This window comes from Chryseobacterium sp. HNCC26DJ239 (assembly GCF_057180445.1).
The window spans coordinates 57672-173014 of record NZ_JBXUGJ010000008.1 but is presented as its reverse complement, the minus strand read 5'-3'; the positions used below and the strand labels follow the sequence as shown (position 1 = coordinate 173014).

107 protein-coding genes and 2 pseudogenes (2 of these 109 cut by a window edge) are annotated in these 115343 nt (G+C 33.7%); 57 read left to right on the top strand and 52 right to left on the bottom strand.

What is annotated here, in order from left to right:
* The 9 genes from AC2A1D_RS17045 to AC2A1D_RS17005 all read left to right on the top strand — a co-directional run.
* Positions 1–998, top strand: the 3' portion of a protein-coding gene (locus AC2A1D_RS17045; protein WP_484044782.1) for an aldose epimerase family protein. 61 nt of this gene lie to the left of the window's left edge; the window shows 998 of its 1059 coding nt (coding positions 62–1059); its start codon lies off the left edge, out of view; the stop codon is at positions 996–998.
* Positions 999–1013: 15 nt separating this feature from the next.
* Positions 1014–2939 (top strand): sialate O-acetylesterase, encoded by a 1926-nt coding sequence (locus tag AC2A1D_RS17040; protein ID WP_484044781.1) that lies wholly within the window; start codon positions 1014–1016, stop codon positions 2937–2939.
* 33 nt (positions 2940–2972) lie between these two features.
* Positions 2973–4415: an MFS transporter gene (locus tag AC2A1D_RS17035; RefSeq protein ID WP_484044780.1), complete on the top strand. Its 1443-nt coding sequence runs from the start codon at positions 2973–2975 to the stop codon at positions 4413–4415.
* Positions 4416–4426: 11 nt separating this feature from the next.
* Complete coding sequence (locus AC2A1D_RS17030) at positions 4427–5539, top strand: endo-1,4-beta-xylanase (RefSeq protein WP_484044779.1); 1113 nt, start codon at positions 4427–4429, stop codon at positions 5537–5539.
* 21 nt (positions 5540–5560) lie between these two features.
* Positions 5561–6529, top strand: a complete 969-nt coding sequence (locus tag AC2A1D_RS17025) for a glycoside hydrolase family 43 protein (RefSeq protein WP_484044778.1) — start codon at positions 5561–5563, stop codon at positions 6527–6529.
* Between the two features lie 82 nt (positions 6530–6611).
* Positions 6612–8594: an alpha-glucuronidase gene (locus AC2A1D_RS17020; protein ID WP_484044777.1), complete on the top strand. Its 1983-nt coding sequence runs from the start codon at positions 6612–6614 to the stop codon at positions 8592–8594.
* Positions 8595–8636: 42 nt separating this feature from the next.
* Positions 8637–9290 (top strand): fructose-6-phosphate aldolase, encoded by a 654-nt coding sequence (gene fsa / locus AC2A1D_RS17015; protein ID WP_484044776.1) that lies wholly within the window; start codon positions 8637–8639, stop codon positions 9288–9290.
* Between the two features lie 378 nt (positions 9291–9668).
* Positions 9669–10517, top strand: coding sequence for a hypothetical protein (locus AC2A1D_RS17010; RefSeq protein WP_484044775.1), 849 nt, complete (start codon positions 9669–9671; stop codon positions 10515–10517).
* 300 nt (positions 10518–10817) lie between these two features.
* Positions 10818–11663, top strand: coding sequence for a hypothetical protein (locus tag AC2A1D_RS17005; RefSeq protein ID WP_484044774.1), 846 nt, complete (start codon positions 10818–10820; stop codon positions 11661–11663).
* Positions 11664–11910: 247 nt separating this feature from the next.
* Here AC2A1D_RS17005 and AC2A1D_RS17000 read toward each other — a convergent pair whose 3' ends face one another.
* The gene (locus AC2A1D_RS17000) at positions 11911–13389 is read right to left on the bottom strand and encodes an aminotransferase-like domain-containing protein (protein WP_484044773.1); all 1479 of its coding nucleotides are present in this window, start codon (positions 13387–13389) and stop codon (positions 11911–11913) included.
* A 65-nt stretch (positions 13390–13454) separates the two neighbouring features.
* On the opposite strand from AC2A1D_RS17000, the gene AC2A1D_RS16995 reads away from it, so the two are divergent.
* The 10 genes from AC2A1D_RS16995 (at position 13455) to AC2A1D_RS16950 (ending at position 22555) form a co-directional block, all read left to right on the top strand.
* A complete protein-coding gene (locus AC2A1D_RS16995) occupies positions 13455–14078 on the top strand; it encodes a hypothetical protein (RefSeq protein ID WP_484044772.1) in 624 nt (207 codons plus the stop codon).
* Positions 14071–15180: an aminotransferase class I/II-fold pyridoxal phosphate-dependent enzyme gene (locus AC2A1D_RS16990; RefSeq protein ID WP_484044771.1), complete on the top strand. Its 1110-nt coding sequence runs from the start codon at positions 14071–14073 to the stop codon at positions 15178–15180. Before AC2A1D_RS16995 ends, AC2A1D_RS16990 begins: the two co-directional genes overlap by 8 nt.
* A 30-nt stretch (positions 15181–15210) precedes the next feature.
* Positions 15211–15834 carry a dethiobiotin synthase gene (gene bioD / locus AC2A1D_RS16985; protein ID WP_484044770.1) on the top strand — a complete coding sequence of 208 codons (624 nt, stop codon included), beginning with the start codon at positions 15211–15213 and terminating at the stop codon, positions 15832–15834.
* Positions 15831–16811 carry a biotin synthase BioB gene (gene bioB, locus AC2A1D_RS16980; RefSeq protein WP_484044769.1) on the top strand — a complete coding sequence of 327 codons (981 nt, stop codon included), beginning with the start codon at positions 15831–15833 and terminating at the stop codon, positions 16809–16811. Before bioD ends, bioB begins: the two co-directional genes overlap by 4 nt.
* Positions 16812–16875: 64 nt before the next feature.
* Positions 16876–18144, top strand: a complete 1269-nt coding sequence (bioA, locus tag AC2A1D_RS16975; RefSeq protein ID WP_484044768.1) for an adenosylmethionine--8-amino-7-oxononanoate transaminase — start codon at positions 16876–16878, stop codon at positions 18142–18144.
* A 544-nt stretch (positions 18145–18688) separates the two neighbouring features.
* Positions 18689–19750, top strand: coding sequence for a 3-oxoacyl-ACP synthase III family protein (locus tag AC2A1D_RS16970; protein ID WP_484044767.1), 1062 nt, complete (start codon positions 18689–18691; stop codon positions 19748–19750).
* A 431-nt stretch (positions 19751–20181) separates the two neighbouring features.
* Entirely contained in the window at positions 20182–21291 is a 1110-nt protein-coding gene (locus tag AC2A1D_RS16965; protein WP_484044766.1) for a DEAD/DEAH box helicase, read from the top strand.
* 54 nt (positions 21292–21345) lie between these two features.
* Positions 21346–21540 (top strand): cold-shock protein, encoded by a 195-nt coding sequence (locus AC2A1D_RS16960; protein WP_484044765.1) that lies wholly within the window; start codon positions 21346–21348, stop codon positions 21538–21540.
* 369 nt (positions 21541–21909) lie between these two features.
* Complete coding sequence (locus AC2A1D_RS16955; protein WP_484044764.1) at positions 21910–22077, top strand: lmo0937 family membrane protein; 168 nt, start codon at positions 21910–21912, stop codon at positions 22075–22077.
* Between the two features lie 49 nt (positions 22078–22126).
* On the top strand, positions 22127–22555 hold the full coding sequence (locus AC2A1D_RS16950) for a hypothetical protein (RefSeq protein WP_484044763.1): 429 nt from the start codon (positions 22127–22129) through the stop codon (positions 22553–22555).
* Positions 22556–22799: 244 nt separating this feature from the next.
* Here the strand turns inward: AC2A1D_RS16950 and AC2A1D_RS16945 are convergent, their stop codons facing one another.
* Positions 22800–23168, bottom strand: coding sequence for a response regulator transcription factor (locus AC2A1D_RS16945; protein ID WP_484044762.1), 369 nt, complete (start codon positions 23166–23168; stop codon positions 22800–22802).
* A gap of 363 nt (positions 23169–23531) precedes the next feature.
* On the opposite strand from AC2A1D_RS16945, the gene gndA reads away from it, so the two are divergent.
* From gndA to hisIE, 15 genes are all read left to right on the top strand, one after another.
* Complete coding sequence (gene gndA / locus AC2A1D_RS16940) at positions 23532–24950, top strand: NADP-dependent phosphogluconate dehydrogenase (protein WP_484044761.1); 1419 nt, start codon at positions 23532–23534, stop codon at positions 24948–24950.
* 12 nt (positions 24951–24962) lie between these two features.
* Positions 24963–26444, top strand: coding sequence for a glucose-6-phosphate dehydrogenase (zwf, locus tag AC2A1D_RS16935; RefSeq protein ID WP_484044760.1), 1482 nt, complete (start codon positions 24963–24965; stop codon positions 26442–26444).
* A 22-nt stretch (positions 26445–26466) separates the two neighbouring features.
* Positions 26467–27177 (top strand): 6-phosphogluconolactonase, encoded by a 711-nt coding sequence (gene pgl, locus AC2A1D_RS16930; protein ID WP_484044759.1) that lies wholly within the window; start codon positions 26467–26469, stop codon positions 27175–27177.
* 98 nt (positions 27178–27275) lie between these two features.
* Complete coding sequence (locus AC2A1D_RS16925; protein WP_484044758.1) at positions 27276–27839, top strand: C40 family peptidase; 564 nt, start codon at positions 27276–27278, stop codon at positions 27837–27839.
* A 102-nt stretch (positions 27840–27941) separates the two neighbouring features.
* Positions 27942–28754 (top strand): 2,3,4,5-tetrahydropyridine-2,6-dicarboxylate N-succinyltransferase, encoded by an 813-nt coding sequence (locus AC2A1D_RS16920; RefSeq protein ID WP_484044757.1) that lies wholly within the window; start codon positions 27942–27944, stop codon positions 28752–28754.
* A gap of 10 nt (positions 28755–28764) precedes the next feature.
* A complete protein-coding gene (locus AC2A1D_RS16915; RefSeq protein ID WP_484044756.1) occupies positions 28765–29439 on the top strand; it encodes a glycosyltransferase family 32 protein in 675 nt (224 codons plus the stop codon).
* Complete coding sequence (locus AC2A1D_RS16910; protein ID WP_484044755.1) at positions 29423–30517, top strand: glycosyltransferase family 4 protein; 1095 nt, start codon at positions 29423–29425, stop codon at positions 30515–30517. The genes AC2A1D_RS16915 and AC2A1D_RS16910 overlap by 17 nt, the downstream gene beginning before the upstream one ends.
* A 250-nt stretch (positions 30518–30767) precedes the next feature.
* Positions 30768–31625 (top strand): ATP phosphoribosyltransferase, encoded by an 858-nt coding sequence (gene hisG, locus AC2A1D_RS16905; RefSeq protein ID WP_484044754.1) that lies wholly within the window; start codon positions 30768–30770, stop codon positions 31623–31625.
* 1 nt (position 31626) lies between these two features.
* Positions 31627–32904: a histidinol dehydrogenase gene (hisD, locus tag AC2A1D_RS16900; protein ID WP_484044753.1), complete on the top strand. Its 1278-nt coding sequence runs from the start codon at positions 31627–31629 to the stop codon at positions 32902–32904.
* 1 nt (position 32905) lies between these two features.
* Positions 32906–33931: a histidinol-phosphate transaminase gene (gene hisC / locus AC2A1D_RS16895; protein WP_484044752.1), complete on the top strand. Its 1026-nt coding sequence runs from the start codon at positions 32906–32908 to the stop codon at positions 33929–33931.
* Position 33932: 1 nt separating this feature from the next.
* Positions 33933–35027: a bifunctional histidinol-phosphatase/imidazoleglycerol-phosphate dehydratase HisB gene (gene hisB, locus AC2A1D_RS16890; RefSeq protein WP_484044751.1), complete on the top strand. Its 1095-nt coding sequence runs from the start codon at positions 33933–33935 to the stop codon at positions 35025–35027.
* 1 nt (position 35028) lies between these two features.
* On the top strand, positions 35029–35607 hold the full coding sequence (gene hisH, locus AC2A1D_RS16885) for an imidazole glycerol phosphate synthase subunit HisH (protein WP_484044750.1): 579 nt from the start codon (positions 35029–35031) through the stop codon (positions 35605–35607).
* Between the two features lie 2 nt (positions 35608–35609).
* A complete protein-coding gene (gene hisA / locus AC2A1D_RS16880) occupies positions 35610–36332 on the top strand; it encodes a 1-(5-phosphoribosyl)-5-[(5-phosphoribosylamino)methylideneamino]imidazole-4-carboxamide isomerase (protein ID WP_484044749.1) in 723 nt (240 codons plus the stop codon).
* On the top strand, positions 36325–37077 hold the full coding sequence (gene hisF / locus AC2A1D_RS16875; RefSeq protein WP_484044748.1) for an imidazole glycerol phosphate synthase subunit HisF: 753 nt from the start codon (positions 36325–36327) through the stop codon (positions 37075–37077). The genes hisA and hisF overlap by 8 nt, the downstream gene beginning before the upstream one ends.
* Positions 37074–37661 (top strand): bifunctional phosphoribosyl-AMP cyclohydrolase/phosphoribosyl-ATP diphosphatase HisIE, encoded by a 588-nt coding sequence (gene hisIE / locus AC2A1D_RS16870; RefSeq protein ID WP_484044747.1) that lies wholly within the window; start codon positions 37074–37076, stop codon positions 37659–37661. The genes hisF and hisIE overlap by 4 nt, the downstream gene beginning before the upstream one ends.
* Positions 37662–37687: 26 nt before the next feature.
* Here hisIE and AC2A1D_RS16865 read toward each other — a convergent pair whose 3' ends face one another.
* From AC2A1D_RS16865 to AC2A1D_RS16835, 7 genes are all read right to left on the bottom strand, one after another.
* The gene (locus AC2A1D_RS16865; protein ID WP_484044746.1) at positions 37688–38596 is read right to left on the bottom strand and encodes a M28 family metallopeptidase; all 909 of its coding nucleotides are present in this window, start codon (positions 38594–38596) and stop codon (positions 37688–37690) included.
* 34 nt (positions 38597–38630) lie between these two features.
* On the bottom strand, positions 38631–39806 hold the full coding sequence (locus AC2A1D_RS16860; protein WP_484044745.1) for a M28 family peptidase: 1176 nt from the start codon (positions 39804–39806) through the stop codon (positions 38631–38633).
* Positions 39807–39898: 92 nt separating this feature from the next.
* A complete protein-coding gene (rplT, locus tag AC2A1D_RS16855; RefSeq protein WP_484044744.1) occupies positions 39899–40243 on the bottom strand; it encodes a 50S ribosomal protein L20 in 345 nt (114 codons plus the stop codon).
* A gap of 120 nt (positions 40244–40363) precedes the next feature.
* The gene (rpmI, locus tag AC2A1D_RS16850) at positions 40364–40561 is read right to left on the bottom strand and encodes a 50S ribosomal protein L35 (RefSeq protein ID WP_034676300.1); all 198 of its coding nucleotides are present in this window, start codon (positions 40559–40561) and stop codon (positions 40364–40366) included.
* Positions 40562–40886: 325 nt separating this feature from the next.
* Positions 40887–41387 carry a translation initiation factor IF-3 gene (infC, locus tag AC2A1D_RS16845; RefSeq protein WP_484044743.1) on the bottom strand — a complete coding sequence of 167 codons (501 nt, stop codon included), beginning with the start codon at positions 41385–41387 and terminating at the stop codon, positions 40887–40889.
* 163 nt (positions 41388–41550) lie between these two features.
* A complete protein-coding gene (gene thrS, locus AC2A1D_RS16840; RefSeq protein WP_484044742.1) occupies positions 41551–43488 on the bottom strand; it encodes a threonine--tRNA ligase in 1938 nt (645 codons plus the stop codon).
* A gap of 164 nt (positions 43489–43652) precedes the next feature.
* On the bottom strand, positions 43653–45197 hold the full coding sequence (locus AC2A1D_RS16835) for a hypothetical protein (RefSeq protein WP_484044741.1): 1545 nt from the start codon (positions 45195–45197) through the stop codon (positions 43653–43655).
* Positions 45198–45343: 146 nt separating this feature from the next.
* On the opposite strand from AC2A1D_RS16835, the gene AC2A1D_RS16830 reads away from it, so the two are divergent.
* From AC2A1D_RS16830 to leuB, 4 genes are read left to right on the top strand one after another with little or no spacing between them, the layout of a single operon-like run.
* Complete coding sequence (locus tag AC2A1D_RS16830) at positions 45344–46507, top strand: 2-isopropylmalate synthase (protein ID WP_484044740.1); 1164 nt, start codon at positions 45344–45346, stop codon at positions 46505–46507.
* Between the two features lie 28 nt (positions 46508–46535).
* Positions 46536–47924 carry a 3-isopropylmalate dehydratase large subunit gene (leuC, locus tag AC2A1D_RS16825; RefSeq protein WP_484044739.1) on the top strand — a complete coding sequence of 463 codons (1389 nt, stop codon included), beginning with the start codon at positions 46536–46538 and terminating at the stop codon, positions 47922–47924.
* 17 nt (positions 47925–47941) lie between these two features.
* On the top strand, positions 47942–48535 hold the full coding sequence (gene leuD, locus AC2A1D_RS16820; protein WP_484044738.1) for a 3-isopropylmalate dehydratase small subunit: 594 nt from the start codon (positions 47942–47944) through the stop codon (positions 48533–48535).
* The gene (leuB, locus tag AC2A1D_RS16815; RefSeq protein WP_484044737.1) at positions 48528–49649 is read left to right on the top strand and encodes a 3-isopropylmalate dehydrogenase; all 1122 of its coding nucleotides are present in this window, start codon (positions 48528–48530) and stop codon (positions 49647–49649) included. The genes leuD and leuB overlap by 8 nt, the downstream gene beginning before the upstream one ends.
* Before the next feature lie 69 nt (positions 49650–49718).
* On the opposite strand, the gene AC2A1D_RS16810 is transcribed toward leuB, so the two are convergent.
* The 6 genes from AC2A1D_RS16810 to AC2A1D_RS16785 form a co-directional block, all read right to left on the bottom strand.
* On the bottom strand, positions 49719–49901 hold the full coding sequence (locus AC2A1D_RS16810) for a hypothetical protein (RefSeq protein WP_484044736.1): 183 nt from the start codon (positions 49899–49901) through the stop codon (positions 49719–49721).
* A 41-nt stretch (positions 49902–49942) separates the two neighbouring features.
* On the bottom strand, positions 49943–50548 hold the full coding sequence (locus AC2A1D_RS16805) for a DUF4230 domain-containing protein (RefSeq protein ID WP_484044735.1): 606 nt from the start codon (positions 50546–50548) through the stop codon (positions 49943–49945).
* Between the two features lie 5 nt (positions 50549–50553).
* A complete protein-coding gene (locus AC2A1D_RS16800) occupies positions 50554–51117 on the bottom strand; it encodes a TlpA family protein disulfide reductase (RefSeq protein WP_484044734.1) in 564 nt (187 codons plus the stop codon).
* 1 nt (position 51118) lies between these two features.
* Complete coding sequence (locus AC2A1D_RS16795) at positions 51119–51586, bottom strand: pyrophosphohydrolase domain-containing protein (protein WP_484044733.1); 468 nt, start codon at positions 51584–51586, stop codon at positions 51119–51121.
* 173 nt (positions 51587–51759) lie between these two features.
* Complete coding sequence (locus tag AC2A1D_RS16790) at positions 51760–54693, bottom strand: reprolysin-like metallopeptidase (protein ID WP_484044732.1); 2934 nt, start codon at positions 54691–54693, stop codon at positions 51760–51762.
* Positions 54694–54914: 221 nt separating this feature from the next.
* Positions 54915–56054, bottom strand: a complete 1140-nt coding sequence (locus AC2A1D_RS16785; protein WP_484044731.1) for an acyl-CoA dehydrogenase family protein — start codon at positions 56052–56054, stop codon at positions 54915–54917.
* A gap of 188 nt (positions 56055–56242) precedes the next feature.
* On the opposite strand from AC2A1D_RS16785, the gene AC2A1D_RS16780 reads away from it, so the two are divergent.
* Entirely contained in the window at positions 56243–58108 is a 1866-nt protein-coding gene (locus AC2A1D_RS16780; protein WP_484044730.1) for an endonuclease, read from the top strand.
* Positions 58109–58233: 125 nt separating this feature from the next.
* On the opposite strand, the gene AC2A1D_RS16775 is transcribed toward AC2A1D_RS16780, so the two are convergent.
* A complete protein-coding gene (locus tag AC2A1D_RS16775; protein ID WP_484044729.1) occupies positions 58234–59688 on the bottom strand; it encodes an LptF/LptG family permease in 1455 nt (484 codons plus the stop codon).
* Positions 59689–59893: 205 nt separating this feature from the next.
* Here AC2A1D_RS16775 and AC2A1D_RS16770 point away from each other — a divergent pair, with 205 nt between their 5' ends.
* Positions 59894–62440: a M4 family metallopeptidase gene (locus tag AC2A1D_RS16770; protein WP_484044728.1), complete on the top strand. Its 2547-nt coding sequence runs from the start codon at positions 59894–59896 to the stop codon at positions 62438–62440.
* 64 nt (positions 62441–62504) lie between these two features.
* Here AC2A1D_RS16770 and lolA1 read toward each other — a convergent pair whose 3' ends face one another.
* The 3 genes from lolA1 to AC2A1D_RS16755 all read right to left on the bottom strand — a co-directional run bounded on the left by lolA1 (position 62505) and on the right by AC2A1D_RS16755 (position 66310).
* Positions 62505–63152 (bottom strand): outer membrane lipoprotein periplasmic chaperone LolA1, encoded by a 648-nt coding sequence (lolA1, locus tag AC2A1D_RS16765; protein WP_484044727.1) that lies wholly within the window; start codon positions 63150–63152, stop codon positions 62505–62507.
* Between the two features lie 150 nt (positions 63153–63302).
* A complete protein-coding gene (locus AC2A1D_RS16760; protein ID WP_484044726.1) occupies positions 63303–63764 on the bottom strand; it encodes a hypothetical protein in 462 nt (153 codons plus the stop codon).
* Positions 63765–63790: 26 nt separating this feature from the next.
* Entirely contained in the window at positions 63791–66310 is a 2520-nt protein-coding gene (locus AC2A1D_RS16755; protein ID WP_484044796.1) for an FtsK/SpoIIIE family DNA translocase, read from the bottom strand.
* Positions 66311–66559: 249 nt separating this feature from the next.
* Between AC2A1D_RS16755 and AC2A1D_RS16750 the strand changes: the two genes are divergently transcribed.
* The 4 genes from AC2A1D_RS16750 (at position 66560) to AC2A1D_RS16735 (ending at position 73209) form a co-directional block, all read left to right on the top strand.
* Positions 66560–69862, top strand: coding sequence for a cytochrome c biogenesis protein (locus tag AC2A1D_RS16750; protein ID WP_484044725.1), 3303 nt, complete (start codon positions 66560–66562; stop codon positions 69860–69862).
* A 78-nt stretch (positions 69863–69940) separates the two neighbouring features.
* A complete protein-coding gene (locus AC2A1D_RS16745; protein WP_484044724.1) occupies positions 69941–70414 on the top strand; it encodes a hypothetical protein in 474 nt (157 codons plus the stop codon).
* A 409-nt stretch (positions 70415–70823) separates the two neighbouring features.
* The gene (locus AC2A1D_RS16740) at positions 70824–72464 is read left to right on the top strand and encodes a sensor histidine kinase (RefSeq protein ID WP_484044723.1); all 1641 of its coding nucleotides are present in this window, start codon (positions 70824–70826) and stop codon (positions 72462–72464) included.
* Complete coding sequence (locus AC2A1D_RS16735) at positions 72457–73209, top strand: LytR/AlgR family response regulator transcription factor (RefSeq protein ID WP_484044722.1); 753 nt, start codon at positions 72457–72459, stop codon at positions 73207–73209. Before AC2A1D_RS16740 ends, AC2A1D_RS16735 begins: the two co-directional genes overlap by 8 nt.
* Before the next feature lie 84 nt (positions 73210–73293).
* Here the strand turns inward: AC2A1D_RS16735 and uvrA are convergent, their stop codons facing one another.
* A complete protein-coding gene (gene uvrA, locus AC2A1D_RS16730) occupies positions 73294–76080 on the bottom strand; it encodes an excinuclease ABC subunit UvrA (protein WP_484044721.1) in 2787 nt (928 codons plus the stop codon).
* Positions 76081–76170: 90 nt separating this feature from the next.
* Here uvrA and AC2A1D_RS16725 point away from each other — a divergent pair, with 90 nt between their 5' ends.
* The 8 genes from AC2A1D_RS16725 (at position 76171) to AC2A1D_RS16690 (ending at position 84522) form a co-directional block, all read left to right on the top strand.
* A complete protein-coding gene (locus AC2A1D_RS16725; protein WP_484044720.1) occupies positions 76171–76992 on the top strand; it encodes a hypothetical protein in 822 nt (273 codons plus the stop codon).
* Between the two features lie 289 nt (positions 76993–77281).
* Complete coding sequence (locus tag AC2A1D_RS16720; protein ID WP_484044719.1) at positions 77282–79093, top strand: TonB-dependent receptor plug domain-containing protein; 1812 nt, start codon at positions 77282–77284, stop codon at positions 79091–79093.
* Positions 79094–79168: 75 nt separating this feature from the next.
* Entirely contained in the window at positions 79169–79885 is a 717-nt protein-coding gene (locus tag AC2A1D_RS16715) for a DUF2490 domain-containing protein (RefSeq protein WP_484044718.1), read from the top strand.
* Positions 79886–80473: 588 nt separating this feature from the next.
* Positions 80474–80827, top strand: coding sequence for a helix-turn-helix domain-containing protein (locus AC2A1D_RS16710; protein ID WP_484044717.1), 354 nt, complete (start codon positions 80474–80476; stop codon positions 80825–80827).
* Positions 80790–82826 (top strand): toprim domain-containing protein, encoded by a 2037-nt coding sequence (locus AC2A1D_RS16705; RefSeq protein WP_484044716.1) that lies wholly within the window; start codon positions 80790–80792, stop codon positions 82824–82826. The genes AC2A1D_RS16710 and AC2A1D_RS16705 overlap by 38 nt, the downstream gene beginning before the upstream one ends.
* Before the next feature lie 71 nt (positions 82827–82897).
* Entirely contained in the window at positions 82898–83152 is a 255-nt protein-coding gene (locus AC2A1D_RS16700; RefSeq protein WP_484044715.1) for a DUF3853 family protein, read from the top strand.
* The gene (locus AC2A1D_RS16695; protein WP_484044714.1) at positions 83149–83886 is read left to right on the top strand and encodes a hypothetical protein; all 738 of its coding nucleotides are present in this window, start codon (positions 83149–83151) and stop codon (positions 83884–83886) included. The genes AC2A1D_RS16700 and AC2A1D_RS16695 overlap by 4 nt, the downstream gene beginning before the upstream one ends.
* A 96-nt stretch (positions 83887–83982) precedes the next feature.
* Entirely contained in the window at positions 83983–84522 is a 540-nt protein-coding gene (locus tag AC2A1D_RS16690; RefSeq protein ID WP_484044713.1) for a transposase, read from the top strand.
* Between the two features lie 199 nt (positions 84523–84721).
* On the opposite strand, the gene AC2A1D_RS16685 is transcribed toward AC2A1D_RS16690, so the two are convergent.
* The 32 genes and pseudogenes from AC2A1D_RS16685 to AC2A1D_RS16530 all read right to left on the bottom strand — a co-directional run bounded on the left by AC2A1D_RS16685 (position 84722) and on the right by AC2A1D_RS16530 (position 110451).
* Positions 84722–85552 (bottom strand): PRTRC system ThiF family protein, encoded by an 831-nt coding sequence (locus AC2A1D_RS16685; RefSeq protein ID WP_484044712.1) that lies wholly within the window; start codon positions 85550–85552, stop codon positions 84722–84724.
* Positions 85549–86271, bottom strand: coding sequence for a PRTRC system protein B (locus tag AC2A1D_RS16680; RefSeq protein WP_484044711.1), 723 nt, complete (start codon positions 86269–86271; stop codon positions 85549–85551). Before AC2A1D_RS16680 ends, AC2A1D_RS16685 begins: the two co-directional genes overlap by 4 nt.
* Positions 86272–86372: 101 nt before the next feature.
* Positions 86373–87560, bottom strand: a complete 1188-nt coding sequence (locus AC2A1D_RS16675; protein ID WP_484044710.1) for a hypothetical protein — start codon at positions 87558–87560, stop codon at positions 86373–86375.
* A gap of 96 nt (positions 87561–87656) precedes the next feature.
* Complete coding sequence (locus AC2A1D_RS16670) at positions 87657–87875, bottom strand: PRTRC system protein C (protein ID WP_484044709.1); 219 nt, start codon at positions 87873–87875, stop codon at positions 87657–87659.
* A 29-nt stretch (positions 87876–87904) separates the two neighbouring features.
* Positions 87905–88459, bottom strand: coding sequence for a PRTRC system protein E (locus AC2A1D_RS16665; RefSeq protein WP_484044708.1), 555 nt, complete (start codon positions 88457–88459; stop codon positions 87905–87907).
* Between the two features lie 4 nt (positions 88460–88463).
* Positions 88464–88676, bottom strand: coding sequence for a hypothetical protein (locus AC2A1D_RS16660; protein ID WP_484044707.1), 213 nt, complete (start codon positions 88674–88676; stop codon positions 88464–88466).
* Positions 88657–88860 (bottom strand): hypothetical protein, encoded by a 204-nt coding sequence (locus tag AC2A1D_RS16655; RefSeq protein WP_484044706.1) that lies wholly within the window; start codon positions 88858–88860, stop codon positions 88657–88659. Before AC2A1D_RS16655 ends, AC2A1D_RS16660 begins: the two co-directional genes overlap by 20 nt.
* Before the next feature lie 10 nt (positions 88861–88870).
* On the bottom strand, positions 88871–89299 hold the full coding sequence (locus AC2A1D_RS16650) for a hypothetical protein (protein ID WP_484044705.1): 429 nt from the start codon (positions 89297–89299) through the stop codon (positions 88871–88873).
* Positions 89296–89796, bottom strand: a complete 501-nt coding sequence (locus AC2A1D_RS16645; protein ID WP_484044704.1) for a DUF1281 family ferredoxin-like fold protein — start codon at positions 89794–89796, stop codon at positions 89296–89298. Before AC2A1D_RS16645 ends, AC2A1D_RS16650 begins: the two co-directional genes overlap by 4 nt.
* Positions 89777–90025, bottom strand: a complete 249-nt coding sequence (locus AC2A1D_RS16640; RefSeq protein ID WP_484044703.1) for an addiction module toxin RelE — start codon at positions 90023–90025, stop codon at positions 89777–89779. Before AC2A1D_RS16640 ends, AC2A1D_RS16645 begins: the two co-directional genes overlap by 20 nt.
* A gap of 11 nt (positions 90026–90036) precedes the next feature.
* Complete coding sequence (locus tag AC2A1D_RS16635) at positions 90037–90435, bottom strand: single-stranded DNA-binding protein (RefSeq protein WP_484044702.1); 399 nt, start codon at positions 90433–90435, stop codon at positions 90037–90039.
* Positions 90436–91292: 857 nt separating this feature from the next.
* On the bottom strand, positions 91293–92369 hold the full coding sequence (locus tag AC2A1D_RS16630) for a DUF2931 family protein (protein ID WP_484044701.1): 1077 nt from the start codon (positions 92367–92369) through the stop codon (positions 91293–91295).
* A 10-nt stretch (positions 92370–92379) separates the two neighbouring features.
* A complete protein-coding gene (locus AC2A1D_RS16625) occupies positions 92380–94392 on the bottom strand; it encodes a phospholipase effector Tle1 domain-containing protein (RefSeq protein WP_484044700.1) in 2013 nt (670 codons plus the stop codon).
* An 11-nt stretch (positions 94393–94403) separates the two neighbouring features.
* Positions 94404–94877, bottom strand: coding sequence for a DUF4280 domain-containing protein (locus AC2A1D_RS16620; protein ID WP_484044699.1), 474 nt, complete (start codon positions 94875–94877; stop codon positions 94404–94406).
* A 19-nt stretch (positions 94878–94896) separates the two neighbouring features.
* Positions 94897–95928, bottom strand: coding sequence for a hypothetical protein (locus AC2A1D_RS16615; protein WP_484044698.1), 1032 nt, complete (start codon positions 95926–95928; stop codon positions 94897–94899).
* 318 nt (positions 95929–96246) lie between these two features.
* The gene (locus tag AC2A1D_RS16610) at positions 96247–97260 is read right to left on the bottom strand and encodes a hypothetical protein (protein WP_484044697.1); all 1014 of its coding nucleotides are present in this window, start codon (positions 97258–97260) and stop codon (positions 96247–96249) included.
* Between the two features lie 306 nt (positions 97261–97566).
* The gene (locus AC2A1D_RS16605) at positions 97567–98340 is read right to left on the bottom strand and encodes a leucine-rich repeat domain-containing protein (RefSeq protein ID WP_484044696.1); all 774 of its coding nucleotides are present in this window, start codon (positions 98338–98340) and stop codon (positions 97567–97569) included.
* Positions 98337–99917, bottom strand: coding sequence for a hypothetical protein (locus tag AC2A1D_RS16600; RefSeq protein WP_484044695.1), 1581 nt, complete (start codon positions 99915–99917; stop codon positions 98337–98339). Before AC2A1D_RS16600 ends, AC2A1D_RS16605 begins: the two co-directional genes overlap by 4 nt.
* 2 nt (positions 99918–99919) lie before the next feature.
* A complete protein-coding gene (locus AC2A1D_RS16595; RefSeq protein WP_484044694.1) occupies positions 99920–101806 on the bottom strand; it encodes a type VI secretion system Vgr family protein in 1887 nt (628 codons plus the stop codon).
* 48 nt (positions 101807–101854) lie between these two features.
* Positions 101855–102253, bottom strand: a complete 399-nt coding sequence (locus AC2A1D_RS16590; RefSeq protein WP_484044693.1) for a hypothetical protein — start codon at positions 102251–102253, stop codon at positions 101855–101857.
* Between the two features lie 9 nt (positions 102254–102262).
* Positions 102263–102655, bottom strand: coding sequence for a type VI secretion system tube protein TssD (gene tssD / locus AC2A1D_RS16585; protein ID WP_484044692.1), 393 nt, complete (start codon positions 102653–102655; stop codon positions 102263–102265).
* A gap of 115 nt (positions 102656–102770) precedes the next feature.
* Positions 102771–103157, bottom strand: a complete 387-nt coding sequence (gene tssD / locus AC2A1D_RS16580; protein ID WP_484042447.1) for a type VI secretion system tube protein TssD — start codon at positions 103155–103157, stop codon at positions 102771–102773.
* Between the two features lie 174 nt (positions 103158–103331).
* Positions 103332–103718, bottom strand: coding sequence for a type VI secretion system tube protein TssD (gene tssD / locus AC2A1D_RS16575; RefSeq protein WP_059137275.1), 387 nt, complete (start codon positions 103716–103718; stop codon positions 103332–103334).
* A 729-nt stretch (positions 103719–104447) separates the two neighbouring features.
* A pseudogene (locus AC2A1D_RS16570) lies at positions 104448–104954 on the bottom strand (type VI secretion system contractile sheath protein TssC); the annotation flags it as partial.
* Between the two features lies 1 nt (position 104955).
* Positions 104956–105882: pseudogene (locus AC2A1D_RS16565) on the bottom strand (conjugal transfer protein TraG); the annotation flags it as partial.
* Complete coding sequence (locus AC2A1D_RS16560; RefSeq protein ID WP_484044691.1) at positions 105854–106168, bottom strand: DUF4133 domain-containing protein; 315 nt, start codon at positions 106166–106168, stop codon at positions 105854–105856. The pseudogene AC2A1D_RS16565 and the gene AC2A1D_RS16560, both read right to left, overlap by 29 nt.
* Position 106169: 1 nt before the next feature.
* Complete coding sequence (locus tag AC2A1D_RS16555; RefSeq protein ID WP_484044690.1) at positions 106170–106493, bottom strand: DUF4134 domain-containing protein; 324 nt, start codon at positions 106491–106493, stop codon at positions 106170–106172.
* A gap of 119 nt (positions 106494–106612) precedes the next feature.
* Positions 106613–107065, bottom strand: a complete 453-nt coding sequence (locus AC2A1D_RS16550; RefSeq protein ID WP_484044689.1) for a hypothetical protein — start codon at positions 107063–107065, stop codon at positions 106613–106615.
* 69 nt (positions 107066–107134) lie between these two features.
* Entirely contained in the window at positions 107135–107782 is a 648-nt protein-coding gene (locus AC2A1D_RS16545) for a ParA family protein (protein ID WP_484044688.1), read from the bottom strand.
* A gap of 62 nt (positions 107783–107844) precedes the next feature.
* The gene (locus AC2A1D_RS16540; RefSeq protein WP_484044687.1) at positions 107845–109272 is read right to left on the bottom strand and encodes a relaxase/mobilization nuclease domain-containing protein; all 1428 of its coding nucleotides are present in this window, start codon (positions 109270–109272) and stop codon (positions 107845–107847) included.
* An 11-nt stretch (positions 109273–109283) separates the two neighbouring features.
* A complete protein-coding gene (locus AC2A1D_RS16535; protein WP_484044686.1) occupies positions 109284–109634 on the bottom strand; it encodes a hypothetical protein in 351 nt (116 codons plus the stop codon).
* 28 nt (positions 109635–109662) lie between these two features.
* Positions 109663–110451 (bottom strand): hypothetical protein, encoded by a 789-nt coding sequence (locus AC2A1D_RS16530; protein ID WP_484044685.1) that lies wholly within the window; start codon positions 110449–110451, stop codon positions 109663–109665.
* Positions 110452–111580: 1129 nt separating this feature from the next.
* On the opposite strand from AC2A1D_RS16530, the gene AC2A1D_RS16525 reads away from it, so the two are divergent.
* The 5 genes in view from AC2A1D_RS16525 to AC2A1D_RS16505 are tightly spaced (each overlapping or abutting the next) and all read left to right on the top strand, a layout consistent with a single transcriptional unit that may run on beyond the window.
* Complete coding sequence (locus AC2A1D_RS16525; protein WP_484044684.1) at positions 111581–112585, top strand: CBASS cGAMP synthase; 1005 nt, start codon at positions 111581–111583, stop codon at positions 112583–112585.
* The gene (locus AC2A1D_RS16520; protein ID WP_484044683.1) at positions 112585–114261 is read left to right on the top strand and encodes a ThiF family adenylyltransferase; all 1677 of its coding nucleotides are present in this window, start codon (positions 112585–112587) and stop codon (positions 114259–114261) included. Before AC2A1D_RS16525 ends, AC2A1D_RS16520 begins: the two co-directional genes overlap by 1 nt.
* Positions 114261–114884, top strand: coding sequence for a Cap15 family cyclic dinucleotide receptor domain-containing protein (locus AC2A1D_RS16515; protein WP_484044682.1), 624 nt, complete (start codon positions 114261–114263; stop codon positions 114882–114884). The genes AC2A1D_RS16520 and AC2A1D_RS16515 overlap by 1 nt, the downstream gene beginning before the upstream one ends.
* On the top strand, positions 114881–115324 hold the full coding sequence (locus tag AC2A1D_RS16510; RefSeq protein ID WP_484044681.1) for a hypothetical protein: 444 nt from the start codon (positions 114881–114883) through the stop codon (positions 115322–115324). The genes AC2A1D_RS16515 and AC2A1D_RS16510 overlap by 4 nt, the downstream gene beginning before the upstream one ends.
* Positions 115321–115343 carry the start of a Mov34/MPN/PAD-1 family protein gene (locus tag AC2A1D_RS16505; RefSeq protein ID WP_484044680.1) on the top strand. The gene runs 463 nt beyond the window's last position, so the window shows 23 of its 486 coding nt (coding positions 1–23); it begins with the start codon at positions 115321–115323; its stop codon lies off the right edge, out of view. The genes AC2A1D_RS16510 and AC2A1D_RS16505 overlap by 4 nt, the downstream gene beginning before the upstream one ends.

Below are 115343 nucleotides of genomic sequence, written 5' to 3'. Positions count from 1 at the left end.
ATACACTATCAAATAAAAATGGGATGACTGCTGAAATAATAAATTTTGGCGCTATACTCACTTCTCTTACAGCTCCGGATAGAAATTATAACTACAAAGATGTTGTTCTCGGTTTTGTACATCCTGAAAGCTATCTTACAAAAAACGAATATTTCTATGGCGCGGCAATTGGGCGTTTTGCCAACAGAATCTCGGGCGCCAAATTTCGTATTGGTAATGAAACTTATCTTTTGCATAAAAACGAAGGTGAAAACCAAATTCATGGCGGGAAAAATGGTTTTTCTAATAAAATCTGGAAGGCGGAAATAATCGGTGAAGATACGGAAGAAAGTCTTGAATTAACATATTTCAGTCCCGATGGAGAAGAAGGTTTTCCTGGCAATCTTAAGGTATCGCTATCGTATAATCTTACCGAGCAAGACGAATTGGAAATTTCTTTCGAAGCGGTAACAGATAAAGCGACGGTGGTAAATTTTACAACGCATTCTTACTTTAATCTCTCTGCAGATTTTAGAAATGAAATTACAGATCACGCGCTTACTCTAAATGCCGAAAAAGCAATTCCTATAGATGCTTCTTCGATTCCTTTGGAAAATTATTTTGAAGTAGAAAACACTCCTTTTGATTTTAGAAAACCTAAAGTTTTGGGAGAGGAAATTGAAGCGAAACACCCACAACTGCAAATAGGAAAAGGATACGACCATTGTTTTGTTTTGGAGGGAGAAGGTCTTAGAAAAGTGGGAGCTTTATATCACGAAAAATCTGGAAGACTTATGGAAGTTTTTACAGATCAACCGGGAATTCAGCTGTATACAGGTAATCATTTGAATGGGAAGTTCGAAACCAAATCTGGTGGAAGAAATAATTTCAGAACAGGGGTTTGTCTGGAGACTCAGCATTTCCCAGACTCGCCGAATAGAGAAGATTTTCCTTCTACTTTACTCAAAGTAGGAGAAAAATATAAAACCACAACTATTTACAAGTTTTCAGCAATCTAAATACAGGAAAAGAATATGAAAAACATTCAATTCAATCGTTTTTTTGCCCTACTATTTTTATTAGCAACACAATTTTGTTTGGCTAAGATTACACTTCCTGCGCTTATTTCAGACGGAATGGTGCTGCAGCGAAATCAAAATCTGAATATTTGGGGAATGGCAGATCCTGGTGAAGAAATTGAAATTTCTTTTTTAAAGAAACACTATAAAACAATTGCCGATCAACAAGGGAAATGGAAGGTTGTTTTGCCTAAAATGAAAGCAGGAGGACCATATAGTATGAATGTCAACGAAATTACCATCAACAATATTTTAATTGGAGATGTTTGGCTTTTTTCAGGTCAATCGAACATGGAGTTTCCTGTGAGAAGAGTGATGGATAAGTATAGCGATGAGGTGAATAAAGATTCGAATGCTTTCATTCATCATCTGCGAGTACCGATTAATAGTAATTATCATGCTCCTCAATCGCAAATATTACCCGCACAATGGAAAAGCTTAACCCCTGAAAATGCAGAAGATTTTTCGGCCGTTGGATATTTTTTTGCAAAAGACCAGTATGCGAAAAACAAAATTCCAGTGGGTATTATTACTTCGGCTGTGGGTGGTTCACCTATTGAGTCGTGGATTAGCGAAGAGGGGTTGAAGGAATTTCCTCACTACCTACATGAGAGAGATTTGTATCTGGATGATGCTTTGGTAAAGAAAATAAATCAACTCGATTCTGAAAGAAGAAATTTTTGGCTGCAAACTTTACATAAAAACGATCTAGGTATAAGCTCTTCCAAAAAATGGTTTTCAGAAGATTACAACGATCAACAATGGCAAACGGTAGATCTTAATCATAAAGAATGGAGTAAAGACAGTAAAAAAATGGTGATGAATGGCTCTTTTTGGTTCAGAAAAAAGATTTCCCTTACCGAAAATCAAGTGAAAAATGATGCTGTTTTGCGTTTGGGATGTATTGTAGATGCAGATTCTGTTTTTGTGAATGGTGCTTTTGTGGGTACTACTTCATATCAATATCCACCAAGAATTTATAAAGTACCAAAATCTTTATTGAAAGAAGGAATTAATACAGTAACAGTAAGGTTAATCAGTTATTCTGGGATGCCTCAGTTTGTAAACGACAAGCCTTATAAATTAATTACTTCTGCCGCTGAAATAGATCTTTCAACAAATTGGAAATATGCATTGGGTGTAAGAATGCCTGCTTACCAAGCAGTTCCTTCTGCGTCTCAAAAGCCAACTGGTTTTTACAATGCGATGATTGCGCCCCTACAAAACTATTCGTTTTGCGGGTATGCATGGTATCAAGGTGAAACCAATACAGGAAGAGCGGGAGAGTATAGTCATCTTTTAACTTCGTTAATTAATGACTGGAGAAAGCTTTGGAATACCGAAAACGCTCCTTTTGAAATTGTGCAGCTTACAAGTTTTATGCAAACGCAAAAGTACCCGTCAGAAAGTGGTTGGGCAGAACTAAGAAATCAACAATTTTTAGTTTCAAAAACAGTTCCAAATACCGGTCTTGCTGTAACAATCGATATTGGTGAGTGGAATGACATACATCCGCTTAACAAAAAGGATGTCGGAATAAGGCTTTCTCTACAGGCTCAAAAAGCGTTGTACGATAAAAATCTTGTGGCAGATGGACCTATTTATGAATCGATGAAAGTTGAAGGCAATACCATTGTTTTATCATTTAAGGAAGGCAGTAACGACTTTAGCGAAGAGTCTATACTAAAAGGTTTTGCCATCAAGGAAAAAGAAGGAAACTTTAAATGGGCAAAAGCTAAAATCGATGGACGAAAAATAATTGTTTGGAATGACGAAATCCAAAAACCAACTGCAGTACGCTATGCATGGGCCGATAATCCTGATGAAGCCAATCTCAAAAATAAGCAAGGTTTGCCCGCTTCGCCTTTTACGACAGAATAATTAAAAACATATCAATAATAACATCAACTATAAATGGAAAACTCACAGAAAATATCAGTCATCGAGAAGATAGGGTACAGCTTCGGAGATTTGGCTGCCAATCTTGTCTTTCAGACTTTGGTAACGTATCTCGCCTATTTTTATACCGATATTTACGGTCTTAAACCTGAAGATGCCTCACTTATTACTTTGGTTGTTGGTTTGGTGGCAGGTTTTGGCTTTAATCCTCTTGTCGGGGCATTGGCAGATCGCACCAATAGTAAATGGGGTAAATTTCGACCGTGGATTTTGTTTACTGCGATTCCTTTAGGTGTCGCAGCAATTTTAGCGTTTAGCACACCAGATTTTTCATACAAAGGAAAAATACTTTATGCGGCAATTACCTATTCATTTCTTTTACTGCTCTACGCATCAAATAATCTTCCATATGCGGCTTTAAGTGGCGTTATTACAGGCGACATGAGTGAGAGAAACAGTCTTTCTTCTTATCGTTTTGTTGCTGTAATGTTTTCACAGTTTTTTGTACAGGTGTTTATGTTGCCAATTATTTTATCTGTTGGAGACGGCAATAAAACAGTAGGAATTGAAATTGTAATGACTTGGTTGGCAATTATAGGATCTGTTCTTTTGCTTATTACATTTCTTACAACAAAAGAGCGTATTGTTCCTAAACCTGAACAAAAATCTAGTTTGTCTGAGGATCTTAAAGACCTTTTTAAAAACAGACCTTGGGTAATTATGTTGGTGGTTACGACGCTTATTTTTATTACTTTGGCGATGAAAGGAGGTTCTTATGTATATTATTTTAATAATTATGTAGATGTATCTTCACTAAAAGCATTTATTTCACCAATTACATCATTTTTCAGTTCTATTGGTCTGAACTTTTTCGGTGAAGATGTAAGATCTGCCGGTTTCGGATTGTTTAATGCTGGTGGAATTATCATGATGATTGTAGGCATTACTTTCTCAAAACGTTTTGCAGATAAATACGGAAAAAGAGATGCTTTTATGGCTTCCCTTTTTATCTCTACTTTATTTTTTCTGATTTTTATTTTCTTTCCGCCTAAATCAGTTGCATTAATGTTTTCATCACAGATGATTCATGGTTTTTTTTATGGGATTAGTACCCCAATTTTGTGGACGATGATTGCGGATGTAGCCGATTATTCTGAATGGAAAACCAACCGTAGAGCTACAGCTATTATTTTTTCTGCCATGATGGTAGGTTTGAAAGTGGGGTTAAGTATAGGAAGTGCCTTGGTGTCATCTATTATTGGATATTATGGTTACGTTTCTTCGGAAGGACTTGCTCAAGTTATTCAGCCAGAAACGGTAGCAACAGGATCTAAAATGCTTGTGAGTGTATTTCCTTCAATACCATTTTTATTAGCATGCGCATTGTTGTTTCTCTACAAAATCAATAAAAAAATGGAAGTTCAAATTGAAAAAGATTTAGCTGAAAGAAGAAAATAAAAAATTAGATTATGAAAAAATTTATTGTTTTAAGTTGTATTGCTTTGGCTGTATCTAATTGTAGTACACAAAAGCATCAAAGCTCATTAAAAGAAGCATATAAAAATAAGTTTTACATAGGTACAGCCATGAATGTTGACCAAATACATGGTTCTGATAAAAAATCTGTGAATATTATCAAAAAGCAATTCAGTTCTATTGTAGCGGAAAACTGCATGAAATCTATGTATTTGCAGCCTAAAGAAGGTGTATTTTTCTTTGATGATGCAGATAAGTTTGTTGAGTTTGGTGAAAAAAATAAGATGTTCATTATTGGTCATACTTTAATTTGGCACTCTCAAGCTCCTGATTGGTTTTTTGTGGATGAAAACGGTAAAAATGTTACTCCAGAAATTTTAAAAAAAAGAATGAAAAATCATATTACAACAGTGGTTTCAAGATATAAAGGAAGAGTAAAAGGATGGGATGTTGTGAACGAAGCCATTATGGAAGATGGGTCTTATAGAAAATCTAAGTTCTACGAAATTTTAGGTGAAGAGTTTATTCCTCTTGCTTTCCAGTATGCGCAGGAGGCAGATCCAAAAGCTCAGCTATACTATAACGATTATAATGAATGGTTTCCCGATAAAGTAAAAAAAGTAAGTCAACTGGTGAAAGATTTTCAGGCTAAAGGCATTAGAATAGACGGAATAGGGATGCAGGCTCACGTTGGGATGGATACCCCTAAAATCGGTGAATACGAAAATGCTATTGTAGCTTATGCAGCCACTGGTGTTAAAGTTAATATTACAGAGTTAGATATTAGTCCGCTTCCTTCGCCGTGGGGAACATCAGCAAATATCTCAGACAAAGTAGCGTATGACGAAAAAATGAATCCCTACAAAAATGGTTTACCTGCAACTGTACAAACAGAATGGGAAAGTAGGTATGAGGAATTTTTTAAGTTGTTTTTAAAGTATCAGAAAAACATAAGAAGAGTTACATTTTGGGGAGTTACAGATCAGCAATCCTGGAAAAACGATTTTCCAATTAAAGGAAGAACAGATTATCCTTTACTTTTTGATAGGCAATATCAAACCAAGCCAATTGTAGAGAAACTTATACAATTAACAGAGAATAAATAATTTTTTTTAAACTAAACAGTAATGAATAATTCAAAATATCTCTTTCCAAAAGATTTTATGGCAGATCCTTCAGTGCATGTATTCGAAGGGAAACTATACATTTATCCTTCTCACGATCGTGAAAGCGGGATTGAAGAAAATGATAACGGAGATCATTTCGATATGAATGATTATCATGTTTTTTCTTTGGACGATGTAGAAAACGGAGAGATTACAGATCATGGCGTTGTACTTTCTGTAAAAGACATACCATGGTCTGGAAGGCAGCTTTGGGATTGCGATGTAGCTTTCAAAAACGGGAAATATTATATGTATTTTCCTTTAAAGGATAAAAATGATATCTTCAGAATTGGGGTAGCAGTAAGTGATAAACCTTATGGTCCGTTCGTTCCGGAAAAACATCCTATGATGGGAAGTTATAGTATAGATCCTTGTATTTTTGAAGAAAACGGTAAGCATTATATGTATTTTGGCGGGATTTGGGGAGGTCAGCTACAACGTTACAGAAATAATAAAGCTTTAGAATCGGCTATTCTTCCAGAGGATAATCAACCCGCTATCCCTTCAAAAGTTGCTTTGTTGAGCGAAGATATGCTAGAGTTTGCTGAGGAACCAAAAGATATAATAATTCTTGATACGGAAGGAAATCCGCTTCTTCATGGTGATGAACATCGCTTTTTTGAAGCGTCGTGGATGCATAAGTATAATGGCAAATATTATTTCTCTTATTCTACAGGAGATACCCATCTTTTGTGTTATGCGACTGGAGATAATCCGTATGGTCCTTTTACTTATCAAGGAGTAATTCTAACTCCTGTTGTTGGGTGGACTACCCACCACAGTATTGTAGAGTTTAAACAAAAGTGGTACTTATTCTACCATGATTCTGTTCCTAGTGGTGGAAGAACGTGGCTTAGAAGTATGAAAGTTGTAGAGCTTGAGTATAATGAAGATGGTACTTTTAAAACGATTGAAGGACTTGATAAATAAAATATTACAACTCTATTTGCTTACAGAAATGAGGAATCTTCCAACCTTTTTAATATTACTGTTTTTCTTTCCCATATCAATAATGGCAGAAGATGGAAGCCAGCTATGGTTGCGTTTTCCAAATGTGAAAAAAGGGATTTCTACAGAAAAAATTTTCACAAAACTGAAATCTCCTACTATAGAAATTGCCAAAAATGAATTAATGAATTATTGGCAAGGACAGTTGGTAGAATTACGCAAAGATAATTCATTACAAAAGCTGAAAGAAGGATATATCATTACATCGAACTCTAGTAAGATTGTTATTTCTTCGGCAAGAGAAATAGGTTTACTGTATGGAGTTTATCATATTTTAAGGCTTCAGGAAACAAAAGCGGATATAAATAATTTAAATATTACCGAAAAACCATCGTACGATGTAAGAGTTTTAAACCATTGGGATAATCTTGATGGCACAATTGAACGCGGTTATGCAGGCCATTCACTTTGGAAATGGGAAGATCTTCCTAATAAACTTTCGCCGCGTTATAAAGAATACGCCAGAGCAAATGCTTCCATAGGAATTAATTCTGTTGTCTTGAATAATGTGAATGCATCTCCGGAAATGCTGAGAACAGATTATTTACAGAAAGTGAAAGTTTTGGCTGCAGTTTTCAGACCTTATGGAATAAAAGTCTATTTGTCGGTAAATTTTTCTTCACCTAAAGTTTTGGGGAAATTAGAAAATTCAGATCCGCTCAAAAAAAATGTTCAAAAATGGTGGAAAGACAAAGCTTCGGAAATTTACAGCATGATTCCGGATTTTGGAGGTTTTTTGGTGAAAGCTAATTCTGAAGGCCAACCTGGTCCACAAGATTATGGAAGAACGCATGCAGATGGAGCCAATATGATGGCAGATGTTCTTAAACCTTATGGTGGAATCGTTATGTGGAGGGCATTTGTATATAGCCCAAGCAAAGACGATAGAGCGAAACAGGCGTACCTGGAATTTGTGCCTTTAGATGGAAAATTTAGAGACAATGTTATTATTCAGGTGAAAAACGGACCGGTAGATTTTCAACCAAGAGAAGCTTTTAATCCTTTATTCGGAGCATTGAAAAAAACTTCAGAGATGGTAGAATTTCAGATTACCCAAGAGTATTTAGGTTTTTCTAATCATTTGGTGTATTTGGCTCCATTATTTAAAGAGGCGTTGGATAGCGATACGTATTCTTACGGTAAAGGTTCTACCATTGCAAAAATCACCGATGGTAGTTTAAGAAATGCTACAATCACTGCAATTTCTGCTGTTGCGAACATAGGTGAAGATAAAAATTGGACAGGGCATCATTTTGCTCAGGCCAATTGGTATGCATTCGGAAGATTGGCGTGGAATAATCATCTTTCTTCTGAACAAATTGCTGAGGAATGGATTAAGATGACATTCACAGACCAAAAACAATTTTTGGATCCTGTAAAAGACATCATGCTTTTTTCTAGAGAAACTGCGGTAGATTATATGATGCCGTTGGGTTTACATCACATTTTTGCATCGGGACATCATTATGGTCCAGAACCTTGGGGAGATTATAAAGGTGGAAGACCAGATTGGTCACCCGTTTATTATCATCAAGCTAATGTAAACGGAATCGGATTCAACAGAACAAATACTGGCAGCAATGCTGTTTCTCAATATTTTCCTCCTTTAAATGAAATGTACGGAAGCATCGAATCCTGTCCGGAAAATCTACTGTTGTGGTTTCATCATGTACCGTGGAATCATAAAATGAAAAACGGAAACAGTCTTTGGAAAGAATTATGCCTAAAATATGATACTGGTGTACAAGAGGTAAGAAATTATCAAAAAGTTTGGGATCGTGTAGGTTCTTACATAGATGAAGAGAGGTTTGCTGAAGTTCAGGCGAGATTGCAAATTCAGGCTAAAGATGCTGTTTGGTGGAAGGATGCTTGTCTTTTATATTTTCAGACTTTTTCAAAAATGCCAATTCCTTACGAAATAGAAAGACCTGTACATCAATTGGAAGATTTGAAAAAAATAAAGCTTAATATGGGACATCATAATTGATTCTGATTCAAAAAAAATAAAACCTTAAACTTAAAAAACTGTATGAAATTTTTTATAGATACTGCAAATTTAGAACACATTAGAGAAGCAAATGAACTTGGTATTTTGGATGGTGTCACTACAAATCCGTCCCTTATGGCTAAAGAAGGGATTAGTGGAAAAGAAGCAATTCTTGCTCATTATAGAGCAATCTGCGAAATTGTAGACGGCGACATCTCTGCAGAAGTTCTTTCTACTACATACGAAGAGATGATTAAAGAAGGAGAAGAACTTGCGGCAATACACTCTAATATTGTGGTAAAAATCCCGATGATAAAAGACGGAATCCGAGCATTAAAATACTTCTCAGATAAAGGGATAAAAACAAATTGCACATTAATATTTTCTTCAGGTCAAGCATTATTGGCTGCAAAAGCAGGTGCAACGTATGTCTCGCCTTTTTTGGGAAGATTGGATGACATTGCTACAGACGGACTTACATTAATTGAAGAATTGAGACTTATTTTTGATAATTACGGCTTCGAAACAGAGATTCTTGCAGCTTCAGTCCGTCATTCGATGCATATTATCAATTGTGCAAAATTAGGCGCAGATGTGGTTACATGTCCTCTTCAGCCTATTTTATCATTATTGAAACACCCTCTCACAGATAGTGGATTAGAACAATTTATAAAAGACTCACAGAAAATGATATAGGGACGTTATTTTTTTTAATAAATCAACCCAATTTTTATTGATGTGTTGGTAAAAAGACCTCTTAACTTTAGTTTTTTGGGGCTTTTTTTTTTACTACTTTATCTAAAGTGATCAATTTTTATAAAAAAAAATAAAAAAAACAACTGAAAAACCTTAGTGTTTATTGTATGAAAACTTAAACTCTGAACTGTGAGTTTTTCCTTTTATTTAAAGGGTGGTGATTAATATTTTTTTTAAAACTTTTTGCATTTAGTTAAATAATTGCGTTAAAGAATGTTTTTGATATTAAAAAAATACTGTATTTATTCAAGTTTAATTGAAAATTTTCACTCTCTGTATTGAGAATTTTGTATCTTTATAGAGCAAAACTCAAAAGTGATGAAAAAAATTATTTACTTATTCGTGTTTACGAATTTCATGTCCTTTTGTTATGCCCAAGTAGGCATCAATACAAATACACCAAATGGGGCAACAGTGTTAGACATTACATCAAGTGATAAAGGAATTTTAATTCCTCGCTTGACAGATACTCAAAGAGATACAAATTTGGCAGATAACGATGCAGCTACAGTACCGCCTCTCGGTGTTGTAAATACTGCGCTAGCTGCAGGAACAATGATCTATAATACGACTCAGAAAGCATTTCAGTATTGGGACGGAACGTTGTGGAGACAGTTGTTTGTGGCTACCTCTTCCCAAGCAGGGAATGATGGAGTTGTAAAAGTAAACGGTGGGAATGGTGGTGTTAAACCAGTGTATACATTGAATTCTACAGGTAACAGTTATGGGAGCCCAACCGTTGTTACGTATACAACTCCGCTAACATTTGCAGCTTCACCTACAACCAGTTGGCCAGAAAATACGGTTCCTTTTCCTGGCGAAACTGCAAATATATATACAGTTGGAACATCAAAGTGGAGAGAGAATTCTATCAATGGGCAGGTGCATCTATGGAGACTGGTAACAACAATATCACCAGGTTCGAATTCTGCTGGCGCTGTAAGGGCTTATCTTACCAATCCTGATACAAGTTTTATTGTAGATTCAGTTCAATTGGTACCAAGTGGTTCTGCGGGAGTAGGAGCTGTTGCTACTTTTTACTTTTATACCATCGCAGATCCGGATAGTTTAGGTACGGGAAGAGGGTATATTCTTAATTTACAATCTAATGTACAATGTACAATCACAGTAGAATCTTTTACAAGAGTATCTTTGTTTAAAGATTAAGAAATAAATCATCATATGTGAAATTTTTTTCCATTTAGAATTGCACTTTTTTTTTTTTTTTTAAGCGGTTGATCACGTTATCAGTCGCTTTTTTTATTGATATAATTTCTAAACATATTGGTGAATAATTCTTTAGTTTAAAAAATGAATTAAATTAAATGATTTTTCATTTTTACATGATATATGATTATAATAAATGTTTTATGATTAAAAAAAATAATTAAAAAGCAAAATTTAACTATTTTTTTTAATTACTAATTGTGGAAATTCGCTAAATTTACATCACTAAAGTCATAAATCATGAAAAAAAATCTTTATCTATTCGTTTTTGCGAATTTATTTTCACTTTTTTATGCTCAAGTGGGTATAAACACAGAAACTCCAAATGGAGCTACCGTACTAGACATTACTTCAACAAGTAAAGGGATTTTAATCCCACGTTTGACAGATTTACAGAGAGATGCAACTTTAGCAGATAACAACACGGCAACTGTTCCCCCCGCCGGAGTTGTGAATTCTTCTTTGGCTCCAGGAACTCTAATTTTTAATACAACGCAAAGTGCTTTTCAGTTTTGGGATGGTACAGTTTGGAGACAGTTGTTTGTTGCCACTTCTTCTCAGGCGGGTAATGATGGAGTTGTAAAAGTAAATGGTGGAAATGGTGGTGTTAAACCAAATATTACATTAAGTGCTAGTGGAAATTCTTATGGAGCAGCGGTTCCTGTAACCTATACTACGCCGCTTACTTTTGCTTCAGCACCTACAACAAGTTGGCCAGAAACTACGGTTCCTTTCCCGGGGCAAACAGCTAATATTTACATTGCAGCAACTAATAAATGGAGGGAAAATGAAATTAACGGACAGGTTCATCTTTGGAGATTGATTACAAGAGTAACTCCAGGGGCGAGTTCTTCGGGAGCAGTTAGGGCGTATCTTACCAATCCAGATTCTGGCTTTTTAGTAGATGCCATTTCGTTGATTCCTTCGGGGTCTGCTGCAGGAACTGTTGCTTCATTTTATTTCTACACAATTGCCGATCCTGCAAGTTTAGATCCGGGTAGAGGTTATGTGTTGTATCTTCAGTCTAATATGGATTGTACGGTGGAGGTAGATTCTTTTACAAGGGTGTCGCTATTCAAAGATTAAGTTTAATATAAAAATATCAAATAGAAATATTTTATGCAAAATGAAATAAATTTTACTTTTGTAAAGTTCAAAAACCATTAAACGTCATTCACTTTATAAAGTTTGAATGACGTTTTTTTTTATTCTTAATTTTCAGAAAAAGAGATAAAACCAAAATCCTCGAACGATTCTTTGAAGTATAATTTTTTTATTTCTGTTTCTATAATTTCAATTTCGTCTTCTTATTATTCATAAAATTTCTTCGGTATTAAATTTCTCTACACTTCTTGGAGATTATTTCCACTGCTTTTTCCATTTCATTGAAGTTTAAATTTCCAAATCCTAAGCGAGTTGCGGTAAGGTTTTTGTTCTGATAAAGTAATGTTTTAGGGATAAAAACGTTGTTTTTTGCACATTCACGGCTCAGTTTCATAAGGTTAATGGAGGATTTCCATTTCGTCCAAACAGCAAGACCGCCTGAAGGTTTGTGAAAATCAAGGTCTTCATTTAAATAATATTGAAGCAAATCACAAAAATAATCTCTTCGTTCTTGATAAATTTTTAGTGATTTTTTTAAATATCTGTTAATTTCTCCTTCTGCAATCATTTCGCCTAAAACATGTTCCATTAAAACATCGCCTTGTCTATCGATTATTCCTAGATATTTTCGCATTTCTATCATTAAATTTTCTGGAGCTACAATAAAACCCGTCCTAAAACCAGGAGCGAGAGATTTTCCGAAAGAACCAATGTAAACAACCATTCCGCTTGTATCTGCACTTGCTAAAGGAAGAATTGGACTTTTATCATAATGAAAATCATAATCATAATCGTCTTCTAAAATGATAAAACCATATTCTTGCGCTAGTTTTAACAATTCAAGACGTCTTTGTGCGCTTAAAGTTACAGTTGTTGGATAATGATGATGTGGAGTAAGGTAAAGCATTCTGATTTTTTGTTTTGTACAGATATTTCTTACTTCTTCCACTTTAATCCCGTCTTGGTCGATAGGAATAGAATGGATATTCACACTGGTTTTTTGAAAAATCATATTGACTGAAAAGTAACTCAATTCTGCAACTAAAACCGTATCGCCTTTTGAAAGTAGAATTTCTGAGGCAATATAAATGCTCATTTCTGTACTTCTTGTAATCAGTAGATTGTTTTTTGAAATTGGTAAACCGCGTGAAAGATTCAAATATTGAGAAAGATTTTTCTTGAAAAATTCGCTTCCGTCTTGGTTGTACTGACCAATTTTGTGCGCTTTTCTTTTTAAAATAGAGCTGTAAATCTTCGAATGTTGATCGATTTGGGTTAAACGAATATCAGGAATCCCGTCGTTAAAAATATATTCGCAATCAGAATGTTCAAAAGGATTGTCTAAAATATTGGAAGTTTTAAATGAAAAACCTGTTGATTTTGGATAGTTTTCAAGTTGTTTTTTCTCAAAATGTTTAAGTTCGATGGGTTTGTTCTGGTTTTTTCCGATAATGAAAGTTCCTTTATTGGGAATGCTTTCAACCCAACCTTGTGCAAAAAGTTCTTCGTAAACAGAAACTATTGTATTTCTATGAACTTCTAAAATCTGACTTAAAATGCGTGTTCCGGGCAGTTTTGTTCCAAAAGGTAAAAAACCACGCTGTATTGCGTTGATTAATTGATTTGAAATTTGCATGTAGATAGAAACCTCAGAATTTCTTTCTATGCTAATGAAACTTTGGTAAGGAATCTTAACCGGACTATCCATAATCTTAAAACTGGTACACTTTAGCCATCCGGCAATATACTACTTTTGAAGCAAATCAAAAATGAATGGATTTGTACAATCTTTTAGACAAAATTGTTCAGAACAACGAAACGCACGCAAAATGGCTGAACACACTTTCTTTTATGGAAAATGCAGGTGCAAGAAAAATTTCTGCTTGTGAACATGCAACCGAAGTAAGTTTAATTCAATTGAAACATGCGGCAGAAGAGCATCGACACGCATATTATTTAAAAAAACAAATTTTAAAAATCAGTTCTGGTTTATGTAAAATGTATCGTAAACATGAGTTATTGGCGCCAACTGCAACAAGGCAATATCTTCATGCTTTAGACATTAAAGCGTGTAAATATTTACAGCAAAATTTTAAACTGAATAAAGAAGAATTAAAATATACAGCATACCTTTTTGTAACGTACTCAATTGAAGTTCGAGCCGATGAATTATATCCTGTTTATCAAGATATTTTAACGAAATATTCTTCTAAAGTTATGGTAAAGTCTATTATTTTGGAGGAAGAGGGGCATTTAGAGGAAATGATCAATCAACTAGATCAGTTTTCAGAAGATTGGAAAATTCATGCGGAAGTAATTTTGAAAATTGAAAAAGAACTTCACGAACAATGGGTTGATGCAATTTCCAAAGAAGTTTTGCAGCTAAATCATGCATAATCCTATACAGAATTTTCAAATTGCTCTAGAAAAGCGAAAAGCGAGCGAAACTTTACGAGCATTACATCCCAAAAGAGATGGAATTGATTTTTACTCTAATGATTATTTGGGTTTGGCAAGAAATGAAGAGTTTCAGAAATTGCTATTCCAAAAAGTTGAAGAAAACCCAAAACTTTTGAAAGGAAGTACAGGTTCTCGCCTCATTAGCGGAAATAGTACTCTGGTTTCTGAGGTTGAAGGTTTTATCGCAAAAGAGCATCAAGTAGATTTTGCTTTGCTTTTTCCGTCGGGGTTTAATGCGAATTTGGCGTTGTTTTCTGCGCTTCCGAGCCGTCATGATACAATAATTGTAGATGAGCAAATTCATCGTTCTGTACACGATGGTTGCAAATTGTCGAATGCAAAAAAGTTAAAATTTAAACACAACGATGTTGAAGATTTAGAACGAATTCTGAAAAAGCAAAACGGAATTTCGTATGTCGCTATCGAAAGTTTATATTCTATGGACGGCGATATTGCTCCGCTACGAGAAATTTTGGAAATCTGCGAAAAGTACAATGCTTTTTTAATTGTTGATGAAGCTCATGCTTTTGGAGTTTTTGGATTGGGTTTGGTGCATAAATTTCAGCTTCAAAATAGAGTTTTTGCTACGGTAGTTACTTATGGGAAAGCTTTGGGAAGTCATGGTGCGGCAATTTTAACGAATCAAGTGGTTGCTTCTTACTTAATCAATTTTGCGTCGCCTTTTATTTATACGACTTCGTCGCACGATTTTTTGTGGATGAGCATTCAAAGCGGGTATCAGTTTTTAGAGAATAATCCTCAGTTAAAAGTGAAACTTCAACAAAATATTAAAACTTTCACTCATCAAAATATCGAAACCTTATCATCGATGGAAAGCTCTATTCAAGCAATAATAATTCCTGATAATCATCAATTAAAAGCTTTGAAAAATGCTTTGTTGGAATGTGATTTACTTACCTACGCTGTTTTTTCTCCAACCGTAAAAGAGGGTAGTGAAAGATTGAGAATTTGCTTGCATAGTTTTAATACAGAACATGAAATTTTAGGTTTAACCCAAATTATTAAAGACTTTCTGTAATAAAACTCCTTTAAAAAAGATTAAAAAAAATTGAAAACAAAACGAAAAAAGTTGTTTGTAACCGGAATAGGCACAGAAGTGGGAAAAACGGTTTGCTCTGCGGTTTTAACGAAATATTTCAACGCCGAATATTGGAAACCAGTACAATCTGGAGATTTAGATTTTTCAGATTCTATGAAAATAAAGAAATGGGTAGGCGAAAACATGGTTTGCTATCCTGAAACTTATCGATTTCAATTGGCAGCTTCTCCGCATCAATCGGCGAAAGAAGAAAGTGTTGTGATTGATTTAAAAAAGTTCAAAATTCCAGAAACCGAAGCTGATTTAATTGTGGAAGGAGCGGGAGGTTTAATGGTTCCGTTGAATGACAGTGAATCTATTATTGATTTAATTGAATATCTCAAACTTCCAGTTGCGTTGGTGGTGAAAAATTATTTGGGCTGTATTAATCATACTTTGTTATCGATCATGGCTTTAAAACAAAGGGAAATTATGCTGGAATATCTAATTCTTAACGGCGAATTTCCAGAAGATACAGAGCGAATTATTTGTTCAAATATTCAAATGAAAACTCAAATTATCAGGATTCCGGAAATGGAAAATATTACCCAAGAAAATATAGAAATTATTACAAAAAAAATAGAAAATATATGACAACTAAAACACTAAGAAACGATTGGACAAAAGAAGAAATTGAAGAAATCTACAATCTTCCTTTGCTTGAACTCATTTATAAAGCAGCAACCGTGCATCGTGAATGGCACAATCCTGAGGAAATTCAAATGTCGACTTTGTTATCCATAAAAACAGGAGGTTGCCCAGAAGATTGTTCGTATTGCGGACAAGCGGCGCGTTATCATACGAATATTAAAGTTCAGGCGCTACTTCCAACAGAGCAGGTTATTGAACATGCTAAAAAAGCAAAAGAAGGAGGTTCTTCTCGTTTTTGTATGGCTGCAGCTTGGCGTGAAGTACGTGATAATCGTGATTTTGATAGAGTTATAGACATGGTTAAAGGTGTCAATGATTTAGGAATGGAAGTCTGCTGCACACTGGGAATGCTCACAGAAGATCAGGCAAAACGTCTTCAAGAAGCAGGTTTGTACGCGTATAATCACAATTTGGATACTTCTGAACAGTATTATGAAGAAATTATCTCTACCAGAACTTTTGATAACAGAATTAATACAATCAATAATGTAAGAAAAGCAGGGATTACAGTTTGTTCAGGTGGAATTATTGGTCTTGGAGAAACGCATAGAGATCGAATTTCAATGCTTTTAACTTTAGCGACAATGCCAAAACATCCGGAATCAGTTCCTATCAATGCATTGGCTAGAGTAGAAGGAACGCCGCTTCAGGACAATGAGAAAACCAATACTTGGGAAATGGTGAGAATGATTGCAACGGCAAGAATTATTATGCCTTCATCTATGGTTCGTTTAAGTGCTGGAAGAATTGAAATGACAGAATTCGAGCAAGGTTGGTGTTTTATGGCAGGAGCCAATTCTATTTTTACCGGCGAAAGAGAAACGCTTTTGGTAACACCAAATCCCGGAGTTTCTGAAGATATGCAACTTCTTCAAACCTTAGGTTTAAAACCGATGAAAAAAGAAAAAACAACGTGTTAAAAAGTGAATTTTCAATAGACATTAGTCAATTTTATAATTATTCATCATTTTTTACTCATTACTTATGAATCTAGCTTCCCGCGACAGAGCCGTCAATTGGCATCCCTACACACAAATGAAAACGACTGAAGATGCAATTCCGATTGTGAAAGGAAAAGGAATTTATCTTTTTGATGAAGACGGAAAACGGTATCTCGATGCAGTTTCTTCGTGGTGGGTTACGCTTCATGGGCACGCTCATCCGTATATTGCGCAAAAGGTTTCTGAGCAATTAAATACTTTAGAACAGGTTATTTTTGCAGGTTTCACACATGAATCGTCAATTCAGTTATCAGAAAATTTATTACAGTTGTTACCCGAAAATCAGGCGAAAGTTTTTTATTCGGATAATGGCTCAACTGCGGTTGAAGTTGCCTTGAAAATGTGCATTCAGTTTTGGAATAATCGCGGACAAGAAAAAACGAAAATTTTAGCATTTAAAAATGCGTATCACGGTGATACTTTTGGAGCGATGTCGGTAAGCGGAAGAAGTATTTGGACGAAACCTTTTGGTGAAATGCTTTTTGAAGTCATTTTTATTGATACTCCGAATTTTGAAAATTTGGATGAATTAAAAACAATTATTTCAGCAAATGCTCAGGAAATTGCATGTTTTATTTATGAACCTTTGGTTCAAGGAGCAGCCGGAATGTTGATGCATCAACCTGAAGATTTATCTGAATTGATGAAGTTTTGCAGAGAAAACGATGTTTTAATGATTCAAGATGAAGTTTTTACAGGATTTGGAAGAACAGGGAGATTATTTGCCGCAAATTATCTTCCAGAAAAACCTGATATTATGTGTTTTTCAAAAGGCTTAACAGGTGGAACAATGCCAATGGGAATTACGACTGCTTCGCAAGAAATTTTTGATGCTTTTTTGTCGGAAGATGTTTATAAAACCTTATTTCATGGGCATTCTTTCACGGCAAATCCTTTAGCGTGTACAGCAGCTTTGGCAAGCATGAAGCTTTTGTTGCAAGAAGAAACACTTCAAAATATTCAGCAGATTTGTGATAAACATTCTGAATTTTTAAAAATACTTAATCAGCATTCAAAAGTAGAAAATGCGCGACAAACCGGAACTATTTTAGCTTGGGAAATCAAAAATGATGCGCAAACTTCTTATTTTAACCAAATTGGAAAGTTTTTTTATGCTAAATTTTTAGAAAGAGGTATCATTATGCGGCCTTTAGGAAATGTGATGTATCTCGTTCCACCATATTGTATAACTTCAGATGAACTCGATTTTTTATACCAAAATATTATTGAAGTTTTGGATGAAGATATTTAGATCGAAAAAAAAGTGAGATGTTTTCCATCTCACTTTTTTTTATTTTATGCTGTATTTCAAAGCTTTATTTATTTCAATTGGGTTGTTGTTTTTTCGGGTATATTCTTGTTCTATTTTAATTTTTACTAATTACCCAATACTATTTGACTAGAAAAACTAATGCAAAGCATAGTTAAAATTTAAAATAAATTACCCAAGTTAGAGATCTGAAAGATGCATGTTTAAAGGGCTAAAAAGCCGTGCGAAAGAAATATTCACAACAGACGATTAATATTTTTGAATAAAATCAAAAGATATTGAATAAAATATTGGTGATATTTGAAGTTAATCTACTACCTTTAAACAAGAATTAGACTTTTAGTGGGTTTTTCTGATGAATTTATCAGGTGGGAAATCCTAAGATTTTAGGTTTATTTCTTAGAACATTAGTTTGTAGAACGACATCCATTTAAGGGCTTTTCGAATAATTTAAAGCTCTTTGTTTATCACTTTTATTGATCTTTTGTTTGGTATAAAAAGCAATTTATAAAAAAAGTATTTTCAGATGACAAGTAAGATCATTGGTGTCGGAAATTGTATTCCGGAGCAAACCATAACCCATTTATTTTTTGACAAACACGTTTTCCTTGACGAAAAAGGAATTTTATTACCAGATGACAATTTTTCTCTTACCGAAAAATTAAAGAAAATTACAGGTATCGAAGAAAGAAGGTATGCAGACCGCAATCAGGTAACTTCGGATCTTGCATTAATCGCGGCAAAGGCTGCGATAGAAGATTCTGGGATAGATCCCGAAACTTTAGACTACATTATTTTTGCTCATAATTTTGGTGATGTAACCTTTGGAACTGTACAATCAGACACTGTTCCCAGTCTTGCATCGAGACTAAAATATTCACTTAAAATAAAGAACAATTTTTGCGTTGCTTATGATGTGTTGTTTGGTTGCCCAGGTTGGATTGAAGGGGTTATCCAAGGTAATGCCTTTATAAAATCTGATATTGCTAAAAGATGTCTTGTGGTAGGTGCAGAAACTTTGTCTCGCGTAGTAGATATACACGATAGAGACAGTATGATCTATGCAGACGGAGCCGGAGCTGTAATTTTGGAAGTAAATAATAATGATGATTCTGGAATACAATCGCACTTATCTGCCTCTTTTACTTTTGCAGAAAAAGATTATCTGTTTTTTGGAAAATCATATAATAATGAAAGTTCTGAAGACATTAAATATATTAAAATGGATGGGCGAAAAATCTACGAGTTTGCCTTACTGCATGTGCCCGATGCGATGAAAAAATGTCTTGATAACAGTGGATATTCGATAGATGAGTTAAGTAAAATTATTATTCATCAGGCGAATGAAAAAATGGACGAAGCGATTGTAAAAAGGTTTTATCAGCTTTATGACCAACAAATGCCGCAGAACATTATGCCTATGGTTATACAAAAATTAGGAAACAGTAGTGTGGCCACAATCCCATCTCTTCTTACAATGATTTTGAAAGGTGAGTTGGAAGAGCATGAAATTAAAAAAGGAGATGTAGTGCTTTTCGCATCTGTAGGAGCAGGGATGAATATTAATGCTTTTGTTTACAAATTTTAGAACGCAGAGGTTTTAAAGTTTTATGCAAAAGATTCTTTTATTTATTAGGTTTAAGATTAATTAATTTTCGGAATATCTTCAAAAAAGGCATCCGCAAGTTTTATAGAAAAATATTCTTGTGCGTAATGTATGAATATAATTTTGATAATCAGTTAATTATATATGTTTTTTATTGAATTGTTTTATCTTACATTTGCAGAACTTTAATAATAACAGGTTTCTGCCTACGCTATTCTGCAATATTTAAAATCACATTTTATCATTCAGTTTTGCTTTTCAGCTTCCCATTTGTTACCTAGTTTCTTTGTCGTTATATGAAGAGTAATCTTTTTTAATAAAGAAATTAAGAAAACAAAGATTAAGGAGAAAGGATTGAAATAATTCTTTTGGAATGCGATCGCCTAAAAATACAGGTGATTTCAAAAAAATTTATGATAAGTTTCAAAAATTTACAATTAATAAATCCCATCGTTCGAGCGGTTACAGAAGCAGGATATTCGAAACCCACAGAGATTCAGAATGAGGTAATTCCTATAATTCTAGAAGGGAAAGATGTTTTGGCATCTGCCCCGAAAGGAAGCGGGAAAAAAGCGGCTTTTGCAGTTCCTATGTTGCAGTTATTGAAACGAAATACTACGGAACATACCAAAATTAGAGCTTTAATTTTAACTTCTACAGACGAATTGGCCGTAGAAATCGAACGTAAACTGGAGTTATACAGCAAGTATTTACCGCTTATACAGCTTAGGATTAACGAAAGTGCTTTAGATGAAAGTCAGCTGGCTTCTTTCAAAAAAAGGGTTGATGTTTTGGTGGCTACTCCTGAAAGATTAATGGAAACTTCGCAAAGACGAGCTATTAATTTATCTAAACTAGAAATTTTTGTCTTGTACAATGCAGATAAAATGTTTGAGAAAGAATCTCTTACTGCTGTAAAAAACATACAGATGCTTATTCCAAAAGATATTCAAACTTTAGTTTTTTGCGAATCTGTTTCAGATGGAATAAGAAAATCTGTTTCTACCATTGCTAAAAATCCATCTGAAGTTATCATTAACGGAAGCGCAGTCTCATTAAATGAAATTTCACAAAAATTATTTTTTGTTGAAAAAAGAGACAAAACAGATAGTTTGATAGATCTGCTTACCCAACAGAAAAAGAGTAACCCTTCTTTGGTTTTTACAAACGATAAATATACCGCAGATGAAGTTGTAGAAAATCTTGAAAAAGCAGGTTTTCGTACAGGTTCTATCTATGGAAATAAAACACAGAATGCGAAAAGTGAAACATTAGCAAAGTTTCGTACCAATCAAATTGATGTATTGGTTACCACCGATATTGCGACAAAAGGGATGGATATTGATGAGATTTCAAATATCATAAGCTACGATCTTCCAAATACCGCAGAAACGTATATTCAGAGAATTAAAAGATTAAGTAGTAAAGGTTCTTTTGCTTCTTTTTGCACTACTGAAGAGCATGAAGAACTCAAGAATATTCAAAAACTGATAGGATTTGCGATTCCTGTCGGAAATTTTTAAAAATAAAGCTGTAAAGTTTACAGATTATCATATACAATTTTAATAATAATTACAATGCAAGAAGGCACAGTAAAATTTTTCAATGAAGCAAAAGGCTTCGGGTTTATTTCTCCGGCAGACGGAAGTAAAGATGTATTTGTACATTCTTCAGGATTGGTTTCAAGATCAATTCGTGAAAATGACAAAGTAACTTTTGATGTTCAAAAGAGCGAAAGAGGGCTTAACGCTATCAATGTAAAACTTGCTTAGTCGTAAGACTTTAGGTTTTATCTCTTTTTAGAACGATACAGACTATTTAAAATCTATATTGCAGCCCATTTCAGATGGGGCAATCTATGTTTTTATTTCGATTCAGCCTCTTGCTTTTTGGTAGGAGGCTTTTTTTTGCTTAAATCTAAAATAGATACAAAAAGAAAGGTGGTATTTTTAATTTTTATATACTTTTTTGAATGTATAAAAAGCAATTTAGCGAAATAAAAAATGAGGTAATTAAGCCATTTTTTTGTTGTTAAAATTCACATGAATGTTCTGATGAAAATTAATTAGGAATAAAATTCAAATTTTATCTAAAAAGGCAAACAAATTGTATAAACTAAGTCAAATCAAAAAATTAATGTTATGAGAAGTTTACTTTGGCTTGTTGCCGTTATCTGTATTATTGTTTGGCTTTTAGGAATGCTCGGAATTGTTCCTGGAATGGAGACTTCAAAATTGGTTCATGTCTTATTGGTTATTGCCATTATTGTAATTGTAATTAATCTTTTTACCGGAAGAAAACCGTTGTAACAGATGTTTTTCGCCAATAATGATTAAAGAAAAAAAAATAAGAAAAATTATGCTACATAATAAAATCGAAAAAATAGATTTCTTGCGATTTTGTATAGGAAATCCACAGGGAAAAGGTGCTGAAATCATCATAGATAAGGGGTTGCTGTATATAAGTGAATGTTTTGGGTACTTTAAAGAAATTCTTCAAAGTCCTGATAAAAAAATTGCTGGTTCTAAAGAAAAAGAACTGATTTCTACTTTAGAGGAAATTGGCTTTGAAAACTGGAAAGAAAATTACTGCAACGAAGAAGTCTTAGAAGGAACAGAGTGGGAACTTGAAATGAAAATAAATAATGAACAAAAACACTACTATTTTTCGGGACATGAAGAATATCCTTCAAAAAAAGGAGATTCTAAAGTTTTCCGCTATTCTAAAGAATTTAAAAAACTGTTGAATACGCTCAACTTGGTATCCAATACTAAATATTTTGCGTAGTAACTTTAAGAAATATCGCTAGTAAAATTAAAGCATTCCAAAAATATTTGGGATGCTTTAATAAATAATAACTTTAGTTTTTAGTATTCTAAAATTACTTAATATGATGATTTCCAAAGTATGACCGCAGTCAATTTTATATATTTTTTTTGATATATTAAGAAATTAAACTTTTTTTTATTGCATAAAAAAAGCTGCAAATATCATAGCAGCTTATATTTTTTTAAGAAAAGTAGACTTTTTTTTACGCTTTTACTTTTTTGGTAAGATCTTCAATAATTTCTATCACCTCGTCAATATCAAAAGGTTTACTGATGAAAACATCTGCATTACATGCTTTTACAACATCTGCATTCTTTGCATGTGCACTCATAATCATTACAGGAATGTGAGCTGTACTTTCATCACTTTTAAGTTGATTGCAAACCGTAGTTCCTAAACCATCGGGCATCATCACATCCAAAATAAAAAGATCTGGAACTTCATTTTTATTTCGCTCATGAAAAGCCTCGATTGTTGAAAATGATCTTACTTCATAATTTTCAAATGAGAGAAGCAATTGTAATGCATCTCTAATGCCTGTCTCGTCTTCGAGTATGTAAATATTTTTCATAATCGAAACCATTCAAAAACAAAGCCAAAATTTTAAACATATTAAATTATGATTTATTTTTTTGAAAAACTAAAATTTACCGTTTTTAAAATCCTAATCAGTTTGCAAAAGTAATTTTATGATAAGGCAAAATATTTTTTTGCAGTAAAATATTTTTTTTATTTTAAAAATAAATATAATTTTTTTTCATTTTATTTATTTGATTTTTAGTTGCTTAAGGTATTTTCTTTAGCGTGGTATTATCTTTGCGAAATCTATTTTTATTATAATTTAAAAAGATGTTTTTTCTCATAATTCTTATTTTAAATGATACAATTCGTAATTTTATAGCTTTTTAAGAGAAAGATCTAATATAAAGTAAAAATGGAAGTATACAATTACGGGGTGATTGGTCTCGGCGTTATGGGAAGAAATCTCCTTTATAACATAGCCGATAACGGTTTCTCTGTTGCAGGGTTTGACCTTGACAGTGAAAAAGTGAAAGACCTTCATGAAGGAGCAACACCTGAAATGAAAGTAAAAGGAACCAACGCTCTCGAAGATTTTGTTTCAAATCTTGAAAGTCCAAGAAAAATTATTCTAATGGTTCCTGCTGGAAAACCTGTAGACGCAGTTCTAGAAAATATCACTCCGCTTTTAAGTGAAGGAGATATTGTAGTAGATGCAGGGAATTCTTATTTTAAAGATACCAACAGAAGAATTGCAGATTTAGCCAAAAAGAACATTCATTTCATGGGAATTGGTGTTTCTGGTGGCGAACAAGGAGCAAGAAGAGGTCCGAGTATTATGCCTGGAGGAAATCTTGAAGCTTTTAAAACCTTCCAACCGATGTTGGAATCGATTGCAGCGAAAGTAGATGGCGAAGCTTGTACCGCTTACATGGGGAAAGGTTCTGCCGGAAACTATGTAAAAATGGTTCACAACGGAATCGAGTACGCAATTATGCAACTTATTACAGAAGCGTACGATTTACTAAGAAAAGGTGCGGGTTTAAACAACAACCAACTTCACGAAGTTTTCACACAGTGGAATAAGGGCGAGATGAACTCTTTTTTACTTGAAATTACAAGAGATATTTTTGCACAAAAAGACGATCTTACAGACGGATATCTTGTGGATCAAATTTTAGATAAAGCTGGTGCAAAAGGAACAGGGAAATGGACTTCGGAGCAGGCTATGGAAATTGGTGTTTCAATCCCAACTATCGATGTGGCGGTTACTTCTAGAATTATTTCTGCTTATAAAGAAGAAAGGGTAAAAGCTTCTCAATTATATCCTAAAAACGATATTATTCACCCAGAAAACATAGAACTTTTCATTAAAGAAGTAGGTGAGGCGTTGTATTTAGCTACATTAATAAGTTATGCGCAAGGTTTAGCTTTATTGGTGAAAGCTTCTGAAGAGTATAAATTTGAGATTCCTTTAAAAGATGTAGTGAAAATCTGGAGAGGCGGTTGTATCATTCGCTCAGGTTTGTTAGAGAAATTCTATCAAGCATATTTAAAAGACGAAAACTTGTCTAATATTTTATTAGATGCTGAGATTGCAACACTTGTAAAAGCCAACCTTTCGTCATTAAGAAAATCGAGTGCTTTTGCCGTATCAAACGGAATTCCGAGCATTGGTCTTCAAGCAGCTTTAGGATATTTTGATGCATACACTACAGAATCTCTACCGATAAATCTTTTGCAGGCACAACGTGATTTTTTTGGAGCGCATACCTATCAAAGAAAAGATAGAGAAGGTGTTTTTCATACCAACTGGCAAACTACCAATAATTAAAAAATCGGAGAAATGAGTGAAAATAAAATCCTGCGTCCAACTTCGATCATTATTTTTGGTGCGACAGGTGATTTAGCAAAAAGAAAACTTTTTCCGGCTTTTTATAATTTGTACATCGACGGTAGAATGCCAAAAGGATTCACCATTGTAGCGCTTGGAAGAGCAGAGCACAACGACGATTATTTTAAAAATTATATTAAAGAAAATCTTAACGAGTTTTCCAGAAAAAAAGTTACTGATGAAGATTGGGCAGGTTTTCAGGCACATATAAAATATATTCAGCATCAACTTGATGATGAAGCTTCTTATAAAAACTTAAACGAAAAATTAGAAAAACTTGATACCATTTACGGAACAAGAGGGAACAGATTATTTTATCTTTCTATTGGTCCAAATTTCGTTCCTGTTATTTCTAATCACTTAAAAAATAACCTTCTTGCTTCTGATTCTAAAAAAGACAGAATCATTATCGAGAAACCTTTTGGACACAATAAACAATCGGCAATTGAGCTGAATGCTTTATTGGCAGAAAACTTCGAAGAAGAGCAAATCTACCGAATCGACCATTATTTAGGGAAAGAAACCGTGCAGAATATTTTGGCATTCAGATTTGGGAACTCTATTTTTGAACCAATTTGGGATTGTCAACACATTGAATCTGTTCAAATTACAGTAGCTGAAGAAGTTGGTGTAGAAACGAGAGGAAGCTTTTACGAGCAAACTGGGGCTTTACGAGATATGATTCAAAACCATTTGCTTCAAATTTTATGTATGGTTGCAATGGAACCGCCTGCTTCTCTGGAATCTGGCGAAATTAGAGACCGTAAAGTAGATGTTTTAAAATCTATCCGAAGAATTTCTCCTGAAAAAGTAGACCATTACGCAGTAAGAGGTCAATATGGAAAAGGAACGATTAACGGAAGTTCGGTAAAAGGATACAGACAAGAAGACGGAATTGCACCAGATTCTAACACAGAAACTTTTGCTGCCGTAAAGTTTTATTTAGACAACGAAAGATGGCAAGACACGCCTTTCTACGTAAGAACAGGTAAAAAAATGCACGAAAAGCATTCTTACATTACCATTCAGTTTAAGCCTTTACCAAGTTCTACTTTCTCTGCAAGTTCACAAAATTTATCTGCAAATCGTTTGATTATTAATATTCAACCGATGATGGATATTAGACTTCAGTTTATGGCGAAAAAACCAGGTCTTGAACTAGATTTGCAACCTGTAGAAATGATTTTCGACAATTTTGCTTGCCAAGAAAACACGCCGGAAGCTTACGAAACATTGTTGTTGGATGCTTTAATTGGAGATTTAACGCTTTTCATGCGTTCAGACCAGGTGGAAGAAGCTTGGGATGTTGTAAAAACCATTCAGGAAACTTGGGAAAGCAGAAAAGCCCCATCATTGCCAAATTATGAAGCGGGAAGTTGGGGACCAAAAGACAGTTTTGCTTTGCCAGAAAGACAAGGGCATCATTGGGTTTAAAACAATTTAAAAAACAAAAAAAATGAGTGTTACTGTATTTAACGATTTAGATACTTTATATAAAAAATCTGCAGATACTTTTGTAGAACTTTCAGAAAAAGCGATTCAGAAGCATGGTAAATTTGTTGTGGCATTAAGTGGAGGTTCTTCACCAAAAGCTATTTTTAATTTGTTGGCTACGGAAGGATATTCATCAAAAATCGACTGGACGAAAATTTATTTTTTCTGGGTTGATGAAAGATGGGTTCCGCTAAATGACGAAAAAAGCAATGCGAAAATGACTTTCGAAGCGCTTTTCAACAAAGTTCCTGTGGTGAAAGATCAAATTTTTCCAATGTATAATGACGGTGTTGAGGCTGTAGATTTTGCGAAAGAATACGAACAACAGATTAAAAACGTTTTAGGCGAAAGCGGTATTTTCGATTTTATTCTTTTGGGAATGGGAGATGATGGACATACTGCATCACTTTTTCCGGGAGAAAAAATTCTTCATGAAAAGGAAAAATGGGTAGATACTTTCTATTTGAAATCTCAGGAAATGTTCAGAATTACGTTAACGGAACCTATCATCAACAAAGCTGAAAACATTTTGGTGGTTACTTTTGGTGAATCTAAAAAGCACGCTTTAAACGAAGTTTTAAACGGAGAATACAACCCAGAATTGTACCCAATGCAACTTATTGAAAGAAAAGAAGGTTTTCAATTGTTTACCGACGAAAAAGCGAAAGGATAACAAAATCATAAAGTTAAAATCTGCCTTATCAACGATAAAGGCAGATTTTTTTGTTTTAACAATGCACTATTTTTATATATTTGAGTAGTTTTTAAATTATGAAGATGAAACGCACTTTCTCTCGAAAGATTCTTATCGCTATTTTCACGGCATCGCTTACCATAATTTCTTGCGGAAGTTCAAAATCGGCGGCTTCAAAATCTAAAACCACAGCAAAATCTACTGCAAAAACAGCAAATTTACGTTCGCTGGATTCTGATTTTAACGGAAAAATTTCATCTTCAATAAAAGGTCTTTTAAAAGATGCTGAAAAATATTTAGGAACGCCTTATAAATACGCAGGAAATACTCCCGAAGGTTTCGATTGTTCCGGCTTTACCGTAAAAGTTTTCGACGAAAATCATTTAAAACTTCCGAGACGTTCTGCAGACCAAGCCGATTTTGGAAAAACCATCGATATTAAAGATACAAAACCCGGAGATTTATTGTTTTTTGCTACTTCTGGAGGTACTAAAGTTTCTCATGTCGGGATTGTACATTCCATAGAAAATGATGGTGAAGTGAAATTTATTCACGCATCTACTTCAAAAGGTGTTATTATTTCTTCTCTCAACGAAAAATATTGGAATAAAGCTTTTCTTCACGCACAAAGGGTTTTATAGATATAGATAAAATCATTCGGTGTTTCACGACATCTATGGCTGAAAATAGCTTAAAACTTTTGTATCTTTGGCCTTTAAATTTTAACATTAATTAAAGTAAAAATGTCATTACAGCAAACTATTGAAAACATCTGGGACAACAGAGATTTATTACAGAACGAAGACAGCCAAAAAGCAATCAGAGAAGTAATTGCTTTGGTAGATAAAGGAGAGCTTCGTACTGCAGAACCTACAGAAAACGGATGGCAAGTAAACGAATGGGTGAAGAAAGCTGTCGTAATGTATTTCCCAATTCAAAAAATGGAAACTATTGAAGTAGGTCCTTTTGAATTTCATGATAAAATGCCTTTGAAGAGAAATTACGCTGAGAAAGGGGTAAGAGTAGTTCCTCACGCAGTTGCGAGAGAGGGAGCATACATTGCACCAGGTGTTATTATGATGCCTTCTTACGTAAATATTGGTGCATACGTAGATTCTGGAACAATGGTAGATACTTGGGCTACAGTAGGAAGCTGTGCGCAAATCGGTAAAAACGTTCACTTGAGTGGTGGTGTTGGTATTGGTGGGGTTTTAGAACCACTTCAAGCTGCTCCGGTTATTATTGAAGACGATTGTTTCGTAGGTTCTAGATGTATCGTTGTTGAAGGTGTTCATGTAGAAAAAGAAGCTGTTTTAGGAGCAAACGTTGTATTAACAGCATCTACAAAAATTATCGATATTACAGGTGAAACGCCAGTTGAATTGAAAGGAAGAGTTCCTGCACGTTCAGTGGTAATCCCTGGAAGTTATACAAAGCAATTCCCTGCAGGTGAATATCAAGTTCCTTGCGCTTTAATTATCGGAAAAAGAAAAGAATCTACCGACAAAAAAACATCTCTGAATGATGCATTGAGAGAGAATAATGTAGCGGTTTAAATCTTTAGTAATGGCAATTCCTAAGCAGATATTTCAGACTTTTAAAACGTCTCAATTACCGTGGATTACTAAATTTCACATCAAAAAGATGCTGAAAAAAAATCCTGAGTACGAATATCATTTTTATGATGATGAGCGCGTTCAGAAATTCTTTAAAGAAGAGTTTCCACCTGAATATTCTAAAGCTTACAACAGGCTTACTATTGGAGCTGCCAAAGCAGATTTTTTTAGATATGCCATTCTTTACAAAAAAGGAGGCGTTTATTTAGATGTAGACAGCGGAATCAATATCCCTTTAAACCAGCTTATTCGTGAGGATGATGTAGCTTTGGTGACAGACGAAATTCCGCCAACATATTATGTACAATGGGGTCTGGTTTATGCAGCCGGACACCCATTTTTACAAAGAACATTAGAAAATATTCTTGAGAACATCAAGACCAATCCTTATCCTCATAATGTTCATAAAACAACTGGTCCAACAGTTTATACAGACTCTATTAAACAATGTTTGGCTGAAAATCCTGAAATTCCGCATCGTTTTTTAGCGCCACATTACGATAATAAAATGGTGTTTAAATACAAGCTTGGAAAATTCTTCTTGTACAGCAAAAAATCTGAACATTGGAAGCGGAAACAACTTACCCAAAATATTATAAAACCTGAGAATGAAGATAGCATTTGATGCCAAAAGATTTTTTCACAATACTTCAGGTTTAGGGAACTATTCCCGCGATTTGGTGCGTATTTTAGTGAAATATTTCCCTGAAAACGAATACCTTCTCCTCAATAAAAATAAATCTGAAAGAGGTTCCGAAATTTTACAAAATTCTCACGTTCATTTTGTTGAAACTTCAAAAGGAAGCCTTTCTCGACAATTGAAAATGGGGAAAGATGCACAACATGAAAATGTAGATATTTTTCATGGTTTGTCGGGCGAATTGCCTCTAAAATGGGACAAAAAACCAATAAAGAAAGTGGTTACAATTCACGATTTAATTTTTGAAAGGTATCCTCAATATTACTCTTTTTTCGACAGGAAAATTCATTTTTGGAAATTTAAAAAAGCAGCACATTCAGCGGATAAAATTATCGCTATTTCTGAGCAAACGAAAAGAGATATCATCGATTTTCTGAAAGTTCCGGAATCTAAAATTGAAGTAATTTATCAAGGTTGTCATCATGCATTCAAGGAGGAACAATCTGCGGATTTTATTCAGCAAACAAAGGAAAAATTTAAACTTCCAGAAAGATTTATTCTGAATGTAGGAACCATTGAAGACCGCAAAAATCTACTCAATGTTGTCAAAGCATTGAAAGATACCAAAATTCCTTTGGTTGTTGTGGGTAAAAAGACTAAATATTTCAAAAAAGTTGAAGCTTTTGTTCAGCAAAATAAAATTGAAACTTACTTTCTAGAAGGAGTTTCGATGGATGAATTAGCGGTGCTTTACAAATTGGCAGATATTTTCGTTTACCCAAGTTTTTTTGAAGGTTTCGGGATTCCTGTTATTGAAGCTTTGTTTTCAAAAACGGTGGTTATTACAAGTAATACAAGCTGTCTTCCCGAAGCTGGTGGTCCAGATTCTGTGTACGTAGACCCAAAAAATCATTTGGATATTCAAGCTAAAATTAAATTTTTGTGGGAAAACGAATCCGAACGTAATCGTCGTGCTGAAAAGGGTTTTCACTTTGTTCAAAAGTTTAATGATGAGCCTATTGCCAATGAATTGATGAATCTTTATAGAAAAATTATTTCGTAAAATTATTGCGGGTTTAAAAATAAGTTCTACATTTGTACCACAATTTTCAACAATGAAACCGAATTTTTTAACAGTACATCATTATCATCATCATCTCTGCTAAGACGGAATTGATTGATCGATACTATATGTTAAAAATCAAAATAATTAAAAAACCGTCTGAGTAAAGACGGTTTTTTTGTTTCTAAATTCTTCCCGGGCAATTTATATCATTTAACCGTTTCTTTTACTCAGACTCAACAAAAGTGAAATGAGTAAAATAAAAATAGCCATACAAAAAAGCGGTCGTTTGTACGAAGAATCTCTGCAACTCCTCAAAGACTGCGGTATTTTCATCAATAATGGGAAAGACCAGCTCAAAGTTTCTGTAGATAATTTTCCGATGGAAATTATGTATTTACGAAACTCGGATATTCCTCAATATTTGGAAGATGGAGTGGTAGATATCGCCATCGTAGGACAAAACCTATTGGTAGAAAAACAAAAAAACATTGATATTATTCAACCACTTGGTTTTTCAAAATGCCGTGTTTCTTTAGCTATTCCGAAGGAAATTGATACAGATGACATCAATTATTTTCAAGGCAAAAAAATCGCAACTTCTTATCCGAATACTTTAAAAACATTCTTAAACGAAAACAATATTTCTGCAGAAATTCACATGATTTCCGGCTCAGTAGAAATTGCTCCCAACATTGGTCTTGCCGATGGAATCTGCGATATTGTAAGTTCTGGAAGTACATTATTCAAAAACGGTTTACGAGAAACGGTTACGCTTTTAAAATCTGAAGCTGTATTAGCCAAAACTTCAAAATTGAATGATGAAAAAATTCAGATTTTAGAGAAATTTCTTTTCAGAATAAAAGCCGTTTTAAAAGCTAAAAATTCAAAATACATTTTAATGAATGTTCCAAATGATAAAATTGAAATCATTTCTAAAGCACTCCCTGTTTTGAAAAGTCCTACGGTAATTCCTTTAGCAGAAGCAGGTTGGAGCAGTATTCACTCCGTGATAGATGAAGAACGATTTTGGGACGTGATTGATGAATTGAAAGAAAAAGGCGCTCAAGATATTTTGATTATTCCAATTGATAAAATGGTAATGTAAGATGAAAATTAGCAAATATCCTCAAAAAGAAACATGGTCTGAACTCATAAAAAGACCTTCTTTACAAAAAGAAAAACTCACGGAATTAATTGCTGAAATTTTCGACGAAGTTGAAAAAAATGGCGATGAAGCGTTGATTGATTTCTGTAAAAAATATGATGGAGCCGAAGTTTCTCAGCTTTTTGTTACTGAAGAAGAAGTGGAAATAGCGGAGCAAATGGTCGATTCAGAATTAAAACAGGCAATTCGGGAAGCAAAAGAGAATATTACAAAATTTCACGCTTCACAAATTGCTAAAACTGAAAAGATTGAAACAACCAAAGGCGTTATTTGTTGGCGAGAAAATCGAGCGATAGAAAAAGTTGGAATCTACATTCCGGGAGGAACGGCACCTTTGTTTTCTACGGTTTTAATGTTGGCAATTCCGGCTCAATTGGCGGGTTGTCAAGAGATTATTTTGTGTACGCCTCCAGACAAAAACGGAAATGTAAATCCCGCAATTCTGTTTACAGCAAAGCTTTGTGGTGTAACGAAAATTTTTAAAGTAGGAGGTGCGCAAGCGATTGCCGCCATGAGTTTAGGAACTAAAACAATTCCTAGTGTGAATAAAATTTTCGGACCAGGAAATCAATATGTGGTTGCAGCTAAAGAATTTGCTCAAAATTATAATGTAGCGATTGATATGCCGGCTGGACCGAGCGAAGTTTTGGTGATTGCCGATGAAAATGCTGTCCCAGAATTTTGTGCGGCAGATTTGCTTTCTCAGGCTGAACACGGAAGTGATAGCCAGGTAATTTTTCTCTCAACAAATGAAGAAATTTTCAATAAAACGATTGAAGAAACAGAAAAACAGCTCGAAAACCTTCCTCGAAACGAAATGGCAAGCGAAGCTTTGAAAAATAGTCATTTTGTACTGTTAAAAACTCTTGAAGATGCCTTTGAACTCTGCAATTTTTACGCTCCAGAGCACTTGATTTTAGCTTTGGAAAACTACGAAAACTACATTCCGAGAATTCAAAATGCGGGTTCTGTATTTCTTGGGAATTACTCTTGTGAAAGCGCAGGAGATTACGCAAGCGGAACCAATCACACATTACCGACGAATGGTTTTGCTAAAAATTATAGCGGCGTTTCTCTGGACAGTTTTGTGAAGAAAATCACCTTTCAGAATTTGTCTAAAGAAGGACTTCAAAATTTAGGAAAAACAATAGAAATTATGGCTGAAGCTGAAGGTTTGTTCGCTCACAAAAATGCCGTAAGTATTAGATTAAAAAAGTAAAATGAAAGAATTTAACCTCAATACATTAGTTCGAAAAAATATTTTTGAACTTCAACCTTATATCAGTTTTAGGGATCAAAATACGTTTGAAAATCCTGTGTTTTTAGATGCCAACGAAAACGCTTTTGGAGAATTGAATCGCTATCCGGATTCTACTCAAAAACTGTTAAAACAAAAATTAGCCATTCTAAAAAATGTGTCGGAACAGCAAATTTCTGTAGGAAACGGAAGCGACGAGCTGATTGATTTGATTATTAAAGTGTTTTGCGAGCCTAAAAAAGATTCCATTTTAGTGATGAATCCTTCATTTGCAATGTATGGTTTCTATGCTTCAATCAATGAAAATAGAGTAGTAAACCTAAATCTTAACGAAGATTTTGAAATTGATAAAGATGAATTTTTAAAGGTTTCTGGAGAGAATCATCCCAAAATTTTCTTTTTGTGTTCGCCGAATAATCCAACAGGAAATTCAATTGAAAACCTTGAATTTTACCTAGATAATTTTAATGGAATTGTGGTGATTGATGAAGCTTATATTGAATTTTCAGGCAAAGAATCGGCGATACAATTACTGGATAAATATCCTAATTTAATTGTCTTACAAACCTTTTCTAAAGCATGGGGATTGGCGGGAATAAGAGTCGGAATTGTTTACGCTTCAGCAGAAATTTCAGCTTTGATTAATACCGTTAAAGCTCCATATAATGTTAATGTTTTAAGTTTAAATAAAGTTGTTGACATAATTAATAAACAGGAGATTGTAAAACTAAATATAGAAAATACTTTAAGCGAAATTTCTTGGTTGAAAAATCAATTTAAATCATTGAATTGCATAAAAAAAGTATATCCAACCGATGCCAATTTCTTCTTAATTGAGTTTGAAAATGCAGAGAATGTGTATCAAAAATTATTAGAAAAAGAAATCTTAACAAGCAAAAGAAGTCCGCAAATTCCGAACTGTATTCGATTGAATGTGGGAACTCGTGAAGAGAATCTGAAATTAATTCAAGTTTTAAGAAATATCTAAAATGAAAAAAGTATTATTTATTGACAGAGATGGAACTTTGATTATAGAACCGCCCATCGATTTCCAAGTTGATTCTTTGGAAAAACTTGAATTTTATCCTGGCGTTTTTCAAAATCTTTCAAAAATTGCAAAAGAGTTGGATTTTGAATTGGTGATGGTGACGAATCAGGATGGTTTGGGAACAGAAAGTTTTCCGTGCGAAGATTTTATCGCTCCACAAAAGAAAATGCTAAAAGCCTTCGAAAATGAAGGGATTTTCTTTGAAGATATATTTGTTGATGAAAGTTTTGAACGTGAAAATTTACCCACAAGAAAGCCGAATACAGGACTTTTAGGTAAATACATCTACGGAAATTATGATTTGGAAAACTCTTTTGTGATTGGCGACCGTCTTACAGATGTTCAACTGGCTAAAAATTTAGGTTCAAAAGCAATTTTTATTAGTGAAACAGAAAATCAAGAGGCAGAACTTACTACAAAAAGTTGGGCAGAAATTTATTCGTTTTTAAAGCAAATTCCGAGAACTGCAAAAGTTTCAAGAAAGACGAATGAAACGGAGATTCAAGTTGAAGTAAATCTTGATGGAAGCGGAAATTCTGAAATTTCAACAGGACTTCATTTTTTCGACCACATGTTGGAACAAATTTCTAAACACGGCAATTTAGATTTAAAAATTAAAGTAAATGGCGACCTCAATGTAGATGAACATCATACGATTGAAGATACAGGAATTGTCTTGGGAGAAGCTATTTTTAAAGCTTTAGGAAAGAAAAAAGGGATTGAAAGATACGGTTTTTTGCTGCCGATGGACGATTGTTTGTCACAAGTCGCCATTGATTTTGGGGGAAGGCCTTGGTTGGTTTGGAAAGCCGATTTTTCCAGAGAAAAAATTGGAGATGTTCCAACGGAAATGTTTTTTCACTTTTTTAAATCATTTACAGATTCTGCAAAATGCAATTTGAATATAAAAGCAGAAGGCGAAAATGAACACCACAAGATTGAATCTATTTTCAAGGCGTTCGCAAAAGCTATTAAAATGGCGGTTAATCAGTCGGATATTAACTTTAATTTACCCTCAACCAAAGGGAGTTTGTAGTATGATTGCAATTATAAAATACAACGGAGGTAATGTAAATTCTGTTCAAAATGCTTTAAACAAATTGGGCGCAGAATCGATGGTAACGGATGATCCTGAATTGATAAAAAATGCCGAAAAAGTAATTTTTCCAGGAGTAGGAGAAGCATCTTCAACGATGAAAAATTTAAAAGAAAAAGGGTTGGATATATTAATTCCTAGTTTAAAACAGCCGGTTTTGGGAATTTGTTTGGGGATGCAATTGATGTGCAAAGAAAATGAAGAAGGAAATACTGTCGGAATGGGAATTTTTGATGTGAAAGTGAAGAAATTTCCAGCAAAAGAGATTGTTCCGCACATGGGTTGGAACACGATTTTTAATCTGAAATCTTCCTTGTTTTCAGAATTGAATCTGCAAGATGATGTCTATTTTGTGCACAGTTATTATTGCGAAATTTCTGAAAATACGAGTTCGGTTTGCGATTATATTTTGCCATTTTCTGCGTCTTTGCAGAAAGATAATTTTTACGCGATGCAATTTCACCCTGAAAAATCTGGAAAAATTGGAAGTCAGCTGTTACAAAACTTTTTAAACCTTTAGACATGAAAATTATTCCTGCAATCGATATTATCGACGGAAAATGTGTGCGTCTTTCCAAAGGTGATTACGACATAAAAAAAATATACAACGAAAATCCTCTTGAAGTTGCCAAAGAATTTGAGAGTTACGGCATCAAATTTCTTCATTTGGTAGATTTGGATGGGGCAAAATCAAAACATATTGTCAACCAAAAAGTGTTAGAGAAAATTGCGACTGAAACCAATTTACAAATCGATTTTGGAGGTGGTTTAAAAACTTTGGAAGACATAGAAATTGCCTTTAATTCTGGTGCAAAACAAATTACGATTGGAAGTCTTGCGGTTCAAAATCCTGAGTTTTGCTTTCGGTTGATTGAAAAATATGGTTCTGAGAAAATTATTTTGGGGGCAGATTGTGAAAATCGAAAAATTAAAACTTCAGGTTGGTTGGAAGAAAGTAACTTGAATGTGATTGATTTTATTCAACAATATCAAGAAAAAGGTATTAAAAATGTGATTTGTACCGATATTTCTAAAGACGGAATGTTGCAAGGCGCTTCAACGGAACTGTATGAAGAAATTTTAAATAAAACAAAGGTTCAATTAATTGCCAGTGGCGGAATTGCTTGCCTGGAAGATGTTCAAAAAATGAAAGAAATTGGTTGTTCCGGAACCATTATCGGAAAAGCGATTTATGAAGGAAGAATTATTTTAAAAGATTTACAAAATTTCATTAGCAATGCTTAAAAAAAGAATCATCCCATGTTTGGATATCAAAGATGGAACGACTGTAAAAGGAATTAATTTTGAAGGTTTGCGAAATGCAGGAGACCCTATTGAACTTGCCAAAAAGTACGAAAACGATGGCGCAGACGAATTGGTTTTCCTTGATATTACGGCAACCATTGAAGAACGAAAAACATTCGTTGAATTGGTGAAAAATATCGCTAAAGAATTAAGTATTCCTTTCACTGTTGGTGGCGGAATTTCCGCTGTAGGAGACGTTAGAAAGCTTTTGGAAGCAGGTGCGGATAAAATCAGTATCAACTCTTCAGCGGTTAAAAATCCTCAATTGATTTCTGATTTAGCAAAAGAATTCGGAAGTCAGTGTGTGGTGGTGGCAATCGATACAAAATTTGTTGATGGTGAAGACTGGGTACATATAAAAGGGGGAAGAGAAATTACCACTTTAAAAACGCTTTATTGGGCAAAAAAGGTAGAAGAAATGGGCGCTGGAGAAATTCTTTTAACCTCGATGGACGGTGATGGAACGAAAAACGGTTTCGATTTGAGGATTACAAAATTGATTTCCGAAGCAGTGAAAATCCCTGTAATTGCTTCAGGAGGAGCAGGAAAAACGGAACATTTTGAAGATGTTTTTAACCAAACTAGAGCAACAGGCTGTTTGGCTGCAAGTATTTTTCATTTTAATGAAATAAAAATTAAAGATTTAAAAGAAGAACTAAAATCAAAAAAAATAGCGATACGATGACAATAGATTTTAAAAAAGGAGAGGGTTTAGTTCCTGTGATTATTCAAGATTTCAGAACGTTGCAGGTTTTGATGTTGGGTTACATGAACGAGGAAGCTTTTGAAAAGACAAAAAACGAAAACCGAGTAACTTTTTTCAGTCGTTCAAAGAACAGATTGTGGACAAAAGGAGAAGAATCTGGTAATTTTTTAGCCGTAAAAAGTATTGATATAGACTGTGATAGCGATACTATTTTAATTAAAGCTTTACCGACCAATACGGTTTGTCATACCGGTAGTTTTAGCTGTTTTGGCGAAAAAGATTCGAAAGGATTTTTGTATGAATTAGAAGAAAAAATTAGCCAAAGAATTGACGATAAAGTTGAAGGGTCTTATACTTATTCATTATTTCAAAAGGGAATCAATAAAGTCGCTCAAAAAGTAGGAGAGGAAGCCGTAGAATTGGTAATTGAAGCCAAAGACAACGATAATAATTTATTTAAAAATGAAGCTGCAGATTTGCTTTATCATTTTTTAATTTTATTGAAAGCTAAAAATTTTAGCTTAGAAGAAATTGAACAGGTACTTTTGGAACGAAATAAATAAACCTGCCGTAAAGCAGGTTTATTTTACTATTGTTGTGCCACAGCAAAATGCTGTAATGCTCCAATTGTTGCTTTTCCTATGTTATAAACATACATCACATCAGTATTAGCAAAAGTGTCGTCTTCCGTATGTGGAAGTTCACTTCTTAAGTATTCGAAAAAACCAGTAATTACCAATCCTTTCTTTTCAAAAGAAATATAATCGCTATGTTCTGCGGGATCAACTTTAGCTTGTAAAGGTGAATAAAGTGTGGTGCACGTCATTAATTCTTTTGTTATTTGAGTTGATGCTGCATTATTTTTAGAGCTTCCATCTTGATCTTCATCACAGAAAACAGTATCATTAAACATTCCTTTTTTTCCTCCTACCTGATCGAGATTGAAAACCATCTTAATTTCATATTGTGGCATTTTTTCCTTGTAGAGAACATCATTTACATAATGCTTACTTCCTATAAGACCTTGTTCTTCGCCAGAAAAGTGAATGAATTTAATTGAATATTCTGTCGGGATATCTTTCAGAATTTTAGCTGCTTCAAGCATGATAGAAGTACCGCTTCCGTTATCATTAACTCCTGGACCGTTTAGACTATCAAAATGCCCACAAATAATAACATATTTATCGGGGTATTTAGTTCCTTTTTTAGTAATGATTAGATTCTTCGATTTGATTCTTCCGTAAGAAAAAGGATCTTCTTCGAATTGATCTTCAGTATATCCGAACGAAATATATTTGTCTTTTATCCATTTAAAAGCATTCTCGTTTTCTAAAGATCCGGTGGTTTTTACACCAAGTTTTTCAAATTCTTTAAGATGATTGATGATGTTATCTTTTGTAAGTAAGTTTACTCTTTCTTGATAAGTTTGAATAAAGGATTGCGCTTTAGACGGCACAGCAATGATTCCCAACAATAATACTGGTAATAGTTTTTTCATGAGTAATTTGGCTAAATGAAAATATTCTAAGGTTTTATCTTTTAATAATGATTTTTCGAGAAATTTTTTCACCGTTAATGATCACGGTACAAATATAATTTCCTGGAGAAATTCCTGAAATATTAATCTCTTTTCGATTTTCAGTTTTTAAAATGAGTTTACCGCTTTGATCGATGATTTCTGTCTCAAATTCTTTTACAGAAGAAGGTGTATCAATATGCAAAACGTCTTTAGCTGGATTTGGGTAAATTTTTATCTCTTCTAAAATGTTGTGCGTTTCGTTTACCGCTAAAGTAGCAGTACTTGCAACAGCGAAATGTTGTAATGCACCAACCGCAGCTTTTCCTACATTGTACACATAGACTGGATCTACGTTGGCAAAAGTATCATTCACAGTATGTTCATTGTAGCTTCTATTCGTTTCGTAGAAACCGGTAATCACATCTCCTTTCGCTTCAAAAGGCATATAATCTGAAGCGTATGCATTAGACATACTTACTAGAAGAGGAGAATAAAGCGTTGTGCAATTAGCTAATTGCTGCGTCATGGCGAGTGAAGTAGCATTGTTTGCAGTACCTCCTGCAGCCGATTGATCGCTTTCGCAAGTGATGGTGTTGTTTATGTTTCCAATTTTTCCACCAACTTGGTCAAGATTAAAGACTACTTTTAGGGTTAATTGTCTTACGTTGTTAGAAAAAACAACATTGTTTACGTAATGATTACTCCCTAAAAGACCTTGCTCTTCCCCCGTAAAATGGATGAATTTAATGGAATATTCAGTAGGAATATCTTTAAGAATTCTAGCCGCTTCAAGCATAATAGAAGTTCCGCTTCCGTTGTCGCTAACTCCTGGTCCAGCAATCGTATCGAAATGTCCGCAAATAATTACGTAAATATTTGGGTAAACCGTTCCTGTTTTTGTAACGATTAAATTCTTGGTGGTTGCACTATTGTACGTAAAACTGTCTTCCGAAATTTGGCTCGTTGTGTAGCCCATTGCTTGATATTTTGCCGTAAGCCAGTTAAAAGCATTTGTATTGGCTGCAGAACCAGTCGTTTTGATCCCTAAATTTCCAAATTCTTGTAATAGCGTAGTGATATTGGTTTGAGTAACCTGATTGGCTCTATCTTGATAAGCCTGAATAAAAGACTGGCTTTGGTAAAAACCTCCTAAAAGGCTCAGAGAAAGTATAGAAAGTAAATTTTTCACGTGAAATATTAAATTGTTTAAACAAATTTAGATAATAAAAAAATCCCGAGCAAAAAACTCGGGATTTTATATTGATAACAAAATTGTTTTTATTATTTTACTTGATCTACAACAGCTTTGAAAGCTTCAGGGTGATTCATTGCAAGGTCTGCAAGAACTTTTCTGTTAAGCTCGATGTTGTTCTTTTTAAGAGCTCCCATAAACTGAGAGTAAGACATTCCGTGCTCTCTAGCTCCCGCGTTAATACGAGTAATCCAAAGTGATCTGAAGTTTCTTTTCTTCTCTTTTCTACCACGGTAAGCATATTGCATTGCTTTTTCTACCGCGTTTTTAGCAACTGTCCAAACGTTCTTTCTTCTTCCGAAAAAACCTTTAGCCTGCTTAAATACTTTTTTTCTGCGAGCTCTTGAAGCTACGGCATTTACTGATCTTGGCATAATTTAATTGTTTTTTTGAAAAGGGCGGCAAAATTTACTTTCGCTCTTATGTGCACCGTTTCAGGGTTAAAATTTTGAATTTGTTTGAATTCTTATAAACCGAATAAGGATTTATAAAAACTACTTAATTGCTAACTGACGTTGAACGCTTTTCTCATCCACTTTCGCAACATAAGAAGTAGTAGTAAGATTTCTCTTCTGCTTAGTTTCTTTTTTAGTCAAGATGTGGCTTTTGTAAGCATTTTTTCTTTTGATCTTTCCTGTACCGGTAAGAGCAAAACGCTTTTTAGCACCTGATTTAGTTTTTAATTTTGGCATTGTTCTGCTTTTTTATGTTTTGTTATCAATATTTTTGCTATTTGCTAACGGCTTTTGGCTATTAGCTTTTTGGGCGTGTCCCTCGCTCGTTCATTCTGCTACGCTCCATTCACTCACTTGGGTCGGGCTATTCATTACAAGTCCTCACTCCATTACATTCCCATCACTTGTTGCGGGCTTTACATTACTATCCCTCACGCAAACGAGACTGCAAAATTACAAAATTATTCAATACAAAAAGAGACTTTCTTTCAAAAATCTCTTTTGTTTATATCATGTTTTGGCTGCAAAAGGAAATTTGCACACTCAAAACGTAAAGTTTTGCTTATTTAGCAGGCTTTTTAGGGCTCATCATCATAATCATTCTTTTCCCTTCAAGCTTAGGAAGCTGGTCTACTTTTCCTACATGCTCCAATTCCTGAGCAAGCTTAAGAAGTAGAATTTCTCCTTGATCTTTAAAGATAATAGAACGGCCTTTGAAAAACACGTAGGTTTTTAGTTTCGAACCTTCTTCCAAGAATTTTTCAGCGTGCTTCTTTTTAAATTCGTAATCGTGCTCATCAGTTTGAGGCCCAAAACGGATCTCTTTTACAACCACTTTTACTTGTTTAGCTTTAAGCTCTTTTTGCTTTTTCTTTTGTTCATACAAAAACTTCTTATAATCAAGAATTCTTGCGATGAAAGGTTCTGCCTTATCAGAAATTACAACAAGATCAAGTTCTTGTTCTTGTGCAAATTGCTTTGCTTTTTCTGTAGGATATACTCCCGGCTCTACGTTATCGCCCACCAAACGAAGCTCTCTCACACGAATTTTATCGTTGATCAAGTGAGCGTCCTCCTGTACCGGACGTCTCTGTGGGCCCCTGTTGTTAAATCTTTGTGCTATTGTATTATAATTTTATTGGTTAATCTTTTCTATTTGTAATTAGCTTTTTGCTAAATTACTTGTCATTTTTTATATCAAAAGGGTTTGTAGCTGAAAGCTAAAACTATCCTCCAAATTCAAATCCTGTTTTAGAAGCTTCTTTAAAGTAAGATACGAAATCTTCAATTTTCATTACTCCTAAATCTCCTTCGCCACGTCTTCTAACAGAAATTGTGCCATCATTTTCTTCATTTTCTCCTACTACAATCATGAACGGAATCTTCTTCAATTCTGCATCACGAATCTTTTTACCCGTCTTCTCGTTTCTGTCATCAATCAGACCGCTAATATCGTGATTTTCTAATAATTGAGAAACTTTTTTAGCATAATCTACATATTTCTCACTGATTGGCAAGATAATGAATTGATCTGGAGCCAACCATAATGGGAAATCTCCCGCTGTATTTTCAATAAGGATTGCGATAAATCTTTCCATAGAACCAAATGGCGCTCTGTGAATCATTACTGGTCTGTGTTTTTCGCCATCGCTCCCTGTATACCAAAGGTCGAATCTTTCTGGCAAGTTGTAATCTACCTGAATAGTTCCCAACTGCCATCTTCTTCCTAAAGCATCTTTCACCATGAAATCTAATTTAGGACCGTAGAAAGCTGCTTCACCGTATTCAGTAATAGTATTTAATCCTTTTTCGGTAGCTGCAGTAACGATTGCATTTTCTGCTTTCTCCCAGTTTTCATCAGTTCCGATGTATTTTTGCTTGTTTTCAGGATCTCTTAATGAAATTTGAGCTGTAAAATCAGCAAAACCTAAAGAACCAAATACATAAAGAACCAAATCGATGGTTTTCTTAAACTCATCCATCAATTGATCTGGAGTACAGAACAAGTGTGCATCATCCTGAGTAAAGCCACGAACTCTCGTTAAACCATGAAGTTCACCACTTTGCTCATATCTGTAAACCGTACCAAATTCTGCAAATCTTTTTGGCAAATCTCTGTAGCTCCATTGTGAAGTTTTGTAAATCTCACAGTGATGCGGACAGTTCATTGGCTTCAGCATAAACTCTTCTCCTTCGTTTGGAGTTTTAATCGGCTGGAAGCTGTCTTCACCATATTTTTCCCAGTGTCCTGAAGTTACATATAATTCTTTCGCACCAATATGCGGAGAAATTACAAACTCGTAACCCGCTTTTTTCTGAGCTTCAGAAAGGAAGTTTTCTAATTTTTTTCTTAATGCAGCGCCTTTTGGCAACCAAAGTGGTAAACCTTGACCTACTTTTTCTGAGAAAGCGAAAATTCCTAATTCTTTTCCTAATTTTCTATGATCTCTTTTCTTCGCTTCTTCTAAAAGCTCAAGATATTCTGTTAAATCTTTCTGTTTTGGGAAAGAAATACCATAAACCCTTGTTAATTGTGGGTTGTTTTCGTTTCCTCTCCAATATGCTCCTGCAGCATTCAAAATCTTCATCGCTTTCACAATTCCTGTGTTCGGAATGTGACCACCACGACAAAGGTCTGTAAAGTTGTCGTGCGTAACGAAAGTGATTTCACCATCATTTAGGTTAGAAATCAATTCAACTTTATAAGGATTGTCTGCATATACTTTTAAAGCTTCTTCTTTAGAAACAGGGTATAAACTGAATGTAGAGCCTTTTTTAGCGTTTTCTAATACTTTTTTCTCAATTTTTTCGAAATCTTTATCAGACAAACTTTCGTCTCCGAAATCTACATCATAATAGAATCCTTTTTCGATGGCAGGACCAATCGTTAACTTAGCGTTTGGATAAAATTCAAGGATTGCCTGCGCCAAAAGATGGGCAGAAGAATGCCAAAAAGCTTTCTTTCCAAGATCATCATTCCAGGTCAGAAGCTGCAACGTTGAATCTGTCGTTATAGGTGTGGTTACTTCTACTTGATTGCCGTTTACAACTGCAGAGATGGTGTTTCTAGCCAATCCCTCGCTAATAGATTTTGCCACATCTAAAGGAGTCACTTCTCCTTCAAATTCTCTGACGCTTTGGTCTGGAAGTGTAATTTTTATCATTGTTTACTAAGAAATTTTAAGGTACAAAAATACGGAAATTTTACTTAAAATGCTACAATCGTCTATATTACAGGAAATATTTAATAATAAAACGGAATAAATTGAGTTGCCTAAACTCTCAAACATCTTGTAATTAAAAACTTAGATAGATTTTTTCGAAAGCCTTACTTTCTTTTATATTTTACTTTTTGCTTGATAATTTCTATTACATCTACATTTTGAACCTTAGATTGTACCCAACCATGAATATCCATGTATAGTAATGAGCGACGATAATATGCGTTTTCAGAGAATTTTTGAAGTTTTTTATCAAAAGTTTTGTACAATTCTTCCTGCGCTTTTTTATCGTGCAAATCATTCAGTTTTTTAAAGAAATTTATCGATTCAAAGTGGAAGTCATCTGGTCTTTTCATTTTCTGAATGTATTTTTGAGAAGCTTTTATAAACTCGTCATATTCATCATCATTCCCAGATTCTGTTTTTGCCATTAAAACTAAAATTCGCGTATGGAAAAGCAAATCTTCTTGAACATTGCCTTTTGATTCTAAAATTTTCATGGCATAAGAAATACATTGGCCAAATTTTTTACTTCCAAAATACATCGCTGCAATTTTTAAATAAAGGATCATAAAATGATGCTCATCTATTTTATCGCGAAGCTTTTCCATCTTCAATTCAATCTCTGGAATTACTTTACTCCCGGCAAAGAAATCTCCTTTTACAAAATGGATGTTCATTAAAGTATTGGAGTAAGTAAGGAAGCTAAGTAGTTGTATATTTTCGTTTTGCGAAAAATTATTTGAATTAATTGTTTGAGTAAATTCTTTAAACGATTTTTCTAAAAGGTCAATATTTCCGTAGATAAAAAGCAGCTTCAATAAATAGGTATTTCCTTTGATGTACCAAACAGGATGGCTCAAAATCATGTCTGGATTTTTGTGAAAAAGATTCACCCACAAAAAGGCATATTTTAATGTGTATTTATAATCTTGAAGAAGCTGATTTTTCCAGACATGTGCTTTATAAAACCATAATTTTTCAGTAAAATTTAGCTTATGAACACTAATTTTTCTGATGTCGTCATGAAACAAATCCATGATTCTTTTTCTGTCTTCATCATTGTTTACGTAGCCATGCGAAAGCATTTCGCTGTATAATTTCAAAGAAAGATTAGACAATTCTGTCGCATAATGATTTTGCTTACTTACCGCTTTAGATTGCTCAATAAGTTCATCGGCACGACCGGTAATACTTCGTGTAATAAATTGAGATTCAATTACTTTTTCTAAATCTATAATTTCTGAAGCAATATTTTTTTCATCTAAATCAAAAGCAGTTTGTTTTACTTTATCTAAAATCTTCAACGCTTGTTTGTATAATCCTTTTTGGTATAAAATATTAGCAAAATCAAGCTGTTCACGAAGCTGAATACGATAGTTCTGATGACTCGGATTGAGCCTCAAACTGATTAATATTTGCTTGTAGAGATGTGCTTTTAAGTTCGAAAGTTGTTGTTTTGTCGATATTTTTTTGTCTAGAATAATGCTTTCGTCATATTCTTTCATTTTATCCATTTCCGAAAAAAGTAGGAGAAATTTAGCATCTACATTAATTCCCAAACGGTTTACATAGAGCTTGAATTGCCTTTTTTCTGAAGTCGTTAACGACTTGATTAGGATGAATAAAAAATCTTTCTGTAATTCAGACATTGTAAAAAAATAAAATATAATTTATTGAAAATCAGCTTTTTGAATTTAAATTTAAAACTTTTGGATGTTGTATTTTTTCAATTATTATTTCCGCAGTAAATTTTGGTAAGCTTTAGATTTGAATCAAAATTATACAAAACTTCGTTATGAATTCTGAAAAAATTGAAATTTTTGATACAACATTGCGAGACGGAGAGCAAGTTCCGGGGTGTAAACTAAATACAGCACAGAAACTTGTGATTGCAGAGAAATTGGATGAATTGGGCGTTGATATCATAGAAGCAGGATTTCCCGTTTCAAGTCCTGGAGATTTTCATGCCGTTTCGGAGATTTCTAAATTGGTAAAGAATGCTAAAGTTTGTGGCTTAACAAGAGCCAACAAAAATGATATTGATGTAGCTGCAGAAGCTTTGAAATACGCCAAAAGACCGAGAATTCATACAGGAATTGGAACTTCAGATTCTCATATTCAATTTAAGTTTAATTCTACAAGAGAAGCGATTATCGAAAGAGCAACTGAAGCTGTAAAATACGCAAAATCTTACGTAGAAGATGTTGAATTTTATGCGGAAGATGCCGGTAGAACAGATAATGAATATTTAGCAAGAGTTTGCGAAGCTGCCATAAAAGCAGGTGCAACCGTTTTGAATATTCCAGATACGACTGGATATTGTCTTCCAGAAGAATATGGCGCAAAAATTAAATATTTAAAAGAAAACGTGAAAGGAATTGAAAAAGCAATTCTTTCATGCCATTGTCATAACGATTTGGGTTTGGCGACTGCAAATTCGGTTGTGGGCGCAATTAATGGGGCGCGACAGATTGAATGTACCATCAATGGATTGGGAGAAAGAGCGGGAAACACTGCTTTGGAAGAAGTAGTAATGGTTTTCAGGCAACATAAAGATTTGAATTTGTACACCAATATCAATTCAAAAATGCTGAATTCTATGAGTCAATTGGTTTCAGACTTAATGGGAATGCCTGTTCAGCCCAATAAAGCAATTGTTGGCGCAAATGCGTTTGCGCACAGTTCAGGAATTCATCAAGACGGGGTTATTAAAAATCGTGAAACTTACGAAATTATCGATCCAGCAGACGTTGGTGTAAATGCGTCGTCGATTATTCTTACCGCAAGAAGCGGAAGGTCTGCATTGGCGTATCGTTTTAAAAATTTAGGATTTGATGTAACGAAAAATGAACTCGATTTCCTTTACCAAGAGTTTTTGAAAATTGCTGATTTGAAAAAAGAAGTTGTAAATGATGATTTAAACATCATTATGGAAGCATTCAGCAGAAAAGTAGTTTAAAATTGATTAGAAAAGAATAGAAAAATAAATGAGCAATCATAAAAAAACATTATTTGATAAAGTTTGGGACGCACATGTTGTGGAAACGATTCCAGACGGACCTCAAATTATTTACATTGATAAACATTTGATTCATGAAGTAACGAGCCCACAAGCTTTCGCGGAATTGGAATCAAGAAATTTAGAAATTTTCAGACCTAAACAAATTGTTGCAACCGCAGACCACAACGTTCCTACTTTGGGTCAGGAGCTTCCGATTAGAGATGAATTGTCGAGAAATCAAGTGGAGCAATTGACTATAAACTGTGCTAAAAATAATATTGAATTATACGGTTTAGGACATCAATATCAAGGAATTGTACATATTATTGCTCCAGAATTGGGCGTTACACAACCTGGAATGAGCATTGTTTGCGGCGATAGTCACACTTCTACGCACGGCGCTTTTGGTTCGATTGCTTTTGGGATTGGAACAAGTCAGGTAGCGCAAGTTTTTGCAAGTCAGTGTTTGTTGTTGAACAAACCAAAATCGATGAGAATTACCGTAAATGGTAAATTAAATCAAAATGTTCAGCCGAAAGATGTTATTCTTTACATCATTTCAAAAGTGGGAACCGACGGCGGAACCGGATTTTTCTGCGAATATGCAGGTTCAGTTTTTGAAGAAATGTCGATGGAAGGCAGAATGACGGTTTGCAACATGAGTATCGAAATGGGCGCAAGAGGAGGAATGATAGCTCCCGATGAAATTACTTTTGAGTATGTGAAAGGAAAAACTTTCGCACCAAAAGGAGAAGAATGGGAAGAAAAATTGGAGTACTGGAAAACGCTTCCAACCGATGACGGTGCTGAATTTGACCAAGAATACAGCTTTAATGCAGAAGATATTTTCCCGATGGTGACATACGGAACCAACCCGGGAATGGGAATTTCTGTTGCTCAAAATATTCCTTTTCCTCAAAATGACTCTGAAGAAAAAGCCTTAAAATATATGGGTTTAAAAGGGGGACAAGCACTTTCTGACATTAAAGTTAACTACGTTTTTATCGGAAGTTGTACCAATGCAAGAATTGAGGATTTCCGTTCTGCGGCAGAATTTATTAAAGGAAAAACAAAATCTGAGCACGTTACAGCTTTAATTGTTCCGGGTTCTCAGCAAGTTTCAAGACAGATTTATGAAGAGGGTTTGGATAAAATCTTCAACGAAGCTGGTTTTCAAATAAGACAACCGGGATGTTCTGCTTGTTTAGCGATGAATGACGATAAAATTCCGGAAGGAGAATATTGTGTTTCTACCTCAAACCGAAACTTTGAAGGAAGACAAGGGCAAGGCGCAAGAACCATTTTGGCAAGTCCGTTAACCGCAGCAAAAGTAGCGATTGAAGGAAGAATTCCGATGTTTGAAAATTTAAATTAAACTATCATTTCACAGAAATGCAAAAATTAACAATTTTAGAGTCTAAAGCAGTACCGCTGCCGACAGAAAATATAGATACAGACCAGATTATTCCGGCAAGATTTTTAAAAAGCATCGATAAAAAAGGCTTTGGCGAAAATCTCTTCCGTGATTGGCGTTATGCGAAAACAGGGGAACCGAATCCTGATTTTGTTTTAAACAATCTTAAATATTCAGGTGAAATTTTGGTTGCAGGAAACAATTTCGGATGTGGAAGCAGTAGAGAACACGCGGCTTGGGCGTTAACAGATTATGGTTTTAAAGTCGTGGTTTCTAGTTTTTTCGCGGATATTTTCAGAGGAAATGCTTTGAATAACGGTTTGCTTCCAGTAAAAGTTTCAGAAGAATTTTTAAAAGAAATTTTAGGCGGTATTACAGAAAATCCTGAAGCCAAAATCAATGTAGATGTAGAAAAACAAAGCATTAGCTTTAATGGAAAAACAGAAATATTTGAACTGGATCCTTATAAAAAAATATGTCTGATTAATGGCTATGATGATATTGATTTTTTAATCAGCAAAAAAGAAAATATTCGAAATTTTGAATTAAAAACACAAAAAGTGTATGAGTAAAAACTTTAAAATCGCCGTTCTTTCTGGCGACGGAATCGGACCGGAAGTTACTGCTGAAAGTATTAAGATTTTAAAAACAATAGGAGAGGTTTTTGAATATTCTTTCGAATTTGAAAACGGTTTGGTTGGCGCAGAAGCTATTTTCCAAATAGGAAATCCTTTGCCAGACGAAACTTTGGAGCTTTGTAAAGCTTCGGATGCGGTGCTTTTTGGAGCAATTGGCGACCCATCGTTTGATAACAATCCTGATGCGAAAGTGCGTCCAGAACAAGGTTTGTTGAAGCTTAGAAAAGAGCTTGGTTTGTTTGCGAATATTCGACCTTTAAAAACATATAGAAGTTTGATTAAAAAAAGTCCGTTAAAGGAGGAAATTATCGACGGGACTGATATTCAAATTTTTAGAGAACTGGTAAGTGGAATTTATTTCGGTGAAAAATTTACAGATTCTGAAGCGGGTTATGCTTATGATATTTGTAAATATACAGTAGAAGAAATTGTTCCGATTGCGCATATGGCGTTTCAGGAAGCGCAAAAACGTAGAAAAAAACTGACTTTGGTTGATAAAGCCAATGTTTTAGATACCTCAAGATTATGGAGGAAAATCTGCAAGGAAATTGCCGCAGAATATCCTGATGTAGAACTCGATTTTATGTTTGTAGATAACGCAGCGATGCAATTAATTTTGAATCCGAAAAGCTTTGATGTGATTCTTACCGAAAATATGTTTGGCGACATTATTTCTGATGAAGCGAGCGTAATTGGTGGTTCTATTGGTTTGCTTCCTTCAGCTTCTATTGGTTTGGAAAACGCAATGTTTGAGCCTATCCATGGTTCTTACCCTCAAGCAAAAGGGAAGGGAATTGCTAATCCTGTTGCTTCAATTTTGAGTGCAGCCATGATGTTGGATTATTTGAATTTGAATGCTGCCGCAGAAAAATTGAGAGAATCTGTGGAGCATGCAATTGAAAATCGTTATGTAACAATTGATTTGAGCGCTCAACAACCGTATTCTACTTCGGAAGTTGGAAGTTTTATTTCTGATTATATTCGTTTTTCAGAGAAAAGTTATTACAATCATGAGAATGTTTCTTTAGGAAAATCTACGATTGTATAGAAAAGTGTTTTAGTTTGATTTTTTATATTTTTTAAAAAGGCTCTGTTTCGTATGAAGCAGAGCCTTTTGTTATTTTTCGTTATCGGTTTTTCCCGATTTATTTTGCGATGATTTTTGTACATCTTTTTTGTCTACATCCGATGGATTTTGCTTTTCAGATGCAGCGGGAAGATCTCTAAAATCTTCATTCTGTTTCTTTGTTTCCGCAGAGTTTGCAGATTCTTTCGTTTTGTGATTGGTTTTAGAATCCATATTTTAATATTTTTAGTTAAAGAGGATTCAGAATAAGTAAATTATAATCCGAGAACGCCTAATTTACCGGTTTGATCCTCGATTTTATAATTCAAAGCCTTTGCCAAAACAAAGATGTTGTCTAGATTTTCTAAAAGTTGTTTTTTACCTTCGGCTTTTAGTTTATTTTGGTCGATAGATTTTATTGCTGCAGCTTTTGCTTTTTGAGTAACGCTTTTCACATCTTTTTCCGTAATTCTGTTCACAAAAGAATCATCCATCGACTGAATTTCCACACTTGGTGTAATTCTTATTTCCGGTTCTGGAAGTTCTTTAATAATCAATTTTTTGTTGATGGAATCTACTTCCATTTTCATCTTGTTTAAATCATAAGAAACCTGAGCATTGGTTTTGGTGTACGTAATGATGTTGTTGCTCGTCATTTCAGCCCCTAAAAAGGTATAGCTGAACTTGCTTTTTTGCATCATCGACGTGTTTTGCTCCATCACTACCATCTTATTCATTTTAGAAATTTGATTGGTAATGAGATAATAATCTGAAGTTTCTTCTTTATTGCTTGTGTTAAAGCATGATTTGAAACTAAAAAACAGGAGCGTCATCAATAATACTCCTGCTAGAAATGCGATAGGTAATTTTATATTTCTCAAAACTTTTATTTAAAAATTTCTTTGATTACTGAATCATCATCCTTTTTTAAAATTTCCACCAAATCTCTTTCAATATAGCCGGTTGTAGGCATTTCTATAATTCTGCCAATTTCCTTGCCGTATTTCTGAACAATAATGGTAGGAACTTTTTGGATATTATGAATGCTTTCGTCACCTGTTGGAGATTCTTTTTTTCTGTTTACCGCAATGATAGTTAATCTTGCATCTGGAAATTTTAGTTCTTCCAGAATTCTCATTAATCTTGGGAAATCTCGGTGGCTGTCTTCACACCAAGTTCCCATAAATACGATAATGTCGTAACTGGTAATTTTACCTTTTCTAAGCTCTTTTATGGCGTTTTGGTCTAAAGCATATTCATCATGCTCTTTCACATACCACTGTGCATAAGGTTCTTTGGTAAATTGATCTTTCAGTTGGTGTCCTAAAAGCATTTTTCCATCTTCAGTAGTTTCTACCTCTCGGTTTACGACTACTTTTTGTGCGTTAATTTGTTGCGCTGCCAAAAGTAATGCAGAAGCAATAAAAATATTTGTGATAAGTTTTTTCATTTTATTTTTCAATAATGTGTTTCAGATCTGCAGGAGAGTAGTATTTGTTTTTTAATACTTTGTGATCCGCTTTTCTGTACACATTGTATTTTTCTCCTGATTTTTCGTAGAAAGATTCTACTTCTTTTTCTTTATAAAAATCTACAGTTTCTTGTGCTTGTTCTTCGTTGTCACATGCTTTAGACATGTTGCTTCTCTGAACTTCGTTGAAGAGTTCTACAAATTTTTCACCTAAACCAAATTCTAGCACCGCGCCGCTCAAAACGTATTGTAAATCGCACAAAGCATCTGCAATTTCTACAATGTTATGGTCTGCAATGGCTTGTTTTAGTTCGTTTAATTCTTCCTGTAAAAGTTCAACTCTAAGGTTGCATCTGTCTGTTGAAGGGATTTGTGGGGTATCTAAAATTGGTGCTTTAAAAGTTGTATGAAATTCTGCCACTTGGTTTAGGCTGTCGATCTTCTCCATTGATATATAATAAATTTAAGACAAATATAAAAAAGATGATCGAGAAATGACTGTTGATAATTGAGAAATGATTACTATCTCTATTTAAATCATTTTTTGTCTTTCAGTTTATTATAAAAAAAGACTAACGGTTTCCCGATAGCCTTTTCTTTGATTTTGAGAGTTTCTAAAAATTAATTTTTAATAAATCTTTTAGAGATTTCTCCGATTTGTATTAGGTAAGCTCCTTTTATTAATGCGCTTACATTTACAGATCCTCTTTGAAGTTTTCCTGAATTGATTAGTTTTCCACCCATATCGAAGATTTTATAATCTTCTGTCGTTGTATTTGATATATATAAAACATCTTTAGTCGGGTTTGGATATAGTTTTACATCGCTATATAATTCTCTTGTATTTGTTTCTTCTGTTCTTGCAGATGATTGGATGTTTAACGTATAATCTTCTACCTGTCCGTATGTATAAGAGCCGCAAGATGATGTAGGTAAACTGCTGTATTTCATCATTACTCTCATTCTTGTGCTTCCTACCGTAGCGGTTGATGGAATTGTGATTGATCCAGTTGCAGGACTTGTTGTAGAACCTGCTTTAGACCAAGCTAATTCTCCGCTGTCTGCAAAATCTCCGTCGCCATTGTAGTCGATGTAAACTGCATACGCTTCATTGTATTTTGTTGAAGTCCATACTGGTGTTATCGAAATATTATAAGCCGTCCCCTTTGTTACAGTGGTAGAGATTGCAGTAAAGTCTTCGAATCCCGCCATACCTGTAGAAGTATTGTTGATGTTACCAAAAGTTACATTGCCTATTTTTTCGTCTGCAGTATTGGTTGCTGTTGCTGAACAGTAAGATACAGCCACACCAGTTAATGTTGTCACACTTACTGAGTTGCTTGCTGTAGAAATGTTTCCTGCAGCATCTTTGGCTTTCACAGAGAAAGTATAAGTGGTTGAAGGGCTTAAACTTGTCACTGAGTACGTTGTAGAAGCTGTACTTCCGATAAGTGAGGTACCTTGGTAAACATCATAACCTGTTACGCCAACTGCGTCTGTGGCACCAGACCAAGATAAGTTTGTAGTAGTAGACGTTGTTCCGGATGCTGCGAGAGTTGGAGCTGTAGGAGCTATTGTATCTGTTGTTCCTGAACCTGCATTTACCGTAATATTGGCATTATTTACATCAAAGAAAATATGATTAGAACCTTTTACCATAATTCTTCCTGTAGTTGTGGAAGAGTTAGGAATGGTTACTGCTTGCGAACCGTCATTTGGAGTTGCAGATAGGAGAGTAGTCCAGTTATTTCCAGAGTCTGTAGACCAAAGAATATCTACATTGGCTGCGTTTACACCGTTTGCTGTTGTTCCTGCTACATTCCAGGTAATGGTTTGTGAGGTGCCGCCTGTATATGTTGTTGTAGTATTTTGTGAACTTACAGAGAATGGACCAGCTGTTCCGTTTACAGTAATTACCGTGTCGTCAGAATTATTTCCGGATCCTCCGGCTCTGTTGTCTCTTACTGTAAATCTGAAATTATAGGTTCTTGCTACATTAGATAATGCTTCTACTGTAATCTCGGAACCCGCAGTTGTTGTTGCTCCTGCTAAAACGGATGCCATTCTTGGAAAATATCTTACAGGTGTAGTTTGTGGTGTCCAAGATCTGAAAGTTGGGCCAGATGCTTTTGTTGCGCTTGCTGCAGAACTTGCCCCGGTTTGTGTAGAAGATGCGTTGTTCATCTGTTCCCAAATGTATGTAAGAGAATCTCCGTTTGCATCTGTACCGGTACCGGTAAGCATAAAAGGTGTTCCTTTAGGAATTGTGTAATCTAAACCTGCATTAGCAGTTGGGATTGAGTTTCCTGTACTTGTGCTTGTTGGGCAGGTTTTAGCTTTAATGTTATCTGTGATTTGTTGAATGCTGATTGCATGGAAAAACGCATCAGAGTGTGGTTGGATATCCTGGCTTGTAATTCCGGCATATCCCATAATGGTAGAACCAGAGCCTGGTTCCATATTTACGCCTGTTCCTTCATTACTCATAGAAAAGGTGTGATTGCCTCCAAACTGGTGTCCAAGTTCATGAGCTACATAATCTATGTCAAAATTATCACCAGACGGAATTCCATCGGAAGGAGAAGTGTAGCCACTTCCTTTTGAACCATTTACACAAACACAGCCAATGCACCCTGCATTGCCACCACCTCCAGAAGCTCCAAAAAGGTGACCAACATCATAGTTTGCTTCGCCAATTACTGATGTTAAAGTAGATTGTAGCTGAGAGTTCCAACTGCTCATTTGTGCAGCAGCGGAATATGGGTCTGTAGAAGCGTTTGTGTAAATAATTGCGTCATTGTTGGCAATTAGTACCATTCTTGCTGAAAAATCTTTTTCAAAAACTCCGTTTACTCGGGTCATTGTGTTGTTCATTGCAGCTAGTGCGTTGGCTTTTGTACCACCAAAGTAGGTTGTATATTCGCCAGTGCATGAAAGTGCGAGTCTGAAAGTTCTCAGTTTTGCATCATCAGCATTGGGTCTTAAAACTAAACTGTTGCTGCTAGAGATTCCTTTTTGAGCAACATCCAGAACGGTGCACTCAAAGGTGTTTAGATTGTCTTTCTTGTCGGTTTTTTTGTAAACTGCATAAGTGCTTAGATCTTTGGTGTAAGGCTCTATAAATACCGCCGATTTATCACCGTAAATTTCCATTGAAGAAAGCCCTAAAGGGGAGATGCTGAAATAAATTGTGGCATTTGAGTTTTCCAGTCCTTCTCCAACGTAAGATTTGATTTCGGGGTATTTTGCTGCCAGTTCTGGGGTGAAGTTGGAGTTTTCTCTTACTTTAAAGTTTTCAAGTTTTCCTTCGGAATTAGGAAAAGAGATGATGAGTTCCGACTTTTCTCCTGTTGCAACTCTTTTAGGAGCTTTTGCGAGGATATTCTTTAATCCTTGTACATCAAGAGAATAAATTCTTGGATTAAGAAGGTTGGTTTTGTTTTCGAATACCTCTGAAGCAGTTTTGTTGGAGCTTTCAGTCCAAAGTCGGTCAGTTTGTGCGAATGAAATGCCTGATGTGAAAAGCATTCCAATCACAAGTAGTTGTTTTTTCATATAAATTCTATTTTGATTGTGGAATTCCAAATCTAATAAAAAATATATTATCAAAAACAAAATTTTTTAAGAAAAATTTAGACTCTACATGTAAAACAATATGCAATGCATTGAATATGGTTTAAAATATAGCTGTTCAATCGATTTCATAATACTTTAAGTAGGTAAAAAAATAAACCGTCCTTAGAGTAAGAACGGTTTAAAATATTTTTAGCAAAAATTTATTTTGTAATATCTCTTCCAATTACTAATCTTTGGATTTCAGAAGTTCCTTCTCCAATAGTACAAAGTTTAGAATCTCTATAGAATTTTTCAGCAGGGAAGTCTTTAGTATAGCCGTATCCACCGAAAATTTGTACAGCATTGTTTGAAATTCTTACGCAAGCTTCAGAAGCATATAGTTTTGCCATTGCTCCTTCTCTAGTCATTTTTTCTTTGGCATTTTTCATCGTTGCTGCTCTTCTGATTAGTAGTTCAGATGCATCAATTTCTGTAGCCATATCTGCCAACATAAAGTTGATAGCTTGGAAATCTGAGATTGATCTTCCGAATTGTTTTCTTTCTTGCGCATATTTTAATGCAGCTTTATAAGCGCCTCTTGCCGTTCCTAAACTTAGGGCAGCGATAGAAATTCTACCTCCATCCAAAATTTTCATTGCTTGTTTGAAACCTTCACCTACTTCTCCTAATCTGTGAGAATCCGGAACGCGTACGTTATCGAAAATTAATTCTGCTGTTTCAGAAGCTCTCATTCCTAATTTGTTTTCTTTTTTACCAGAAGTAAAACCAGGCATTCCTTTTTCTAAAACAAAAGCGGTAGAGTTGTTTTTCGCGCCAATTTCTCCTGTTCTTGTCATTACGACAGCAATATCACCAGAAATTGCGTGAGTGATGAAGTTTTTAGCCCCGTTAATAATCCAATCATCGCCATCTTTTACAGCGGTTGTAGACATTCCTCCAGAATCAGAGCCTGTGTTGTGCTCTGTAAGTCCCCAAGCTCCGATTACTTTACCAGAAGCCAGCTGTGGAAGCCATTTGTTTCTTTGCTCTTCGTTTCCGAATTCATAAATATGATTGGTGCAAAGAGAGTTGTGTGCTGCAAGAGAAAGCCCAATTGAAGGGTCTACCTGAGAAATTTCGTCTAGAATGGTAACATATTCTTGATATCCAAGACCAGATCCTCCATATTGTTCAGGGATTACAATTCCCATAAAACCCATTTCACCTAGTTGATGGAACAGTTCTTTTGGGAAAGTTTGGCTTTCGTCCCATTCCATAATATTAGGTCTGATGTTTTTTTCTGCAAAGTCTCTCGCCGTTTCGGCTATCATTTTTAGGTTATCCATTGTTTCTGTATTCATATCACATACTAGTTTGTGCCCAAAGATAATTAAATTGACGAAATAGCAAAAAAATTATGGTCAGCATCTGAATTTATTTTTAAACAATTTGTAATCAGTATATTAATTTAATTGTTCATAAAATTTTAATATTTAACATAATCATTCGGATATAATAAAATCTTAACTTAGCAGCCCAATTTTTAGGTATGAAGAAAATTTTATTCTCTGCTGTATTTTTATCAGCCATGTTATCTGCTCAAGTTCCAGCGGGTTATTACGACGGAACGGTGGGTTTAACAGGATATGCTTTAAAGACAAAGCTACACGATATTATCTCTAATAAAACAGTGAACTGGCATTATGGAGATTTAACCAATTATTATAATCAAACAGATTTAGATCAATATTATGATCATGGCGCAAGCAATACGACGCTTTTGTTGGATATTTATTCTGAAATCCCAACGGGAGTAGATTCTTACGAATATACAACGGCACAAATTATCGGGAGTGCGGGATCTGAAGGTTTAGGTTGGAACCGAGAGCATATGATGCCTCAAAGTACTTTTTACAGTGGTTATCCGATGTATTCTGATTTGTTTTATGTAGTTCCTACAGATGCGAGAATTAATCAGTTACGAAGTAATTATCCTTACGGAATTGCGGGTTCTACAACGTACTATACCTTTTCAAACACTTCAAAAATTGGAAATTCTGCGATTCCTAATTATGTGTATACAGGAAGAGTTTATGAGCCTATCAATGAGTTTAAAGGCGATGTAGCAAGATGTTTGCTGTATTTTGCAGTGAGATACGAAGGTAAGTTAGGAACTTTTAATTTTAATAACAATACCAATCCTGCTTCGGACACCAATCCTTTAGACGGAAATGAAGAACGTGCTTTTGAACCTGCTTATCTTGCGATGTTGTTGCAGTGGCATAATCAGGATCCGGTTTCGCAACGGGAAATTGATAGAAATAACGCGGTCTACAATTTACAGAAAAATAGAAATCCTTTTATTGATAACCCTTCTTGGGTGAATACGATTTGGGGGCAAACGCCAGATTCGGTTGTTCCAAACGCGCCATCAAATCTTACAGTGTCGCAAAATTCTGCCTATTTTGTTAATTTGAATTGGAGTGCAAGTTCAAGTTCAGACGTTATTGGTTATAAAATTTATCAAAACGGAACTTTAGTGGGAGTAAGCAAAACAAATTCTTTCACGGTAGATCATTTAACGCCTTCTACGGCATATAATTTCACTGTTAAAGCGTACGATAACGGATATTTGTATTCTTCGGATAGTAATTCTGTAGCGGCAACTACTTTGGCTACTGATGTTTACGCAAAAGATTTATATGTTTCAAAATATTTAGAAGGAAGTTCTAATAATAAAGCATTAGAAATTACCAATAAAACCGGGCATTCTATTAATTTAAGTGATTACAGATTGTCTATTCAGTATTACAGTGGAACCAATTATTATTTTCCTGATGCTTTTGAGTTGGAAGGAATAGTGGAGAATAATGAAAGTTTTGTTGTGATAAATCCTAATGCTAATTTTACATGTTTTACAATAAATCAAGCAAAAATTGCAACGGCAGCGCCACAAATGACTTTCACAGGGAGTAATTATATCGAGCTAAGATATAAATCTTCTACTGTTGATGGGATAGGAGTGAGCTCGCAAAGTAATAGCTCTGTTTTGTCTAATGTTTCTCTCTACAGAAAACCTACGGTAACGAATCCTACTACAGCTTTCGATATTAATGAATGGAATATTTATGCGAGTGATTATTGCCAAAATTTAGGCACGCTTTCTACTCATGATATTCTTTTTGCAGATCTTAAAGAAGTAAGTATTTATCCAAACCCCGTGTCTGATAATTTATTTGTAAATGGAAAGATTGACGCCATTAAAAGTGCACAGATTTTTGATTATTCAGGAAAGCTTATCTACTCAGAAAAAGAGCCGTTCAAAAGCAAAAAAAGTATTTTTGTAAACAGTTTAGAAACTGGAAATTATATTTTAAATCTTGATGGAAAAACATTTAAATTCATCAAAAAATAAAAAAGATAATTAGAAATAAAAAAATCCTCAGAATGTTTTTCTGAGGATTTTTTTTGTCAATTTAAATATGATATGAATGATGAAAAGATATTTTACAGTTTGCAATCTTTGTGCCATCATTCTTTCTATTGATATCTTTGATGTTCTTTTTGTTTGGCAAAGCGTTTAGTAATTGGTTTTACAAGAGCTTTATATTTTTCAGCATCAAATAACTGCGAATCTGTGAGTGCTTTGTAAGTCATCCAAACTCCAAAAGGGAAGAGTATTAAATTGGGTAGCCATGCAGCCAAATAAGGGCTTATTTTTCCAGTCCAAGCAATATTTTCGCAACCTACATTAATGACATAGAAAATAATGAATATTACAATTGCGATAATTACAGGAAGACCCATTCCTCCTTTTCTGATAATAGATCCTAAACTTGCCCCAATCATAAAGAAAATAATACAGGTAACAGAATAAGTTAGAATTCTTTGCTGGTAAATAATTACTTTGCTAAAGTATTTTACACTTGGGTTCAGCTCGTTGTTTTTGCTGTCTAAACTGCTTTTAATATTGTCTAAACGATTGTATCCGTTGAAGATTAAATCAAGTTTTTTTGCAGATTTTATCGTGTCTAGTTTGTACTGGGATTTTGTGGGAGCTTTCACTTTGTTTCTGTCCATATACGTGATAACCGAGTTGCTCTGCGAGATTAAATCTGCACTCATATTATCTGCCAATCTTTTATTGTCTTTCTGAACCGTTTTTATGGTAGAATTTAGTTCTTTATACGTTTGAAAACGGTAGTCGTCTGTAATTTGTTCTTTTTCAATTGCTTTGTTGATGATTTCACTTATATCGAAATGAGCAGTTAAAGTATCAAATTTTATGGCTTGATCAGGTTGTTTTAAACGTACATTTTCACCTTTTCCAGCATAGCTGTCTTCAAAAACATAGCCATTAAATAGTAGTAATTTAAGATATGCGGGATTTGTTGCCGGAACAAACGCACCTCTTTCTGCCACAATTGATTGCTGATTATCAAAGGTGTTGGCTTTTCTATGAATAAATACTCCTGTTAGTTTTTCTGCATTTTCGCCTTCAATTTTATCGAATTTTACCATGTAACCAGGGATTTGGTCAATAAACTGTCCCGGAGTGAAATTCAATGCAGGTTTGGTTTGTGCAATATTGAAAAGCATATTTTTAGCCTTTCTTTGAAAATCGGGAACGATATTATTAGAGAAAAAATAAAGAAGAATAGCCAAAACTGTTGTAACCCCAAATAACGGAATCATTACCCGCGTAAGTGAAATCCCCGCTGCTTTCATGGCGGCCAATTCGTACCGTTCTCCAAACTCTCCAAAAGACATAATACTTGCCAAAAGTATGGTGAGTGGCAAAACCATGGTGATTACATTTACACCCAGGTAAAAAAGTAATTTAAGGATTTGGAAAGTACTTAATCCTTTTCCCATAAACTGCCCAAGCTGAATCCATACAATATTTACAATAAAGATGAAAAAGAGCACACTAAATATAAAAAAGAAAGGCCCAAAAAAGGTCTTTATGATGTAGCGGTCTAAAATTTTAAACATGAAGCAAATTTATAAAAAAACATAAGATTGTGATTGATAATTATACGCATAGTTTTAAAAGGTTTTAAAAATGTGAAAAAACTAAAAATATTTAATATTTGATGTTTTTATTGCTATATTTCTTTAATTATTTTTGAAAATAATATTTTATTAATTGTTTTTTATTCTAAATTTGTCGGTTTTAAATCTAAGAGTAAAAATTTATATGAAAAAACTTGTATTAACTATTTTGGCCACAGCATCTGTACTTGGCTATTCTCAATCTAAAGACATTTTAGAATTTAAGAGAAAAACCAATGCAGAGATTACTGTTAATCCAAATACACAGACGGTAAACTTCGTAAGATTTAGCAATAAAGCTTTAGAACTGAACGGTGTAAGTGCTAAAGAAAAAGCAGAACAATTTATCGCTACAAATTATAAGGCTTTTAGCCTGAGTTCTCCTCAAGATTTGGTATTTGTAAAAGAAGTTACAGATAATTACGGGCTTAAAAATATTGTTTTTGCACAAGTTTATAAAGGTGTACAGGTATATGACGGTCTTTTAAAATTTCATTTTAACGTAAAAGGAGAACTGAATTCTGTAAACGGAAATATTATTCCGAATATTAATGATACTGCTATTGCCGAAATTAGTAGAGAAAAAGCTGCAGATATTGCGAAAGCTATGGTTGCAGATCAAAAACTGAGCTTTGCCAATATTCCTTTAAAAATTGGTAGACTTAGATTATTATACTTTCCGAGAGGTTTAGCGCAAAACACAAATATCCAAACTTTTTTGGCTTATGAAGTAGAGGTAACGAATGAAAATGACGTTAGAGAGTTTTTATTTATAGATGCGCATACCGGTAAATTTGTCGATCAATTCACAGGTATTCATAATGTAATTGATAGAAAATTATACGAAACGAATACAACTGCAGTCAATCTAAAATGGTCAGAAGGAAATGCTTTTCCTGGTGTTTTAAATCAATGGCAGCAAAATGAAGTGGTAACTTCTGAACATGTCTATAATTTCTTTAAGAACGCATTCAATTACACTTCTTACGACAATGCAGATCATAGCATGGTTACGATCAATAATAATCCCAACATCAATTGTCCAAATGCAAACTGGAACGGTGTTACGGCAAATTATTGTACAGGAACAGCCGCAGACGATGTTGTTGCCCACGAATGGGGACATGCTTATACAGAATATACAAGTGATTTAATTTACGCGTATCAAGCAGGAGCTTTAAATGAGTCTTATTCTGATGTTTGGGGAGAAACCATAGATTTATTAAATAATTATCAAGATACAGGTGAGAATCTAGCGGTAAGAACTACAACGAGCTGTTCTGGTTCTTTACGATGGAAAATGGGAGAAGATGCCACTGCATTTGGAGCTCCTATTCGCGATATGTGGAATCCTAACTGTAATAATGACCCTGCAAATATGTTAGATATTAACTATTACTATTGCGGAACTGGAGATTCCGGAGGAGTTCATGTTAATTCGGGGGTTGGAAATCGTTTGTACTCATTGTTAGTTGATGGAGGTACTTACGGTGGATATACAATTGCACCCATTGGTTTTGTAAAAGCGGCTCATTTGTGGTGGAGAGCACAATCTGTTTACCTTACTTCAACAAGTGGATATGATTCTTTTGCCAATGCGCTTGAAGCTTCACTAAATGATTTAATAGGAATTAATTTACAGGGATTATCAACAACTGCAACGCCGGCTGGTTTATCTGGGCAGATGTTTTCTGCAAGTGATTTGCTAAATTTACAAAATGCTATTTTGGCAGTTAAACTGAGGTCTTCTGTAAATACACAGTGTTTTTTCTTCCCTGTTTTAGGAGATGCTCCTGCTCTTTGTACAAATGCAACTTCGGCAGCTTTGTTTACAGAAACTTGGGAAAATGGCTTAGGAAATTGGACAGTTACTAATATTGGTGTTACAGGAACATGGACGCCAAGAGACTGGGCGATTGATACAACATTGCCAAAATCAAGACCAGGAAAAGGTATTATTGGTATCGATCCTAATATCGGAAACTGCACAACAAGTCTGCAAAACGGTATTTTGCGTTTAGAAAGCCCATTGATTACATTTCCTAATTATACTGCAGGAAATTATGAAATGGCATTCAATCACTATGTCGCTACAGAGTTAAACTATGATGGTGGAAACATAAAATACAGCCTTAATGGAGGCGCATGGACGCTTGTTCCATCTACTGCATTTACTGTAAATCCTTATAATGCTACGCTAGTAAATACCAATAATGATAATCCTATAAAAAATCAGGAAGCGTTTACTGGTGTGGATGAAGGAAGTCTTGAAGGAAGTTGGGGGCAAAGCGTTATCAACTTAAGCGCTCTGGGTGTAGCACCAAATTCGAATATTAAATTTAGATTTGAAATAGGAACTGATGGTTGCGGTGGTGTTGATGGTTGGTATCTTGATGAAATCTATGTGTACAACTGTAATTACGCAAGTTTAAGTGTTGAAGAAACTGAAAAACTAAAAGGTCTTTCTGTATATCCAAACCCAACTTCAGGGATTATCACGATAAGCAACAGTAATAATATTGATGTGAAAACTGCTGAACTTTACAATCCTGCAGGACAATTATTACAAACATATTCTTTGGATAAAAAACAAGAAAATAAGCTAGATCTTACCTCTATTACCAAAGGGAATTACATCCTAAAAGTAGTGACAAAAGATAAAACTCAAAGCTTTAAAATCATTAAAAAGTAATTCTTTTCAAATAGAAAATGCCTGTGAATTTCACAGGCATTTTTTTATGTTTTTTTTTGAATTTTTATAATTCAGTTACCAAATACGTTTTGTATTTGTTTTTATCAAACGTAAACATTTGTGGATCCAATTGCTGGTTTTCTTTATATTCTTGAATAGAAATCACGGCAATATCTTTATTGTTTCCGTATTGTTCTAGCTTTAGCATTTGTTTTTTAGCAGAATCAATATAAAGATAGACATACTGTAAACCATTAGATTTTACTGGGGTCAACTTAATGAAATCTGCATTTACTCCGTTTACTTTTTTCTTTCCGCTGTACGTTACATTGTATTCATTTCTGTAGCTTGAAAGATAATTGATAGGGGAGAACATTTGGCTTCCAGAATTAGGTTTTGCCACCGTTACTTCCATATCTTCTGTGTTGATGTTATAAATTTTACTACCGTCGAAAATCTGTTCTGTTTCCATGATTTTCAACTTATATTTATCTCCCGCTGAATAATAAATTCCGGTTTCTGTTTTATTTACTTTCCCGTTAATGCCACTTCCAAAAGCAAATTTGAAGTAAGAATTCTTTTTAGCATTGTAATTTGCGGTTACATCATCAAGGATTTTCTTAGATTTTGCATCAATTTTTTGAGCTTGTGCAAAACCAGCATTTACGATAATTAAAGCAGCAGCCGATATTTTTACGATTAAATTTTTCATTTTTTATTTTCTGTTCTATTTCTTAGACTTTCATTTAATATTTAGGTTAAAAAAATTAAATATTAAAAAAAGTATAAATTTTTAGGTTAAATTTTAACTGCGCAAATCTTCCAAAAACTGTTCCAAAGAATCTGTCTAAAAACAATTAACCTATTGAGTTTTTTCAACTCTGTACCTGTACTTATCAAAATTGTCAGGCAATGTATTTGTTACTGTTGCTTTATTTGAGGTAATTGTTGGTTCTAATCTTACTACTTTCGTATTTTCATTTATGTCAATCTGATGAGTACTTTTCATATTTACCATATCGATATGAAGAATTTTAAACTCGCGATTTCCTTTATTAAGATCAACAATCAGATATTCTCTGGCTTTGATTTGTCCCAACGATTTTCCATCAACCCAAACATTTAATCTTGCTGTGTTGTCTGCCGAATGCATTATTCCAGCGCCGTTATAAACTAAAACTTTTCCATTACCTAAATTTTCGGTGTTTACAATATCTAATTTCACCGTATTATAGTCACTCGGGATTGATTTCAAGGCACAAGAAGACAGCATTAAAGCGGTAGAAATTAAAAAAGACCCCTTAATAAATTTTACAATTTTCATTTTTTATTATTATTTAAAATTGGATATTAATTTTTCAAATCTTCTAAAAACTGTTCCAAAGAATGAAGATCACTTATCAAAACTTCTCTTGCTTTTGCTCCGTTGAAACCACCTACAATTCCGCTAGCTTCAAGCTGATCCATAATTCTCCCTGCTCTGTTATATCCTAATTTTAATTGTCTTTGAAGCATAGAAGTTGAACCTTGTTGTGTAGAAACGATAATTCTTGCCGCTTCTTCAAACAATGCATCTTTCTCGTTGGGATCGAAAGCTCCAACTGTGCTCGTTCCTTCTTCTGATACATATTCCGGAAGTAAAAACGCTGAGGCATACCCTTTTTGTTCCCCAATAAATTCTGCCAATCTTTCTACTTCAGGAGTATCAACAAAAGCACATTGAAGTCTTAAAATTTCGTTTCCGTTAAAGTAAAGCATATCTCCTTTACCTATCAATTGATCTGCTCCTGGAGAATCCAAAATCGTTCTAGAATCTACACTAGAAATTACTCTAAATGCCGCTCTTGCTGGGAAATTCGCTTTAATCATCCCTGTAATAACGTTTACAGATGGTCTTTGCGTAGCAACAATTAAGTGAATTCCAACGGCTCTTGCCAATTGCGCTAGTCTTGCGATAGGAAGCTCAACTTCTTTTCCTGCAGTCATAATCAAATCAGCAAACTCATCCACCACCAAAACGATGTAAGGTAAATAACGGTGTCCGTTTTCAGGGTTTAATTTTCTTTCGGCAAACTTTTTATTGTATTCTTTTAAGTTTTTACAGAAAGCATTTTTAAGAAGGTCATAACGTTGATCCATCTCGATACACAAAGAGTTTAGCGTATTAATTACCTTGTTTGTGTCGGTAATAATTGCTTCTTCTGCATCCGGAAGTTTGGCTAAATAATGTCTCTCAATTTTTGAATAAAGAGAAAGTTCCACTTTTTTAGGGTCCACCATTACAAATTTCAATTCGCTTGGATGTTTCTTGTATAAAAGTGAAGTTAAAATCGCGTTGATTCCGACAGATTTACCTTGTCCTGTTGCTCCCGCCATCAAAAGGTGAGGCATTTTAGACAAATCGGCCATGAAAATTTCATTAGAAATAGTTTTTCCGAAAACTACAGGAAGGTCCATATCCGTATTTTGGAATTTATGAGAAGCAATTACAGAACGCATAGAAACCATCGTTGGATTTTTTCTTGGAACCTCTATCCCAATCGTTCCTTTTCCTGGCATTGGTGCGATAATTCTGATTCCCAAAGCTGAAAGATTCAAAGCGATGTCGTCCTGAAGTTTTTTTATTGCCGCCACTCTAATTCCAGCTTCCGGAACAATTTCATATAAAGTAACTGTTGGGCCGATTGTAGCTTTAATTTCAGCGATTCCCACGTTGAAGTTTTTAAGAAGACCAACAATTTTGTTTTTGTTTTCTTCTAATTCTTCTTTGTTGATGGAGATTTCTTCGTTTCCGTAATCTTTAAGAAGTTCAATTGTTGGCATTTGGAATTTTGCTAAATCCAATTTGTGGTCATAAAGACCGTGTTTATCTACTAATTCCTGAGATTGTTTATCTGAATCTTCTAAAATATCAACAACAGGAGCAACTTCTACTTTAAAAGAAATGTCTTCAACTACGGTATTGGGCGTACTCATTTCAAAAGCATCTTGCGGACTTGTTTTTGGTAAAGAAGGGGTGGTTCCCAAAGGTAAAGTTACAGAAGTTGTGAAATCTTCCGTTTTTTCTTCTGTGAATGAAGTATGATTTGGCGTAACAATCGGGTCAATTTTAGGCTCTTCAATTTTTACTTCAGGCATTTTTTCTGTCTTCTTTGGTGTTTGGAAAACTTCCTGAACTGTTACTTTTGAGGTTTCTTCTTTCTCTTCGGTCTCAATTTCTTCGCTTAATTCCTGGTCTGCGTCAAATTCTTCATCAGAATTAGGCATCATTGCCTTTACTCTTCCGATGGTGTTTTCGTTGATAGAATCAAGTTTATTTTTGATAGAGCTTGGTCTTAAATTAAATTCAAGAATAAAATATAAAGCAATACTCACCACTAAAACTACCCAAAGTCCCATAATACCAATCATAGACATTAAAGTATCCATAATTTGATATCCGTAAACACCACCTAAAACGCCTTGTCCTTTAGTAATTGCACCAAAGAAAATAGGAAGCCAGCAAATGAAAAACAGAGAATGCCCGAAAGTCATCCAAGGTTTAAAGATTTTTTTCTTTAAAATCATGGTTCCGAAAACCAGAAATAAGAAAGCAATGATAAATGCCGCCACTCCTATACTTTCGTAAATAAAAATTTTACCCAGCCACTGACCGAGTTTCCCGAAAATATTGGAAGACTTTATGGTTTTATCCATCAAAGCACCGGCTTGGCTTTGGTCTGATTTCCAATTTAGTAAATATGAAATAAACGATATTGTAAGTACGCCAGCAAAAACAATGAAAAGTAAACCGAAGAAAATTCTTGGTTTAGATAAAATTTTAGACTGCTCTTGTGCGTTGGTTTGTGGTTTTTGCGTTTTCTTTTCCATAGGTTCAATGAGGGCAAATTTAATATTTTTTTGTTGTAAAGCTTTGTTTTTAGCCCCCTCAATTTTGTAGATTTTTATCTTATGAAGATAATGCGAATGTTTCATTTTTCCTGAAAATGAGTACATAAATTCCATTATTAAGAATTATTCTAAACAAGTATAAACACGCAATTGTCTGATAAAAAACAGTTTTTTTTAACGACCATTCGTTTTATCATGCTTATTTTTGCATGTCAAGTAAAATAAATCATGAGGAAGATTACAGATATTCTTATTTCTACCAGAACAATGGCAGTGCTTTTACTCGTATATGCATTTTCTATGGCGTATGCCACGTTTCTGGAAAACGACTACGGAACTCCCGCAGCAAAAGCCTTAATTTACGAAGCTAAATGGTTTGAAGCAGTAATGCTTTTGTTGATTCTTAATTTCGTAGGAAACATCAACAGATACAGACTTTGGAAGCGTGAGAAGTGGCCTGTTTTGGTATTTCACCTTGCATTTATTCTAATCTTTATTGGGGGTGCAATTACAAGATATATCAGTTTTGAAGGACAAATGAGCATCCGTGAAGGTGAAACAAGCAATGAAATCGTAACAGATAAGCATTTCTTTAAAATTCAAATTGAAGAAAAAGGAGATATTCTTACATACAAAGATATTCCTTACTTAATGTCTCCTCTTCACAAAGATTTGCAGGCAAATTATGAATTCCACGGAAAAAAGATTGTCGTAACTGCTAAAGAATATATTCAAAGAAAAAAAGACAGTTTGGTGCCCAACAATCAAGGTGCGGAATATCTTCATTTAGTTTCTACAGGAAATACAGGAAGACAAAATATTTACATAAAACAAGGAGAAACTAAATCTATCAACGGAACTTTGGTTACATTCAACAGACCAATCGAAGGTGCTGTAGAATTTAAAAATGAAGGAGGAAAATTAATGATTAAAACTCCTGTAGATGCCTCTTTTATGACGATGGCAACTCAGGCAACAGGTACAACGGTTAAAAATGAATTTCAGCCTTTAGCTTTAAGAAGTCTATATACGATTAATGACCTGAAATTGGTAGTTCCGCAAGGTTTAATGAAAGGAAACCTTATTGCTGTAGAAGGTGATAAAAAGAAGGACCAAAATGTTCCAGACCAATTGACAGTTGAAATTCAAGGGCCAAAAACAAAACAATTGGTAGACCTTTCTGTAGAAAAAGGAAATCCTAATGCTTACAAACAAGTAACAATGGATGGTTTGAACATCATGATGGGATTCGGACCTAAAATTTATACTACACCTTTCGCATTAAAATTAGACGATTTCGTGATGGAAACTTATCCTGGAAGCTCGTCTCCAAGTGCTTATGAAAGTCATGTAAAAATTATTGATGAAGGTAAAGAAACACCTTACAAAATTTATATGAACCACGTTTTGAATTATAAAGGGTATCGTTTCTTCCAAGCGAGTTTTACGCCGGATAGAATGGGAACTTTACTTTCGGTTAACCACGATTATTGGGGAACTTTGGTATCATATATCGGTTATGCTTTGTTGTTTGGAGGGATGTTTTTCATGTTCTTCTGGAAAGGTACTCACTTCTGGAAATTAAATAAAATGTTGAAAGACATCAGTAAAAAGAAAGCGGCAGGAATTCTTTTGCTTTTCATGACTTTAGGTTTAAATGCCCAAAAAATTGAAACGCACGGAACTACAGACGGAAGCAGAGAACATGTTCACGTCCAAGGTGAAGAACATAATCACAGTGCGGAAATTTCTCAACCACAGCAAAATTCGGTTGCTGCACCATTAACAAAGATGCGAATGATTTCTCCAGACGAAATTATTGCGCAAAATAAAATCAGCAAAGAGCACGCAGATAAATTTGGATATCTTTTGGTTCAGAATGTTGAGGGAAGAATTGTTCCTATCAATACAGAAGCATTAGATGTTCTTAGAAAGCTTTATAAAAAAGATTCTTTTAAAGGAACAGACGGCAAATCTTTAACAGCGGAACAGTGGTTTATTTCAATCAATACAGATACACCAAGCTGGACGATGGTTCCTTTAATTAAAATTGATTCTAAAGGAGGTGAGGAGCTTTTAAGAAAAACAAAAGCTAATGAAGATGGTTATACTTCTTTAATGAATCTTTTCCCTGCCGATGCCAACGGAAATCTAATGTACATTTTAGATGCAGATTATAATACTGCTTTCAGAAAAAAACCGGCAGAACAAACTGAATACGACAAACAGGTCATTAAAATCAACGAAAAAGTACAAATTTTCAATGGATTCTTTAGCGGACAGTTTATGAGAATTGTTCCTGTGAAAAATGATTCTAACCATACGTGGAATTCTTGGCTTGATGGTAAAATGGAGCCAGATGTAGAATCTCAAAAAGTAATGGGTCCTTATTTTGCTGAAGTTTTACAAGCGCAAAAATCAGGAAACTGGAGCAAAGCAGATGCTGAGTTGAAGAAACTTTCAGAGTATCAGCAAAAATGGGGGAAAGCGGTTGTGCCTCCTCAATCTAAAGTTGATTTGGAAGTTTTCATGAACAAAGCAGACATCAACTTCAAATTATTGATTTTCTATACAATCATTGGAAGTCTTTTAATGATTCTTGGATTTGTTGAGTTATTTAAGCCGACAAGAATTTTAAATAAAATTATTAGAGCCATTATTTATATTGGTGTAATAGGATATATCTGTCATTTCTTTGGTTTAGTAGGAAGATGGTATATTTCTGGTCACGCACCTTGGAGTAACGGTTACGAAGCTATTATTTTTATTTCTTGGGTAGGAATTACGGCAGGTTTAGCCTTCTACTTCGGGTTTGGAAAAGACGATTCAAAACCAGGATTAAAATTGTTTGGAGCGGAAAATAATTCAAATAAATTAATTCCGGCAGCAGGTTATATGGTTGCGGTTATTATGATGGGATTTGCGCATGGAGGTTCTGCTCTAGACCCTCAAATTACCCCTTTGGTTCCTGTTTTAAAATCATACTGGTTAATTGTGCACGTAGCTATTATTGTTTCTAGTTATGGATTCTTTGCTTTGTCAATGATTATTGCAGTTATTTCTCTGGTGTTTTATATTATTTCAGATAAAAAACAATTCAAAATTCATAATGATTCTACGTTAAAAGAATTAGCAGTAGTTTCTGAAATGTCATTAACTATAGGTCTTTTTGCATTAACTGTAGGGAATTTCCTTGGAGGAATTTGGGCAAATGAATCTTGGGGTAGATATTGGAGTTGGGATCCAAAAGAAACTTGGGCTTTCATCTCGATTATGGTATATGCTTTTGTTTTGCACATGAGATTGGTTCCAGGATTAAGAAGCAGATGGGCGTTCCATGTAGCAACAATGTTTGCATTTTGCTCGATGGTAATGACGTATTTTGGAGTAAATTATTACTTAAGCGGGTTGCATTCTTACGCTGCAGGAGACCCGATTCCGGTTCCAATTTGGGTGTACCTAGGTTTGGCAACCATGCTTACTTTAGCAGTAATTTCTTACCTTAAATTTAAAGGATTATCTAAAAAATAAATAAGGAATTTACCTTAAACAAAAATCCCGAAGTTTTTATTTCTTCGGGATTTTTTTATTTTTGTACTCAAACAAATTATGATGAAAAAAATTATACTTGCAACCTTCTTAATGTGGGGAAGCACTGTAACAGCTCAAAAAAACTATCGAAAATTAAGTTCTAAAGATATTAATATCGAGAGAGTAGAGTTTGCCAAAAAATTCGTAGAAGAATATTTTAATAAATGTAGAACGTTTGATTATACTCCGTTTTCTAATTATATTTTTGATACAAGAATAGAAAAAAGCATTAATAATATTGAGGAATCTTGTGCTAAACTAAAAAGTTATTTTGATGATAAAATTGAAGTTTCACAACTTAATTCTGTGTACGATTATAAATATCTGAGCGATGTAGATCCTGTAGATCTTATTATTTTTGACGCTCAATTTCAAACTCCAGAAAAGCATAAGTTTGTGAGTGTTTGGATGTATCACGAACGTAGCATTATTGGAGGTATTTTATTGTCTGAAGAAAAACCATTGAAGTCGAAATCTAAAAAGAATTTATAAAAGAATCCGCTCTTTAGAAGCGGATTCAGTAGATAAATACATCTCATTTTTTTAGTTAGACAACAACAAAAAAGCACAGCCGACAATGCTGTGCTTAAATTTTTATTTCAAATTTAACTGCAATTTCTGAAAATGGAAATACAGGAAAAGTTTTCATTTCATTTTTATTACATAGTAAATGTAGGAATATATTTTTGAAATACAATGAATTAAATGTTAAAATTCACAAGTTATCCACATTTTTTTGTGGATAAAGTTTGAGCGGTATTATTTATAAAGTTTGAAATAGCATTATTTTCTAATCTTAGTTTTTATTGCAGAATATAGAGTAGAATAGACCGAATTCAAAAAGTAAAGAAATAATTTTAAAATGATTGATAAGTTTGCTCATCATTTTAAATTTGCAGTAATGAAAAAACTATTTTTTTTAACTCTTTTATTTTTAGAAGGTATTTTGGTGTTTTCTCAAGGAAAGCAAAATTACCTAATTCGCTTTGGAGAAACACAGGTTTTAATTTCAAATAATTTTCTTATACCTGAAAATTCAAATTCCAAAAAAAATGTACAACAGGTAAAAGCACCTTGGAAAGATCAGGTTCTGAATGTTTATGGTAAACAACTTTCTATTACAGTTTCTAATGGGTTAATGACAAATGTGCCTATTAGTTTAATAATGGGCAATACCACAAAGCACTCACAATATAATTTTGAAAAATTGGAGTTTCAGATTTTTAAAAATAACAAAATTTTGTACTCGTGGAGAAATATAAACGCTGGCTTTACTATTGATGAAAAAACAATTTCTTCACAAAAGACTAAGGAATTGAAAGGTTATAAAATTTTCGACCAAATACTTACTAAAAATGATGTTGTGAAAATTTCTTTTAGAACAAAAGGCGGAAAACCATTCTTGAATTGTACATTAAATAAAGTTGAGGACGATAAAGTACCATTTGTTTGTTCAGGTCTTCATAATTACAATGGAGTTTCTTTAGAGACTTTTGTAGAAGAGGCTCTTGCTGCAAAGAAACAACTGAGATATAGTTTTTATGAAGATTGGCCGAGTTCATATTTTGCAAAATATCGTGATCCTATCATGAAAGTAGACGAGAAAACGAAGATTGCCATTTTCTACCGTCCCAAAAATTCTGCAAATACTAAAGATATGCTGGAATATAGGCTTCTAGAAAATGGTACGCCCACTTCGGAGACATGGAAAAAAGCAAATGATTTTATTATTCTTCACGACTTCAAACCTGGAAAAAAGTATGTTCTTCAAGTGAAATATAGAGGAGAAAAAGAGTATATTACCAAAGAGTTTTTTTCTGAGCCTAAATGGTTTCAAAATGTTTGGTTAAGAATTACTTTTGTTATTTTCTTCTTGGCTTTATTGGGTTTTATTATTTTAGTTCTTAGAAACAGAAGAATTAGAAGATTACAAAAAGAGCAGAAAGCAAAACTTCAATTTATGTCTGCCCAACTTAATCCTCATTTTATATTTAATGCGTTGAATTCTATACAAGGCTTAGTAAATGCAGGAAATACTGAAAAATCTAATTTGTATCTTACTGAATTTTCAAAATTAATGAGATCTATTTTAGATTTTAGTGATAAAGAGTTAATTCCTATTTCTTTAGAGATTAAAGCCCTGAAAAACTATATTTCTTTGGAACAATTTAGGTTTTCTTTTCATTTTGATTTTATGATTGATGAAGAAATTCAAATTGATGAGATTGAGGTGTTGCCAATGTTAGTACAGCCGATTATTGAAAATTCTATTAAACATGGAATCTCTGTTTTAGGTGATAAAGGTCAGCTTTCATTTAAGATCTTAAAAAAGGGTAGAGATTTAGTTTATGAAATAAAAGACAATGGGAATGGTTTTAAGGTAGAATCGAAATTTAAAGGAAAGGGGTTAATGCTTACAAAAGAACGAATGTTATTATTTAATTCTGCTTCAAAACATATAAAAATTGAGTATTTTGTGGAAAGTAATAATAACGGAACCCAAACACTTATAACGTATAAAAATTTATTAGAAAATGATTAAAGTGCTCATTGTTGATGATGAGAAAAACGGAATTGAAAATCTGAAACTTATTTTAGAGAAAAGATATTCAGACGAGATAAGTGTTGTTGCTGAAGCAAACTCTGTAGATTTAGCTTACGAATTATTTTTAAAATCTTCTCCAGACCTAATTTTTTTAGATATAGAAATGCCAGAGAAGAATGGGTTTGAACTTTTAAAAAAATTAAATCATTTTGATTTTGAAGTAATTTTTGTAACTGCATTTTCAAATTACGGAATAGATGCGGTGAAGTTCTCTGCTTTAGATTATGTCTTAAAACCTATCGATTTTGCTGAGCTACAATTATCAATTCAAAAGGCAAAAAAAAGAATTTCAGAGAAAAAAGGGAATAAATCTTTAGAAAATCTTGTTGAATATTTAAGACATGAAAACGATAAGACAAATCATAAAATCGCAATATCTTCTCTGAAAGAAATACATTTTGTAACGGTCAATCAAATTGTAAGATGTGAAAGTTCTAATAGTTACACCACTATTTTCATTGAAAATCAGGAACAAATTGTTTCTACAACGTCTTTATTTGAGTATCAAAATCTTCTAGAAAAATATGGCTTTATCCGCTGTCATCAATCTCATTTGGTCAATAAAAATTATATTAAAAGTATAAAAAAATCCGAAGGAAATATACTTCTCCTCACGAATAAAGATGAAATTCCAATATCTAGAGAAAAAAGGAAACTGGTGAAAGACCAATTTAAAATATAATTTTAAAATCTTAGTTTAGAAACAGATTTTTAACAAAAAAAGGAAGCAAAATCTGCTTCCTTTTTAATTATATAAAGATAATTCTTACAATTTCTCCGCAACATATTTCGCTGTATGGGATTTTTTATTTTTTGCCAGTTCTTCTGGAGTTCCGGTGAAAACAACTTCTCCTCCGTGTTTTCCGGCATCTGGACCGATATCGATAATGAAATCGGCACACTTCATAATGTCGGGTTGATGTTCGATAACAATTACCGAATGCCCCAATTCAATCAAGGCCTGTAAAGATTTCAAAAGCTTTTGAATATCGTGGAAATGAAGCCCAGTAGAAGGTTCGTCAAAAATAAATAAGGTTTTATCATTCGTTACACCTTTTACGAGGAAAGAAGCGAGCTTTACTCTTTGTGCTTCACCACCAGAAAGTGTAGAAGAGCTTTGCCCTAATTGAAGATAACCCAAACCAACTTCTTGAAGTGGCGTAAGTTTGGTGGCAATTTTATCTTCTTTATTTTCTCTGAAAAAATCCAAAGCCTCGTCTACCGTCATGTGTAGAATGTCTGAGATGTTTTTCTCGTCGTATTTTACTTCAAGAATTTCGTTTTTAAAACGACTTCCTTTACAAGCTTCGCATTCCAGTTCAATATCTGCCATAAACTGCATGGATACGTTAATTACGCCTTCTCCTTTACATTCGTCACATCTTCCTCCATCTACGTTGAAAGAGAAATGTTTCGGTTTATACCCCATCATTTTAGCTACTTTTTGCTTGGCAAAAAGGTCACGAATATCGTCGTATGCTTTTAGATAGGTTACAGGATTAGACCTTGATGATTTTCCGATTGGGTTTTGGTCGATTAATTCAATGTTTTTAATCCTATTTAAAGGAAATTCTACAGAATCGTAATCTCCTTTTTTACCGCCCATTCCTAACTGAATTTGAACATCATTCGTTAGAATTTCTTTCATTAAAGTAGATTTTCCACTTCCTGAAACTCCTGTAATTACGACAAGATTCTCAAGCGGAATATCAACATCAATATTTTTAAGATTATTTTGTCTTGCTCCTTTAATATGAATAAATTCTTTGGCTTTTCTACGTTTGGTAGGAACCTCAATTTCAAGTCTGCCTGTAAGATATTTCGAAGTTAAAGTATCTGCATTTTTCAATTCTTTGTAATCGCCTGCAAAAACCAATTCCCCGCCTAAATAGCCAGCTTCCGGACCAATATCGATGATGTAATCTGCGGCTCTCATTACGTCTTCATCGTGTTCTACAACGATTACGGTATTTCCTAAATCGCGTAGGTTTTTTAACACTTCAATTAAATTTTCTGTATCTCTTGAGTGCAAGCCAATCGAAGGCTCATCCAAAATATAAATAGAACCTACCAAAGAACTTCCCAAACTTGTCGCCAAGTTAATTCTCTGACTTTCACCGCCAGAAAGCGTGTTGGATGTTCTATTTAAAGTTAAATATCCTAAACCAACCTTTAATAAAAACTCCAGTCGGGTTGTGATTTCATACAATAATCTTTTGGCAACTTCTTTGTCGTGCTCAGAAAGCTCAAAACTTTGAATTAATGGATACAATTCATCTAAAGGCAATTCAATCATAGATTGAATGTTGTGTCCGTCGATTTTTACCCAACTTGTTTCCTCGCGCAAACGTAAACCTTCGCAAGTAGGGCACAAAGTTTTCCCTCTATAACGTGAAAGCATAACTCTGTACTGAATTTTGTACAGGTTTTCTTCCAGCATTTTAAAGAAATTATTTAGAGAAGGAAAGTTGCTTTTTCCGTTGCCTTTCCAAAGGTAATTTTTCTGCTCTTTGCTTAGTTGATGATATGGTTTGTGAATAGGGAAATCTTCTGCTTTTTGGATGAATTCTTTTTTCCATTCGCTCATTGTTTCTCCTTTCCAAGCAACAACGGCGTCTTCAAATAATGATAACGCTTTGTTTGGAATAACTAAATCTTCATCAACACCAATCACTTTTCTGTAGCCTTCGCAGGTTGGGCAAGCTCCAAAAGGATTATTAAAGCTGAAGAAATGAACATTTGGCTCCAAAAATTCGATGCCATCAAGTTCAAATTTGTTTGAAAACTCTTTTATTTTACCTGAATCTACATTTTTTAATGCACAATAACCTCTCCCTTCATAGAAAGCCATTTGGATAGAATCTGCTAAACGCTGCAAGAAACTTTCGTCTTCTTCATACGTGAAACGGTCTATCACAAGATTGATGACCATTTCTTTTTCTGGAGTAAAACCGAAGCTTTCCAAATCTTCAATTCCGGCAATATTTCCGTTGATTTCAAGTCTTGTAAATCCGGCTAATTTTAAAACATTAAGATTTTCTTTAAAATTATCAACTTCAAATTGAAGAGGAGCCGTCAATAAAAATGCAGTGTCTTTTTTTGCCGCTTTTATATAGTCTACAACATCGCTTACAGAATCTTTCTTTACTTCTTCGCCAGAAACGGGAGAGAAAGTTTTCCCAATTCTAGCGAAAAGAAGCTTCATGTAATCGTAAATTTCGGTTGAAGTTCCTACCGTAGAACGCGGGTTCGAAGAAATTACCTTCTGCTGAATCGCAATGGAAGGCGCCAAACCTTTAATATCGTCTACTTTTGGTTTTTCGAGTTTGCCCAAAAACTGTCTTGCGTAGGAGCTTAAACTTTCTACATATCTTCTCTGTCCTTCTGCATAAATAGTATCGAAAGCGAGAGAAGATTTACCACTTCCCGAAACTCCTGTTATCACGATGAGTTTGTTTTTAGGAATCAAAACATCGATATGTTTCAGGTTGTTAAGGTGAGCGTTTTTAACGAAAAGTTGCTTCTTTATATCAATATCTGTTGTTGTAGCCATAGTAAAATTAAGACTAGCAAAAATACAAAATTGATTACTAAAAATTGGATTACACTTTATTTTTTATTTTTGCAAAAAATAATATTTTCCATGAAATCAAAATTTCCCTACTTCTTTTTATTATTATCTATCATATCATGTCGAACTACTGAAGAAAATTCAGAAATTTCTCTAGAAAAAAAGTGTTTTATTACAAAATTTGACAAAAAAACAATTACTACAACAGGACAGCAAATATATAATTCAGAATTAGTTTATAATGGCGATAAAGTTATTGCTTGGAAAGATTTTTCATGGATAGAATCAGGAAGTCAATTTCCGCCAATATATCAACCACAAATAAAATCTGTAATAAATGTGGAATATAATAATAATTTGCCATCTAAAATTATAGAACCAAAGAGCTATAATGGCTATCAATATATAGATTATCTTACATATGATTCGAACGGAAGAATCATTAATAAGGAAAGAGTTTTGACAGTAAATGACCTATATGAAAGTAAGAATGTTTTTACATATTCTTATAATTCTGATAATCAAATTATTTCTGTAGAAAATAAACACTACGATTATCAAAATGTTTTAGATAATGAACAAAATGAGATCTGGGTTTATCAAAATTCAAATTTAATTACGAGAACAATAAACAATACGTATACTCCGGGACATACTGTACAAACTATAATTACATATGGAGATTACGATAGTTTTAAAAATCCATATCTAAATGTTAATGTCCCTTTTGAGCAGTTTTTACCTTTAAAATTTTCAAAAAATAATTATAGGAGTTACAGTTCTAAAATTTTCGTAGATAATGCGCTGCAAAGTCATGTTACTGAAAATATTTCGTCTTTTAGTTATAATGAAAACGGATATCCTACCAATAAAGTCGATTATTTATGTAATTGATTAAATCTTTTTTTAGATATTAATACTGTTAATAAATAGCAGTGAAGTTTAGAAATGAATTTAGATGAAGAAACTCAAAAAAGATTAAACAAAAAAGATACAAGTTCCAGAAACAGATTAGAACTCGTACCATAGAAAAGTAAGATATAAACTTATTTAAAAACCTAATTGATAAATAATCACTTAGGTTTTTTTGCGAAAAATGGGTAAATATTCCATGACAAGTATCATTTTTTGGTCTGATTGAAGTCTGTTAATTTTGGCAACTTCAAACTAAACATTACTTATTATGTTCAAAAAATTAATTCCTATAGTTGCTGTAGCATCATTTTTTTCAGTTTCGGCACAGGAAAAAATGGCTGCGATAGATTCTGTACAAATTCAAGGGAAATTTATTTCAACGCCTTATAAAAACGCCAATCATAATATTACGGTGATTACAAAAGCCGATATTTTGGCGTCTCCAGCAAAAAGTATCGACGAAATTCTTCAACAGGTTTCTGGGATGGATGTAAGAAGGAGAGGAGCCAATGGTGTGCAGAGTGATGTAGGTTTTAGAGGAAGTTCTTTTGAGCAGGTTCTTATTTTGATTAACGGAATTCGTATGAATGATTCTCAAACAGGGCATAATTCTTTGAACATTCCTTTAGATTTGGACGATGTAGAAAGAATTGAAGTTATAAAAGGTCCTGCAGCAAGACGTTTCGGACAAAATGCTTACGCAGGAGCCATTAATATTATTACCAAAGCAAATCCTGGAAAAAGAGTAAAAGTAAGTGCAGAAGCTGGAGATTACGAAACTTACGGAATGGGCTTGAACGCAAATTTCGGAAACGAAAAATTCTCAAATCTTTTGCAGGTAAATAGTAATTCTTCACAAGGATATCGTTACAATACAGATTACGAAATAAAGAATGCATATTATCAAAATCAGCTTAAAATTAAGAACGGAAATGTAAGGTTACAAGCCGGGATTTCTGAGAAAAAATTCGGAGCAAATGGTTTTTATGCATCACCTTTGGCAACAGAGCAGTATGAAGAATTGTTGGCATCCATCGTAAGTGTAGCGCATCAGCAAAGTTTTGGAAAGTTTAGACTCAATTCAAATGTGTATTGGAGAAGAGGGCAAGACATGTATCTTTATAATAGAAACAAACCGGAAATCTACCGAAATATGCACATCGGAAACAATGTGGGTGGAGAAGTAAATTCGAGCTACACTTCCAATTGGGGAACGACAGGTTTGGGAGTAGAGTTGAGGAAAGAATTTTTGGCAAGTAATAATTTAGGAGATCGTGAAAGATTTGTGACGCAGGTGTTTTTCGAGCATCATTTTTCTTTGCTTGATAAAAAATTAAATATCAGTCCGGGAGCTTCTTGGGCAAATTATTCTACCAATGGTAATTTCTTTTATCCGGGGCTTGATGTAGGCTATACTTTCCTTGAGAACAATAAAATTTACGGAAATGTTTCCAGAGTTCATAGAGTTCCGACGTTTACAGATTTGTATTATGTAAGCAAAACCGAACAGGGAAATCCTAATTTGTTGCCTGAAAATGCGGTTTATGCGGAAGTTGGGTATCAATACCAAACCAAAAATATACTCGCAAAAGCCAGTGGTTTTGTAAGAGAAGGAAACAATACAATTGATTGGACTAAAGTAAGTTTAACCGATCCTGTTTGGTACTCTCAAAATGTGGGCGATAGCAAAGTGAAAGGAGTGGAGCTAGAATGGAATCACACACTTACAGACTGGGCAAAATATTCTGTAGGATATACATATTTGGATAATAAGCTGGAGAATTCTCAATCTATTTATGCTCGATATAATTTAGATAATTTGAAACATCAGTTCATTGCGAAGCTTCAAAATCGTTTCTTAAAATACTTTAGCAACGAATTGGTTTATCGTTATAATGAAAGATTGAACCTTGGAAGTTATCAGTTGCTTGATGAGAAATTAAACTTTACCAAAAACGATCTTTCTGTGTATGTTTTAGTTACCAATGTTACGAATACGCAATATACCGAGACTTTTGGTGTACCTATGCCGCAGCGTTGGTTTCACCTGGGTTTCAGCTATCAAATCAATTTTAGATAGATTTTATGTTAAATGTTAATGTAAATTTAATATTAACCGAATGTTAAATCATCTACTTTTGCAAAAAATTTTATAATGAGATTCTTAACCGGTTTGGGGTTGGTTTTAGGTTTAGGATTAGCCAATGCGCAAGAGCACGCTTCTAGTTTTGCAGCAATTACAGTGAATTATAAATTTCATCCGAAATTCTTCATTTATGCAGAAACGCAGATGAGAGGAATTGAGGAATTTACTTATCCCGACTATTACGAGATTAAAGGAGGTGTAGGTTATAATTTAACAAAAAACCATAAACCATTTGTAGGATTAGGAAGATATGCAACCTATACAGATCACAGTATTAGTAAAGAAGAGTTCCGAGTTTGGTTGCAGGATGTTATCGATTTTAAAAAGGGAATCGTAAAATTTGAAAACCGTTTCAGAGCAGAAAAAAGCTGGTTTTATGATCCGAAAAGAGATATACATGCACAAAGAATGCGTTACAGATATCGTTTGAATGTTTCTGTACCATTAAATGCAAAAACAATTAAAGCAGGAACAGTTTTTACGAATGTTTATGATGAAGTTTTCTTTGTAAGCCCTATTAAACCGGCATTTGCGAGAAACAGATTATATGTAGGTGGAGGTTATCAAATTGATGATAATTTTGGAGTTCTTACAGGATTTCTTTGGCAAAGAGAATTTGGAGCTCTTAGAAATCAAAACTACAACTTTCTTTACGTAGCTCTTAATATCAATATAGACGGAACGAAACACGAAGATAAATCGATTCATATTCCGGGAGCAGATTAATTACATTTTAAGTACAATACGATATAAGCAAAATCGCTAATAATCATCAATTATAAGTGTTTTTGCTTATGTTTTTAAATTAAAAAAAAAGCATTTTTCACAAGACGATTAATGTAATTTTAAAAGAAAATTACAAACTAAATTATAACCATCTAGTTTTCAATATTAAACGATTGTGTTTTCAATTGAGGGGTACGATTTAGAGCGTTTCCTACGCTATTTTAACCTTCCGAGTGTCCACTTTTTGTCTGCAAGCCACTCATAGTGCAAATTTAACCAAAAATTACCAAAACACCAATCCTTTATTCATAGGCATTTGGGACTGGTGCAAGGTGCAAGTATTATACATACTTGCACCTTTGCACCTGCCCTGATGAGCCAGAATCTTAATTTTAATAAAAAACTCTTTTTTTTCTTTTTGATATAATCAAAAATGAATCGACCAAAAAAATTATTGTTTTGAGGTAAAGTATTAATATAAAATCCATTGTCTTTAATTGTCTTCTTTTTGTCCAGTATTGACCATATCTTAATTGGTTTTTCACCTTTGCTACTACTAATTTTGGGGCTTGAAATAAAAAAACACTAATGGAAGTAATCACTATTGAATCTCAAGCTTTTAAAAGTTTGATGTCAAAAGTGGACACAATCTTCGATTATGTTATTTCCCAGCAAAACATACAAGATGAAGAAGACAGTTGGGTAGACAGTTATGAGGTATGTACCTTTTTGAAGATTAGTGACCGAACACTGCAAAGACTACGCAGTGAAAATAAAATCAACTATTCCCGCATTAGAGGGAAGAATTACTACAAAATCAGTGAAATTAAAAGAATGATGGAGGAAAACCTGATCCGCCGAAGTGAAGACTGTTTACAAAATCTAATTCTAAACCACCAAAAGAATGTTAGACAAAAACAAAGTACTCAGCAGCACCCGTGACGGACTGGATATTTTCAAACACTTTCTTCCAGGAGATTGGCGTGTAGGCAGAAAATTCAAAAATCCATTTTATGATGATACCAAGGCATCTTGCAATATCTACTTTGACCGAAGAAGCGATATGTATCGAATAAAGGATTTTGGTAATCCTGACTATGATGGAGATTGTTTTTCATTGGTAGGGAAAATTAAAAATCTGGATTGTAATAAAGATTTTACAGAGATACTGAAACATATTAATGAGGAAATGAATTTGGGGCTGGAAAACGGATTTGTTATGTCTCAAAATAGATATTCTCCAAGAGCAAAAACAAATAATATAAATGAGAATTCAGTAAAGGAACTGGCGTATCAGCCTAAACCTTACACCGTATTTGAACGTGGCTTTACACTAAAAGAAATTGAGTTTTGGAAACAATATGGCATTACTCGTGAAATTCTGAAACTGTACAAAGTGTTTTCATTGGATGAGTTTACAAGTGAAAATAAAGACTCAAAACCTTTTACCATACAATCTTCAGTTGAGGAGCCTATGTTTGGATATTTCGGTAAAAAATATGTGAAAATTTACCGTCCATTTTCCCAAATGCGCTTTCTGTACGGTGGAAATCTACCTGAATCCTATTGTTTCGGATTGGAACAATTGCCCGCCAAAGGAAATACGTTGTTTATTACCGGAGGAGAAAAGGATGTATTGTCATTGGCTTCCAAAGGATTTTATGCGATTTGCTTCAACAGTGAAACAAGCTTGATACCTGAAAGCCTGATTAAAAAGCTTTCCTACCGTTTCAAACATATTCTGATTTTGTATGATGTGGATAAAACGGGATTGGAGGCTTCGCTCAAACATCAAAAACAATTGTCTGCTTATGGAGTAAATCGTTTGGTTTTGCCTCTTTCAGGAGCTAAACAGGAAAAAGATATTTCCGATTTTTTCAGAATCGGAAATACCAAAAATGATTTCAACCAATTATTTCTTGAATTTTTAGACCAATTATATAACGAAACTATGGCGATATTGAAACCTTGCGAAATTGACTTTAGCCAGCCTCCTTTACAATCCCAAACAGTCATTTCTATTAATGATGTCCCATTGGGAACACAAGGCAACTTAATGGGATTAACAGGCGGTGAAGGAACAGGAAAAAGTAATTATGTAGGAAGCCTGATTGCCGGAACATTACATCAAGATGGTCAAATAGATACTTTAGGAACCCATATTTTACCTAATATTGAAGGCAAAGCAGTTCTGCTCTACGATACCGAACAATCCGAAAACCAATTATACAAAAACATTTCAGGGATTCTGAAACGGTCTGGAAGAGAAAATATGCCTGAATATTTCAAAGCCTATTGTTTGGCAGGAATGTCAAGAAAAGAGCGTCTGCAAGCAATATTGCAGAGTATGGACAAATTTTATTATCAATTTTCAGGGATTCATATGGTCGTGATCGATGGAATAGCCGATTTGATACGTTGTGCCAATGATGAAGGAGAAAGCGTTGCCTTAATTGATGAACTCTACCGTATGGCTGGAATTTACAAAACCTGCATTGTTGGAGTTCTGCATTTTACACCTAATGGATTAAAGCTTCGGGGACACCTCGGAAGCGAGCTTCAAAGAAAAGCAGCTGCTATTTTATCCATTGAAAAAGATGAAGATCCACAAATATCTGTGGTAAAAGCATTGAAGGTAAGAGATGGAAGTCCATTGGATGTTCCGCTTATTCAATTTTCTTGGGATAAAGCAAAGGGAATGCACGTTTTTGTCGGGGAAAAAAGCAAGGAAGAAAAAGAGAAACGCAAAGAGATAGAATTGGCAAATATTGCTCGGACTTTATTTTCACAGCAAAAAACTTATACCTATGCCGGATTATGTGAAAAACTTCAAAATATGATGGCAGTAAAAGACCGTACTGCAAAGAGTTATATTAAATTTATGCGTGAGAAAGGATTGATTGTTAAAGATGCTGAAAATAGCTATGAACTCAAAAAATAACGCTCAAAAACTATTAATCCGAACAATTAAATTTCTGAGCAATCGAAGAAAATCAAGAAAAAATCAACACTATGAATATTGACCCGAAAAAGCAATTGCTTGAACTGACTGTCGAGGAATTTATGGATTTGCAAAAAAACAAAACTCAAGAAAAAAAATATGAATATGGGCTTAAAGGTTTAGCCAAAACACTTGGATGCTCCCGCTCGAAAGCAGCGGAAATCAAATCCAGCGGAATATTGGATGATGCCATCATTCAAAACGGAAATCTTATTATCATAGATAAAGAGAAAGCAATGGAACTGATGGCTTTGCATAAAAAATGAATGCTTCGGAATTAACTGAAAAATTTTGGGAATACAACGAAGAAGAACCATTGGGAGCAGTTGCGGTTGCTCTCTATCTTTTTTTGATTGAGATATGGAAAAAAAACGAAGAAAATGATTTCCGTCTTTCAGATACTGAAATTTGCGAAAGACTGAAAATCACAAGACCAACCATTATTGCCTTACGTCAAAAATTGGTTACTGCGGGAATGATTCAATATCAACCCAAAAACGGACTTCCAGGGTACTACAAAATTCATTTAGAATATTCACCTATATTTTCTGTATTTGCTAACCCTGAAACCAAGAAAAGAGTTTCGACTACTAAAAGGAACCAAAAAACAATTCAGAAAAAAAAGGAAACTGCCAAAAAGGTCTTAAAGAGTACAGAAAATTCACAGAATCAAAATTTGACTTCCGATGATCTTACGAAAAAACCTCTTACAGTACCAATTTCACTTCCAAGTAATATTCCTTCGCTCGAAGATTTTACAGAATGTGCGAAAACATTTGAAAACTATAATCCAGAATTAGATCATTTGATTAAAGAAAAATATTACAGTTGGCTTGGAAACGGATGGAAAAACGGTTATGACAAACCGATAACAAATTGGAAGTCTTCCATAAAAAACATAATGCCTTTTCTTCAAAGTGAATTACGATCAAGCAACGCCACTTCTGAAAAGATTGCCTTACCAACCATAAAACGTCCTAAGTCAAGTATTGATGAATAGGCAATAATTATGAATATCTCAATTCAATCAATTGATAAAAAACAATTTTATTTGTAGATTTGAACTCCCTTAAATAAAGGATTTAACATAGATGATATGACACGAATTTTATTTTTATCTGCAATATTATTTGCAACATCTGGATACAGCCAAACGAATTGTGATGTTTTGAAAAAAGACAATGAAGCCTTGCAATCAACAAACAAAGTTTTGGTTTCAGAGAACGAGTATTTGAAAAAAGTCTTGGATATTAATAAACCAATTCTCGAAACGGAAACAGAAAATTCAGCTTTTAAAATAACAAAAGTAGAAGGAAACAAAACCGCAAAAAGTATTGAATTAACATTTCTTATTGAATCCAAAGATGAGAATAAAAAAATGACGATTGAAGATATATTTGTTGTCGATATTGATGGTAATGAATATAAAATTGATTTTAATACATCCAGCAAATTCTTTCCAAAACTAGCAAAAGACGTTCCTGTAAAACTCATTTTCTCATTTAAAGATATACAGGGTGAGCCAATGTTTATTAAAATGTTCAGATTCAAAGCAACTTCCCAGCCAGATAGAAATACATTTGAAAAAACGAGATCAAATTTAGAATTTAAAGATTTGAAGGTAGTCTGGAATTAATTTAGAAAGTCTTTTCAACTCATTGATATTAAAAATTCAATGAATAAAAAACCGCAACCTCTTTTCAAAAAATTACAAAAGCCTAAAATATGGCAATGTTTTAGAAATGTGGTTGCATCCATATTCCCGCAAAAATGCGTTTCCGACCAAAGAAAGGAATTGCATTTTTGCCACCCGATTTTTTATCAGGGGGTAAAAACTAAAATTTAATCGGTTGGGTTCTGAATTCTTTCAGATTAAGGAAAAAGCCTCTGTTTTCTGTCAATCCGTTACGGAAAAGATTCCATAAAAGTGAACTTCCCATCTGTGCTAATGTTGAATTGATGAATAAATCCTGCTTTTCCAAAGCTTCGGCTAAACTGCAACTTGGCGTATCATCTTCGGTTTCGGATTGTTTTAAAAGCTCTCCAAATTCTTCAGTTACAAAGGGTAAACTTTCAACAGTTTCGTATTTCTCGGAATTGGGTTGTCGGATATTTCCAATAGTGGAAAGCAAAACCTGTCCTGTAAATCGACTGTTCCCAAAATCCATCCAATATTTTGATTGATTTCTGTAATAGCCTTTATCTATTTTCAATTCATTCAACATTTCAGCAATCTCAAAACGTGATTGTACATTGTCCACGCAAGAAATATAGATTGTTGCGTTTGCATTTTCGGGCAGATTATTCAGATAATCTTTTTCAAATTTTTGAATTTCTGCTTTCCAATCGGTTCCAAAAAATCGGTTGGTTCGGTTGATTAAAGCAACCGATTTATGCAATCCCAATTCGCTTTCCGCAAACAATTGTCTGCCGAGATTGGCTTCTGTTATCACATCATCGTCCCACAATCTTACGGATAATCCTGCGTGATTCAGTTCCGTTAAAGCGTGGTTCATTCTTGCCAATGCCGTTAAAACCTGCGAACCAGTTCCGCCTGCACCGATTAAATTTACTAAAATTGGATTAGTTGGATTGAGCAAATAATTGTCCACAAAATGGACTTTAGTTCTCATTTTTTCGGTTATGATTTCATTTTCTGTATTCATTTCAATAAGGTTTTTAAAGTTCTATTTGCAGATTTTAAAGCTTCTTTCGGAAAAGGTTTTTCAGTATCAACAAGGCTTTTCCAAAGATTTACACAATTTTCATTAATGGGATTATGCTCATTCATCAAATGACTGAAATAGGAATTGAAAAAGTATTCTTCCCATTTTTCAGTAAATTCCTCCACCGAAGCCGAATTTTGAATATCAATATTAACCGTTCCCATACATACATTTCCGTTTTCATACACATTGAAAAACGGAGCATAAAAAAGTGAAAATTTCTCTGTCGGTCTTCGGTTGCTTGACAGCGCAAAAATTTTCAGACTTCGTTTATTCGCCAACCAAATCAATGCAGGAACTTCCGCTTTTCCGTTCGGGATTTCCAAATTTTCACTAAAATAAAGTTGTCGTTTTCCTGCTTTTGTGTACCAAATTACTGAACCGTTTTCGCTCGGATTAATGTGTAAAATATAGGTTGGTAAAATACCTTTTGGTTTTAAAAACTCTTGTTTTTTTTCTTTTTTTGTAGTTAGATTTAATGATTTTGCCAATGTTTTCGCTTCTCTTTCCGTCAATGGATGGGCGTTGATGGGGTTTCCGTTTTTATCCATATCAAAATGTTCCACATAAGTATTTGGGGTTCGTTCATCAGTCTGATAAAAAACCAATGCCGTTTTCGGGTGGTAAAGTGTTCCGAATTCGTGGGTTATATCTTTCATTTTTAATTATTTTTTATAGTTTCAGAGTTATTTTTAATATCTGATTTTATTGTGATTTTAAATTAAATTCCAACTTCAAGCTAATAGCCAAAAGCCAATTGCTAAAAGCTATTTAGAATGTAAATCAGTTCTTCAATCAAAGGGAAAATTTGGTTTTCAAAATCGAGGTTTTTATCTGAAATATTGCTTCCGTCAAATTTTTTAATGATAATCGGCTCTTCAATTATCCTACATTCATTAAATTCAGAATTAACCGTTTCAAAAAGCGTTTGAAAAATCACACCTTTAGCTTCAGAACAAAAAGAAATATATTTGTCCATTGATATAATTTCATCGCTTTCATATTCGTCTATTTCTCCTTTTGCTTGAGCATTTCTGCGAATGTTTTCGTTCGGATATTGCTCATAAAGTGAAAATATTTTACTCGCCAACGTAAAACAATCATTATCAAATTGGTCTTTGGCTTTAAAGGTTTTTAAATGGTCTTTAAACCGACTTAAATTATGTTGATTGTAAATTTTCTGTTCCATAAAATCGCCAATCTGTTCCGCTTTTTTGATTTCTGATAAATAAGTTTGCATTTCCTCGTTTTCTTCATCCGAAATCATCCATTCCGAAACCATTTCGTACATCCAAAACAAATAACTTTCTCGTTGTCTGTAATATGGAATTTCCGCAATATGATAGAGATACGAGCAAACCGATTTTAGAAGCTTTACAGCGTTTTTTCGCTTGATATTTTTGGATAATCGGTATAACGGAAGTATCGGAATATAGTACAAAATAGAACCCGTATTGTACCGTTCTTCGCTTGTGAAATAAGTCTTTCCTTTTTCCTCTATCAATCGAATTCCTTCCCAATTTCTTACTTTATTTTTGAGTTGCTTCTGAACATCGTCCAATGCTAATGCTATGTTGTAAGGAAATTCAAACTCCTTTGTAGATTTTATATTTAAGTTGTAATGTTCTGCCAAAAGAGAAAGGGACTGATAAAAATCCCTTTCTCTCTTGATGTTTTTTCTTTGATTTTGAATTAAAGTTTGTTCTGATGAAGTTGATTTTTGTAAATCATTTTCTTTCAATTTTGGAAGAAATGTGCATTTCAAAAAACCATTGGAAGTTGGTTTATTGGAACTGATTTCCGTTTGTCCTTTCGTATTTCGTTCGCATCTTTCGGGCGTTTCATCCAATCTGCAAATTCGCTTAATTGTCGGTGCAATTGTTTTTGCTTTTCTTCTTTGGGCATTTTTATTTTCCCCGATATGGTTTTTCGTTGCATAGATTTTCATAAATGATGATTGATAAATGATAAATGATTGGTTGTCGGTTTGTCAGCGTTTAGTTTGTAATTCTATCAACTGACAACCAACAACCGTCAACTAATTTTACCCTTTCGTTCCCATCACACTTTCAAATTTGTATTGAATCATATCATCTTTGATATGTGGTGCGGAAACTTTTGCGGTGGTTAAAATTGGGTAAGTGTTGGCGTAAAAATTCATTACCGATTCTACGCTCCATTTCGGTTCGGGGTCGGTCAATCGGACTTCTTGTCCGTTGTCTTTGAGTATAAAAACTCTTTGTAATTGAGTTGCGAGTAACATAATTTTAGTGTTTGATTAATGGCTTTTGATTAATGACTTTCAGTTTGAGATTGGCTTTCAGTCAGATTTTCCGTAAAAAGACTTGGTGCAAAATGTCTTTCGTATTCGTCCTGCTTTTTGCGGATAATTTCTGCGTAGTCGGGAAATTCCGACACTTTTGGGAGTGCCGACCACGCTTCTTTGTATTTGCCCTCTTTCTCTAATTCTTCGGCTTTTTGGAAAATTTCTTTGTACTTCTTTTCTTTGGCTTCCTTTTCTTTTTTCTCCTTATCAGATTTTTCTTTTTCCATTGCGGAATTTTGTTTGGCTTCTTCAAGTTGTTTCATAAAACTTTCCATATCCACCATTAATCCCGAAGCGGTTTGCATTGGTACAGAAATATTTTCAAAAAATCCATTATCCAAATCTTCCGCTGTTCCTCTTAAATTCAATGGTGGAATGGTATTTTTCGCTGTATCTCCGCATTGCTCGTTTTTGAGCAATACGGAAACAACAAAATTGTTTTCTGTGGTTGGGGTAAATGTGATTTGCAAATCTCCCGAAAGGTTCATTTTGGCTATTTGTCTGAAAAAATTGGTTTGCATATTTCTATATTTTTATAAGTGATTTTTTATTACTTCTTTCGTAATTAATCTTGTACCCATTGGTTTGAATGATGCCCTCCAACAAGTTTCTTGCTTTTTTAGCATCTAAGTCGTCTTCTTTGGTCATATCAAAACAATGTAACTTTTCAAATTCTGTAATCATTTTAGCAATAATGATTAATGCTTTATGCTCCGTTTTATTGGCGAGATTGCTCATTCTGTTTCGATTTTAGTTTTATTAATTTTTCGTGCATATCTGTCCAGTAGCTATTCACCCTTTTATCTAAATCTGAAAATCCGTCATTGATGTGTTCATACTCTTTGTATTCTGCTGTTATTCGGATAGCTTCATCTAAATTGGTTACCTTTATTTGACAACCGTTTAAATCTGTTATTTTCATCACTATTGAGTTAATTGGTATAATGAAAATTCTTCCGTCCAAAATTCTTCACTCGTGTGTTTTCCGAATACGTTGTAAATGGCGTTTCCGTTTTAAAAACCTGCATTTGGTAACAATGCAGATTGTTTTCTAGTAAAGTGAAATTTTTAAAATCCTCTTTTTCTAATTCAATAAAAACTTGGTTCTTTTCTGAAAGCCATTCTTTAAATTCGGGGTATTTTTCTTCCGAAAATTTGAAAAATTCTACATTGGTATCTGCATAGTTTAACCATTTTAAATCGTAATCGTTTTCAACCACTTTTACGGCTTCCAGTCTTTTCTTTTGATTTTGTTTCCAGTCTTTATTTATGTTGATAATAGCAAAATTGCAGTCATCCCATTCGCTGTTGGTCATTGCTTTTATCAGTAAATATTCGGTGGGTTTTGTTGATGTTTTCATTGGGTTACTACTTTAATTTGGTATTTATTATTGATTTTTCTTCCTAAAAGGATTTCTAAAATTTCGGTGTCGCTGTTGTAAGTTTCGCCCTCAAAAAGATAATTATCGGTTTCTTCGTCATATTCGTACTGCTCAAAATCTTCATCTTCGAGATAGATGTCTTGAAGTGTTCCGTTGTAGTACCTTGCTTGTCCATAGATTAGATTTCCCATTTCTTCGTAATCCTGCACAAAATCTACTTTGTAATGTTTTGCTATTTCTTGTACGATTTCAATATTGGGCGACCATTTTGTTTGATACTGAAACACTTCTGTATTATTGTCATCAGAATACAAATCGAAGAAATATCCGTCATTGTGTTGATTTACCCACTCGGGAAGTTGCCCTTTTTGTTCCTGCTGTTCTTTGGTTGCCATTGCTTGAAACAACCATTTTATTTGTTCAATTGCTTCGGGACTTCCCTCGAAAACAACTGTGTTACTGCACCAGTTTGCCATAATTTCTGATTTTTAAAGGTTCTGCATTTTCGTAAATGTAAGTACCGCTTGTTTTGAAAGGATTTGCTCCCTCCGTCATTCGGATTTCTGATTGAAAAATCTTGGAGATTCTTCTCGCATAGAGTACTGCGGTGGTTCTGTCGCAAAAGACTCGATAATATACGGCTACATCTTCCCAATCTATTTTATTGTTTCTGTGTTTTACTTGAAAATTAAATTGTGTTTCCATATTTTTGAATTTTAAAATGGTAAATCATCCTCTGTTTCTTCTGCAAAAACATTAGAATTTTCAGAAGTTTCGATAGATTCATTGTAATTTTGTGATTTCTGTCCACTTCCGTGAAATTTTATCCGTGAAGTATTGAAGTTTAGCCCCGACTTTATTTCTCCGTCCTTTCCTATCCACGCATTACTGCTTATTCTTCCCGATAACTCCACCAAAGTTCCTTTCGTAAGATATTCAGCTATCTTGGCACTTATCCAATAAGAGCAATTGTAATAGGTGGTTTGCTCTTTTTTCTCGCCTTGCTTGGTTTTGTAGCTATCATTGATGGCTACTGAGAAATTCACGACTTGTCTGTCGTTTTTTAAGGTATTGATTTCTGCGTTTCTTGTAATTCTTCCTACGATTGTGTTCATAATTTTTCGATTTATTTTGTTAATTTTTTAGTTGATTGTTGGTTGAAATTTTCGAGTGAATTGATTTGGTATCGAGGACACTCGGCTTCTTTTATTCTTTTCTTTTTGGTAAAACTATTATTTGGCTTTATTTTTTTGTTGGTTTTTCCGTTGATGTCAAAGAACGTCTGCTGTTAAATTGATTCGTATAACTGAGGTTCCGGCTTTTTCTTTGCTGATGATTACAGGACAGCATCAGGCACACAAAACCCGATTCAATTCCCGTAATTGCTTACAAGTTTTGAATCGGGCTAGAAATCTTTTTGTCTGAAGGATTTAGGAGTGTCTGAAAAAATTATTGGAACTCGTGGAAAGAATTTTTGTAGAAACCCAAAAAGATTTTTTTGAGTGAATGATGCTGTCCTACATTTGCAATAGTAAAAAGCCAAACCACAGTTTGAAGCGATTTGGCAGATGTTTTTTGATTAGGAAAAATTAAGTTAAAATATGTGGATAAAGGTTTTTCAATGATGAGCTATCAAGTCAAAATAATTTATAAATGTCTTTTAAAGAAAATCTATCATTTTTAAATATTTGTGTTTATAGGTAAGATTTTTTTTCTAGAATTTGCTTAAAATTATAGTATGTCGAAGTTAAGATGATACTACAAGATAGAGTAACACCTAGTAAAAAATCTATCATTTGTTCATAATATTACATATAGAAAAATTAATCAGTACATAATGAAGCAGAAGATGAAAGCCAAATCGAGTTGAAAATTTTAATAACTCCTAAATAAATGAAAGAAAGGTTATCTAATTCTCGTTTATATCTCTACATTATGAAGAGATAACAAAATAATAGTAGATTTTTAATTTTTACTTACCAAACGTAGTATCAAAAATCAAAACATCAGTGTTGGGAATCTCCTCCATCATATTTCCTTTCTTTAGATATACTTTCCCGGTCTTGAAATCTTCGCTCATCCTCAAATGAATCTCAAACTCCTGCTTTCCTATCTTCTCATAAAAATCCCTGAACTGTTTTACCAATTCTTGTTCTCGCTTTCTATACTGCTCATACTTAAACTTACGAAACTCAAAATCTTCCGAATTCCCAGGATAAATGCGAATGGTAAATGATCTGCCAGCAGATGTTTCAAACTTCCCGTCTATTTCTGTAGGGATAGGCTTAGGAACTGGGGTGCTATAATAATCTACATCTGCTCCCCAAGCTTCTTCTGCATTAATAAAATTGGATCCTCTGTCATCTTTCTGCATTGCAATAGCAAGATTCTCAAAACCTTCTGCCTGTACAGTATATTTCCAAGGATATTTTATACTGATGTCGTCCCAAATATGCAAACTGATAGATTTATTAGCAATCTCCTGTTGTGTTTGTAGGGGCATGCTTTTAATAAAATCTACAAGATATTCGCTTCTAGTTTCATCCACATTATACCTCATAACTTCTTTAAAATTAGCAATTAGCAACTCTTGCCCTTTATATATCCCCAATAACTCTCTGATACCTTCTGCATATGCATACAACATAACCCTTCCTCCAGGAATCGGTGCTACTTTAAAACTTTGAGAATCTGTATTATGAAATAGTTTTTTGATCCGCTCACTATCGAGCTGAAAAGTTCCTTTATAAAATTTATCTTCTGCATAAGAAAACCACTCGAGGCTCATCTGAGAAGGTATTGCTCGGTAATCTTCTACCGTAATAGTACCAGAATCACCAAGCAAACCACTTTGCATATAAATATCAGATTGTATCCCGGCTATAACTTCATTTTTTTCATCATAAAAACCTCCTGAAAGGATTAGCATATGGTAACCTTCGTCTGCTGTAGTCTCCACGTTCCATTTGTATTTATCGTTCATATTATTGATTTTATCGCATTGGGAAAATAACAGAACCATCAATGCAAGCATTAGTATTTTTTTCATAGTCTTAGTTTTATCCTTCCAAAACATCTCTGTCCGGATTTCCGTTTTTATCATACCTACCGCTCATAGTCCAATCATCATCTTTATTGGAGCGGTGCAGATACTTGTTACGCACCCACATCAGCTGGTCGTGTGAAAGGGTTACATTAAGAGAATTGATCCCGTCATTAGCAATGGCATAGTTATACAGCTGGTTCTTTATAGGTTCTAATTCTCCTTTTACACTGTAATCTTTCTTTATCTTTTCATCTTTAAAAGGCATCTTTGCGTACTTTTCACAGAATGCTTTCATAATGGCAAGAGGGATATATTGATAGGTATTAGAAATTCCTTTCTTTTTTTGGTTAAGAGAAACATCTTCCCGTACGCCGTAAAGCTTATGCACGTAACTGAATGTATGGTTTCCTAATTTTGAAAAGTTGCTTTTAGTTTCAGTTTTTATTTTGAACTGGTTGGAGCGATACCATCCTTCTTTTTCATATCGTTTTTTAATCTTTTCTAGGTTTTGTGTACTTGCATTCTTATCATAAGTTATTTCTTCACCTAAGTATCGCTCCTCTGGATCACATTCTCCGTATCCTCCTCCTATATCTGAATGTACCCCCGGCATTCTAAGTTCATAGCCCACACCCGCCTTGATACAACTAGTAATATCTGTCAACTTAAAATTACTTCGATACTCATCTGCCGCTGCTAACTGAACCACTTTTTTCGCTTTTCCTCCGATATCCAGATTTAATTCGTATACATCATTTATATGCATAACACCAAAAGAAGCTACAGTATCGAACAAACCAATAAAATTAAAACTGATATCTTTTTTGTTTTTTAGTTTCAGCCCAACTTGTATGAATACTTCTTGGGACATAAAATACCGCGCAGCCGCAGCACCACGGCTAAAACCAAATACGTTAATAATTACTTTACCTATTTCTAGGTTCTTACTAAAATACTTATCTTTAGCTGCTTTTTTCATCTGCTCAATTCCGCTCTGTACTTTAGTTTTAATCCCACGCATGTATATTAGTATACTTTCTCCCATAGCTCCACCTGGAAAAACCTGATCACTTTTTTTATCATATGTACCAATACCTTCCGTATAAATACTGATGATGTTCTCCTCTGCCTTTACTATATTATTCATATATAGCAATGCCACATTAGAATAGAAGTTCATATAACTGTCGTCTTTCTTATTACTTTTTCTATCAAAAACGCCTACGAGCTCTTTATCTGGTTCTACTCTCGACTTAGTATTTGTCATATTGTTCATAGTCCCATCAAAGAACATATTAAATGTGACATCTACTTTTTTCTTATCTTCTTTTTTTGGTGTGGTGTCTGGTTGTTTTACTACTACAGGTTTACTAGAAACGGGTGGTTTTATATATTGTTCCCTTTCGTTTTTTACTTTTAACTGTATGCCATCTTCTATTCTATTGATATGACTTCTGTATACAACCTTTGCATAATATTCGTGCTCAGACTCGAAATCATTCAATTTCTTTTGATATAAATGGATGTTGTTGAAATACAAGTATGCCACACCATTTTTATTAATAGCAGAAGTGGTATATGTATCCATATAACGAGAGCTATCCCCATGTCCATCAGCATATTCATCCTCATAAATAGTGACAGATAAAGTGTCACCAACAGGAATATTGATGGTTTTGATAACCAATTGTACTTTATCTAAATATCCTACGGTTCTCCCAGCGATATCTCTATCATACTGATCCTGCCATTTGAGAGACAAAATTTTTGGAGTTCCTGCTAAAATGTTTAGAGTGACAGAATATGATGTAACATTACTATTTTGTTTTGTTCTAGCAATTAGCTTTACTGACTGTCCTGCCAAAGTATTTCCGAATTTGAATGTTCCTGTAGTGTTTTTTTTTAACGACTTTGTACTTTGTTGTATTTCCCATTCAAAAACAGAAACTAACTTACCTGAATCCGTAATAAGGGTGTATTTATATTCCTTGTTGGTAATAGGTTTTATCTCACCAGTAATTTTCATTTTTTGCAAATTTAAAGTGTAACATATGTATCATCGTTCTCATTATCCTCTTCCTCTAAGCTTAGAAACGGACACAATTCTGCGACAGCCTCTTTATTTGCATTCTTCACATTCTGTGAAGAAACTTCAGCAGTTTGCCCATGTTTAATAATCGTGATACAATCTTTGCTTCCGATAGGGCAGGTTGCTTTGCTATCCTCCAATAAAGCTTTTCCTTTATTGTCTTCCAAAGTAATTTTTTCATAAAACCCGCTCCATTCTGTTACAACTACTTGGCATGGGTTATTATTCATCTTGGCACAGCTTCCAAAGGTATTTTTCTCAAAGGTTTTGCCAATGTCCTTATGAGTTGCCATCAATTTTTCGCTCCCATCTTTATCGTTGATATAGCGTTTGCTTTGGGTCAATACCTTAAGTTTATCCGGCGTAGTTCCGAAATTGCATTTGCACAATGCTCCTTGGCAAACTAAATGTTTCTGGCTCATGCTATTTTGTGTTTCTTATTTATACTTGTTCGTAACATTCAAATGTTACTTTTTTATGATAGTTGGGAAAATGATATCCCATTTTTCCATAAATGGCAAATATGCTGTTGTCCTTAGAGTTCAACTTATAGATGAAATCAAAATATTCCTTGCTTTTAACTTCTTCATTTTGTAAATCTTCTAATTTGTTAGAAAAAATATTATTTACACTTTTACCTTCCGCTTTTATCAATATTTTTTTTGTTGCAGACATTTCTTCCCCAATAGACAATGTAATTTCAAATGGGATTGTTTTTTGCTCACTCATAAAAGGTATTTCCCAAAGAAATGTATGTTTTTTGTCTTTATTAAAGGTTTCATACAGCGGTATGAAATAAAACAAGTAAAAAAGGCTGTCTTTTATCTTATTTAATGTTCTGCTTTTACTTTTTAATTGATTCCCTATTTTTTTTATAATATCCTCAGTAGTTTCTCCTTTGTAATAATCCTCAAGTTCAGGTTTTAATTTTAACCATCGGTTTAATATCTGCTGTTGGTTGTTGATTTCTTTTATAGAACCATTATCAAAGAGCTCTAACTCCAAGGGAAACATAATATCTCCAACTTTGTCTGCAACTTGCTCAACAATTAAGTCTGGTCTCTGATTGTTGAGATAAACTTTATGTCGTTTAATTTCTACTTTGCTATTATTCTTTTTTATTTCTACTTCATAATGAATTTTCAATTTTTCTTCTCCATTCTGAAATGTCTTTTGAATAATTCCATAACGTCTGTCAAAAGAATTTCTATCATCTAATGTGTGTTTACTTTTGTACTTTACATAATTTCCTCCTTTCGGATTGAATATTTTTTCTCTCAGCTCTTTATCTTCTGGTGGAACATAAATAATACTTACATGTGCCGGTATATCATGACCTATTAAATCTTCCAAAGGACAATGGATATTGTGGTATCTCTTAAGTTGTTCTTCCGTTAGTTTGAAGAAGTTTGCCAACTCTTTAAGAGTTGTGCCTTTAGATATTTTGCAGGTTTTTGGAGAGACTACATTCATATTTGAATCTTATAGAATAATTTGAAAACTTTTACTATAAACAAGACGTTTTCAATAAATTTTTGTTTTTATATTCTTGATTTCTTTATATATAAATTTAAACACTTAATCTATTCAGGCAATACAGAAAATAAGGCAAGCCTTCTTCATAAACCAATGGTTTCTTTTTCTGCATCCTTTTTTACTCGCGTTTTATAACAAAACATTTCCATTTCTCTTACATGTAGACTAAAATTCAAACCTATACTTCTCAATAACCAAGTCAATTCATTCATCGCAAATTTCCATGTGTGTCAATCTTTAAGGTAAATAAATTTTTTAAAATTGTTCCGGCATTGAAACCTTCCTTTGTTTCGTAGGTTGCGCTAATTTTTCAATAAACTTTTTAGATTTTAATTCTATTATCATTTTTTCTTTATTATTCTTATCATAAAACTTTAAAATTGCATCTTTAGGAATCAATGTGTTATCTTCGCTCATTCCAGAATGAATTATTTTCTGGATTGATCCATTGACATTATAAAACGTTTCATCCTTAGCTACTAAAAATTTTGAGCCATTGAACCTGTATCGTTGATGTTCCATACTTTTTTCCTGATCATTATAAATGTATAAATCTTCAAAATATGGTTCTCTTTTTTTATTGAATCTAACTTCATTAATCAGTCTATTTTTACTATCATATAAGTATACATTTCCTACTTCGTTTTGAGTAATTTTTCCATTGCGATAGAGGTAAGTACTACATTCTTCGAATGATTTTGGTACAGTAAATTCCCGATATTCTTCAACGCAAATCGTTTCTGTATTTTGAAGTTTATTAAAAGTGTATTTATAGATTTGTATTAATGTACTTGTTTTCTGTGAGTCTATGAATGTAGATTTTGAGATGGTTTTAAGAAGTTTATTTTCTTCATTAAATGTTTTTTCAATTACGTCACTTCCAATTTCTTTGCCTCCTCTCCAAACTTTTGTAACAATCTTCTCATATCCCTTTGAATAAGTATGTGTTTTCTCACTAAATAGTGTTAAATATTCCTTGTCTTTAGAATTAGTAGAATTATACTCTCTGACAACATCCAATCTATTATTTTCATCATACTTGTAAAATTCTTTTCTATTAAGAACAAAATCAGAGTCATAATAAGAAACATTTTTTTCGTTTTGAGAAGAATCTATTTTTTTAATTGAGTATAATTCAAAATTCTGATCCTTAGTTGCTTCAGAAATTAGCTTTTGATCATCAATAGAAAGTTTATATACTTTTTCTTGCCCCTTTGACTCACAGGAATTAAGTATAATAAAAAAAGATAGAATTTGTAATATTTTCATGTTGGGTTTTTGTTAAAACATAGTAGTGGTCTAATTGATAGTTTTGCCATTTTAATTATTAATTAATATCCTAATTTTGAATGAGTCGTGTTTCTCCAATTTATTAATGTATCTACGTTATAAAATATTTGTGACTTAATTTCATGCTTTGATAATGATAGATAATTTAAACAAGAATCCTTTTTATTGTATATTTTCAATGTAACAAAATAACTATCAGAATTTTCGTCGTACTTATTTTTTAAGATTTTTGTAAGGAGTTCTTCTGAAATTTCGATTAATTTAAATCAAAAGGAATGAGAGAAATTAGTCATCATAATGAAATCTAATATTCCTTTTCTTGCAAATAGCTTCTATTTCTTTGTAATTTTTAAGTTTTAAACCTTTTGCATCAACAGTTTCCAAATTTGGGGCATTTAAAATTTCAAGTGGAAATTCTGTGAGTTGAGTTCCTGAAACATTTATCCAATCCAAATTTTTAAGATTTCCTAAACATTTGGGAAGTTCTTTTATTTTTGTATTTTCTAAAACTAAAAATTTCAATTGTTTTGAATTGCACAACTCATCTGGCAGCGATTTCAAAGGATTATTTCCAATATCAAATGTTTGTAAATTTTCTAATTTTCCTATTAAAGGAGAAATAGTTTCAATTTTATTATTTTCTAGTTTCAAATAATTCATTTTTTTTAAATTATAAAATGAATGAGGTAGTGATGAAATTTCATTATTTTGAATATTTAATTCTATTAAATTAGACATACTTCCAATATTTGAAGGAAGCAATTTTACTTTTTTATTTTTCTCGTTCACGACAAGAAAGATTCCTACCTTATTAAATTCGCATATCCAATTGGGAATAGATGTTACTTCATTCATTCCAATATTTTTGACATAATTTTTGAGGCGTAAGTATGTAAGTGAGTCTCTCTTATCCCATAATGAATCTAAAACTAAGGTTTTAGTATCTACAAGAGGATACTGTCTTAGTATTTTTTCTTTTTCATCAAACGGCGGCTTGCTATATTTTTGGCAAGAGATCAATAAAGGCAATAGAAATAAAAGGTTTATAATGATTTTCATATTTTTAAATCATTTAAATATATTGCATAAATATAATGAGAAAGTGTTTCCCTCTTGTAATCATCTAAATCTTCAACAGACCTAATCAATAAAAAAGCTTCTTTTTTTCCTTTACTTTCATTAATAAGATATGATTCGAAATTCACTGATTTTCTATCATATTCTTTATACTCTTTCTTTAAGATTTTTGTAAGAAGTTCTTCCGAAATTTCTATAAAGGAGAACCCTAGATTATAATTTTTATTAATCCCAGAATTAACTTGTTCCATTACTTCTTTTTTGCCAGTTTTGATTGCTTTTTGCAATTCTTTATTCCAAGTTTCAATAAATAATTCATCATCTTCTTGTTTCATTCTACTCACAATATCCGTAACAAAGGGTGGTGTAAAAGGCAATGGCGGTCGCTCTCCGTTAGCAGCAGCCACAAGAATATCAGCTACATCACAGATGGCATCCCAAAGAGGGGTAAGCTCACCAACAGTTTTAAAAACTTTGGCTACACCTCTGTTGGCTTGTGCTTCCAGTTGGTTAATACCTCTGCTGGTTACTCCCGGTCTAAAATTTCCACGGTTTATTCCTGCCATCACCTCTGCGCTGTATCGCCCGTCTATGTCAGAAACCGTATATCTATGGAAGCGGTTGGTGACACCTCTGGTTCCGTCATTAAAAATCAATTGACCTTTATTCATCTTACGAACTGCAATTTCATACGAACGCTTACTCCACTTGTCCATTTCATCAGGTTCAAAGGAGCCACCACCTCCTTCAGAAAAGAAGTTCTTTATTGTGTCTATATCCCCTACAATGCCTTCGGCTTCATCCATTATTTGTTTATGAATAGGCTCTTTAATATTAACATACCACGGGTTGCCATCTTCTGCAGAGTAAAGTGCAGGAAGCTTATGCTGCTCAGATGCTTGTACAAAAATAATAGGTTCTACCAAAGGAGGCGGCTTCACTTTCAAGTAATCAGATTCCATTTCTGGAAAATGTAGAACTTCAATATAATTTTTGGAATCAATATATGTCGCTCTGAAGTACAATTCAAGATCTCTGTCGTGCTCTTCAGAAATCATTTTAATAAGACTATCACCCCCTAAAACAAGTTTTATAACCACTTTTTGTTCAGAATCGATGTCCCAATGTTCTTTAGAGTATGCTGTACCCTCCTTATCATAAGACATTATCGAAATCTTATCATATCCTTTGAACTTATCTGTCTCAAAGCCAAGAATATAATAGAATAGGGAAAAATCCTCAAAATCCCTTAATTCCATCTTCACTTGACGTTTGGTATCGTTTTGCGGAATATTTTGCGTCTGCAGATGAAACTTTACTTTCTCTCCTATCGTAGCTTCCTTTATGGGTTTATCATTATCATCCGTCCACCAACCTTTTACAAAATAATGTCCTACAGGTGGTGGATCCTTTGGTTCTCCAATAGTAGTTCCGCCATCCGCTGTGAAGTGACTACCTTTTCCCGCATATGCTGTGAATTTGTCAGTATAAACGGTCCAGGTTTCACACTCAATACTATTGGTTCCTCCTACAGTCCTTGTAATCTTTCCTCCTGCCATAATCAATGTAATTTTGAATTTTCTCCACTATTATTACCAAAAGTACCTTTTGTATGAACTTCGTTTTTATTTTCAGAAACAATTTTCTTTTCTTTAGATTGATCTGAAACTTTCTTTGCTTTAGACTTTCTTTCACCTTGCGCAACTTCCATAATGTTAGCAGCTATTAAAGAATAATCAGCTATGGCATTTTGCATCATCATTGCTCCCGCAAAACTGCTATGGTTTGCACCTGCATTTTCAGAAATATTCATTCCAGCTGACGATGTAATGTTCATTCCAGCAGTAATTGTTACGTTTTCCCCCGCAGTAAAAGTCATATTCTTCGGTGCATTCAAATTGATATTTCCAGCACCATCCATTAGATAAGTATTTCCGCTTGGGTCTTCGATAAATACAGAACCTTCCGCATCATTTAAAATGATCTTGGTTCCGCTTCGTGTATGAATCACTTTCTTATCGTTTCCACTTGTATGATATGAACTCGTTTCTGAGCCATTATAATGCGTTCCCATTACAAAAGGTTTCTCTGCATTTCCGCTTTCAAAACCAACCAAAACTTCCTCTCCAATCTCAGGAATAAAATGAAATCCTTTTCCTGCTCCGGAGTGGGGCTGTATCAATCGTATCCAAGGTGTCATTTGGTTTTTATCTTCCTGCCAAGGGAATTGTACTCTCACTCTGCCCATTCCCATTGGGTCGTTATTGTCTACAACTCTTGCAGACTGGGCTTCACATTTAGGAAAAGCGTCGGTGTCAATGTATGGTGCTGCATTAAACAAATCTGGGATTGCCGTAAATTCGTTATAATATTCACTAGGATCGTGAATGTGTTTAATATCAATGATGCGGTAGGTTTCCATCGCTTTACCATTAATATCCGAAAGTTCCACACGACCTCCGATTCTTACCGCAGGATTGTAGCTTCGGGCTTTGATGTGCATCAGGTTTTCCCGTTTTTCTTTTTCTAAACGAAGTGCTTGTTGCAGTTCCCATTCTGATCCGCTGCTGATTCCCGTATGGTTGAAGTGCATTTTTGGCTTCTTTTTGAAGATACTTTTCGAACGGTTGATGGCAACACTTTGGAAAAGATTTGCCTTGAACTCGCTTTTCTGAGATGCGCCGTCTTTTTCTATTTTGGCTCCGCTTTCGGCATCGTAACTCATCAAACCAAAATCCTGCGCTCCGATTTTTAAAGAAAAGGTAACATCCATTAAATCATCACCTTCTCGTAGTTTTAGGGTAGGTTGTGTTCCTGCTCCGAAAATCAGCTCTTCGCCATTGTAATAGAAAAACTCGCCGTGGCGTATTGCAAGCCTACGAATGAACTGATAATCTGATTCTTTGTACTCAACGGTAAAGGGATGAGCATATTTTACATTGGGTAAATCTACTTTCACTCGGGCTTCCCTTGGATAAATCTCACAAACTTCTTTGATGATTTGCTCTAAAGTTTTATCTTCAAAGCTTTGGCAATCCTGTCCGCTTTCCAATAGGATACTAGGGGAAAATCCTGTAATAATCAAATCACCATAACCACCACCTTCATTCTTCGCATTATCAATACCGCCAATAACTCCGCTGAACGATTGCTGAATTTTTCCCCATTGCCAAAAATTAATTGTAATGTTGTTGCCAAGAATATTTTTGGAATTTTCCAGCACATAGCCTTTAAAACTATCTAAAGCATCATCTGGAACGATGATAGAAAAAGTATCGTGATCTGCTGTTTTCTGATGAAGTTCAGTATTATAGCTGTTTTCTAAAAGAAACTCTTTGCCATCCATCATAAACAGGCAGTAAATATTAGGATTTTTAGGGTCATTCAGCTGTTCTTTGAAAGATCGTGATGTCCCGAATATTGAAGGATCAAAAGGTTCGTTTTCCATAATTGTAGTTTTTTAATATGAGTAAAATTTGATATAAAGTTATGGTTCTTACCATTTCAGTAATAGAAGTTCATCTTTAATAAAATCATAAAAACGCTGTTGATGGGGAAGGAAAAATGAATTTTCAAGGAGTTCCCGAAGATCTTTTTCTTCTAAAACACATCCAATGCCTCCATCTTCAAAATTGATAGAGTCTCCAGGCTTTTCGAATGAAACATTTTCAGAAACGCCTTTTCTTAGTACCATTCCTTTCGGAGTGCACAGAAGGTTTTTTCCATCCTGGTAAATAAGTCTTTTTTCTTTCGGATAGTATGAAAAATGTTTGTCTGCAAAATGATTATGTATAAATAATTCTTCTCCTACAAAAGCTTGAATATTTATTTCCGCTCCTTGATAAAGTCGGTGTTTTTGCTGAATACCTGTCCATTCAAATTTCAATTCCGCCATTAGTTTTTACTATTTGACCGTCCAGAACTTTTCGTGGTGGGCTCCGTTCACATTAAAAGATTTTGCCATCAGATGCATTTCGATTTGTAAAGGCTCATTATTATTCGAATCAAAATGTTCTGTGAATTGCACACAGAATGCTTTTTCAAAAACAAGTTCCTGCAATTTGCTCATTGCATCTCTTCGGTAGTAAACAATTTTTCCATTTTTCACTTGGCTATGATCGAGCATCCAGCTTAATAATTCGGGATTCCCTGTGCTTTCGATACGAATGATGATTTCGCCACCTTTTGGCATTCCTTTAGGCTTCCCGGTAGTGTCTATTGGCTGTACAAATTTGTATTTGCATTCCAATATATTGTAGGTATTCCCGTCTAATTCTAATTTTGATAAAAATGACATATTTTATTTGTTGCTTGATGGTTGTCTGATGATAGATTTTAACTAATCTTTTTTTAACAATTTGCATAAAATAAAAAATGGGCAATCATTACATTACCCATTTTTGTTAGATGAGTTACACCCACTCGTTGATATACTTCCCAGTTCCCATTTCAAGCTCTCTTGCAGAAATGGTAAAAGTTTCAGTGAGAGGATTATCTCCAGATGCATCAAATTTTTCTTTATGCTTTACAAGATAAGCTTCTGAAAATTTAAGCTCTTTCAACGTAGCATCATTATCCCTTTTATAGAATACAACACTTCCATCTTTTCTTTCGAACGAATTGGTCATCCATTCAAATAAATCTGTTTCTCCCGTACTTTCAACGGTGATATCTATTTTCCCGCCTCTTGTAATCGTAGATGGTCTTCCCGTAGCATCCGTTTCCTGGAATAAACCGTAGTTTATGCTTAATACGTTATAGTTTTTTCCTGCTACTTTTAATATGGATTTAAATGACATAATTGTAAAATTTTAATTGTTATGAATAGAATTTGTGTTTTTAAAATTCTTTACAAAAATGAACTTACAGATGATAAGAATATCGTTAAAATTGGTGTATTTTTAATCCCTATCTATACAATAAGATTAATTCAATTGATAAAGAAATTTAATGGATTTGTTTGTGAATAAGGACTACACCCACTCATTGGTATGCTTCGCATTTCCTAACTCGATTTCTTTTGCCGAAAGAACAAAAGTTTCTGTTAATGGATTATCTCCCGATGCATCAAAGTTTTCGTTGTATTTTACGATGTAAGCTTCCTTGAATTTAAGCTCTTTTAGTGTAGCATCGCTATCTCTTTTCACAAATCTCACGCTTCCGTCTTTTCTTTCAAATGAATTGGTCATCCACTCAAAAAGATCAGTCTCGCCAGTGCCTTCTACTGTAATGAAGATTTTACCGCCACGGGTAACGGAAGAGGGTCTTCCTGTTTTGTCGGTTTCCTGTAGCATTGCGTATTCTACAGATAGTACGTTACGCTTTTTTCCTGCGTACTCTAAAATGGTTTTAAATGACATAATAAATATATTTAAAGGTTTAAATTTTACTACTACCAAAAATGGAATATATTCTGATCTGTGTGTTTTTCATCATTTGTAATTTTTGCATCAAACCAATATGGAATATATACCCTGAGGATATTAAAATAATTCTAAGATTTCGCTCTTTTATAGAAATATTTATAAATCAAATGTAGAGATATTTTTTAATTCTACAAATACTTTTAAATCAATTTTACTTAGTCAATTATTACATAATCAGATTGTTGTGAAAAAAATCTGTAACATAAAGAAGATATTAAATAATAAAACTCTCACATAAATGAAAAACACAATATTTATCTGTAAAAATAAAATACTATCATTAAAGTATTCACAAAATGAAAATTTCGCAATTTATTTGCCTTTGTAGATAAATATCTACAAAATTTATTCATTGAATGCTTGTTTTGTTTCAGTTATTCTTTGGTTTCACTAAATTAATCTCTAAATATCTGAACTAAATAATGGTTTTAAGAATTTTTTTTGACAATCAGATGCTTTTTTTTACACAAAAATTTCGATTGATGTCCCATTGGGGGTGATTCTAATTTTTATTATATTAGAAGAAAACGCATTCAGAAAACAAGATGTTTCTTTGTCAAGAACCATAATTTTGATTTGCAAAAAAAACTATAAAAAAAGCATAGAAGCAAAACCGCTTCTATGCTAAAAAAACACAAATGATGAAAAATAGAAATAGATCTTCTATTTCTGTTCGTATTCGGTATCCCATTCGTTTCCGTCGTCGCCTTTGTGCCCATCCATTTTAATAAGGAAGTTTTTAGCAGGGAAGTATGGTTTCATATGGATATCTAAATGGATTCTGTCTTTTTGAACAGGATCTTGTTCGAATCTTCTGATTTCAAAATTTTCAATCAGTTTTCCTGGTCCCGTAATAGCATCTAAAAATCGAACGATTTGTCCCATTATTTCTTTTCGGGTAACTGCTGTAAAGTTTTCAAATGCTCTTCTGTTTAAAAAATCCATTAATACTTTGGTTACATAATCAAAAACTCTTACAACTGAATAGGTTTGAAGACCCAAATTATCCCCGTTGAATAATGTTTTCCCAGAGAAAGCCATTACTTTTCCATATTCATTGACCATTGGGATTAATCCCAGATTTTCAAGATTGGCAATTTCGCTTTTCTTCAGATCGAATCTCACCCCATCAACTTCATTAATCCCACCAAATTTTTTACCCGCAGTAACCTATGAGTTGTCCATCAATAGCGATATTATGAAGCAGGGTTTGAATTTCCTCTGCAATAATCGCATTGGACGGAGAATTATTCGCTGCACTTTCGTGTTTTTTCTTCTTTTTGTCGAGTTCTCTTTGCTGTGGTGCTTGTGGAGGAATGGTGATAATTTGATTATAAACAATGGTTTCATAATCTTCCAGTTCGTTGATGAATGTAAAATTATCCACCGCTGTTTCTGCTGCTGCACCGTTTCCGCCAAGTAACGAAAAAGGCTCTATTTCTGAGGGCAGATCAATGTTTTCTACATCTACATAAGAAATGTTTTTGACGAAACGTTTTCCTATTTGCAAATATTCATTGGTACTTTTGATGTTATCAAAGGTTGGCGAATCTTTAAACTGCATCGACAGAACTCCGGAAATATAATATTCAAAATCTTTCTCAAATAAAAACTCTGGTTCACAGTAATTCTGTTTCAAAAGCATAAAAACCTTTTGGCATTTGTCCCGAAGTTCTTTGTAACTTTTTTCTGAAAAATCATAATGCTTATTTTTCTTTTTCAGCTTATCATCAATAATATCGGTAAAGAAAAGTACCGTTTCAATGGTTTTGAAAAGCCTGCCGTCAAAATGTTCTGAATATTTTTGTTGTAGAAACTGATTGGAGGGTTCTGCGGTGTATTTCTTTTTTGAAAAAATATCGAGTTTTTGTACAATTCTTCCTTCTCCGATAATCGACACGACTTGATTCAAAACCGTATGAAAATTCAGATAGCCATCGGGATCAGCAGAATATTGCTCAACAATGTTTTTTATCTTAATCCCAATAATAGGGTTTCCATACTGTCCGAAAAGAACATCAAAATCCCAATTGAAATCCTTCCCATAATCATAGCCGATGAAAGGAATATTAAATGCGTGTTTTTTCGTTGTTGTCATTTTTTAGAAGTTTTTTGTTGACTAATCTTTTTGGGAAAATTAAAATCTGATCAAAGTTTTTGGTTTTATCGTACAAACCGTATTTGTCCTGTCTCTTGAAAATGAGATAAACTCCTCCCGCTGTGATTGCAAGACCTAGCAAAGAACCGAGTAATCCAAACTTGGATAGTATCAAAGCTGCAATAACACCGCTTCCGATGACACCGACTGCATAAAAGATATACTTGCCTTTGAGTCCGAAAAATACAAGAGGCTTTTTCAGCCCCTTGTAAAGATAGAATCCCATATTAGGCAAAGAATGCTGTTACGAATTCCGGAACGACGATCAAGAAAATCATTGCTCCCCCATAACCAAGGATCTCTTTGTTGACATCCTGGTCACCATTCGTCCATTTATTATACACTCGAAGACCGCCAATAAAACCTACCAGTCCGCCAACGGCTTTAAGAATCAGCTTAATCGGATCCCAGTAATCTCTGATATCACTTGCTGCGTTAGAGATGGCTGTTGCACCACCTTGTGCAAGAGCTGGAGTCAGTGCCATCATTACCAAAGCTAGGGTTAGGATTTTTTTGGTGGTCACGTTTTTTTTGAAAAAATTTTTCATCATAATGAATAAGATTTTAAGGGTTAATATTGGATTGTTTGTGAAATTTTAAGCATAGGACTCCCTGCAACGATTATTTAATTCGTTGTTTTTCTGAGTATTAAATGTTTTTACTGTATTGGTTACATAATGGAATGGTATACTTTGTGTCCATCAATGTTGGAAACCAACTGAACCATTGTTTCTGAAAGGTTCAGAATATTTTGCCAACTGCTGTCTTTTTCTTTGGGAGTTTCTTTTTTCTTTTCGGGTTTGCTATCCGAAATATCATCCAAATCCTGCTCGGATTCGAAACGCTGTCTTAATTCGTCCAGACTCAGTCTTTCTTCATTCTCTGAGGAAGGCTTCGGTATGACTTCTTTTTTTGTGAACGACTGTGGTGTAATGAGGTTTTCAACATCTTCGATGCCTACAATTTTTGCATCTTCTTTTTTATCAGTAAAGTCAGAAAGGGAAAAGACCTCTGATTCTTCCTGATCCGTATTAGGTTTTTTTTTGAGAAAAAGGTCGTAGATAATATTTCCTGTATAATAAAGAACGTAGGCTGTCAAAAGCAGGAGTGAAAATTTTATCATTTTTTTAGGTTTAATAGTGAGTTATTGATGTCAAATTTTTAGTTTTTCTTCTGATTTTATGCTTCATCTTCAAATGGTGGTTTGCAGTGCTTCATTAATGTATTCTATGATCTCATTGAAAGGATTCTTTACTGCATATTTCTGTTCATAGGTCAGCTTTCTGGTATCAATGGTTTGCAGACAGTTTCTTTTAAATACCGGACTTTCTATCAGCATTCCGTATTTTGAAATCTCAGCATCCATTTCTTTCTGATTGAGATATTTGTATCCTTTGTCATATTTTGAGCGGATGAAAATCCGTTCGGCTTCGCTTTCAAGCATTCCCAGAACATTTTTGAAAACCAATGTGGATTTTACCGATACATCGGAATATTCAAAAGGAATAATAATTACATCACTGTATATCAATAGATCACTATATTTTTCATCCAGTGTTCCTGCTAAATCGAAAATATTCACATCTTTGCTTTCCTTCAGACCGATCAACTGTTCAAAGTCTGAAAAAGGTCGCTGTTCATCTCCTGCAATTTCCACTTCATAGAGTTTCGGAAGTTCTAAAAGTTCATCTTCTTGCCATTTGTTATAAAAGGATTTCTGATAATCAAAATCAAAAACCTTGATTTTTCTTTCTGAAATTGCTGAAATGTAATTGGCAAAAGCAATTGCCAATGTGGTTTTTCCGGCTCCTCCTTTTTGTGTGGCGAATGTGATAATCATATTTTTAGTTTTTGGTTGATGGTTGTCTGTCTCTATCAACTTTTAACCGACAACCATCAACTTTATCTTTTCTTTTTTCTACGTTTTTTGAGCTCATCTGCTGGATCTTTTGTTGTTCCTGATGATTTCATCATATCAAACAGGAAATTATCAATTACCTTTTCCAAACCGTCTGCTTTCTTATTTTCAGTTTTTACAGTAGGGTTTAATAAACTTTGAAGCTGTTTTTCTCCAATCAATGTTTCCAGTTCTCCGATGTAATGGAACCTGGAATGAATAGCGTAATATTTCCCGTCCTCTGATTTTATGATACTCACATCATTGTGGTTCTGTGTCTTAAGATGCTCTTTCACAGCATTTCTGACAGCACCAAATAGTTCTTTATTTTTAAATTTCTTATTCTCAAAAAGCATAAAGCCGTGCAGATCAGTTTCCGGATATTGAGTTTTTAAATATTTCATAAGAACTACTTTAGTTTCTTTGTCTGGAATGTTAAAATCTTTCAAGCGCTCAAAAAGTCTTTTGTCCATTGTCTGGGAAGTAAATTCAAACAATTCATTCATTTTCATAATCTCACTTCCTTTGTACACTGTTCCGGTTTTATTATCGATCAATGAATATCCAAAAGGTTTCTGTCCGTCTTTATGATGGAATAGGATGTAAATCCCAAAAGTGTCTTTCAGTTTTTTCTGTAGTTCGCTTTCAAATTCAATTTTTGGTTTCCAGTCTTCATTCTGCTTTTCTTCAGGAAGCATTGCTTCGTGTTTTCTGCGGTCTTCGACTTTGAAAACATTGCACGAATGAAGCTCCTTGTATTTCGATAGAATGGCTTTGATCTGTTTTGTTCTGTTTTCATTTTTTTTGTTGTCAAAAACAATCTCATTCCCGGTAATCGTTTTTTCCCAGACTCCGTTTTTGAGAATATCAAATTTGTTTTCGTCCTCTTTGTTCTGAGCTAACCGGAACCCATGTCTTTCCAGTAAAAGTTCCAATTGTTTTAAAGAGCTGGTCCGGTAACTCAGAAGTTTATTGATATTTTCTACATTGCTTATTCCATATATATTTTGCATTACTTTAGCTAAAGCTCTTTGTGATTTTAGCTTTTCGTAACTGTCGTTAATCTTTTTTCCTGTCTGTTTATCTACTCTTGTTGAAACCAGATGAACGTGGTTGTTTTCGGTATCGCTATGAAAAACCACGATAAACGGCTGATCTCCGTAACCCATTTCATCCATAAACTTTTCGGCTACCTGGGTAAGTTCTTCTTTGGAGTGTTCCCTGAACTTTGTAGATAAAGCTGCATGGAACTGTGGCTTCTTTACTTTTTCATTTATGGAAACAGAAGCCAGATAAGATTTTACTTCTTCCTTGCTGCTTGATTCGTTAATAAATGATGGAAAATTTTTCATCAGCATCAGTTCACCTTTACCTTCATCTATTTTTTTATCGTTGTATTGCACTCCTGGAAAATTGGAACCTGCGGGTTTCATAATTTTCACAATCATTTTCCGAGCATTGAATAGATGTTGAGAAAAACTTCATTCTGCTTGGATTTCAGTTTTACGATTTCACTTAGTTGATTAGAAAATTTCTGTAATTCATTTTCTGAAATAAACTTTTGACCATTTGCTATTTTTGCTACTTGGTTGATATTCGTTTCAATCTTTGAAAAAATATTGTCTTGATTTTCAATGAACGCTAATACTTTTCTCGTTTCATTATCCATTATTCTGTTTTCTACCGAATCAATGATTAAATTGGTTAAGGAAATTTGTTTTTCTAAACATATTTTTTTCCAGCTTTCTTTTCGGCTTTTTTGAATCCTAATGAAAATACGTACCTCTTTTTCCATAGTTCTTCATCTTTTATTTTGAAAATATTTATGGCGAATAGGGTTTTATTCTGTTCGAATAACCTTGAATTTCTCCATAAGTATAATATGTTTTGGACATTGCATTTAAAGAAGATTGAGGAATTTGAATAGCGTTATTTTCCAGTAAGACAGGAAAATGCTGGGTTGAATTTTCGGTATGCAGTAATGCAATCTGATACGGAAAATAGCCAATTGCATTAAAAACATCCGAGATATTGATAAACGCATCTCCGGTAACTGGTGCGGAATCAGATGAACGATAAATCTGAAAACGCACATCAACCGATCCAATAAGCTTTCGGAACAATACTGTACCTTTTAAGCCTCCGAAATTTTTGGTTCCGATGGTATAGGTTTTTGAAGTAGTGAGATAAACATTAGAATTTGCAAAAAAATTTATTGGAGCTGACCAACTGGAAGTCTCTGTAAGAGCAGCCGTACTGTTGGAATCAAAGGATAAAATAACTTGTTGCTCAATCGGTGCTTTTGAGAAAGGTTGCCATAAAATTCCGTCAAAATAATATAATCCGACTTCTGTTACATTAATGACTTGTCCTGTAAAATTATTTGGTGGAGCTGTTGCATAAACTATCGCCCCTTTCTTTGCCAAAGAGTATGTTTTTAAAGCGAGTTGATTTCCCGTAATTCTTGGTGGAATAATTCCATCATAATGGTTGGTGTCATTGGGTTTTCCTACCACTTCTAAAGTAGTTTCCGGAGTTTGGGTATTTATTCCGACTTGTCCATAAATCAAAGTGGTACAAAAGACCAATAAAAGATAGCTCGTTTTTTTCATCTCTGTTGATTAAAATTCTGAGGCAAAATTGAGTGTTAAAATTCTTCAAAACAATAGAATAGAAAGGGTTTGGACTAATTAAGACTATTACGGATTAGTTTGGAAAATGGGAAGATTAAAAAAGCCTAAATTGGACTCATTTGGATTCTTTAACCTGATTTATCTAAAAAAACAAGTTCCGCAGTTTTTCCCCTTTTTGCAAAAAAGGCAAGATCGTCTTTGTAGGTAAAACTTGAAAAGTTTGTGCGTACAAAGACACATCTTGCTATATAAATGGGGTAATTTTTTGAGAGTTCTGAAAAGAGGATAATGCAGCTATCCTGATTTTAATAAGTTGTTGATTATCAATATTGATTTTTGTAAATCTAATTTTCAGAGTATGAAATTCATACCCTGCATTATTTTTTATAGGTTAGTGTCTGAACCTTGTATTATTCTTTACAGGTTGAGTATTTAACCCTGAACTCTTTTTAATAGGTGGGTAGCTTAAAACCCTATATTATTTTTTACAGCTTGGTAGTTTAACATTGCATTATTCTTTACAAGTTGAATGTTTAACCTTAAACTATTTTTTATAGGTGGACAGTTTGAACCTTATATTATTTTTTACAGCTTGGTAGCTTGACCTTGCATTATTCTTTACAGGTTGAGTATTTAACCCTGAACTATTTTTAATAGGTGGGCAGCTTAAACCCTATATTATTTTTTACAGCTTGGTAGTTTAACCTTGCATTATTCTTTACAGCTTGGGCGTTTAACTTTGTATTATTTTTTTAAATTTTTAATGTAAGCAGATTTTAGAAAAATCAAAAATTTTCATTTTCATAAAAAAATGCTGTTTGGTAAAATAGAAAACAAACTATTCTTAATACTTCATTCAACTGCTTCTAAATAGACATATAAAATAGTTTTTTTCTAATCTCAAAAACTTAAAATATTTTTTTTAATCATTTGGTTACGTTACTTACTTGTTTCAGAAATCACTTTTTTTCCGTAAATTGCATTATCGTTTATTTATGAAATTTATGTGTTTTATGAATATTCTATAAAACTGTAAATACCTACTTTAATATCATTATTAAGTTTGTCGTTTATTAAATAAAATTTTTCAAAAATAACACATTAAAATATGGCAGATAACCATTCAACATTTTTAGAGTTTGATAATATTATTAGGTTAAGTTCTACTAAAAAAACAGAATTACGAGGCTCGAGACAATCAATTAGAGATGATATTTCAAAGTATTTTAAAGATAATCGAGATAAACATTCAGCTAGTTTTAAGGGACAAGGTTCTTTTCCTATGAATACTACAATTTTACCAATAAACAATGAATATGATGTGGATGATGGTGTTTATATTTTTGGAGAATCTGAAGATAGACCATCTGTACAGACAGCTCATGACTGGATTTATGATGCAGTAAAAGATAGAACTGATCAAGAAACATTGGATAAAAAAACATGTATAAGAGTTCAATATGCTGCTCAATATCATGTTGATTTACCTATTTATTATAAAACTAAGAAAGGGAAAGAATCTACCATTGATACAGAAATTCCTTTACTTGCACATAAAACAAAGGGTTGGGTTGAAAGTGATCCTTATGAATTTGTGAAATGGTTTAAAGAACAGTCAAAAGGAAAACCTCAATTGAGAAGGATAATTAGATATCTAAAAGCTTGGGCGGATTATCGTAATGAAAAAAATAAGAGTCTGAAATTTCCGAATGGATTAATTTTTACAATATTGGCGTGTAACCATTTTTCTGCAAATTCCAGGGATGATAAATCACTATTAGATACTTTAAAAAATATTCAAGCAAAAATTGACGACCGCTCTAATTATTGGGCAAGATATGAATGCTTTAGACCTACAATAGATACTAATGAAGATTTATTAGATAGCTTTTCTGCTACTACCGTAAAAAATAATTTCCTTGATGAACTGCAAAAATTCATAGATTCAGGAAATCAAGCTATCGAAATGGAAAGCAAAAAAGATTCTTGTGCTAAGTGGCAAAAACATTTAGGAGATAGATTTCCTTGTCAAAATATTACTGAAGACTCAGAAAAATTGGCGAAATCATTCTCTGTACAAGAAATTTTTAAACATGATAATAAATCAGCATAATGATTGATGAAGTTATTTATGAAATTTCCAAAACTGAAAACTGTCGAATTTTATCCATAGATGAGATTCGTAAAATTCCATATCTAAAAAATAAGAGGAATGTTATTGAAATTGACACCGATTTATCCTCTGAATCTGGGTATGTTCCTGTAATTTTATATCTTACTTTAGAAAACGCTGAATTACCAAGCATATATATAAATGAGGATAGTTACGAAACAATAAAATTTGTTCCACATGTAAATCAAAATTTTAGTATTTGTATTGTTGAAGACGAATCAATAAGTTTTTTTGAAGCTAACCTTCCTAAAATTTCAAAATATTTTATTCATAAAGCAAAAGAAATACTAACAATAAAAAGTAGTGATAAAGAGACTGAATTTAAAGATGAATTCAAAGCTTATTGGGAAATTCAGTATAATGGAGAAAGTACTATTTATGAAGCTGGAGTGGCTTTAATTACTAATGATGCTCCAATAAAATGTGTAAGGTTTACATATAATTTTAATTTTTTCAAATTTCTTCTTTACACTGATTCTGAAGAATCCAGTCGGTTATTCAAATTTCTGGATGCCAAAAAAATTAAGTATTACGAAATACAGCCAATAGAGGTTGTGTATGATAAAATTCTACCACCTTTCGATATGAGTTTCACTGAATCTATCAAACTTCTTTCAGATGAACAAGTTAGTATTTTCAGAAAAAAAATTAATAAAGAAGGATTTGAGTCGGTACTATTTTTTTTTAGGAATGATAAGCATGAATATTATGGATGGTTATACGAAGAACTTCTTCCAAAATTGCACCCTAAAATATTAAAAGGACATAAATACAGTAATTGGGAAAAAATTGCTTTGCCACTTTATAAAGCTAGTAAAGTAAGAAGAATATCTTTTTCCAATATTGAAAAAAAAAGATTAGATGTTAGGACTGCTGGTCAATTAATTGATAATGATAAAAAAGTTTGCATAATAGGTTTAGGAAGTATTGGTTCGCAATTACTTCAATTGTTAACTAAAATGCCATTCAATCAATACAAATTTGTAGATCATGATTTTTTGAAAATTGAAAATATTGCGCGCCACCAATATGGCTTTTCTGATATAAACAAACTTAAGGTAGATATAGCTGAAAGATATATTACAGAAAAAAATCCTTTTGTTAAAGTTCTTACATTTTCTAAATCAATAGTAAAACTTTTGAGTGAAAATGAATTTTTTTTTGAAAATGACGATTTCATTTTCATTGTGTTAGGAATAACTAGATATGAAATTTACATTTTGGATTATCTAATGAAAAATAACATTACTAAACCTGTAATAATTATTTGGGTTGAGGCGTATTTATCAGGAGGACAAATGATTTTCTCTCATCCAAAAGATTTTTCTAAAACGAAAGAACTTATATCCGATTTTCAATATCGAGTTTTGGACGAAAATGTATATCTACGAGAAGGAAGTTGTCAAGGTACATATATGCCTTATTCTATGGAGCATATTAATTTATTTTTAACATCAATTTTTGCAGAGATTTACAAAATTGTTAATCGTCAACAAGATGACTCTATGGTTTATACTTGGTTCGGAGATTTGGATTTTGTGAAAGCTAAAAATCTTAAATTGACTACTTTTGCACAGAACAAAGAATCTTTTTCTTTATTTAAAACAAAAATCTAATGAATTTTAAATATTACAAAAGAACCAATCTTATTATTTTTATTCTTGTGTTGTCGGTTACACTTGGTAAAATAATGAATTATCTTGAGCCTTACATTAATAAGTATGAAATACTAAAGCAAATTAATGATTTTATGGGTGTTTTTAGTGTTGTAGGTTTGTTAGGATTAATTCTATTGTTTATAGATTCAATTGGTTGGAAATGGAAATTGTTTAACTGGTTAATAGATGTGCCAAATCTTAATGGTAGATATAAAGGTAAATTAATATCAACTTATAATGGTAATACCGAAATGGACTGTATTATTGAAGTTTTCCAAACTGCATCCATCGTTAAATTATACTGTTACTTTGGGAATTTATCAAGTGGAATTATTTCTTCGGAATCAAGAAGTTATACTGAAGAAATTATTTGTGAACCTAATGGATTAAATAAACTAATTTATACTTTTAAAAACGATTCGGACATTGCAGTAAATCTTAATGATCATCAAGGAGCTGGTACTTTGTCATATTATAAAGATATAAAGAAATTGGATGGCACCTATTTTAACAGGAGAGGTAATACTGGTAAAATAGAAGTAATATTTCAACAGAAGGAACTTTTAAAAAGGTTTGTATGAAAACTATTCTTGAATTTACAGAATTATTAATAGAAATTTCGAAGATAGAAGATGTAGATTTTTCTGGGATAGGGTTGATTTTTTATTCATCCTTAGATAATTTAGACTTTATTTTAATGAAAGATAATACGATACTTTCTAATAAACTAGTTAAAGGTAAATCTGAACTGTTAGCATTTATTCAAGAAATATCTCATCACAATAATTATTTTCATGATGGATTTCATTTAATAAATGAAAAATTAGAATTAACTCATTTATCGACATTTGTATCTCCTAAAATAGATAATGATTTAATTATTTTAGATGAATATGGCAGCAGATATCGAACAGCTGTATATTCCTCATTATGTCCAGGTATTATTGCAACAGGAGTAATTGGTAAATCTTATGGTCCGTTTATTCTTCAAAATGGAAAAATTTGTAACTTAAATTTATGAAGAAGGAGGTATTAATTGA

Bases quoted from the DNA above. Each gene is read 5' to 3' on its own strand.
- AC2A1D_RS16955 (WP_484044764.1), top strand. From the start codon at position 21,910: ATGAGAAGTTTACTTTGGCTTGTTGCCGTTATCTGTATTATTGTTTGG.
- AC2A1D_RS17000 (WP_484044773.1), bottom strand. From the start codon at position 13,389: ATGGATAGTCCGGTTAAGATTCCTTACCAAAGTTTCATTAGCATAGAA.
- AC2A1D_RS16680 (WP_484044711.1), bottom strand. From the start codon at position 86,271: ATGAAAGATATAACCCACGAATTCGGAACACTTTACCACCCGAAAACG.
- AC2A1D_RS17020 (WP_484044777.1), top strand. From the start codon at position 6,612: ATGGCAGAAGATGGAAGCCAGCTATGGTTGCGTTTTCCAAATGTGAAA.
- AC2A1D_RS16635 (WP_484044702.1), bottom strand. From the start codon at position 90,435: ATGAACACAATCGTAGGAAGAATTACAAGAAACGCAGAAATCAATACC.
- bioA (WP_484044768.1), top strand. From the start codon at position 16,876: ATGAATCTAGCTTCCCGCGACAGAGCCGTCAATTGGCATCCCTACACA.
- AC2A1D_RS16550 (WP_484044689.1), bottom strand. From the start codon at position 107,065: ATGATAAAATTTTCACTCCTGCTTTTGACAGCCTACGTTCTTTATTAT.
- AC2A1D_RS16720 (WP_484044719.1), top strand. From the start codon at position 77,282: ATGTTCAAAAAATTAATTCCTATAGTTGCTGTAGCATCATTTTTTTCA.
- AC2A1D_RS16530 (WP_484044685.1), bottom strand. From the start codon at position 110,451: ATGAAAAAAACGAGCTATCTTTTATTGGTCTTTTGTACCACTTTGATT.
- AC2A1D_RS16545 (WP_484044688.1), bottom strand. From the start codon at position 107,782: ATGATTATCACATTCGCCACACAAAAAGGAGGAGCCGGAAAAACCACA.
- AC2A1D_RS16695 (WP_484044714.1), top strand. From the start codon at position 83,149: ATGAATGCTTCGGAATTAACTGAAAAATTTTGGGAATACAACGAAGAA.
- AC2A1D_RS17025 (WP_484044778.1), top strand. From the start codon at position 5,561: ATGAATAATTCAAAATATCTCTTTCCAAAAGATTTTATGGCAGATCCT.
- AC2A1D_RS16560 (WP_484044691.1), bottom strand. From the start codon at position 106,168: ATGGGATTCTATCTTTACAAGGGGCTGAAAAAGCCTCTTGTATTTTTC.
- AC2A1D_RS17005 (WP_484044774.1), top strand. From the start codon at position 10,818: ATGAAAAAAAATCTTTATCTATTCGTTTTTGCGAATTTATTTTCACTT.
- leuD (WP_484044738.1), top strand. From the start codon at position 47,942: ATGCAAAAATTAACAATTTTAGAGTCTAAAGCAGTACCGCTGCCGACA.
- rpmI (WP_034676300.1), bottom strand. From the start codon at position 40,561: ATGCCAAAATTAAAAACTAAATCAGGTGCTAAAAAGCGTTTTGCTCTT.
- lolA1 (WP_484044727.1), bottom strand. From the start codon at position 63,152: ATGAAAAATTTAATCGTAAAAATATCGGCTGCTGCTTTAATTATCGTA.
- AC2A1D_RS16785 (WP_484044731.1), bottom strand. From the start codon at position 56,054: ATGAATACAGAAACAATGGATAACCTAAAAATGATAGCCGAAACGGCG.
- AC2A1D_RS16920 (WP_484044757.1), top strand. From the start codon at position 27,942: ATGTCATTACAGCAAACTATTGAAAACATCTGGGACAACAGAGATTTA.
- AC2A1D_RS16630 (WP_484044701.1), bottom strand. From the start codon at position 92,369: ATGAAAAAAATACTAATGCTTGCATTGATGGTTCTGTTATTTTCCCAA.
- AC2A1D_RS16715 (WP_484044718.1), top strand. From the start codon at position 79,169: ATGAGATTCTTAACCGGTTTGGGGTTGGTTTTAGGTTTAGGATTAGCC.
- AC2A1D_RS16595 (WP_484044694.1), bottom strand. From the start codon at position 101,806: ATGGAAAACGAACCTTTTGATCCTTCAATATTCGGGACATCACGATCT.
- AC2A1D_RS16740 (WP_484044723.1), top strand. From the start codon at position 70,824: ATGAAAAAACTATTTTTTTTAACTCTTTTATTTTTAGAAGGTATTTTG.
- AC2A1D_RS16520 (WP_484044683.1), top strand. From the start codon at position 112,585: ATGATTGATGAAGTTATTTATGAAATTTCCAAAACTGAAAACTGTCGA.
- hisC (WP_484044752.1), top strand. From the start codon at position 32,906: ATGAAAGAATTTAACCTCAATACATTAGTTCGAAAAAATATTTTTGAA.
- AC2A1D_RS17035 (WP_484044780.1), top strand. From the start codon at position 2,973: ATGGAAAACTCACAGAAAATATCAGTCATCGAGAAGATAGGGTACAGC.
- AC2A1D_RS17030 (WP_484044779.1), top strand. From the start codon at position 4,427: ATGAAAAAATTTATTGTTTTAAGTTGTATTGCTTTGGCTGTATCTAAT.
- AC2A1D_RS16525 (WP_484044684.1), top strand. From the start codon at position 111,581: ATGGCAGATAACCATTCAACATTTTTAGAGTTTGATAATATTATTAGG.
- AC2A1D_RS16800 (WP_484044734.1), bottom strand. From the start codon at position 51,117: ATGAAAAAACTTATCACAAATATTTTTATTGCTTCTGCATTACTTTTG.
- AC2A1D_RS16540 (WP_484044687.1), bottom strand. From the start codon at position 109,272: ATGAAACCCGCAGGTTCCAATTTTCCAGGAGTGCAATACAACGATAAA.
- AC2A1D_RS16605 (WP_484044696.1), bottom strand. From the start codon at position 98,340: ATGAAAATCATTATAAACCTTTTATTTCTATTGCCTTTATTGATCTCT.
- AC2A1D_RS16910 (WP_484044755.1), top strand. From the start codon at position 29,423: ATGAAGATAGCATTTGATGCCAAAAGATTTTTTCACAATACTTCAGGT.
- AC2A1D_RS16995 (WP_484044772.1), top strand. From the start codon at position 13,455: ATGGATTTGTACAATCTTTTAGACAAAATTGTTCAGAACAACGAAACG.
- AC2A1D_RS17010 (WP_484044775.1), top strand. From the start codon at position 9,669: ATGAAAAAAATTATTTACTTATTCGTGTTTACGAATTTCATGTCCTTT.
- hisF (WP_484044748.1), top strand. From the start codon at position 36,325: ATGCTTAAAAAAAGAATCATCCCATGTTTGGATATCAAAGATGGAACG.
- AC2A1D_RS16685 (WP_484044712.1), bottom strand. From the start codon at position 85,552: ATGAATACAGAAAATGAAATCATAACCGAAAAAATGAGAACTAAAGTC.
- AC2A1D_RS16735 (WP_484044722.1), top strand. From the start codon at position 72,457: ATGATTAAAGTGCTCATTGTTGATGATGAGAAAAACGGAATTGAAAAT.
- AC2A1D_RS16600 (WP_484044695.1), bottom strand. From the start codon at position 99,917: ATGGCAGGAGGAAAGATTACAAGGACTGTAGGAGGAACCAATAGTATT.
- AC2A1D_RS16945 (WP_484044762.1), bottom strand. From the start codon at position 23,168: ATGAAAAATATTTACATACTCGAAGACGAGACAGGCATTAGAGATGCA.
- AC2A1D_RS16625 (WP_484044700.1), bottom strand. From the start codon at position 94,392: ATGAAAATTACTGGTGAGATAAAACCTATTACCAACAAGGAATATAAA.
- AC2A1D_RS16830 (WP_484044740.1), top strand. From the start codon at position 45,344: ATGAATTCTGAAAAAATTGAAATTTTTGATACAACATTGCGAGACGGA.
- AC2A1D_RS16640 (WP_484044703.1), bottom strand. From the start codon at position 90,025: ATGGAAACACAATTTAATTTTCAAGTAAAACACAGAAACAATAAAATA.
- AC2A1D_RS16590 (WP_484044693.1), bottom strand. From the start codon at position 102,253: ATGGCGGAATTGAAATTTGAATGGACAGGTATTCAGCAAAAACACCGA.
- AC2A1D_RS16970 (WP_484044767.1), top strand. From the start codon at position 18,689: ATGACAAGTAAGATCATTGGTGTCGGAAATTGTATTCCGGAGCAAACC.
- hisIE (WP_484044747.1), top strand. From the start codon at position 37,074: ATGACAATAGATTTTAAAAAAGGAGAGGGTTTAGTTCCTGTGATTATT.
- hisH (WP_484044750.1), top strand. From the start codon at position 35,029: ATGATTGCAATTATAAAATACAACGGAGGTAATGTAAATTCTGTTCAA.
- AC2A1D_RS16610 (WP_484044697.1), bottom strand. From the start codon at position 97,260: ATGAAAATATTACAAATTCTATCTTTTTTTATTATACTTAATTCCTGT.
- AC2A1D_RS16650 (WP_484044705.1), bottom strand. From the start codon at position 89,299: ATGAAAACATCAACAAAACCCACCGAATATTTACTGATAAAAGCAATG.
- AC2A1D_RS16810 (WP_484044736.1), bottom strand. From the start codon at position 49,901: ATGGATTCTAAAACCAATCACAAAACGAAAGAATCTGCAAACTCTGCG.
- AC2A1D_RS16555 (WP_484044690.1), bottom strand. From the start codon at position 106,493: ATGATGAAAAATTTTTTCAAAAAAAACGTGACCACCAAAAAAATCCTA.
- AC2A1D_RS16775 (WP_484044729.1), bottom strand. From the start codon at position 59,688: ATGTTTAAAATTTTAGACCGCTACATCATAAAGACCTTTTTTGGGCCT.
- AC2A1D_RS16770 (WP_484044728.1), top strand. From the start codon at position 59,894: ATGAAAAAACTTGTATTAACTATTTTGGCCACAGCATCTGTACTTGGC.
- AC2A1D_RS16750 (WP_484044725.1), top strand. From the start codon at position 66,560: ATGAGGAAGATTACAGATATTCTTATTTCTACCAGAACAATGGCAGTG.
- AC2A1D_RS16655 (WP_484044706.1), bottom strand. From the start codon at position 88,860: ATGAAAATAACAGATTTAAACGGTTGTCAAATAAAGGTAACCAATTTA.
- AC2A1D_RS16950 (WP_484044763.1), top strand. From the start codon at position 22,127: ATGCTACATAATAAAATCGAAAAAATAGATTTCTTGCGATTTTGTATA.
- AC2A1D_RS16620 (WP_484044699.1), bottom strand. From the start codon at position 94,877: ATGAGCCAGAAACATTTAGTTTGCCAAGGAGCATTGTGCAAATGCAAT.
- AC2A1D_RS16710 (WP_484044717.1), top strand. From the start codon at position 80,474: ATGGAAGTAATCACTATTGAATCTCAAGCTTTTAAAAGTTTGATGTCA.
- rplT (WP_484044744.1), bottom strand. From the start codon at position 40,243: ATGCCAAGATCAGTAAATGCCGTAGCTTCAAGAGCTCGCAGAAAAAAA.
- uvrA (WP_484044721.1), bottom strand. From the start codon at position 76,080: ATGGCTACAACAACAGATATTGATATAAAGAAGCAACTTTTCGTTAAA.
- AC2A1D_RS16515 (WP_484044682.1), top strand. From the start codon at position 114,261: ATGAATTTTAAATATTACAAAAGAACCAATCTTATTATTTTTATTCTT.
- AC2A1D_RS16990 (WP_484044771.1), top strand. From the start codon at position 14,071: ATGCATAATCCTATACAGAATTTTCAAATTGCTCTAGAAAAGCGAAAA.
- tssD (WP_484042447.1), bottom strand. From the start codon at position 103,157: ATGTCATTTAAATCCATATTAAAAGTAGCAGGAAAAAACTATAACGTA.
- AC2A1D_RS16660 (WP_484044707.1), bottom strand. From the start codon at position 88,676: ATGAGCAATCTCGCCAATAAAACGGAGCATAAAGCATTAATCATTATT.
- AC2A1D_RS16725 (WP_484044720.1), top strand. From the start codon at position 76,171: ATGAAATCAAAATTTCCCTACTTCTTTTTATTATTATCTATCATATCA.
- AC2A1D_RS16790 (WP_484044732.1), bottom strand. From the start codon at position 54,693: ATGAAAAAACAACTACTTGTGATTGGAATGCTTTTCACATCAGGCATT.
- leuC (WP_484044739.1), top strand. From the start codon at position 46,536: ATGAGCAATCATAAAAAAACATTATTTGATAAAGTTTGGGACGCACAT.
- leuB (WP_484044737.1), top strand. From the start codon at position 48,528: ATGAGTAAAAACTTTAAAATCGCCGTTCTTTCTGGCGACGGAATCGGA.
- AC2A1D_RS16675 (WP_484044710.1), bottom strand. From the start codon at position 87,560: ATGAAAATCTATGCAACGAAAAACCATATCGGGGAAAATAAAAATGCC.
- AC2A1D_RS16535 (WP_484044686.1), bottom strand. From the start codon at position 109,634: ATGGAAAAAGAGGTACGTATTTTCATTAGGATTCAAAAAAGCCGAAAA.
- zwf (WP_484044760.1), top strand. From the start codon at position 24,963: ATGAGTGAAAATAAAATCCTGCGTCCAACTTCGATCATTATTTTTGGT.
- AC2A1D_RS16960 (WP_484044765.1), top strand. From the start codon at position 21,346: ATGCAAGAAGGCACAGTAAAATTTTTCAATGAAGCAAAAGGCTTCGGG.
- bioB (WP_484044769.1), top strand. From the start codon at position 15,831: ATGACAACTAAAACACTAAGAAACGATTGGACAAAAGAAGAAATTGAA.
- tssD (WP_059137275.1), bottom strand. From the start codon at position 103,718: ATGTCATTTAAAACCATTTTAGAGTACGCAGGAAAAAAGCGTAACGTA.
- AC2A1D_RS16745 (WP_484044724.1), top strand. From the start codon at position 69,941: ATGATGAAAAAAATTATACTTGCAACCTTCTTAATGTGGGGAAGCACT.
- AC2A1D_RS16645 (WP_484044704.1), bottom strand. From the start codon at position 89,796: ATGGCAAACTGGTGCAGTAACACAGTTGTTTTCGAGGGAAGTCCCGAA.
- AC2A1D_RS17040 (WP_484044781.1), top strand. From the start codon at position 1,014: ATGAAAAACATTCAATTCAATCGTTTTTTTGCCCTACTATTTTTATTA.
- AC2A1D_RS16510 (WP_484044681.1), top strand. From the start codon at position 114,881: ATGAAAACTATTCTTGAATTTACAGAATTATTAATAGAAATTTCGAAG.
- hisD (WP_484044753.1), top strand. From the start codon at position 31,627: ATGAAAATTAGCAAATATCCTCAAAAAGAAACATGGTCTGAACTCATA.
- AC2A1D_RS16665 (WP_484044708.1), bottom strand. From the start codon at position 88,459: ATGCAAACCAATTTTTTCAGACAAATAGCCAAAATGAACCTTTCGGGA.
- AC2A1D_RS16755 (WP_484044796.1), bottom strand. From the start codon at position 66,310: ATGGAAAAGAAAACGCAAAAACCACAAACCAACGCACAAGAGCAGTCT.
- fsa (WP_484044776.1), top strand. From the start codon at position 8,637: ATGAAATTTTTTATAGATACTGCAAATTTAGAACACATTAGAGAAGCA.
- AC2A1D_RS16925 (WP_484044758.1), top strand. From the start codon at position 27,276: ATGAAGATGAAACGCACTTTCTCTCGAAAGATTCTTATCGCTATTTTC.
- AC2A1D_RS16615 (WP_484044698.1), bottom strand. From the start codon at position 95,928: ATGAATGTAGTCTCTCCAAAAACCTGCAAAATATCTAAAGGCACAACT.
- gndA (WP_484044761.1), top strand. From the start codon at position 23,532: ATGGAAGTATACAATTACGGGGTGATTGGTCTCGGCGTTATGGGAAGA.
- AC2A1D_RS16835 (WP_484044741.1), bottom strand. From the start codon at position 45,197: ATGTCTGAATTACAGAAAGATTTTTTATTCATCCTAATCAAGTCGTTA.
- pgl (WP_484044759.1), top strand. From the start codon at position 26,467: ATGAGTGTTACTGTATTTAACGATTTAGATACTTTATATAAAAAATCT.
- AC2A1D_RS16670 (WP_484044709.1), bottom strand. From the start codon at position 87,875: ATGTTACTCGCAACTCAATTACAAAGAGTTTTTATACTCAAAGACAAC.
- AC2A1D_RS16965 (WP_484044766.1), top strand. From the start codon at position 20,182: ATGATAAGTTTCAAAAATTTACAATTAATAAATCCCATCGTTCGAGCG.
- hisB (WP_484044751.1), top strand. From the start codon at position 33,933: ATGAAAAAAGTATTATTTATTGACAGAGATGGAACTTTGATTATAGAA.
- AC2A1D_RS16795 (WP_484044733.1), bottom strand. From the start codon at position 51,586: ATGGAGAAGATCGACAGCCTAAACCAAGTGGCAGAATTTCATACAACT.
- hisG (WP_484044754.1), top strand. From the start codon at position 30,768: ATGAGTAAAATAAAAATAGCCATACAAAAAAGCGGTCGTTTGTACGAA.
- hisA (WP_484044749.1), top strand. From the start codon at position 35,610: ATGAAAATTATTCCTGCAATCGATATTATCGACGGAAAATGTGTGCGT.
- AC2A1D_RS16690 (WP_484044713.1), top strand. From the start codon at position 83,983: ATGACACGAATTTTATTTTTATCTGCAATATTATTTGCAACATCTGGA.
- tssD (WP_484044692.1), bottom strand. From the start codon at position 102,655: ATGTCATTTTTATCAAAATTAGAATTAGACGGGAATACCTACAATATA.
- AC2A1D_RS16780 (WP_484044730.1), top strand. From the start codon at position 56,243: ATGAAGAAAATTTTATTCTCTGCTGTATTTTTATCAGCCATGTTATCT.
- AC2A1D_RS16865 (WP_484044746.1), bottom strand. From the start codon at position 38,596: ATGAAAAAACTATTACCAGTATTATTGTTGGGAATCATTGCTGTGCCG.
- AC2A1D_RS16760 (WP_484044726.1), bottom strand. From the start codon at position 63,764: ATGAAAATTGTAAAATTTATTAAGGGGTCTTTTTTAATTTCTACCGCT.
- AC2A1D_RS16700 (WP_484044715.1), top strand. From the start codon at position 82,898: ATGAATATTGACCCGAAAAAGCAATTGCTTGAACTGACTGTCGAGGAA.
- AC2A1D_RS16915 (WP_484044756.1), top strand. From the start codon at position 28,765: ATGGCAATTCCTAAGCAGATATTTCAGACTTTTAAAACGTCTCAATTA.
- AC2A1D_RS16705 (WP_484044716.1), top strand. From the start codon at position 80,790: ATGTTAGACAAAAACAAAGTACTCAGCAGCACCCGTGACGGACTGGAT.
- thrS (WP_484044742.1), bottom strand. From the start codon at position 43,488: ATGATAAAAATTACACTTCCAGACCAAAGCGTCAGAGAATTTGAAGGA.